Annotated in this window: 79 protein-coding genes, 1 pseudogene and 1 riboswitch (1 of these 81 running past the window's edge); of the genes and pseudogenes, 64 read left to right on the top strand and 16 right to left on the bottom strand. The window is 36.7% G+C overall.

Annotated elements, in window-relative coordinates; translation table 11 throughout:
- Positions 1–1,160 precede the first annotated feature (1,160 nt).
- From ACFPM4_RS10160 to gatB, 24 genes are all read left to right on the top strand, one after another.
- Positions 1,161–1,703 carry a DUF2179 domain-containing protein gene (locus ACFPM4_RS10160; RefSeq protein WP_382350976.1) on the top strand — a complete coding sequence of 181 codons (543 nt, stop codon included), beginning with the start codon at positions 1,161–1,163 and terminating at the stop codon, positions 1,701–1,703.
- Positions 1,700–1,888, top strand: a complete 189-nt coding sequence (locus tag ACFPM4_RS10155; protein WP_144926064.1) for an NETI motif-containing protein — start codon at positions 1,700–1,702, stop codon at positions 1,886–1,888. The genes ACFPM4_RS10160 and ACFPM4_RS10155 overlap by 4 nt, the downstream gene beginning before the upstream one ends.
- Positions 1,889–1,955: 67 nt before the next feature.
- Positions 1,956–2,056: riboswitch (purine riboswitch) on the top strand.
- 118 nt (positions 2,057–2,174) lie between these two features.
- A complete protein-coding gene (gene purE / locus ACFPM4_RS10150) occupies positions 2,175–2,663 on the top strand; it encodes a 5-(carboxyamino)imidazole ribonucleotide mutase (RefSeq protein WP_382350972.1) in 489 nt (162 codons plus the stop codon).
- Between the two features lie 4 nt (positions 2,664–2,667).
- Positions 2,668–3,780, top strand: a complete 1,113-nt coding sequence (gene purK, locus ACFPM4_RS10145; RefSeq protein ID WP_382350969.1) for a 5-(carboxyamino)imidazole ribonucleotide synthase — start codon at positions 2,668–2,670, stop codon at positions 3,778–3,780.
- 18 nt (positions 3,781–3,798) lie between these two features.
- On the top strand, positions 3,799–5,097 hold the full coding sequence (gene purB, locus ACFPM4_RS10140) for an adenylosuccinate lyase (RefSeq protein WP_382350966.1): 1,299 nt from the start codon (positions 3,799–3,801) through the stop codon (positions 5,095–5,097).
- 28 nt (positions 5,098–5,125) lie between these two features.
- Positions 5,126–5,848 (top strand): phosphoribosylaminoimidazolesuccinocarboxamide synthase, encoded by a 723-nt coding sequence (purC, locus tag ACFPM4_RS10135; protein WP_382350963.1) that lies wholly within the window; start codon positions 5,126–5,128, stop codon positions 5,846–5,848.
- Complete coding sequence (gene purS / locus ACFPM4_RS10130) at positions 5,841–6,095, top strand: phosphoribosylformylglycinamidine synthase subunit PurS (protein WP_382350960.1); 255 nt, start codon at positions 5,841–5,843, stop codon at positions 6,093–6,095. The genes purC and purS overlap by 8 nt, the downstream gene beginning before the upstream one ends.
- On the top strand, positions 6,092–6,775 hold the full coding sequence (gene purQ, locus ACFPM4_RS10125) for a phosphoribosylformylglycinamidine synthase subunit PurQ (RefSeq protein WP_382350957.1): 684 nt from the start codon (positions 6,092–6,094) through the stop codon (positions 6,773–6,775). The genes purS and purQ overlap by 4 nt, the downstream gene beginning before the upstream one ends.
- Entirely contained in the window at positions 6,759–8,981 is a 2,223-nt protein-coding gene (gene purL, locus ACFPM4_RS10120; RefSeq protein WP_382350954.1) for a phosphoribosylformylglycinamidine synthase subunit PurL, read from the top strand. Before purQ ends, purL begins: the two co-directional genes overlap by 17 nt.
- Positions 8,966–10,387 (top strand): amidophosphoribosyltransferase, encoded by a 1,422-nt coding sequence (purF, locus tag ACFPM4_RS10115; RefSeq protein WP_382350951.1) that lies wholly within the window; start codon positions 8,966–8,968, stop codon positions 10,385–10,387. The genes purL and purF overlap by 16 nt, the downstream gene beginning before the upstream one ends.
- 129 nt (positions 10,388–10,516) lie before the next feature.
- Positions 10,517–11,560: a phosphoribosylformylglycinamidine cyclo-ligase gene (purM, locus tag ACFPM4_RS10110; RefSeq protein ID WP_382350948.1), complete on the top strand. Its 1,044-nt coding sequence runs from the start codon at positions 10,517–10,519 to the stop codon at positions 11,558–11,560.
- A complete protein-coding gene (purN, locus tag ACFPM4_RS10105; RefSeq protein WP_382350946.1) occupies positions 11,561–12,127 on the top strand; it encodes a phosphoribosylglycinamide formyltransferase in 567 nt (188 codons plus the stop codon).
- A gap of 22 nt (positions 12,128–12,149) precedes the next feature.
- Positions 12,150–13,682, top strand: a complete 1,533-nt coding sequence (gene purH / locus ACFPM4_RS10100; protein ID WP_382350944.1) for a bifunctional phosphoribosylaminoimidazolecarboxamide formyltransferase/IMP cyclohydrolase — start codon at positions 12,150–12,152, stop codon at positions 13,680–13,682.
- Between the two features lie 52 nt (positions 13,683–13,734).
- Positions 13,735–14,994, top strand: a complete 1,260-nt coding sequence (gene purD / locus ACFPM4_RS10095) for a phosphoribosylamine--glycine ligase (RefSeq protein WP_382350942.1) — start codon at positions 13,735–13,737, stop codon at positions 14,992–14,994.
- 172 nt (positions 14,995–15,166) lie between these two features.
- A complete protein-coding gene (locus ACFPM4_RS10090) occupies positions 15,167–16,909 on the top strand; it encodes an adenine deaminase C-terminal domain-containing protein (RefSeq protein WP_382350939.1) in 1,743 nt (580 codons plus the stop codon).
- A 47-nt stretch (positions 16,910–16,956) separates the two neighbouring features.
- Positions 16,957–18,015 (top strand): DUF3048 domain-containing protein, encoded by a 1,059-nt coding sequence (locus ACFPM4_RS10085; RefSeq protein WP_465262176.1) that lies wholly within the window; start codon positions 16,957–16,959, stop codon positions 18,013–18,015.
- Between the two features lie 30 nt (positions 18,016–18,045).
- The gene (locus tag ACFPM4_RS10080; protein WP_144926019.1) at positions 18,046–18,339 is read left to right on the top strand and encodes a YerC/YecD family TrpR-related protein; all 294 of its coding nucleotides are present in this window, start codon (positions 18,046–18,048) and stop codon (positions 18,337–18,339) included.
- Between the two features lie 325 nt (positions 18,340–18,664).
- Positions 18,665–19,348 (top strand): heptaprenylglyceryl phosphate synthase, encoded by a 684-nt coding sequence (pcrB, locus tag ACFPM4_RS10075; RefSeq protein WP_382350932.1) that lies wholly within the window; start codon positions 18,665–18,667, stop codon positions 19,346–19,348.
- A gap of 61 nt (positions 19,349–19,409) precedes the next feature.
- Positions 19,410–21,623 (top strand): DNA helicase PcrA, encoded by a 2,214-nt coding sequence (gene pcrA, locus ACFPM4_RS10070; protein WP_382350929.1) that lies wholly within the window; start codon positions 19,410–19,412, stop codon positions 21,621–21,623.
- A 19-nt stretch (positions 21,624–21,642) separates the two neighbouring features.
- A complete protein-coding gene (gene ligA, locus ACFPM4_RS10065; RefSeq protein ID WP_382350926.1) occupies positions 21,643–23,649 on the top strand; it encodes an NAD-dependent DNA ligase LigA in 2,007 nt (668 codons plus the stop codon).
- A 57-nt stretch (positions 23,650–23,706) separates the two neighbouring features.
- Positions 23,707–24,837 (top strand): CamS family sex pheromone protein, encoded by a 1,131-nt coding sequence (locus ACFPM4_RS10060; RefSeq protein WP_144926007.1) that lies wholly within the window; start codon positions 23,707–23,709, stop codon positions 24,835–24,837.
- A gap of 166 nt (positions 24,838–25,003) precedes the next feature.
- Positions 25,004–25,294 carry an Asp-tRNA(Asn)/Glu-tRNA(Gln) amidotransferase subunit GatC gene (gene gatC / locus ACFPM4_RS10055; RefSeq protein ID WP_144926004.1) on the top strand — a complete coding sequence of 97 codons (291 nt, stop codon included), beginning with the start codon at positions 25,004–25,006 and terminating at the stop codon, positions 25,292–25,294.
- Between the two features lie 14 nt (positions 25,295–25,308).
- Positions 25,309–26,754: an Asp-tRNA(Asn)/Glu-tRNA(Gln) amidotransferase subunit GatA gene (gene gatA, locus ACFPM4_RS10050; protein ID WP_382350922.1), complete on the top strand. Its 1,446-nt coding sequence runs from the start codon at positions 25,309–25,311 to the stop codon at positions 26,752–26,754.
- 13 nt (positions 26,755–26,767) lie between these two features.
- The gene (gene gatB / locus ACFPM4_RS10045) at positions 26,768–28,195 is read left to right on the top strand and encodes an Asp-tRNA(Asn)/Glu-tRNA(Gln) amidotransferase subunit GatB (RefSeq protein ID WP_382350919.1); all 1,428 of its coding nucleotides are present in this window, start codon (positions 26,768–26,770) and stop codon (positions 28,193–28,195) included.
- 45 nt (positions 28,196–28,240) lie between these two features.
- Here the strand turns inward: gatB and ACFPM4_RS10040 are convergent, their stop codons facing one another.
- Together ACFPM4_RS10040 and ACFPM4_RS10035 are read right to left on the bottom strand one after the other, a co-directional pair.
- Entirely contained in the window at positions 28,241–28,891 is a 651-nt protein-coding gene (locus ACFPM4_RS10040; RefSeq protein ID WP_382350916.1) for a hypothetical protein, read from the bottom strand.
- 149 nt (positions 28,892–29,040) lie between these two features.
- Positions 29,041–29,712 (bottom strand): hypothetical protein, encoded by a 672-nt coding sequence (locus ACFPM4_RS10035; RefSeq protein ID WP_382350913.1) that lies wholly within the window; start codon positions 29,710–29,712, stop codon positions 29,041–29,043.
- Between the two features lie 207 nt (positions 29,713–29,919).
- Between ACFPM4_RS10035 and ACFPM4_RS10030 the strand changes: the two genes are divergently transcribed.
- Both ACFPM4_RS10030 and ACFPM4_RS10025 read left to right on the top strand, forming a co-directional pair.
- Positions 29,920–30,471, top strand: a complete 552-nt coding sequence (locus tag ACFPM4_RS10030) for a thioredoxin family protein (RefSeq protein WP_144925989.1) — start codon at positions 29,920–29,922, stop codon at positions 30,469–30,471.
- Between the two features lie 17 nt (positions 30,472–30,488).
- Positions 30,489–31,286 carry an arylamine N-acetyltransferase gene (locus ACFPM4_RS10025; RefSeq protein ID WP_382350909.1) on the top strand — a complete coding sequence of 266 codons (798 nt, stop codon included), beginning with the start codon at positions 30,489–30,491 and terminating at the stop codon, positions 31,284–31,286.
- A 40-nt stretch (positions 31,287–31,326) separates the two neighbouring features.
- On the opposite strand, the gene ACFPM4_RS10020 is transcribed toward ACFPM4_RS10025, so the two are convergent.
- Positions 31,327–32,685: an ABC transporter permease gene (locus ACFPM4_RS10020; RefSeq protein ID WP_382350906.1), complete on the bottom strand. Its 1,359-nt coding sequence runs from the start codon at positions 32,683–32,685 to the stop codon at positions 31,327–31,329.
- The gene (locus tag ACFPM4_RS10015; RefSeq protein ID WP_382350903.1) at positions 32,682–33,368 is read right to left on the bottom strand and encodes an ABC transporter ATP-binding protein; all 687 of its coding nucleotides are present in this window, start codon (positions 33,366–33,368) and stop codon (positions 32,682–32,684) included. Before ACFPM4_RS10015 ends, ACFPM4_RS10020 begins: the two co-directional genes overlap by 4 nt.
- Positions 33,369–33,501: 133 nt before the next feature.
- Between ACFPM4_RS10015 and ACFPM4_RS10010 the strand changes: the two genes are divergently transcribed.
- The 9 genes from ACFPM4_RS10010 (at position 33,502) to ACFPM4_RS09970 (ending at position 42,415) form a co-directional block, all read left to right on the top strand.
- Positions 33,502–34,281: an endonuclease/exonuclease/phosphatase family protein gene (locus ACFPM4_RS10010; protein ID WP_382350900.1), complete on the top strand. Its 780-nt coding sequence runs from the start codon at positions 33,502–33,504 to the stop codon at positions 34,279–34,281.
- Between the two features lie 1,080 nt (positions 34,282–35,361).
- Positions 35,362–36,255: a D-alanyl-D-alanine carboxypeptidase family protein gene (locus tag ACFPM4_RS10005; protein ID WP_382350897.1), complete on the top strand. Its 894-nt coding sequence runs from the start codon at positions 35,362–35,364 to the stop codon at positions 36,253–36,255.
- Positions 36,256–36,331: 76 nt separating this feature from the next.
- Complete coding sequence (locus tag ACFPM4_RS10000; protein ID WP_144925971.1) at positions 36,332–36,874, top strand: RNA polymerase sigma factor; 543 nt, start codon at positions 36,332–36,334, stop codon at positions 36,872–36,874.
- Positions 36,871–37,374, top strand: a complete 504-nt coding sequence (locus tag ACFPM4_RS09995; RefSeq protein WP_144925968.1) for an anti-sigma factor family protein — start codon at positions 36,871–36,873, stop codon at positions 37,372–37,374. The genes ACFPM4_RS10000 and ACFPM4_RS09995 overlap by 4 nt, the downstream gene beginning before the upstream one ends.
- A complete protein-coding gene (locus tag ACFPM4_RS09990) occupies positions 37,371–38,456 on the top strand; it encodes a hypothetical protein (protein WP_144925965.1) in 1,086 nt (361 codons plus the stop codon). The genes ACFPM4_RS09995 and ACFPM4_RS09990 overlap by 4 nt, the downstream gene beginning before the upstream one ends.
- The gene (locus ACFPM4_RS09985; RefSeq protein WP_382350892.1) at positions 38,453–39,346 is read left to right on the top strand and encodes a hypothetical protein; all 894 of its coding nucleotides are present in this window, start codon (positions 38,453–38,455) and stop codon (positions 39,344–39,346) included. The genes ACFPM4_RS09990 and ACFPM4_RS09985 overlap by 4 nt, the downstream gene beginning before the upstream one ends.
- 149 nt (positions 39,347–39,495) lie before the next feature.
- Complete coding sequence (locus ACFPM4_RS09980; protein WP_382350889.1) at positions 39,496–40,410, top strand: diacylglycerol kinase; 915 nt, start codon at positions 39,496–39,498, stop codon at positions 40,408–40,410.
- A gap of 81 nt (positions 40,411–40,491) precedes the next feature.
- Positions 40,492–41,214 (top strand): ThuA domain-containing protein, encoded by a 723-nt coding sequence (locus ACFPM4_RS09975; RefSeq protein ID WP_382350886.1) that lies wholly within the window; start codon positions 40,492–40,494, stop codon positions 41,212–41,214.
- Positions 41,215–41,476: 262 nt separating this feature from the next.
- Entirely contained in the window at positions 41,477–42,415 is a 939-nt protein-coding gene (locus tag ACFPM4_RS09970) for a siderophore ABC transporter substrate-binding protein (protein ID WP_382350883.1), read from the top strand.
- A 53-nt stretch (positions 42,416–42,468) separates the two neighbouring features.
- Here the strand turns inward: ACFPM4_RS09970 and ACFPM4_RS09965 are convergent, their stop codons facing one another.
- The 4 genes from ACFPM4_RS09965 to ACFPM4_RS09950 all read right to left on the bottom strand — a co-directional run bounded on the left by ACFPM4_RS09965 (position 42,469) and on the right by ACFPM4_RS09950 (position 47,217).
- Positions 42,469–44,076, bottom strand: coding sequence for a DUF2339 domain-containing protein (locus ACFPM4_RS09965; RefSeq protein WP_382350880.1), 1,608 nt, complete (start codon positions 44,074–44,076; stop codon positions 42,469–42,471).
- A 139-nt stretch (positions 44,077–44,215) separates the two neighbouring features.
- On the bottom strand, positions 44,216–45,103 hold the full coding sequence (locus ACFPM4_RS09960; protein WP_382350877.1) for a glycine betaine ABC transporter substrate-binding protein: 888 nt from the start codon (positions 45,101–45,103) through the stop codon (positions 44,216–44,218).
- Complete coding sequence (locus tag ACFPM4_RS09955; protein ID WP_144925944.1) at positions 45,103–45,948, bottom strand: ABC transporter permease; 846 nt, start codon at positions 45,946–45,948, stop codon at positions 45,103–45,105. Before ACFPM4_RS09955 ends, ACFPM4_RS09960 begins: the two co-directional genes overlap by 1 nt.
- Positions 45,949–47,217, bottom strand: coding sequence for a quaternary amine ABC transporter ATP-binding protein (locus ACFPM4_RS09950; RefSeq protein WP_382350873.1), 1,269 nt, complete (start codon positions 47,215–47,217; stop codon positions 45,949–45,951).
- Positions 47,218–47,466: 249 nt separating this feature from the next.
- Here ACFPM4_RS09950 and ACFPM4_RS09945 point away from each other — a divergent pair, with 249 nt between their 5' ends.
- Positions 47,467–48,006 (top strand): GbsR/MarR family transcriptional regulator, encoded by a 540-nt coding sequence (locus tag ACFPM4_RS09945; RefSeq protein WP_144925938.1) that lies wholly within the window; start codon positions 47,467–47,469, stop codon positions 48,004–48,006.
- A 160-nt stretch (positions 48,007–48,166) separates the two neighbouring features.
- Positions 48,167–49,174, top strand: a complete 1,008-nt coding sequence (locus ACFPM4_RS09940) for a Gfo/Idh/MocA family protein (RefSeq protein WP_382350870.1) — start codon at positions 48,167–48,169, stop codon at positions 49,172–49,174.
- A 487-nt stretch (positions 49,175–49,661) separates the two neighbouring features.
- Here ACFPM4_RS09940 and ACFPM4_RS09935 read toward each other — a convergent pair whose 3' ends face one another.
- On the bottom strand, positions 49,662–50,471 hold the full coding sequence (locus ACFPM4_RS09935) for a helix-turn-helix domain-containing protein (protein WP_382350867.1): 810 nt from the start codon (positions 50,469–50,471) through the stop codon (positions 49,662–49,664).
- 141 nt (positions 50,472–50,612) lie between these two features.
- Between ACFPM4_RS09935 and ACFPM4_RS09930 the strand changes: the two genes are divergently transcribed.
- The 5 genes from ACFPM4_RS09930 to ACFPM4_RS09910 are packed head-to-tail and all read left to right on the top strand — an operon-like array spanning position 50,613 to position 55,961.
- On the top strand, positions 50,613–51,776 hold the full coding sequence (locus ACFPM4_RS09930; RefSeq protein ID WP_144928928.1) for a Gfo/Idh/MocA family protein: 1,164 nt from the start codon (positions 50,613–50,615) through the stop codon (positions 51,774–51,776).
- Positions 51,777–52,937: a dihydrodipicolinate synthase family protein gene (locus tag ACFPM4_RS09925; protein WP_382350864.1), complete on the top strand. Its 1,161-nt coding sequence runs from the start codon at positions 51,777–51,779 to the stop codon at positions 52,935–52,937. It begins immediately after the preceding gene.
- 10 nt (positions 52,938–52,947) lie between these two features.
- Entirely contained in the window at positions 52,948–53,769 is an 822-nt protein-coding gene (locus ACFPM4_RS09920) for a sugar phosphate isomerase/epimerase family protein (protein ID WP_382350861.1), read from the top strand.
- Between the two features lie 53 nt (positions 53,770–53,822).
- Positions 53,823–54,806 (top strand): hydroxyacid dehydrogenase, encoded by a 984-nt coding sequence (locus ACFPM4_RS09915; protein ID WP_382350858.1) that lies wholly within the window; start codon positions 53,823–53,825, stop codon positions 54,804–54,806.
- Between the two features lie 18 nt (positions 54,807–54,824).
- Positions 54,825–55,961 carry a DUF2264 domain-containing protein gene (locus ACFPM4_RS09910; RefSeq protein ID WP_382350856.1) on the top strand — a complete coding sequence of 379 codons (1,137 nt, stop codon included), beginning with the start codon at positions 54,825–54,827 and terminating at the stop codon, positions 55,959–55,961.
- A gap of 316 nt (positions 55,962–56,277) precedes the next feature.
- On the opposite strand, the gene ACFPM4_RS09905 is transcribed toward ACFPM4_RS09910, so the two are convergent.
- Entirely contained in the window at positions 56,278–56,964 is a 687-nt protein-coding gene (locus tag ACFPM4_RS09905; protein WP_382350853.1) for an N-acetylmannosamine-6-phosphate 2-epimerase, read from the bottom strand.
- A 4-nt stretch (positions 56,965–56,968) separates the two neighbouring features.
- On the bottom strand, positions 56,969–58,501 hold the full coding sequence (ptsG, locus tag ACFPM4_RS09900) for a glucose-specific PTS transporter subunit IIBC (RefSeq protein ID WP_382350850.1): 1,533 nt from the start codon (positions 58,499–58,501) through the stop codon (positions 56,969–56,971).
- A gap of 167 nt (positions 58,502–58,668) precedes the next feature.
- Between ptsG and rlmD the strand changes: the two genes are divergently transcribed.
- The 7 genes and pseudogenes from rlmD to ACFPM4_RS09865 all read left to right on the top strand — a co-directional run bounded on the left by rlmD (position 58,669) and on the right by ACFPM4_RS09865 (position 65,667).
- Positions 58,669–60,045: a 23S rRNA (uracil(1939)-C(5))-methyltransferase RlmD gene (gene rlmD, locus ACFPM4_RS09895; RefSeq protein WP_382350847.1), complete on the top strand. Its 1,377-nt coding sequence runs from the start codon at positions 58,669–58,671 to the stop codon at positions 60,043–60,045.
- A gap of 511 nt (positions 60,046–60,556) precedes the next feature.
- Positions 60,557–61,321 carry an ABC transporter ATP-binding protein gene (locus ACFPM4_RS09890; RefSeq protein WP_382350996.1) on the top strand — a complete coding sequence of 255 codons (765 nt, stop codon included), beginning with the start codon at positions 60,557–60,559 and terminating at the stop codon, positions 61,319–61,321.
- Entirely contained in the window at positions 61,311–63,323 is a 2,013-nt protein-coding gene (locus ACFPM4_RS09885) for an FtsX-like permease family protein (RefSeq protein ID WP_382350844.1), read from the top strand. Before ACFPM4_RS09890 ends, ACFPM4_RS09885 begins: the two co-directional genes overlap by 11 nt.
- Before the next feature lie 262 nt (positions 63,324–63,585).
- Positions 63,586–64,008, top strand: a complete 423-nt coding sequence (locus ACFPM4_RS09880) for a VOC family protein (protein ID WP_382350841.1) — start codon at positions 63,586–63,588, stop codon at positions 64,006–64,008.
- A 38-nt stretch (positions 64,009–64,046) separates the two neighbouring features.
- A pseudogene (locus tag ACFPM4_RS09875) lies at positions 64,047–64,139 on the top strand (helix-turn-helix transcriptional regulator); the annotation flags it as partial.
- Positions 64,132–64,704, top strand: coding sequence for a peptide deformylase (gene def, locus ACFPM4_RS09870; RefSeq protein WP_144927875.1), 573 nt, complete (start codon positions 64,132–64,134; stop codon positions 64,702–64,704). The pseudogene ACFPM4_RS09875 and the gene def, both read left to right, overlap by 8 nt.
- A gap of 129 nt (positions 64,705–64,833) precedes the next feature.
- Positions 64,834–65,667, top strand: a complete 834-nt coding sequence (locus ACFPM4_RS09865) for an AraC family transcriptional regulator (protein ID WP_144927877.1) — start codon at positions 64,834–64,836, stop codon at positions 65,665–65,667.
- Here ACFPM4_RS09865 and ACFPM4_RS09860 read toward each other — a convergent pair.
- Both ACFPM4_RS09860 and ACFPM4_RS09855 read right to left on the bottom strand, forming a co-directional pair.
- Positions 65,664–65,873, bottom strand: a complete 210-nt coding sequence (locus tag ACFPM4_RS09860) for a hypothetical protein (protein WP_382350837.1) — start codon at positions 65,871–65,873, stop codon at positions 65,664–65,666. The two genes, ACFPM4_RS09865 and ACFPM4_RS09860, sit on opposite strands and share 4 nt — an antisense overlap.
- 1 nt (position 65,874) lies before the next feature.
- Positions 65,875–67,041 (bottom strand): glycoside hydrolase family 27 protein, encoded by a 1,167-nt coding sequence (locus ACFPM4_RS09855; RefSeq protein ID WP_382350834.1) that lies wholly within the window; start codon positions 67,039–67,041, stop codon positions 65,875–65,877.
- 227 nt (positions 67,042–67,268) lie between these two features.
- Between ACFPM4_RS09855 and ACFPM4_RS09850 the strand changes: the two genes are divergently transcribed.
- From ACFPM4_RS09850 to ACFPM4_RS09820, 7 genes are all read left to right on the top strand, one after another.
- Positions 67,269–69,188 carry a BglG family transcription antiterminator gene (locus ACFPM4_RS09850; RefSeq protein ID WP_382350831.1) on the top strand — a complete coding sequence of 640 codons (1,920 nt, stop codon included), beginning with the start codon at positions 67,269–67,271 and terminating at the stop codon, positions 69,186–69,188.
- A 189-nt stretch (positions 69,189–69,377) separates the two neighbouring features.
- Positions 69,378–71,333, top strand: a complete 1,956-nt coding sequence (locus ACFPM4_RS09845; protein WP_382350828.1) for a fructose-specific PTS transporter subunit EIIC — start codon at positions 69,378–69,380, stop codon at positions 71,331–71,333.
- A gap of 80 nt (positions 71,334–71,413) precedes the next feature.
- Positions 71,414–72,373 (top strand): mannose-6-phosphate isomerase, class I, encoded by a 960-nt coding sequence (gene manA, locus ACFPM4_RS09840; protein WP_382350825.1) that lies wholly within the window; start codon positions 71,414–71,416, stop codon positions 72,371–72,373.
- Between the two features lie 255 nt (positions 72,374–72,628).
- Entirely contained in the window at positions 72,629–73,612 is a 984-nt protein-coding gene (locus ACFPM4_RS09835) for a tRNA dihydrouridine synthase (RefSeq protein ID WP_144921863.1), read from the top strand.
- A gap of 149 nt (positions 73,613–73,761) precedes the next feature.
- Entirely contained in the window at positions 73,762–74,082 is a 321-nt protein-coding gene (locus tag ACFPM4_RS09830) for an ArsR/SmtB family transcription factor (RefSeq protein ID WP_144921865.1), read from the top strand.
- Positions 74,083–74,086: 4 nt separating this feature from the next.
- A complete protein-coding gene (locus ACFPM4_RS09825) occupies positions 74,087–74,476 on the top strand; it encodes an SRPBCC family protein (RefSeq protein WP_144921867.1) in 390 nt (129 codons plus the stop codon).
- 59 nt (positions 74,477–74,535) lie between these two features.
- Positions 74,536–75,243, top strand: coding sequence for an FAD-dependent oxidoreductase (locus ACFPM4_RS09820; RefSeq protein ID WP_382350820.1), 708 nt, complete (start codon positions 74,536–74,538; stop codon positions 75,241–75,243).
- Positions 75,244–75,286: 43 nt separating this feature from the next.
- Here ACFPM4_RS09820 and ACFPM4_RS09815 read toward each other — a convergent pair whose 3' ends face one another.
- Positions 75,287–75,727: a YtoQ family protein gene (locus ACFPM4_RS09815; RefSeq protein ID WP_382350817.1), complete on the bottom strand. Its 441-nt coding sequence runs from the start codon at positions 75,725–75,727 to the stop codon at positions 75,287–75,289.
- A 336-nt stretch (positions 75,728–76,063) separates the two neighbouring features.
- Between ACFPM4_RS09815 and ACFPM4_RS09810 the strand changes: the two genes are divergently transcribed.
- Positions 76,064–76,423, top strand: coding sequence for a DUF1801 domain-containing protein (locus ACFPM4_RS09810; protein ID WP_382350814.1), 360 nt, complete (start codon positions 76,064–76,066; stop codon positions 76,421–76,423).
- Between the two features lie 21 nt (positions 76,424–76,444).
- A complete protein-coding gene (locus tag ACFPM4_RS09805; RefSeq protein ID WP_382350811.1) occupies positions 76,445–76,981 on the top strand; it encodes a GNAT family N-acetyltransferase in 537 nt (178 codons plus the stop codon).
- Positions 76,982–77,704: 723 nt separating this feature from the next.
- On the opposite strand, the gene ACFPM4_RS09800 is transcribed toward ACFPM4_RS09805, so the two are convergent.
- On the bottom strand, positions 77,705–78,760 hold the full coding sequence (locus ACFPM4_RS09800) for a C40 family peptidase (protein ID WP_144921877.1): 1,056 nt from the start codon (positions 78,758–78,760) through the stop codon (positions 77,705–77,707).
- A 191-nt stretch (positions 78,761–78,951) separates the two neighbouring features.
- On the opposite strand from ACFPM4_RS09800, the gene ACFPM4_RS09795 reads away from it, so the two are divergent.
- The 5 genes from ACFPM4_RS09795 to ACFPM4_RS09775 all read left to right on the top strand — a co-directional run bounded on the left by ACFPM4_RS09795 (position 78,952) and on the right by ACFPM4_RS09775 (position 84,241).
- Positions 78,952–79,707 (top strand): DUF2087 domain-containing protein, encoded by a 756-nt coding sequence (locus ACFPM4_RS09795; protein WP_144921879.1) that lies wholly within the window; start codon positions 78,952–78,954, stop codon positions 79,705–79,707.
- A gap of 6 nt (positions 79,708–79,713) precedes the next feature.
- Entirely contained in the window at positions 79,714–80,058 is a 345-nt protein-coding gene (locus tag ACFPM4_RS09790; protein WP_144921881.1) for a DUF6176 family protein, read from the top strand.
- A 32-nt stretch (positions 80,059–80,090) separates the two neighbouring features.
- The gene (locus tag ACFPM4_RS09785; RefSeq protein WP_144921884.1) at positions 80,091–80,585 is read left to right on the top strand and encodes a YehS family protein; all 495 of its coding nucleotides are present in this window, start codon (positions 80,091–80,093) and stop codon (positions 80,583–80,585) included.
- Between the two features lie 107 nt (positions 80,586–80,692).
- Entirely contained in the window at positions 80,693–81,508 is an 816-nt protein-coding gene (locus ACFPM4_RS09780) for an alpha/beta hydrolase family protein (protein WP_382350993.1), read from the top strand.
- A 252-nt stretch (positions 81,509–81,760) separates the two neighbouring features.
- Positions 81,761–84,241, top strand: a complete 2,481-nt coding sequence (locus ACFPM4_RS09775; protein WP_382350805.1) for a 5'-nucleotidase C-terminal domain-containing protein — start codon at positions 81,761–81,763, stop codon at positions 84,239–84,241.
- A 52-nt stretch (positions 84,242–84,293) separates the two neighbouring features.
- Here the strand turns inward: ACFPM4_RS09775 and ACFPM4_RS09770 are convergent, their stop codons facing one another.
- On the bottom strand, positions 84,294–85,913 hold the full coding sequence (locus tag ACFPM4_RS09770) for a glycoside hydrolase (protein ID WP_382350802.1): 1,620 nt from the start codon (positions 85,911–85,913) through the stop codon (positions 84,294–84,296).
- A gap of 207 nt (positions 85,914–86,120) precedes the next feature.
- Here ACFPM4_RS09770 and ACFPM4_RS09765 point away from each other — a divergent pair, with 207 nt between their 5' ends.
- Positions 86,121–86,326, top strand: the beginning of a protein-coding gene (locus tag ACFPM4_RS09765; protein ID WP_144921888.1) for an AAA family ATPase. 340 nt of this gene lie beyond the right edge of the window; the window shows 206 of its 546 coding nt (coding positions 1–206); it begins with the start codon at positions 86,121–86,123; its stop codon lies beyond the right edge, outside the window.

The following is an 86,326-nucleotide window of genomic DNA, read 5'->3' as shown; positions in this document are numbered from 1 at the left end:
GGGTCATCATCATGTCCTCCGTTTAAATGGTTTCTTGGTCGAAAACATTGTATCACGGGTCATGGTGATGACCTATTCTTTTTACACAATTATATGGACTTAATCAAAAACTGTAGAAGAGGTCACTATTACAGCGGAATAGCGCCCAAAAATAAGAAAATCTATTGAAGAGGTCACTATTATAGCGGAATAGTGCCCAAAAATAAGAAAAACTGTAGAAGAGGTCACTATTACAGCGGAATAGCGCCCAAGAATAAGAAAATCTATTAAAGAGGTCACTATTACGGCGGAATAGCGCCCAAGAATAAGAAAAACTGTAGAAGAGGTCACTATTACGGCGGAATAGTGCCCAAGAATAAGAAAAACTGTAGAAGAGGTCACTATTGCAGCGGAATAGTGCCCAAGAATAAGAAAAGCAGTAAAAGAGGTCACTATTAAGATTGATTAAATCCCAAATGAATGGGATATGAAAATTAGGTAACTATTCACTTCAAATAGATACCATGATTAAGAAAATGTTAAATTACAGTCGCTATTCAGGTAAAAAGAGGAATAATATATGATTCCCAAAAGAGGAAAAAATCTTCAGAAGGGAATCAAAGACACCGTATGATTCCCAAAAGAAGAAAAATCACTCTGGAAGGTAATCACATTCCTCTTCTGATTACCTAAAACCCAAATATCTCTTCAAAGGGTAATCAAATCCATCATCTGATTCCCCAAAATAGAAAAATCTCTCTAGAGGATAATCAAATCCCACATCTGATTCTATAAAACCCAAATATCCCTTCAAAAGGTAATCAGCTCCATCATCTGCTTCCCAAAATAGAAAAACCTCTCCGAAAGGTAATCAGTATCCACATCTCATTCCCCAAAAACCAAAAAACTCACATTAAGGTAATCACATTCATCCACTCTCCAAGAAACTAACTCATCATCCAACAGCAGTTCATCACTCCCCCACTCCCCAAATCAATCTGTCAGATGGTTTTTGATGGAAACAAATGTATCCAATTTTTCATAGATTGCAACCAACACCTACACTCAAATCCCAATGATTACCTCCCCCTCATAAAGGGTAAAGGAATATGGATGCTTTGCTTTATGGCGAGTTATTATGGTTATAATAATAAATAGACAATTTTATTGGAGGCTCATTCATGTTAGAGAACACCTTGGTGATGGTAGCAATTATTTTTATTATTAATGTCGTGTATGTTTCCTTTTTTACGATCCGGATGATTTTGACGTTGAAAGGGTATCGATATTTTGCTGCGTTTATTAGTATGATTGAAATTGTGATTTATGTTGTTGGTCTTGGGCTTGTGTTAGATAATTTGAATGAGATTCAGAACGTAATTGCTTATGCAGTAGGGTATGGCGTAGGTGTATTAGTAGGGACGAAAATCGAGGAGAAGCTTGCTCTTGGGTATATTACCGTTAATGTAATTACGAAAGAATATGATAAAGACCTTCCGAAACAATTGCGTGAAGATGGTTATGGTGTTACAAGTTGGGCTGCAAGTGGGTTGGAAGGTGATCGTATGGCATTGCAAGTTTTAACTCCAAGGAGGATGGAGTTAAAACTATATCAACGAATTAAGGAGCTTGATCCGAAGTCTTTCATTATTGCCTATGAACCAAAAGCGATTTATGGAGGTTTCTGGGTGAAGGCTGTGAAGAAAGGTAAGTTGAATCGATGAAGAAAGAGTTTGAAGTGTTGGAAAATGAATCAATTAGTGATTGTTTGCAAAGAATGGAGAAGGAGGGGTATCGACCAGTCAGAAGAATGGAGAAGCCAATATTTAAAGAAGAAAAAGTAAATGGTGAAATAAAATATACACCAATTACCCAAAAAATCATTTTTCAGGGGATAAAGGATAGCTAAACACGAACATTAAAATTTAACTAAAACAAAATGTTCGATTTTTAGATTGTATTCTCTCGTATCTTTTGTTAAAATGAAGTTGTTACCTCGTATATCATGGGAATATGGCCCATAAGTTTCTACCCAATTGCCGTAAATAATTGGACTATGAGGAAAGTAGATTTTGGGAAGCATTTTTATGCTTATTTAAGTATGTATATTTTATCCCCAGATATCCTGCTTTCTGATAAAGAAAGCTGGCTATCTGGGATTTTTTATTTTATTAGATGATGAGCGGAGGATGAAAATGAAGGCCGAAGTTGGAATCATTATGGGAAGTACTTCAGATTGGGAAACGATGAAAAATGCATGTGGAATATTGGATGAATTAGAGGTTCCATATGAAAAGAAAGTTGTCTCAGCACATCGAACACCAGATTTGATGTTTGAGTATGCAGAAACAGCGAAAGAGCGTGGATTGAAAGTAATTATTGCAGGCGCTGGTGGAGCTGCACACCTTCCTGGTATGGTAGCTGCTAAAACTACTCTTCCGGTTATCGGAGTACCAATAGAATCTAAATCATTAAAAGGGTTAGATTCCTTACTATCCATCGTACAAATGCCTGGCGGAGTTCCTGTAGCAACTGTTGCAATTGGCAGAGCAGGAGCTGTAAATGCAGGATTGCTGGCTGCCCAGATTTTAAGTACTCATCAGGAAGAAATTGCAGAACGCTTAGAAGCTAGAAGAAACGACATTAAGGAAAAAGTGTTAGAAAGCAGTGATCAACTTGTCTAATAACATGATTAAGCCTGGTCAAACAATAGGAATTATTGGCGGTGGTCAATTAGGAAGAATGATGACATTATCCGCAAAAGCTTCCGGGTTTAATGTCATTGTGCTAGAACCAACATCCAACTCTCCTGCTGGTCAAGTAGCTGATGAAGAAATCGTTGCATCCTATAATGACCATGACGCATTAGCATTACTAGCCGAAAAAAGTGATGTCATTACATATGAATTTGAAAATATAGACTATGAAGCACTAAAAGCATTAGAGGAGAAAGCACATATTCCACAAGGAGCCGAGATTATTCGGATTACACAAGATCGGATAACTGAAAAAAATACATTACATGCTTCCGGAGTAAAGCTTGCTCCTTTTGAAATCATTCGCTCCGTAGATGAAATTGAAAAAGGGATAGAAAAACTTGATTACCCTTGTGTATTGAAAACTAGCCGTGGGGGATACGATGGCAAAGGACAACGAGTAATTAGAAGTCAGTCAGACATAGAAGAAGCAGGGAAACTTTTAGAAAATGGTCCTTGTGTTCTTGAATCCTGGTTAGAGTTTGAGAAGGAAATCTCCGTTATTGTTACTAGAAACGAAAATGGAGATATGGAATGTTTCCCTGTTGGTGAAAACATTCATCAGGATAATATTCTTCATCAAACCATTGTACCTGCTAGAATATCCGAGACAATTGAATTAGGGGCATATGAATTAGCGAAAAAGATTGCATTACATGTTCAACTAGTAGGAACATTAGCAGTTGAAATGTTTGTAACTAGAAATGGAGAAATATATGTGAATGAATTAGCTCCAAGACCACATAATTCGGGGCACTATTCCATTGAAGCTTGCGATTTTTCACAGTTTGACCAACATATACGAGCTGTGTGCAATTGGCCATTGAAAAAACCATTATTACTAAAGCCAGTAATAATGGTAAATATATTAGGACAACATGTAAATGAACTTATAGACCATATACCCTACGTTTCTGAATGGTCCATTCATTTATATGGAAAACAAGAAGCTAAATATCAAAGGAAAATGGGACATATTACCGTGTTAACAGATGATATAGAAGCAACTCTATTACAATTAAATGATCACCACATTTGGAACTAGAATCGGAGGAAATCTCACATGATAGAGCGCTATACACGACCAGAAATGGGTGCAATATGGACGGAAGAAAATCGTTTTAAAGCATGGTTAGAAGTTGAAATTTTAGCTTGTGAAGCATGGGCGGAGCTAGGTGACATACCGAAAGATGATGTAGCAAAAATTAGAGAACGAGCAACATTTGATATTAATAGAATTCATGAAATTGAAGAAGAAACACGTCATGATGTTGTTGCTTTTACTAGAGCGGTATCAGAATCACTAGGTGAAGAAAGAAAATGGGTCCATTATGGTCTTACTTCAACAGATGTTGTAGATACAGCATTGTCCTATTTGTTAAAGCAAGCAAATGAGATTCTTCTACAAGATATTGAAAACTTCATCGCGATTCTTGGAGAGAAAGCAAAGCAACATAAATATACAGTCATGATGGGAAGAACACATGGTGTTCATGCAGAACCAACAACTTTCGGTTTGAAGCTCGGATTATGGTATGAAGAAATGAAACGTAATTTAGAACGATTTAAACAAGCAGCCGCTGGAGTAGAGTTTGGGAAGTTATCAGGTGCAGTAGGAACATATGCAAATATTAATCCAGTTGTTGAACAATATGTATGTGAAAAACTAGGGATACAACCGGCACCAATTTCAACCCAAACTTTACAAAGAGATCGTCATGCGCATTATTTGGCGGCAATTTCCTTAATTGCTACCTCCATTGAGAAATTTGCAGTGGAAATTCGTGGTCTGCAAAAAAGTGAAACGCGTGAAGTAGAAGAGTTCTTTTCGAAGGGGCAAAAAGGATCTTCTGCCATGCCACATAAACGAAACCCTATCGGCTCTGAGAATATGACCGGTTTAGCAAGAGTTATCCGTGGATACATGATGACTGCCTATGAAAATGTTCCATTATGGCATGAAAGAGATATTTCTCATTCATCTGCAGAACGCATTATTTTGCCTGACGCAACGATTGCATTGAATTATATGTTAAATCGCTTTGCTAATATCGTGAAAAACTTAACTGTTTTCCCGGAGAATATGAAACGCAATATGGATAGAACACTAGGCCTTATCTATTCTCAGCGATTACTGTTAGCGCTAATTGATAAAGGAATGGTTCGTGAAGAAGCATATGATACTGTTCAACCAAAAGCGATGGAAGCTTGGGAGAAACAGGTGCATTTTAGACAGTTGATTGAAGCAGATCCAACAATTCAAAGTAAGTTAACTGCAGAAGAAATAGCAGATTGTTTTGATTATAACTACCATCTGAAACATGTAGACACAATCTTTGAACGATTAGGGCTTAACGATTAAAGCGGAATACTACAAAAGGGGGAATAGGATGGAGAAGCACGGGTTGTTGTATGAAGGTAAGGCTAAAAGAGTGTATCGGACAAATGAATCAGGTGTTTTATGGATAGAATACAAGGATTCTGCCACTGCTTTTAACGGGAAAAAGAAATCGGAAATAATCGGTAAAGGTATTTTGAACAACGAAATATCCACACGTATTTTTTCACTCTTAAAGAGTAAAGGGATCGAAAGTCATTTTATCGAAAGAATCTCAAGCAATGAGCAATTAGTGAGAGAGGTTTCCATCATTCCGTTAGAAGTAGTGACAAGAAACATTGTTGCAGGTAGTTTTGCGGGAAGACTTGGCTTAGAAGAAGGAGCAGTACTCAATAAGCCAATAATCGAATTCTATTATAAAAATGATGAACTGGGCGACCCGTTATTAACGGAAGATCATATAGAAGCTTTAGAGATTGCTAGTCTCGATGAAGTAGCACTACTTAAAGAGAAAGCTTTAAAAATCAATGAAGTGCTTTCACAGCTATTTTTAGAAATCGGGATTCGGTTAGTAGATTTTAAACTAGAGTTTGGAAAAACTGCCTCTAATGAAATCATATTAGCGGATGAAATCTCTCCTGATACATGTCGTCTGTGGGACATAAATACAAATCAGAAGTTAGATAAAGATGTTTTTCGTAAAGATTTAGGAGATTTAACACTTGTATATAAAGAAATATTAAACCGTCTAGGAGGAGAATTTTCACATGTATAAAGTAAAAGTATATGTAACATTAAGAGAGAGTGTATTAGATCCACAAGGGGCAGCAGTAAAAGGTGCACTTCATAGTATGGACTATTTAGATGTAACGGACGTACGTATCGGAAAATATATGGAACTAACGATTGAAAAAACAGACCGTGATATAGATGAAGTTATTAATGAGGTTTGTACTCGTCTGCTTGCAAATCCAGTGATTGAAGATTATCGATATGAGATTGAGGAGAGTGTTGCACAGTGAAGTTCGCCGTAATTGTTTTTCCAGGTTCCAACTGTGATTTAGACATGTTCCATGCAATCAAAGATGAGCTTGGTGAAGAGGTAGAGTATGTAAGACATGATGCTGATAGCTTAGACGAATATGATGGAATTCTATTACCGGGTGGATTTTCATACGGTGACTACTTACGCACGGGAGCAATTGCTCGTTTTTCTAATGTAATGCAAGAAGTAGTAAAAGCTGCAGAGGCTGGAAAACCTGTATTAGGTGTATGTAACGGATTTCAGATTTTACTAGAGTCTGGTCTACTACCAGGTGCGATGAGAAGGAATGAAAGTCTACAATTCATTTGTCGAACAGTGGAATTAAAGGTTGAAAATAACAAGACAATGTTCACTTCTGAATTTAATGACGATGATGTGATTCGAATTCCAATTGCACATGGAGAAGGAAATTATTACTGTGATGATGAAACAATTCAACGTTTAAAGGCGAACAATCAAATTGTTTTCACATATACAGACAATCCTAATGGAAGTGTTGCGAATATCGCTGGTATTACGAATGAAAAAGGTAATGTGCTTGGCATGATGCCACATCCGGAAAGAGCAGTTGATAGTCTATTAGGAAGTGCAGACGGTCTAAAATTATTTCAATCGATCGTGAAAAACTGGAGGGAATCACATGTCGTTAATGCTTGAACCAAATCCATCCCAAATTAAAGAAGAAAAAGTTTATCGTCAAATGGGAGTTACAGATGAAGAATTTGCAATGATAGAAGATATATTAGGCAGGCTACCAAATTACACAGAGCTTGGTTTATTCTCTGTTATGTGGTCAGAGCACTGTAGTTATAAAAACTCTAAGCCAGTATTGAAGAAATTCCCTACATCTGGTGAAAGAGTACTACAAGGTCCTGGTGAAGGTGCAGGAATAGTAGATATCGGTGATAATCAGGCAGTTGTTTTTAAAATAGAAAGCCATAACCACCCTTCAGCAATTGAGCCATATCAAGGAGCAGCTACTGGTGTTGGTGGAATTATTCGCGATGTGTTTTCCATGGGTGCACGTCCGATTGCAATGCTTAACTCGTTACGTTTCGGAGAATTAGAGACTCCGAGAGTGAAATATTTATTTAAAGAAGTTGTTGCTGGAATCGCAGGTTATGGAAACTGTATAGGAATTCCTACAGTTGGTGGCGAGATACAATTTGATCCATGCTATGATGGTAATCCTTTAGTAAATGCAATGTGTGTTGGATTAATTAACCACGAAGATATTCAAAAAGGTCAGGCAAAAGGTATCGGTAATACAGTTATGTATGTTGGTGCTAAAACAGGTAGAGATGGTATACACGGAGCAACGTTTGCTTCAGAAGAATTAAGTGAGACATCAGATGAAAACCGTCCAGCTGTTCAAGTAGGGGATCCATTTATGGAAAAACTTCTACTAGAAGCATGTTTAGAACTTGTGAAATCAGATGCTTTAGTAGGTATTCAAGATATGGGTGCTGCCGGTCTTGTTAGCTCTTCTTCCGAGATGGCAAGTAAAGCAGGTTCAGGTATTGAAATGATTCTTGATGATATTCCGCAACGTGAAACAGGAATGACACCATACGAAATGATGCTATCTGAATCACAAGAAAGAATGTTGATTGTTGTGAAAAAAGGTAGAGAACAAGAGATTATCGATCTTTTCTCCAAATATGGTCTAGAAGCAGTTGCAGTTGGAAAAGTAACAGATGATAAGAAATTACGCTTAATCCATCGTGGAGAAGTTGTTGCAGAGGTTCCTACAGATGCACTTGCAGAGGATGCTCCTGTTTATTATAAACCTTCTTCTGAACCAGCATATTTCCGTGAGTTTCAAGCGATGGAAACAGAGATTCCTAATGTAGAAGATTACAAGGAAACATTATTGAAGTTATTAGCACAGCCTACGATCGCTAGCAAGGAATGGGTTTATAACCAATATGATTATCAAGTTCGTACAAATACAGTGGTTACACCTGGTTCTGACGCGGCAGTTGTAAGAATTCGTGGAACAAGAAAAGCATTAGCTATGACAACAGATTGTAACTCTCGTTATATATACTTAGATCCAGAAACAGGTGGGAAAATTGCAGTTGCTGAAGCAGCTCGTAATGTCGTTTGTTCTGGAGCAGAGCCGATAGCAATTACAGATGGACTTAATTTTGGTAGCCCAGAAAACCCCGAGATTTTTTGGCAAATCGAAAAGGCTGCGGATGGAATTAGTGCAGCTTGTCTCGCACTAAATAGTCCAGTTATTGGTGGAAATGTCTCCCTTTATAATGAAATAAAAGGAGAAGCAATCTATCCTACACCTATTATTGGTATGGTTGGATTAGTAGAAGATCTTGATCATATTACAACACAAAGCTTCAAAAATGTTGGTGATTTAATATATATCATTGGGGAAACAAAACCAGAATTTGGTGGTAGTGAGCTCCAAAAATTACAAAATGGCGAAATTACTGGTAAGTCTCCTGCAATTGATTTAGAAGTAGAAGCTGTAAGACAAAAACAATTACTATCTGCTATTAAATCGGGCCTTGTTTCATCTGCACATGATATTGCAGAAGGTGGAACAGCTATCGCATTAGCAGAATCACTATTTAATACTGCTGGTTTAGGGGCAGAAGTAACACTAGAAGGTGAACCTACTGTAGCACTATTTAGTGAAACACAATCTCGTTTTATTGTTTCAATCAAAGCAGAAAACAAAGAGCAATTTGAGGAACTTGTGGAAGATGCATCCTTCATTGGAAAAGTAACGAACAGTGAAAAGTTAACAATCAAAGATACTAATAGCAATCTATTAATTGATGCACCAATAAATGAATGTGAGAAAGTTTGGAAGGGAGCCATCCCATGCTTGCTGAAATAAGAGGTTTAAATGAAGAATGTGGCGTGTTTGGGATTTGGGGTCATCCCGAGGCAGCACAAATCACCTATTATGGACTTCATAGTCTACAACATCGTGGCCAAGAAGGGGCAGGAATTGTTGTATCTGACGGTGAAAGACTTCAAGCTCAAAAAGGTGAGGGGTTAGTGACAGAAGTTTTTACAGAGGAAATGATTTCAAAACTTCATGGTCAGTCTGCTATCGGTCATGTTCGCTACGCAACAGCAGGTGGAGGCGGAATCGTTAATGTTCAGCCTCTCCTCTTTAACTCACAAAATGGTAGTTTAGCACTTGCTCACAATGGCAATATCGTTAACGCCAATGCGTTGAAACATCAATTGGAAGCACAAGGTAGTATTTTTCAAACGAGTTCAGATACAGAAGTGTTGGCTCATTTAATAAAAAGAAGTGGCTTCCTTACATTAAAGGAACAATTAAAAAATGCACTTACGATGCTAAAAGGTGCATATGCCTTTTTATTAATGACAGAAAATGAATTACTGATTGCATTAGATCCGAATGGTCTACGTCCTTTATCAATCGGTAAAATTGGAGATTCTTACTGTGTAGCATCTGAAACATGTGCATTTGATATTATTGGTGCAGAGTTTGTTCGCGATGTTTTGCCAGGTGAATTAATCATTATTAATGATGATGGGTTACACTCTGAATTTTTCTCGTATTCCACTTCAAATGCTATTTGTACGATGGAGTATGTGTATTTTTCTCGTCCTGATAGTGACATACAGGGAATTAATGTCCATTCTGCGAGAAAAAATCTCGGCCGTGTACTAGCGCGTGAAGCTAATATAGAAGCAGATGTTGTAACAGGTGTACCAGATTCTAGTATATCCTCAGCTATTGGTTTCGCGGAAGAGGCAGGATTACCATATGAAATGGGTCTTATCAAAAACCGTTATGTAGGGCGTACATTTATAAAACCATCGCAAGAGCTACGAGAACGCGGAGTGAAGATGAAGCTATCACCAGTTCGCAAAGTCGTAGAAGGAAAACGTGTCATTATGGTGGATGATTCTATCGTTCGTGGTACGACTTCCAAGCGGATTGTCACGATGTTAAAAGAAGCTGGTGCGAAAGAAGTTCACGTTTGTATCAGTTCTCCACCAATGAAAAGTCCGTGTTTTTATGGAATAGATACGTCTACACATGAAGAACTTATTGCGTCTCAACATAGTGTAGAGGAAATTTGTAAAATCATTGGTGCTGACTCGTTAACTTTCCTTAGTGTTGAAGGTACGTTAGATGCAATTGGCAGACAAGGTTACGGGAAAAACTGTGGTCAATGTATGGCGTGCTTCACAGGTGAATACCCAACGGAAATATTCTCAGATACATTATTACCCCATGAGAAGGAATTAAGCAGATAAGAGCGGTGAGAATCCATTCAATGATTGTATGACAATCATTTTACGGATTTCCACGCTCTATCCATGGAAATAATTCCCATTATTAAAACGCAAAAATGACAGGTATCTTTCGAAAGGAGATATATGGAAATGGCGAACGCATATGAACGTGCTGGAGTTAATATCGAGGCTGGTTATGAAGCGGTCGAAAAAATAAAAAAGCATACGAATCGGACATTACGTACAGGAGTATTAGGGCAACTTGGTAGCTTTGGTGGAATTTTTGACTTAACAGCTCTCAACTTGAAAGAACCAGTACTTGTTTCGGGCACAGATGGTGTTGGTACTAAGCTGAAGCTCGCCTTTATGACAGATCGCCATGACACAATTGGCGTAGACTGTGTAGCAATGTGTGTCAATGATATAGTTGTTCAAGGAGCAGAACCTTTATATTTTCTTGATTATGTTGCACTTGGGAAAGCAGTACCGACAAAAATTGAACAAATAGTGAGTGGCATTGCAGATGGCTGTGAACAAGCTGGTTGTGCCTTAATTGGTGGCGAAACAGCAGAAATGCCTGGTTTATATGATATAGATGAGTATGATTTAGCAGGATTCTCCGTTGGTGCTTGTGAGAAATCACAATTAATTACTGGTGATACTATTCAAGCTGGTGATGTGTTAATCGGGCTTGCTTCGAGCGGAATTCATAGTAACGGATATTCTTTAGTTCGAAAAATTTTCTTAGAAGAACAAGGTTTTGATTTGGATATAGAGTTACCAGAACTATCAAGAAAACTTGGTGATGAACTTCTAGAGCCGACAAGGATTTATGTGAAATCTATTTTAGCAGCATTAAGGACATTTGAAATTAAGGGGATGTCACATATTACCGGCGGAGGTTTTATTGAAAATATCCCAAGAATGCTTCCAGAAGGTTTAGGTGCAAAAATTAATCAAGGCTCGTGGCCAATTTTACCTATATTCCATGCTTTAGAGAAATATGGAAATCTGAATCGCCAGGAGATGTACAATATCTTTAATATGGGTATCGGTTTTGTCGTTGCTGTAAATGCTAGCGATGCAGATGAAATTGTTCAATTCTTTGAAGCTCAAGGTGAGAAAGCATATAAGATTGGTTCTGTCACTAACCGAGATGGTGTTGAGTTTGAAGAACAGGCGGAGGGAAGGTAAGTGAAAAAGATTGCCATATTTGCCTCCGGAACAGGGAGTAATTTTCAAGCATTAATCGATGCAGTAAAGGCTGGCTCGCTAAATGTAGAGGTAAAACTACTAGTTTGTGATAAGCCAGGTGCAGCTGTTATCGAGAAGGCAGAACGTGCATCTGTACCGACATTTGTATTTCATCCAAAACAATATGCTAGTAAAATAGAGTTTGAAACAATTATTATGAACAAACTTCAAGAACTTGAAGTAGATTATGTTATTCTTGCAGGATATATGAGATTAATAGGAGCAACTTTACTTTCAGCATTTCAAAATCGAATTATTAATATTCATCCATCTTTATTACCAGCTTTTCCAGGGAAAGATGCTATTGGTCAGGCATTTAGAGCGAGAGTAAAAGAAGTTGGGGTAACGATTCATTATGTAGATGCAGGAATGGATACCGGCCCTATTATTGCGCAAAGAGCAATACAGTTATCAGATAATGATAGTATGGAAGACGTGGAAAACAAAATTCATGCCATCGAGCATATTTTTTATCCCGAAACTTTAGAATCTTTGTTTAATAAATAATTCGTCGTAGGAGGGGAACAGCGTGAAAAGAGCGTTAATAAGTGTTTCTGATAAAACTGGTGTAGTAGATTTTGCGAAAGAACTAGTTACCCTTGGATTTGAAATTTTATCAACAGGTGGTACAAAGAAAGCATTAGAAGAAAATAATGTTCCTGTTATTGGTGTAGATGAAATTACAGGTTTTCCTGAAATTTTGGAAGGTCGTGTAAAAACATTACATCCGAACATTCATGGTGGTCTTTTAGCTAAACGTGATGATGAAAGTCATTTAGAGCAATTACAACAACAAGGTATTCAACCAATTGATCTTGTTTGTGTTAATTTGTACCCTTTCCAGCAAACAATTGCGAAACCAGATGTAACGCCAGAAGATGCAATCGAGAATATTGATATAGGTGGCCCATCCATGCTACGTGCTGCTGCAAAAAATCACGATTATCTTACAGTAGTTGTCGATGCTGTGGATTATGCTGGAGTCCTTTCTGAACTTCGCGAAAATGGTGAGGTATCAAAGGAAACGAAACGTAAACTTGCTGCAAAAGTCTTCCGTCATACTGCAGCGTATGATGCACAAATTGCAGAATACATGACAGAATTAGTTGGCGAACAACAGCCAGAACGTGTCACATTTACATATGAGTTAAAACAAAACTTACGCTACGGAGAGAATCCGCATCAGCAAGCAGCTTTCTATAAGCGTCCACTTGGATCTGAGTTTTCAATTGCCTACGCAACACAATTGCATGGTAAGGAACTTTCCTACAACAACATCCATGATGCGGATGCTGCATTACAAATTGTGAAAGATTTTGAAGAACCTGCTGCTGTAGCGGTTAAACATATGAACCCATGTGGGGTTGGAATTGGTGCAAACGCCAATGAAGCATTCCAAAAGGCATATGAGGCAGACTCTACTTCCATTTTCGGGGGAATCGTTGCATTCAATCGTGAAGTTGATGCAGATACAGCTCGTCAACTTCATGAAATTTTCTTAGAAATTGTTATAGCACCTTCATTTACAGAGGAAGCATTATCAATCTTAACTGCCAAGAAGAATTTGAGATTACTAACAATTGATTTTGAAAAAGAAAATAAGCAAGAAAAGGTATTAACATCTGTTGAAGGTGGCTTATTGCTACAAGATCAAGATTCATATACTTTCGAAGATGCGGAGATTACTGTTCCAACAAAACGTCAACCAACTGAAGAAGAACTTGCTGCATTAAAATTAGGTTGGAAAGTTGTAAAACACGTGAAATCAAATGCAATCGTAGTCGCTGGAAATGATATGACACTAGGTGTTGGCGCTGGTCAAATGAATCGAGTTGGCGCTGCAAAAATTGCACTAGAACAAGCAGGAGAGCGTGCAAAAGGTGCTGTACTAGCTTCCGATGCTTTCTTCCCAATGGGAGATACAGTAGAAGCTGCCGCTAAAGCTGGAATAACTGCTATCATCCAACCAGGTGGCTCCATACGTGATGAAGAATCGATCAAAGCATGTGACGAAAACGGAATCGCAATGGTATTTACCGGAATTCGCCACTTTAAACATTAAGGAAGAAAAGCGGAAGGCGCCGTAGTAGCCAACAAAAGCGGAGGTGAATGTATTGAAAGTACTTATCGTAGGTAGTGGCGGCAGGGAGCATGCTCTTTGTAAAAAAGTAAAAGAGAGCAAGCTTGTAACATCTGTTTACTGTGCTCCTGGAAATGCGGGGATTGCGGAAGATGCTGTGATTGTACCAATCGTAGAGACGGACTTTTCGAACTTAATTCAATTTGCCAAGCAAGAAAAGATTGATTTAACGATAGTCGGCCCTGAAGTTCCCCTTGCTGCTGGAATTGTTGACGAGTTTGAAGCTGCAGGTTTAAAGGTGTTTGGTCCTAGAAAAAATGCAGCTATTATAGAAGGAAGTAAATCATTTGCAAAGGAATTAATGAAGAAATACAATATTCCAACTGCTGATTATCAAACATTCCAATCTTATGAAGATGCGAAGGCATATATAGAAGAAAAAGGTGCACCTATTGTAATCAAAGCAGATGGTCTTGCTGCTGGTAAAGGTGTGGTTGTTGCAACGACAATGGAGGAAGCTGATGCAGCTTTAAAAGATATGCTATTAGATGCTAAATTTGGTAAATCTTCTGCTAGTGTCGTTATTGAAGAGTTTTTGGAAGGGGAAGAATTTTCACTAATGGCTTTTGTTCATGGTGAAAATGTATATCCAATGGTCATTGCCCAAGACCATAAACGAGCATTTGATGGCGATACAGGTCCAAATACAGGTGGTATGGGAGCATACACTCCAGTACCACATATACCTGAGGCTGAAGTAGAGCGAGCAGTACAGGAGGTTTTACTGCCTACTGCTAAAGCAATGATTCAAGAGGATCGTCCTTTTACAGGGATTTTGTATGCTGGATTAATTCAAACAGAGCATGGTCCGAAAGTGATTGAATTTAATGCACGTTTTGGTGATCCGGAAACTCAAGTTGTTTTAGCAAGACTTGAAAGTGACCTAGTTCAGCTCGTGTTGGATCTTCAGGAAGGGAATACGCCTAACATTAAATGGTCTAACGATGCTGTTGTCGGTGTTGTACTAGCTGCAAAAGGCTATCCAGGGGACTATGAAAAAGGAGTGGCAATTCCGAACTTCGAATCAAGTGATCCAAACGTCTCCCTATTCCATGCAGGGACAACTCGCCCAAATGCAGAAGGTCCTTACTTATCTAATGGTGGACGCTTATTACTAACAGCAGCGAAGGCAGAAACAATTGCGGCTGCCATGGAAAAAGTTTATTCGGAGATGAAACAACTAGATCATCCAGAGTTCTTCTATAGAAAAGATATTGCAAAAAAAGCACAATAACGACAAGTATCGACGAAAGGGGTCAGGCTTAGATAAGTCTAGCCCCTTTATTTTATTGAGATGGATACGTTTTCACAAATTGTTAATAATTCACTGTAAAACTTTACTGCGTTAAAATTTTTGATATGTTAAAATAATATTATCCAATGTTATATTCCCAGGAGGAATGTATATGTTAGAACAAAAATATAGATGGAAAAATAAAGAGATACGAGAACAGGTTAGTATTATAAATGGGAAAATAGCACCTACGATAATATTAAAAAATGCACGCTTTTTACACACTATGTTGCGTAAATGGATAACAGCTCATATATGGATACATCAAGACCGGATCATTTATGTTGGTGAAGAATTGCCGGAGAAGACTAAAAATAGTGAGATTATTGATTGCTCCGGATTTACACTTGTCCCCGGGTATATCGAACCTCACGTACATCCGTTTCAATTATACAATCCACAATCATTTGCTCGTTATGCTGCTCAAACAGGTACAACAACATTAATAAATGATAACTTAGTATTGTTTTTAAAACTACAAAAAAAGAAAGCGTTTTCTATTATAAATGAACTTAATCAGTCTCCAGTTACGATGTACTGGTGGAGTCGATACGATTCACAGACAGAATTAAAAGGCGAAGAAGTCATTTTTACGAATGAAGATATCAAATCGTGGTTAGAAAATGATCAAGTTGTACAAGGTGGGGAGCTTACTGGTTGGCCGAAGCTACAAGATGGTGATGATTTAATGCTTCATTGGATTCAGGAGACGAAGCGACTTGGCAAAAAGGTAGAAGGTCATTTACCTGGCGCTTCTGAGCGTACATTAGCGAGAATGAAGTTATTTGGTGTAGATAGTGATCACGAAGCGATGACTGGAGAAGAAGTCTATAACAGATTAATGCATGGATATACTGTTTCATTAAGACATTCTTCTATTCGTCCTGATTTACCGAAACTATTACAAGAAATGCAGGAGTTAAATATTGATCAGTATGATTCACTTATGTATACAACGGACGGTTCTACACCAGGCTTTTATCAAGATGGGGTCATGGATAAGTTGATTCGCATTGCAATTGATAACGGAGTTCCCGTAATAGACGCGTATAGAATGGCTACTCACAATATCGCTAGTCATTACAACTTGCTACATCACCATGGGATGATCGCAACAGGTAGGATAGCAAATATTAATATTCTTTCTAATGAACTAGATCCTACTCCGATTTCCGTACTGTCAAAAGGGCAATGGGTGAAAAAAGATGGTATTGAGCTGGAGATACATGATGAAGTAAATTGGAGTGAATTTGGATTACAACCTTTGCAACTAGATTGGGATATTGAACAATCTGATATGCAATTCTCTATGCCGTTTGGAATTGAAATGGTTAATGCTGTTATCACAAAGCCATATTCTATCAAAATTGACTTAGGATTAGAGACTCTTCCTGCAGAAAGTGAAGAAAATTTCTTTATGTTACTAGACGTAAAAGGAAAATGGCGGATCAACACATTATTAAAAGGTTTTGCTAATGGTGTTAGTGGATTTGCATCTTCTTTTTCAAATACAGGCGATATTATTTTAATTGGTAAGAGCAAACCTGACATGATGGCAGCATTTAAACGTATGAAGGAAATCGGTGGGGGGATTGTGTTAGTGGAGAATGGAAAAGTCATTCATGAAATTCCGTTACCTTTAGCAGGGATTATGTCTGATCGGAAAATGGAAGATCTAATGGTAGAGGAACAACGATTAAAAGATTTATTAGTAGAAAGAGGATATTCTTTTGGTGATCCAATCTATTCTCTACTCTTTTTTACAGCCACTCATCTCCCATATATTCGCATTACACAACAAGGAATGTACGATGTTATGAATAAAACAGTACTTTTTCCGACGTTAATGCGTTAAAATGATAGAGTGGTACTCTAAAGAATAGTCTAGGGGATGGTAATTTGTTGAAAAAGAAGATACCGCTCATGTTCATTTTGTTACTATTGTTCGTTTTGACTGCATGTAATGCTTCTGATGAAGGCGAAAAAGACAATGGATCTAACCAGAATCCTGTTCCAGAGGAGAAAGATAACGAGGATGGGAAAGATGAGGAAATAGTAGAAACAGATCCATATCAATTTCCGCTAACAGGTATTGGTATGCAGGATGAATCGACACAAAGAGCAGTCGCTGCAATGATCAGTAATCAGCCACCAGCACGACCACAAACGGGCTTGTCCAAAGCCGACGTTGTATATGAAATTCTTGCAGAAGGTTCAATTACTAGGTTTTTAGCGATTTATCAAAGTGATCTTCCAGAGAATATCGGACCGATTCGTAGTGCTCGTGACTATTTTATTGATATCTCTCAAGGCTATGATAGTGTATATATTGCCCATGGATATAGTCCGGAAGCAAAAAAAATGTTGAATTCAGGTAAGTATGATCATTTAAATGGGATACGCTATGATGGCAGCTTATTCAAACGAGCTTCATTCCGAAATGCCCCACATAATTCTTATATAACGTTCCAAAACATAGAAAAAGGGGCTAATGATGAAGGATTTAGTTTATCTGGTGCTCCAAAACCAATGGCGTTTCTTTCAGAGGATGATGTAGCAAACCTCACAGGGGAAAACGGTGCAGAATTGACAATCAAGTATAGCTCTAATAATAATCAATTAAACGCAGAGTATAAGTTTAATGCTCAAACAGGAAAGTATGAGCGTTACTCTGGTGGTGTAAAAACAGCAGAACTAGATTCCAATATACCTGTATTAATTGATAATATAATCGTAGTAGAAACGACACATCGAATTATTGACTCTAAAGGTAGACGAGATATAGATTTATCTTCTGGTGGTAAAGCGCTGCTATTCCAAAAAGGTAAGGTCAAGGAAGTAGAGTGGAAGAATGAAAGTGGACGTCTCGTTCCTTATGAAGGTGGTCAACCTGCAAAACTAGTACCAGGAAAGACTTGGTTCAATGTCGTTCCAGATATGAATATCGTTTCGTATCAATGATAGCTTTGTTTGAATAAAGGAGATATAGATATGCAAATTGAGAAACTAAGAGGTAGAGAGCTTGATCAGTTATTTGCAGCAATTTTGTCTTTGAAGGATATCGAAGAATGTTACCGTTTCTTTGATGATCTTTGTACGATTAATGAAATCCAGTCGTTATCTCAACGATTAGAAGTTGCAAGGATGTTAAAAGAAGGGAAAACATATCATAAAATCGAGACAGAAACTGGTGCAAGTACAGCAACCATTTCTCGCGTAAAACGTTGCCTCAATTTTGGTAACGATACGTACGAAATGGTGCTAGATAGAATTAAAGAAAAATGATGATGAACCTAGTATGAATTCAACACCTAAATGGTGAAGATTCATACTAGGTTTTACTTTTTTAAATACATAAAAGTATAACCATATGTTTTTTTCAAGGTTGATTGGAGCGGAAGGTGGCGAGACTCCTGCGGAATGTGCGGTAGCCGTTAGTAGCATGAGATAGACAGGAGCCTAACGCTTTTCCATGCCTGCGGAAAGCAATCCACCTGTAGCGTAAATCAATCGTCAACATGAAAATAACTTTTCTTCTATTTCACTCGGAGTGTATGGCCCAAAATGTTATAATATAATTTGGTATAAGGATTGGAGGATTGGGAGATTTATGTACGATATAAAAGAATGGCGTCATGCATTTAAACTTGATCCGGATAAGGACATATCTGACACAGAGCTTGAACAAATTTGTGAATCAGGGACGGACGCTATTATTGTCGGTGGAACAGACAATGTTACACTTGATAAAGTTCTTAACTTAATGTCTAGAATTAGAAGATATACAGTTCCATGCGTATTAGAAGTGAGCAATCTGGAATCTATTACACCTGGATTTGATTTATACTTCATTCCCTCCGTACTAAATAGTCGTGATTTAAAATATCATTCTGGACTTCATCATCAAGCGGTAAAAGCTTATGGAGAGATTATGGATTGGAATGAAATTATCATAGAAGGTTATTGTATATTAAATGAACATTGCAAAGTAGCAGAGCGAACAAATGCTAATACTAATTTGGATGATGATGATGTCATTGCTTATGCACTTATGGCGGAAAAAATGTTTAAGATGCCAATTTTCTATATGGAATATAGTGGCACATACGGAAATCCACAGCTTGTCGGTAAAGTGAAAAACACGCTTTCCAACACAACGTTATTTTACGGTGGCGGTATAAGCAATGTCGATCAAGCAAAAGAGATGAGCGAACATGCAGATGTTATTATTGTAGGAAATGCTCTATACGAAGATTTCCAAGAAGCGTTAAAAACAGTTAACATATTCAAGTGACAGCGAAATAATTATAATGTACAATAGAACAAATGTTCTTACTAGGTGGTGTGAGTAGAAAATGCAATTTTTATCAAATCGTCTGCTTGAGGGATTAAACCCCGAGCAGAAAGAGGCTGTCAAGACAACAGATGGTCCATTATTAATTATGGCTGGTGCGGGAAGTGGAAAGACTCGAGTATTAACGCATCGAGTCGCCTATTTAATGGTGGAGAAGGGAATAAACCCTTACAATATTTTAGCGATTACGTTTACAAATAAAGCTGCTCGCGAAATGAAAGAACGGATTGGGAAAATCATGGGGGGAGCAGCGGAAGAAGTATGGATATCCACATTTCACTCCATGTGTGTACGAATATTAAGACGAGATATTGATCGACTAGGCTATAATCGTAATTTTACGATTCTCGATTCTGCAGATCAGTTGTCTGTTATCAAAAATATTTTAAAAGACCGTAACATTGATCCGAAAAAGTTTGAACCACGCGCTATATTAAATTCGATTAGTAGTGCAAAAAACGAATTAGTTACACCGGAAGAATATGAAAAAACAGCAGCAGGATTTTATGCTCAAACAATTAGCGATGTATATAAAGAGTATCAACGTAGGTTGAGAAGAAATAGTTCGCTCGATTTCGATGATTTAATTATGGTGACAATCCAATTATTTCATCGTGTTCCAGATGTGTTGGAATTTTATCAACGTAAGTTTCAATATATACATGTTGACGAGTATCAAGATACGAACAGAGCGCAATACACTTTAGTAAAATTACTAGCAGCGCGTTTACGAAACCTATGTGTTGTCGGTGATTCCGACCAATCTATTTATCGTTGGCGTGGAGCGGATATTACGAATATCCTTTCTTTTGAAAAAGACTATCCAAATGCAAAAGTGATTTTACTAGAACAAAATTATCGTTCGACGAAGCGGATTTTGGAAGCTGCAAACGAAGTAATTAAAAATAACTTTAATCGTAAGCCGAAAAACCTTTGGACTGATAATCAAGATGGACCAAAAATTATGTATTACCGTGCTGACGGTGAACAGTCTGAAGCGCAATTTGTCGCTGGGAAAATAAAAGAGATCACTGCTAAGGGAGATCATAAACTGTCTGATATTGCCATTCTTTATCGAACAAATGCACAGTCCCGTGTAATGGAGGAAGTATTACTTAAATCGAATATCGAGTACAATATCGTGGGCGGAACAAAGTTCTATGATCGTAAAGAGATTAAAGACTTGCTTGCATATTTACGTCTAATAGCGAATCCGGATGACGATATTAGTTTACAACGGGTTATTAATGTTCCGAAACGAGGAATAGGCGCAACTTCATTCGATAAAATTGCTAATTATGCACAAGCAAATGATTTATCGCTTTATCAAGCGCTAAGTGAGATTGATTTTATTGGCTTATCAGGGAGAATTGCAAATGCAGCAGCAGAATTCTACGGCCTCATCCGTAATTACACACAAATGCAAGAGTATCTGTCTGTAACAGAGCTTGTAGAGGAAGTAATTGAGAAATCTGGTTATCGAGATATGTTAATTGCAGAGAAATCACTAGAAGCTGAGAGTCGACTCGAGAATATTGATGAGTTTTTATCTGTAACAAAGAGCTTTGAAGATGGTAGTGAGGATAAAAGTTTAATTGCTTTTCTAACAGACTTAGCATTAGTTGCAGATATTGATAAATTAGATGAAGATGGTACTCCTGGTGATGCGATTACTCTAATGACTCTGCACTCTGCAAAAGGTCTAGAATTTCCAGTAGTCTTTTTAATTGGAATGGAAGAAGGAGTTTTCCCACATAGCCGTTCCTTAATGGAAGAGGAAGAAATGGAAGAAGAGCGTAGGTTAGCTTACGTAGGAATTACTCGAGCAGAACAACAACTGTATTTGACGAATGCTCAGATGAGGACATTATTTGGTAGAACAAATATGAATCCTGTATCGCGTTTTATTGCAGAAATTCCTGAAGAATTAATCGAAAACATAAATGAAATGCAAAAAGCAAATAGAGCGAACACTGTGAGATCGACTATGACAAGTGGCGGTCTTAGACAGAAACCTGTTTCACGTCCAGCTTCTAATGGTGCAGCAGACATCGGCTGGAAAGTTGGCGATAAAGCGGAACATAAGAAATGGGGTATTGGAACAGTTGTTAGTGTGAAAGGAACGAGTGATAGTATAGAACTCGATATTGCCTTCCCTAGCCCAACAGGCATAAAACGCCTATTAGCACAATTTGCTCCAATTACAAAGGTTTAATAAGGAAAGAGGTGCTCATATGGATGAAAAATCACTAGAAAAACGAGTACAACAGTTACACGAATTATTAAATAAATATAATTATGAGTATTATGTGTTAGATAATCCATCCGTACCAGATGCAGAATATGACAAACTATTAAACGAACTAATTGAAATAGAAAAGCAACATCCTGAATGGGTGACACCTACTTCTCCAACGCAAAGAATAGGAGCTGAACCACTCCCTACATTCCAAAAAGTTCGTCATCAAACACAAATGATGAGTCTCGCAAATGCCTTCTCTGAAGAAGACTTACGTGATTTTGATCGAAGAATTCAACAAGCAATAGGCGATAATTATTCCTATATGTGTGAATTGAAAATCGATGGACTTGCAGTGTCTTTACGCTATGTAGACGGCATATTTAGCCAAGGCTCTACTCGTGGAGACGGAACAGTAGGAGAGGATATTACAGCAAATCTAAGAACAATTAGGTCGATTCCCCTTAAACTAAAAGAACCATATACTCTTGAAGTTCGAGGGGAAGCATTCATGCCTAAAAAGTCATTTGAAGCTTTAAATAAAGAAAGAGCAGAAAGTGGCGAGGTATTATTTGCAAATCCAAGAAATGCTGCTGCTGGATCACTGCGCCAGCTAGATCCAAGGATAGCAGCATCTCGTAATTTGGATGTGTTTTTGTACGGTATCGGTGATGTAGGTACTACTGGTGTTACGACTCATAGTTCAGGGTTAGAGTTGTTAGAAACGCTGGGACTAAAAGTTAATAAAGAGCGTCGTGTTTGTAAGAGCATAGAGGATGTACTCGAATACATTGAAGAGTGGACAGAGAAACGGAGTCAACTTGATTACGACATTGATGGAATTGTGATAAAAGTAGATTCCTATGCACAGCAAGAAGAATTAGGTAGCACGGCAAAATCACCACGCTGGGCAATTGCTTATAAATTTCCAGCTGAAGAAGTAGCAACAAAGCTAATAGATATTGAACTTAGTGTTGGAAGAACGGGTGTAGTTACTCCAACGGCTATATTAGAGCCAGTACAAGTTGCAGGTACCACTGTGCAAAGAGCATCACTCCATAATGAGGATTTAATACGAGAAAAAGATATTATGCTCGGTGACTTTGTCATTGTGAAAAAAGCCGGTGATATCATTCCGGAAGTAGTGAACGTACTCGTAGAACGACGTACTGGCGATGAAGTTGCTTTCCAAATGCCTACTCATTGTCCGGAATGTGAGAGTGAGTTAGTTCGTATCGAGGGCGAAGTAGCATTGCGTTGTATAAATCCAACATGCCCTGCGCAAATTCGGGAAGGTCTCATCCACTTTGTATCCAGAACAGCGATGAATATTGAAGGTATAGGCGAAAAAGTCATCTCACAACTATTTGCAGCTGAGCTTATTAGAGATCCAGCAGATTTATATTTCTTAACGAAAGAACAATTGTTAAACTTAGAAAGAATGGGAGAGAAATCAGTCTCTAATTTACTTGAATCGATTGTAGCTTCCAAACAAAATTCTTTGGAAAAACTCCTTTTTGGTCTAGGAATTCGACATGTCGGGGCAAAAGCAGCGAAAACCCTTGCTGAGCACTTTGAGACAATGGATAAACTGAAAGCTGCAACGAAAGAGGAATTAGTTGCTATCGAAGAAATTGGCGATAAAATGGCGGATGCAATTGTCACGTTTTTTGACAGTGAAGATCTCCAAGCGTTAATTGATAAGTTAAAAACAGCTGGAGTTAATATGGAGTACCTTGGACCAAAGCGTAATCAAATAGAAAATGTTGATTCTTTCTTCAATGGTAAAACAATTGTCTTAACGGGGAAATTAGAACAATTAACTCGGAATGAAGCTAAGGAAAAGATTGAATTACTAGGCGGAAAAGTAAGCGGTAGTGTAAGTAAGAAGACAGATTTGGTAATCGCAGGTGAAGATGCTGGTTCTAAACTTACAAAAGCAGAGCAACTTGGTATAGAAATTTGGGATGAAAACAGACTAGTCGAAGAACTGGCTGATTAATACATTCCAAACCTCATACTGAGAAAATGGAATTCTTCTTAAAAGGTGGAAAACGGTATGAAAAAATGGTTATCGCTCATTTTAGTAGCGACTCTCTTAAGTGGGTGTATGCCTACTTTGGAAAAAAATGATGAAGTTGTCCAGGAAGACGATGAACAACAAGAAACATCTATTATCCCAAATTATCAAATAGATGAATCTTATTATCGCTCCATTATTCCGTTTGAACCTAGTCAAACTAGAGGAATGGTCGTCTCCAACCTGCGTTCCAGTTATGATATTAAAGAATTTGAAACAGGTTTAATGCGTGTAGCGAAGGAGCATTTCTCTACTGATAAATATGTGTTTCAAGAAGGCCAGAAGCTAGATAAAGAGACCGTTAGTAGTTGGTTAAAAAGAAAATCGAGTCCAAATGATAGTGTGGGTTTAAATCCATATAATGATGAGAAAGGCTCAATTGAAGAGCAGAATGAAAAAAATCCTATTTATTTAGCACATATATTGGAACATAATTATTTAGTTAAAAATGATAAAACTGTGAAATTAGGCGGAATTGTCATTGGACTAGCCTTAAACTCTGTTCATTACTATCAGAAGGAACAATGGGGCGCAACATATGAAACAAAAATTAGCCATGAGAAACTCGCTGCAGAAGGTAAAAAAATGGGAGAGGAAATTCTCAAAAGGCTACGAGCTATGGAAGGCGTTGGCGATGTACCGATTACTATTGCCTTGTTTGAGCAACAAGCAAAAAATGCTGTGATTCCTGGGAACTTTTTTGCATATGCCCATTCAAGTAAAGGAAATTCACTTGGTGATTGGAAATCGATAGATGAAAAATATTATTTATTCCCATCTAGTAAAGCGAAACAAGATCATCGTGAAGACGAAGCAAAATTTTTAAGATTTAAAGATGACATAGAAAAGTTCTTCCCTAATTACAATGGTGTCATTGGACAAGCTTTTTATGTAAATGATCAATTTACAAGACTTACAATCGAAATACCGATTCAGCTGTATGGAAAAGCAGAAATTATCGCATTTACGCAATGGGCCACCTCTCTGGTGATGGACCACTTCCCAGAATATATTAGAGTGGAAGTAAACATCTCTTCCGTAAGTGGTCCGGAAGCATTAATTGTCAAAAATGCAGGAAAAGAAGAAGAACCATTCGTTCATATTTATTAGTTTTAAGTTATTAGTGTTTCAAATTTTTATGTTGATTGTAGCGAAGATTCGAGACTTCTGCGGGAACAAGGGATGGAGGGCTACTCCATCTCTTGCTTATATTCCTATTTTTCTGCTATTATCAATAGTATTGTGAGTGTTCGAAAAAATTTGGAGGTGTCATATATTGTCTAGAATATCAAAGGAACAAGTTTTACACGTTGCCCATTTAGCAAGACTCGACATGAGCGATGAAGAAGCAGTAACTTTCACAGATCAACTCGACAAAATTATCACAATGGCTGAAAAGCTTGACGAACTTAACACAGAAAATATTGAACCAACTTCACATGTATTTGCTCAAACAAACGTATTGCGTGAAGACATTGCAGAAGAAGGTTTACCAATTGAAGAAGTAATGAAAAATGTTCCAGAACAACAAGACGGCCAAATTAAAGTGCCATCTATATTGGAATAGGGGGGAGAATACATATGTCATTATTTGATCAATCCATCACAGATTTACATGAACTTTTACATAAAAAAGAAATCAACGTTTCTGACCTAGTGGATGAATCATATAAACGTATTAATGAAGTAGATGGAAAAGTTAATGCATTCCTTACACTTGACGAAGAAAATGCACGTAATAAAGCAAAAGCATTGGATGGGAAAGTAGGAGATAATCCACTTTTTGGTATTCCAGCTGGGATTAAAGATAATATTGTAACGAAGAACTTGATCACAACATGTGCAAGTAAAATGCTAGAAAACTTTGACCCTATCTATGATGCTACCGTAATGGAAAAGTTAAATGCTGAAAACGTCATTACGATTGGTAAGTTAAACATGGATGAGTTTGCGATGGGATCAACAACAGAGAACTCTGCATTCAAAGTGACACGTAATCCATGGAATTTAGATACTGTTCCTGGTGGTTCATCAGGTGGATCTGCAGCAGCTGTTGCTTCTGGACAAATTCCGTTTGCACTAGGTTCTGATACTGGTGGATCTATTCGCCAACCAGCCGCGTTCTGTGGTGTAGTAGGAATGAAACCTACATATGGAAGAGTTTCCCGTTATGGTCTAGTTGCTTTTGCATCTTCCCTTGACCAAATTGGGCCAATTACTCGTAATGTAAGAGATAATGCATTTGTTCTACAATCTATTTCAGGTGTAGACCAACATGATTCAACTACGGTAAATAAAGATGTACCGAATTATACAGATAGCCTTACTGGCGATATTAAAGGGTTAAAGATTGCCGTTCCGAAAGAATACTTAGGACAAGGTGTAAGTGAAGCATCACGTCAATCAGTTCTGGATGCATTAAAAGTACTCGAAGGATTAGGAGCAACATGGGAAGAAGTTTCACTTCCACATTCAGAATATGGTGTAGCAACTTATTATTTGTTAGCTTCATCTGAAGCATCTGCAAACCTTGCGCGCTTTGATGGTGTTCGCTATGGATACCGTACCCCTAATCCAAAGAACTTGATGGAACTTTATAAAAAGACACGTTCTGAAGGTTTCGGTGATGAAGTAAAACGTCGTATCATGCTTGGTACTTATGCTCTTAGCTCCGGATTTTATGATGCTTATTACAAAAAAGCACAACAAGCTAGAACATTGATCAAGCAAGACTTTGATAATATTTTTGAAAAATATGATGTAATTGTTGGACCAACGACACCGACACCAGCTTATAAGATTGGTGAAATGGTAGATGACCAAGTTACAATGTACGCACGTGATTTATTAACAATCCCTGTGAACTTAGCAGGACTTCCAGGAATTTCTGTTCCATGCGGATTTACGAATGGACTTCCATTAGGTTTACAAATTATCGGTAAACATTTTGACGAAGAAACAATCTATCGTGTTGCTCATGCATTTGAACAATCTACAAACTATCATGAGCAAAAACCACAATTGTAAGGGGGGATTTGGCATGAATTTTGAAACAGTAATCGGACTCGAGGTCCACGTAGAGTTAAAAACAGATTCAAAGATATTTTCACCAGCACCAAATAAATTCGGTTCTGAGCCTAACCATAATACGAATGTCATCGACCTAGGATATCCAGGAGTACTACCTGTATTGAATAAACGTGCAGTTGAATTCGGGATGAAAGCTGCGATGGCATTAAACTGTGAGATTGCGACTGAAACGAAATTTGACCGTAAAAACTATTTCTATCCTGATAATCCAAAAGCATACCAAATTTCTCAGTTTGATAAACCAATTGGGGAAAATGGATGGATTGAAATTGAAGTTCAAGGCGAGAAAAAGAGAATCGGTATTACTCGTCTTCATTTAGAAGAAGATGCTGGGAAATTAACACATACAAATGATGGATCACTTGTCGATTTAAACCGTCAAGGTACACCATTAGTTGAAATCGTTTCTGAACCAGATATTAGAACTCCAGAAGAAGCTTATCTATATCTTGAAAAACTTAAATCCATTATACAATTTACAGGCGTTTCTGATTGTAAAATGGAAGAAGGTTCTTTAAGATGTGACGCTAATATTTCCTTGCGTCCTATTGGACAAGAAGAATTCGGTACAAAAGCAGAATTGAAAAACTTAAACTCTTTCAACTTTGTTCGTCGTGGACTTGAATTCGAACAAAAGCGTCAAGAAAAAGTCCTACTAGCAGGCGGAGAAATTTTACAAGAGACTCGTCGTTATGATGAGGCAACTGGCGAAACAATCTTAATGCGTGTGAAAGAAGGTTCAGACGATTATCGTTATTTCCCAGAACCAGACCTCGTGCAACTTTATATTGATGACGAGTGGAAAGAACGTGTTCGCGCAGAAATTCCTGAATTACCGGATGCACGTAAAAAACGTTATGTCGAAGAACTGGGATTACCTGCATATGATGCAATGGTGTTAACACTTACGAAGGAAATGTCTGATTTCTTTGAAGCTGTATTAGAGGAAGGTGCAGATGCAAAGCTAGCTTCCAATTGGTTGATGGGTGGCGTATCTGAATACTTAAATGCAGAACAAAAAGAATTGCATGAAGTGGCATTAACTCCAGCTGGCCTTGCAGGGATGATTAAACTCATTGAGGACGGAACAATTTCATCTAAAATCGCGAAGAAAGTATTCCGTGAATTAATTGAAAACGGCGGAGACGCTGAAACAATCGTTAAGGAAAAAGGACTTGTCCAAATCTCTGACGAAAGCGCACTAATTCCAATCGTGAATGAAGTCCTAGATGCAAACCAGCAATCAATTGAGGACTACAAGAACGGTAAAGGCCGTGCACTAGGATTCCTAGTCGGTCAAATTATGAAAGCTACAAAAGGACAAGCAAATCCTCCAGTAGTAAATAAGTTATTAAAACAAGAAATTGATAAACGATAATTGATAAAAGAAGCTACCAGCATGGGGTATGTGCTGGTAGCTTCTTTATTCAGTAGGAAAGAAAAAATCAATATCAAGGAGTCTACGTTCCACACTAACTGAACCCGTTTCATTAGCGATTTCTTCCGACTTTTTAATGTACATTTTACAAGTTATACGAGAAGAATTTTGAGGATGATCTATAACGTACAGAATTCTAAGCGCATCCCGTTCCTCATCAAAACCAAAATTGAATGTTTTTGGATCAACATTTCGAATCGCTGCATCTTGAATATTTTTAAACGAAATCTTCGTAGTTATTCCATTCACAGTCTTTTCAAAGTAATGATCAAATACCTTTATATTCGGGGATGTTAACTCTTGTAAAGTAGCAGTATCACCATTTACCATAGCATGATAGATTTGTATCCCTATGTCATTACTTATTAAGTATTCTGATGTTTCATCTTTGGATTTATAATACTCTTCTTCTAAGTTAGTGTATTCCTGTTCCATAATATCTAACTCTTCATCTAAAGAGGCTATAATTTCTTCAAGTTTTATATTTTTCTCTTTAGCTTCTTCATATTTTTGCTTGTAATCACTAATCTTATTTACATGTTCAGCTTTTGTTTTAGAGTACGTTTTGTAAGCGATATCAACGATAAGTAATAAAATAACAATACTAATAAAAATGATAATCTGTTTTCTTTTCATAATCCCCTCCAAAGTTAGTATGTGCTTTTTTTACTAGTATATTAGATTCTTATTATTTCTTCACTAATTATTAAATAAATGAGAATGAAATAATTTGTCTAGGTGTAGGATTAGCACTTTTACTAAAGAGGGAATACGAGCATTTGCTATTATGCATCTGAATGAATGAGATCTTTACCTATTTCAATATCAACAAGCTTGAAAGTAGTTTTTGTAACTCCTGGTTGTGTATCCTTTTCATTAATAATTCGAAAGGTCATTCTGCAATCGATGTAAGTAGAGTTTAGTTCATCAACAATGTTATATAAAATGACAAAAGTCTTTGATTCCTCATCATTGTAATAGTGCCATATTGAAACGGTGCCGTTATTATTATTCAATCCCATCGACTGAATGGGCTGAAATGATACTTTTGAAGTGGAACCATTCACTGTTTTTTCTAGATACCCTTTATATGCTTTAACATTTATAGGTAAAAGTTCATTTAATTGGTGTAAATCATTATTAGCAAAGGCTTGAAGTACCTTTCTCCCTATTTGATCACTAAATATATAGTTCGTTTTTTCGTCATATAGATTGTCGATAATATGATGTAATTCTGATATTCTATCATTTAAATGCTCGTTATCACTTTGTGCTATATCAATCTTATCTTGAAGTTTTTTATTTTCTAGCTCTGCATCTAGAAATTTCTGTTTATAAGCATCTATACTTTTTTCAACATCTGTCAGTTTTTTTGAATAAACATTATAGCCAAAATCGCCCAGTACTAATAATACTACTGCAATAATAAAAACAATAAACTGTTTCTTTTTTTTCACTTTCGACGTGCCCCCTCTACTTTTTACCTTATATAATAGCAGAGGAAAAAGAAAATTCCCTATTTATTTACAAATTTCGAAAACAACTATAAATTGAAGGGTATTTCTACATAATGGAAGAGATGTTAAACCGAACAAAAAGGGTGTAGTATTTTCGTTCCTATTATATAATAGAAATTAACAAAAATATGGAAGTGGGGATATGACATGAATCTTGTAGAATGGTTTGAAAAAGGGTTAACACCTGAACAATACATAAATGGCATGAATGTGAATAAAGAAGGGTTGGAAACGATTTTACAGAAATTCGAAGTCCCAACAGAAGATGAAGCATTTTTAGCAAAAGTACAAGCAGAGAATTTACGAGTGATTGTACTAACAGAGGATTGGTGTGGAGATGCCATGCTGAATGTACCAATCTTATTGAAGCTAGCAGAAAAAACGAATATGCAAGTTAGAATGTTATTACGCGATCAAAACTTAGAATTAATGGATCAATATTTAACAAATGGTACGGCAAGAGCAATTCCTATCTTTATTTTTATTGATCAAGAAGGAAATGAACGTGCAGTATGGGGACCAAGAGCACCGAAATTACAACAGTATGTAATGGATCAACGTTCTCAATTACCAGATAAAGAAGATCCAACATTTGCGGACAAACAATCAGAAATGTATAAGCAAATCATGCAACGAAATATAGAAGATGAATCATTTTGGAATGAAGTGTATCAAAGCTTAAAAGAAAAATTGCAATAAAAGAGGAGGGTTAAATGATGGAGGAAGTTGTAAATAAATATGTAAAGTATTTAAAAGTTAAGCGAGAAGAACCAAGTTTAAATTATTTGCAGCGCCTTATCCAACATCATTTAACATACATACCGTACGAAACTTTTAGTAAGTTTTACTACTATACATTAGCACCTGACTATATCCCGCCACTCCCATTGTTTGTCGATAACTTAGTCGAAAAAGGATGGGGTGGAACTTGCTTCACTTTAAATATGAACTTCGCTAGATTATTAACGGAGTTGGGATATGAATGTTCTCTTGTAAAAGTAGAGCCAGGCCATATTGCGATCATGGTAGAGATCAAGGATAGAAAATTTTATGTGGATGTTGGCTATGGTTCTCCCATTATGAAACCTATTGAACTTGATAAAGTAACGCGGCTGGTCATGCATGGGTTTGGCGAAGAAATTATTTTTACGAAACAGAGCTCACATATATTTGAAATTGATCGCCGTTCCAATGGGAAAACATTTGTGAAAAAGCAGATCATATGGGAGCCTCTTTCAGAAGATGATATTCGAGATGATATTCGAGCTTCCTATTTTGATAGTGATGATAATATTACAATGCGTCGGATTACTGCTGTTCGCTTCAATGGGCAAAAGTGCTTCTACTTACGTAATGGAACAATGAAAGTGATGACATTCCGTAATATTAGTGAGATTAAAATGAATGAAACGGACAAATGGGTAAAGCATATCCATGAAATTTATCAAATTGATAAAACTTCTTTATTAGAATCACTTGATTTTCTAGCTGAACGGAATGTGAAGATATTTTAAAAAAGTCACTCGGAATGAATGTCCGAGTGACTTTTTTTGGTTATATTTCTCTTCTCATCGCTTTTAGCACGTCTACTTTAGTAGCACGTTGAGCTGGTCTCCATCCAGAGAAAATAGTAACGATTAAACAAATTCCCACACTAATAGCTGTAAGTGATAAAGGAATATGTGTTAACACGAATCCTTCTGGCGCTTCTTCTTCAAATACACCTGCAAGAATCATCGGTAAGAATAGATTTACTAAAAAGCTAATTCCATAGGCAACGATTGCTCCAAAGAAAGCCCCTAATAACCCAATATACGAACTTTCTAACAGGAAGATATTTTTTATAGTTTTTGGATTTGCGCCAATAGCTTTCATAATCCCAATATCTGGTGCTCTTTCTGTAACTGCCATCGTCATTGTATTAAAAATACCAATGGATGCAATGATGAGTGCAATAGTCCCAATGAATATGACACCAGCTTTTAATATATTAAAAATCATATTAATTTCCTTCATTTCGCTAACGACTGACCATGCATAATAATTCTTATCTTCTAATTGCTTGGAAATTTCTTTTACAGCTTCGACATTGGAAGCGTAAATATATACTTCATCATAATTGCGTTCCCCTAATTTCGCATACTCTTCATCGCCTTCAAACACTTCAGGCATACCGCCACGAGTACCTGTGAATGTTTCTACTTCATGTAAAACAGCTTCAGAAATATATACATTCGAATCCATCATCCATTCTCTGGATGGTTTCTTGGCAATTCCAACTACTGTAAGAGGAATTTTCTTCGTTTCTGGTTCGTTATTTACTAATTTGTAAACTTGCATTTCAACTGTTTTACCAAGAATATCCCCTTTATAGGTGTATTCCTCTTTAATTTTGCCATCTTCATCATAGAGATTCTCTCTATCCATGCTGTCTTCATCCATTTGCTTTATTAATTCTTGGGAAAATGAGTAGCCAACAATAATCTCATTGTCCTTTTCAGGCATTTTTCCCTCGGATAGTTCAAACCCTGCTTTCATTTCTTCTGGAAAATATGCCACCATCGTATTGGCGTTAACAGAATAGTTATCTATGATAAATTCAGGTGATTGTCTTAAATGTTGTCTTCTTGTTATTGCTTTAACATTCTCTATCGTTTCAAAGTATGCGATATCTTCATCTATGATTGGTTTATAACCCGTTTCAGGATCGTTTTTTCCATGAACATTTATTTCCGTCACCATTCGGTCTTGCATTAAGTCTGCAATGATAGATTTGTGAAGACCAAATGCAACAGAGGCAAGTACCATTAAGAATGCAACCGCAATCGCCGTAGCAAGTACTGTCATAAATAATCTTGATTTATTTTTCTTCGTATTTTGTCTTACAAAGCGAAATTGATCTTTAAATTTCATCGTGAACCCTCCAATACTTTGCCATCTGCAATTTCTATTGTCCGGTCTCCAAACTTAGCAACTGTTTCATCATGGGTAATGATAAGGAAGGTAATACCCAATTCTTTGTTCAATTCTTTTATAAATTCCAATAAATTCGTTTCCGTTTCACTATCCAAACTTCCAGTCGGCTCATCTGCCAATATAAGTGGTGGATTAACGATAAGCGCTCTCGCAATACTTACACGTTGTTGCTGTCCACCTGAAAGTTCACTAGGATAATGCTCTCTATATTCATATAAACCTACCTTTTTTAAGGTATTTTCTGTACGCTCTTTTCTTTCTTTTTCATTAATTCCCTTTAAGACAAGAGGGAGTTCTACATTCTGATATGCGGTCATACTTGGAATGAGTTGAAAGCTTTGAAAAATAAAGCCAAGATGTCCGAGACGGAAGTCAGCAAATTTTGCCTCATTAAAATCACTCACCTTTATTCCATCAATCCAAATTTCTCCTTCATTCGCTTTAATAAAACCGCTAATAATATTGAGTAATGTGGATTTTCCGGAACCACTCCGGCCGACGATAGTTACAATTTCTCCTTTGTTTACGGAAAATGTAACATCATCAATAACAGGAATAATTGTTTTATTTCCTTTTTTACCTATTTCAAAGGCATGACTTACATTTTTTACTTCTATCAATTTTCTCCCACCTTTTATAGTATCTACTCTATTAGACGATATCTTTTGAATAATTACTACAGTCAAAATAAACTTTTCATAAATTTCTTTTTTAATTATGGTAGAATATGAATTTGAAAGGGGAGAGGACTCCATGGATAAACTACGAATTATGACTTATAATCTTCGTCTTAATGTCGACCCGTCACCAAATTCTTGGGATGAACGAAAATCATTAATTGCGGATATCATTCATCGTGAATCACCTGATATTATTGGTACGCAAGAGCCTGTTTTTCAACAAGTACAAGATCTAGAGGAGTTATTACCTGACTATCGCTGGATTGGGTTAGGGAGAAGAGGCGGTAGTAAAGAAGAATATATGGCCATTTTCTACAAAAAAGATCGCTTTAAAGTAATAGAGTACGATCATTATTGGTTATCAGATACTCCAGAAACGATGGGTTCTATTACATGGGATAATGCATGTACACGAATGGTGACATGGATTCGTTTCTTAGATCGTGAAACAGGAAAGCAATTTTATCACCTAAATACGCACTTAGACCATATTTCAGAAGCTGCACGTGTCCAAGGTGCAGAACTAATCGTTAAAAAATGTGAAGAATTAGATGAAAGCATCCCACTTATCCTAACTGCAGACTTTAACACAGGTGCAAAAAGTGATACACATCAAGTTTTCTTAAACAAAGGGAACTTTATTGATACATGGGATACTGCAACAGAACATATTAACCCAGAACTCGGAAGTTTCAACGATTTCAAAGATCCAACAGGTGGAGACACAAGAATTGATTGGATTTTATATCGTGGTAACGTACAACCAGGTACGATCAAAATCGTCAACGACATAGTAGATGGCCGTTTCCCAAGTGACCATTTTCCAATTGTTGTGGATGTCGAAATTCGTTAATTAAAATACGCAAGCCCTCCGTCCAATGATGGTGGGTTTTTTTTGTGTTAAGAGTTATGGGATTAACCTTTGGATTTGCTGTTTTCCCTGCTCCGCGTGCCTACCTGAGCTGGAAAAAGGTGTAGGTAGTCACGCAGAAGCGTTCAACGTGCCCACCTAGACATGAAAAAGGTGTAGGTAGTCACGCAGAAGCGTTCAACGTGCCCACCTAAGCAAGAAAAAGGATTAGGCGGTCACGCAAGAGCGTTCATCATGCCCACCTAGACATGAAAAAGGAGAAGGTGGTCACGCAAGAGCGTTCATCATGCCCACCTAGACATGAAAAAGGAGAAGGTGGTCACACAAGAGCGTTCATCGTTCCCACCTTTGCATGAAAAAGGAGAAGGTAGTCACGTTAGAGCCTTCATCGTTCCCACCTAGGCTTGTAAAAGTTGCAAGTGGTCACGCAAGCCATTTCATCATGCCCACTTTTGCTTGAAAAAGGATTAGTTGGTCACGTTAGAGCATTCAACGTGCCCACCGAAGCTGGAAAAAGGAGAAGGTAGTCATGAAGGAGTGTTCAACGTTACCACCTCAGCTCGAACAGAGAGTAGGCGGTCACGTAAGAGTGTTTATCGTTCCCACCTAGACACGAAAAAGGAGAAGGTGGTCACGCAGGATCGTTCATTGTTCTCACCTGAGCTAGAAAAAGGAGAAGGTGGTCACGCAGGATCGTTCATCGTGCCCAGCTAAGCAAGAAAAAGGATTAGGCGGTCACGCAAGATCGTTCAACGTTCCCACCTAAGCCAGAAAAAGGAGAAGGTGGTCACGCAAGCCATTTCAACGTCCCCACCTAGGCTTGAAAAAGTTGCAAGTAGTCACGCAAGCCATTTCATCATGCCCACCTAAGCTAGAAAGAGGTTCAGGCAGTCACGCAAACTCCTCCACATTCCCCATAAAGAACACCACCAACTCTCCCCCTCTATCATGAAATATTTGCTCCTCTGGAAACTTTTTTAAAATAAAAGTGTAGGGTTTGCATGTTACTATACGTCTATCAATATAGAAGATGAGATGTACAAAGCAAGGGAGTGCTTTACAATGAAAGGGAGACGAAAACTCATATTTGTGATAATAGTAATTGTTGCTATTGGCTATTACCTCAACAAAGATACTATTAATCAATTTATTACTAAATCACCTATAATTGTTGCTGGGGAAGCGGCAGTATTAATGGATGAGCAAACTGGTGAGATCATTTATTCTAAAAATAAACAAGATAAATTGTATCCTGCAAGTACAACAAAGCTATTAACCGCACTTGTTGTCCTTGATAAAAGTGAACCAACTGAACAAGTTCGAGTTGGAAAAGAAGTTTTAGTTAAAACAGAAGGGGAAGCTCGTGCAGGTTTATTTGAAGGGCAAGTTCAGACAGTAGAAGAATTGTTAGCGGCGATGTTACTGCAATCTGGAAATGATGCTGCCAGGTCCTTAGCAGTTTATATTGCGAACAAGGAGAAAGAGCAGGAGCTTCCTGTTGAAGAAGCGATCTCCTATTTTGCAGAGTTGATGAATGAAAAAGCGGTGGAAATTGGTGCTACACAATCGAATTTTATTAATCCACATGGACTTCATGATGAAAAGCATTATTCTACGGCATTAGATATTGCGAAGATTGCCAGAGTTGCGAAACAAAATGAATTAATAGATGCAATGGTAGGAGAATTAGTCTTTTCTACAGAAACTCACACATATACAAATCGAAATTTATTATTGAATCCAGATAGTGAATTTTTCTATGAACCAGCTACTGGATTGAAGACTGGATTCACTGACCAAGCTGGGTATTGTCTCGTGTCGTCTGCTGAGCGTGATGAGAAAAAATTAATAGCTGTTATATTAAATTCAGGTCAAGATTCGCGATGGAGAGATTCGATCAAACTGCTGGACTATGGATTCTCCGAAAAAACTGTAACAAAAGCAGCAATAAAATAAATTGAAATTACCTGTAGGGTAGAATGAAAAAAATATCGTCTGTATGGGTGTAAGGCTGAAAGGGGGGAGAGAAGACTTGGATGAGGCGCTCATCGAAAAAATAAAACAAGGTAATGATCATGCATTTCGAATTCTTGTTGAAAAGTATCGGAAACATGTTTTTCATACTGTATACGGTGTACTGCGTAATGAAAAAGATGCAGAAGATGCAGCCCAGGAAGTATTCCTGAAAATCTATACTTCTCTCCCCCAATATGAGAAGCAAGGTTTTAAAACATGGATTACAAGGATTGCTGTAAATCATGCGATTGATATAAAACGAAGAATGGTTAGAAGAGGAGAAGAACAACAAGTTGAGTACGATGAGATTGGACATTCACCGCCTGCTGAAAGTGTGGAACTACTTGTTTTAAAGAAAGAGAAAAAGCGAATGCTCCAACAACGGATGCAAGAGTTACCAGATAATTATCGTGAGGTAGTAGAAGATTTTTATATCCGAGATAAAACATATCAAGAAATTGCTTTAAAACAGCAAGTGAAAGTGAAAACAATTGAAGTAAAACTGTATCGGGCAAGACAATGGATGAAGAAGCACTGGAAGGAGGATGACTTTTCATGAACCATAAAACATATGAAAACTGGTTGCAATATGTAAATGATGAATTAGAGGAAGTCTTACGTGAAGAGTATGAAAACCATCTCTATAGCTGTGATCACTGCTTGGAGCTTTATCTACAGGCAGTTGAAGCAAATGAATTCCAGATGCCAAATGTATCCGAAACGTCTACCTTTACAGATGAAATAATGTTGAAGTTGAATAAACCTGAATCTCATCAGGAGAAAGAAATTGCTTCTTTAGAGATTGAAAATAAACGTGTAACACCTAGCAAAAAACATAAAAACAAACGCAAGGAAATGATGATTCACTATACATTAGCTGCGGCAATGACGTTAATTCTCATGTCGACAGGAGTATTCTCCCAGCTGATGAATTTAGTAGGAGAGTTTGAAGATAGTGATGGGAAACCGAGAGAATCATTCATTTATAGTTTCTTAAATAATGCATCATCGATAACAGAACAGCTGGAAGATAATTTGAAGGAGGGAGATAAAAAATGAATAAAAATCCTATACTCGCATTTTTACTCGCATTTTTCCCTGGTGGTGGATTAATGTACCTAGGGAAAGTAATGCGCGGTTTATTTTATACAGTTACAGTGTTTGGGATCCCGATATTTGCAATCGGCGTCGCAGTTATAACAGCATATGGTGAATTTGCCCTTCTAGCAATTGGTGGAATTCTCATGTATATCGTCAATTTTATAGATACAGTTATTACAGCTTCAAAACTATATAATAGATCAGCAGATACGAGTGACGAAGCAGTTATTGAGAGGAATCCGGAAACAGAACGATTCTTTACAATCGTATTATCCTTTGTTCCTGGTTTAGGACATTTTCAATTAGGGTTAGTTTATCGAGGGATTACATTATTAGCAGTATTTATGGGGCTTGGAATTATGATTCTATTTGTTGCTATGATGACAGGTAGAGAAGAAATCTTAGTATTCCTCGCATCGTTACCAATTGTATGGATATATGGGTTCTTCGATGTTTTACGTCAACTTGATAAAAAGCAAAAGGGAGAAAGCTTAGAAGATAAATCAGTCTTTGAAGACTTTGAAAGCAGAGACTTAGAAGGAAGAAAGAGCAAAGCAATCGCAACATTGTTATCGATTGTGCCAGGAGCGGGGCATTTATATTTAGGGCTACAAAAGCGTGGAATACAGTTAATGGTAGCTTTCCTATTTTCCATTTATATCCTAGATGTTTTACGCTTAGGTCTGTTCCTATTCATCGTACCAATTATATGGTTTTATAGCTTTTTCGATGGTTTGCAAAAAGCTTCCAAATCAGCTGTTGGTGAAGTAGAGGATGAGCCAATTATTACTACATTTTTCAATCATCAAAAGTGGATAGGGATTGGGCTCATCGCATTTGGGTTGTACTATATTTGGGCATATATTGTCATGCCAATTGTAGCTCCGTATATTCGTGAGATGTTCCATATTGACCTTCATTATTGGTTCTACCAGTACTTCCAGACAGCAGTACTATGCTTACTTTTAATAGCTGGAGGAATTAAGTTATTAACTGGAAGTAAAGTGAAACAGAAGGAAGAAGAGGGGGAATTAGATTGAGAACTTGGAGAGTAGGCTCATTTTCAATGGGAGCAGCACTTGTCTTCTTAGGAATATTCCTATTACTATCTCAAGTATTTGATTGGGATCCTGCCATCGCAATGGTATCGTGGTGGCCGATTCTCTTCATCATTCTAGGAGTGGAAATCTTAGTCTTTTTGGCAATAGGGAAGAACGATAAGCAATATGTGAAATATGATTTTATCAGCATCATCTTTATTAGTGTGATAGGTACATTTGGATTAGGAATGGCAATGTTAAATACAGTAGGTTTATTGGATGTTGCTCATGATGTTGTCAGTGCTGAAGAGCTGACAGAAAATTTACCGAAATATGAGGAAACCTTATCAGATGATATTAAAAGGGTAGTAGTAGAGACTGGTCCATATGAATTAAATATAGAAGCTACTCCAGCAAATAAGGCGGTTCTGTTTGGAATATATACTGCTAATGGTTTAAAACAATCGTCTGTTAAGGAAATTTCAGATTATGCTTTAATCGAAAAACAAGCAGATACGTTATATATTAAAATAAAAAGGTTACCAACAAGTAAAATTTTTAGTAACCATGGCTGGATGGAAGCTACATTGCTAATCCCAGATACAAAACAAGTTGAAGTGAAAGCTCGGGGCAATGATTTACAAGTAGAAACACGAAAATTACAAGCGGATTGGTCGATTTCGAAGGCTGGGACTATTACGTTCAATGTAAAAGAAGACGCAAATATATCGATACAAGCAACAGATATACAATATTTAGATGAGGATTCTTGGAACATTAAGAAAAATGATGATGAATATGCGGATTACGTTTCTGGCAGCTACAAAATTGGAAATGGTGAGCAAATTATCCAAGTCCATGACTCCTATAAAGTACAAATCGAAAAGTAAAATATGTGTATTAGAAAGACGGTGCTTAAGTGTAAAAGCACCGTCTAACTTGTGTGTAAATGGATTTTATCAGAAAAAAGAGGTATTATAGTTTAATATGGGAGAAATCCATCTAAATATTTTTCTATAATATTGATAGGATGATGAAGATGAAAAGAGCTCGTATTATATATAATCCAACTTCAGGACGAGAAATTTTTAAACGAAACCTGGCGGATGTTCTACGCAAATTTGAATCTGCAGGATATGAAACTTCTTGCCATGCCACGACTGCAGAAGGTGATGCCATTCAGGCTGCTAAAATTGCTGTTGAGCGCAAGTATGATGTCGTCGTCGCAGCAGGTGGGGATGGAACAATTAATGAAGTTGTAAATGGTTTGGCCGAACAGGAATACCGTCCGAGATTAGGGATTATACCAACAGGAACTACTAATGACTTTGCACGGGCCTTACAAATACCACGGGACATCGATTCAGCAGTAGATGTAATCTTAAAAAATGATACAATACCTGTTGATATCGGTCGAATGAATGATAGTTATTTTATTAATATTGCTGGTGGCGGTCGCCTAACAGAGCTTACATACGAGGTACCAAGCAAGCTTAAAACTGTACTTGGTCAACTAGCTTATTATTTAAAAGGGATTGAAATGTTGCCTTCCATTCACCCAGCAGAAGTAAGTATTGAATATGATGGTAAATTGTTTGAAGGCGAAATTATGTTGTTCTTAATTGGCTTAACAAATTCCATAGGTGGATTTGAAAAATTAGCACCAGACTCCTCGATTAATGATGGACTTTTTACATTAATGATCTTAAAAAAGACAAATCTAGCAGAGTTTATACGAGTTGCTTCGCTTGCACTTAGAGGAGAACATATTAATGATCCAAATCTAATTTATACGAAAGCAAATCATATTAAAGTAAAGTCACCTCAGAAAATGCAATTAAACATCGATGGTGAATATGGTGGACTTTTACCAGCAGAATTTTCAAATCTATATCGCCACTTAAACGTATTCGTTCCAATTGATAAAATTAGACCAGAAGATAAGGTAGATTAATTTTCATTGTTTGAACACTTCCTTATTACTCATGGTACAATAGAAATGAATTCGGTTCACCAATTTTAGGAGGGGAAAAAGATGAAAATTACAGTTTGGAATGAGAACCGCCATGAAAAAACAAATCCAGTTGTTGCAGAAGTATATCCAGAAGGGATTCATGGTGCAATTGCAGAGGCACTTGCTGAAACTGGTCATGACATCAAAACAGCAACATTAGATGAACCTGAACATGGTTTAACAGAAGAAGTATTAAACGAAACAGATGTATTATTTTGGTGGGGACATATGGCCCATCATGAAGTCGATGACGCGATTGTAGAACGAGTACATAAGCGTGTTTTAGAAGGAATGGGTCTTGTAGTTCTTCACTCTGGGCATTTCTCAAAGATTTTCAAAAAGTTAATGGGAACATCTTGTGACTTAAAATGGCGTGAAGCGGATGAAAAAGAACGTCTTTGGGTTGTAGATCCTTCTCATCCAATTGCAAAAGGAATTGGGGAATATATTGAATTACCGAAAGAAGAAATGTATGGGGAGCATTTTGATATTCCAGCTCCAGATCAACTTGTATTCGTAAGTTGGTTTGAAGGTGGAGAGGTATTCCGTTCTGGCTGTACGTATCAACGAGGCAATGGGAAGATTTTCTACTTTAGACCAGGCCATGAAACATACCCAACTTATTATAATAAAGATGTACAAAGGGTTCTCATTAATGCGGCAGAATGGGTGAGTCCATCTAACCGTCCATATCCAACATATGGTAATGCGAAGCCACTAGAGGAAATTTCTAAAAAAGACTAATACCTTAACCCTTTGCCTTATTGGTGAAGGGTTTTACTTTTGAACAATTTGTGTCAATGCAGAAATAAGTGGAAAAAAAGTATTGTAATAATTAGAAAGTATGGTATATTACTAATTGAGAATGAATATCATTATTAAGAATAAAATGATGATTTAAATTGGTTGTGAGGGGAGAGATTATAGGTAAGCTCTTTTTTTATGACACTTATTGATAATGATTATCATTTAAAATATTTTTAAAAATAACCTAGAGGTGAAGGTAATGAAAAAATTTAGTATGTACATAGGGTTAGCCCTACTTATATTAGTATTGGCTGCTTGTGGAACAAGCAATGACGATAATGGGTCTGGAGATGCTGATGTAGAAAAAGTAACAGTTAAGCATCAATTAGATACAACAAAAGTGAATAAGAATCCGAAACGTGTCATAGTATTTGATTTCGGTGCATTAGATACACTAGATCAATTAGGGATCGACATCATTGGCTTACCACAAGCAAATGTTCCAAGTTACTTATCTAAGTATGAAGATAAGAAATATGAAAATGTCGGAAGCTTGAAAGAACCAGATTTTGAAAAAATTCATTCTTTAAAACCTGACTTAATCATTATTTCTGGTAGACAACAAACTTTATATGAAGAATTTAAAGACATTGCACCAACCATCTTTCTAGGTATAGATACAGCAAATTATATGGAATCATTTGAAGAAAATGCAAAAACAATCGGGAAAATATTTGGTAAAGAAGCTGAAGTGGAACAAGAATTAACAACTATTAATGACAATATTAAACAATTACATGAGAAGGCTTCTGCGCTAGATGGAAAATCATTAATTGTACTTGCGAATGAGGGTAAGGTTAGTGCGTATGGACCGAGCTCCAGATTTGGAATTATTCATGATGTGTTTGGTTTTGCTGCAGTTGATGACAAACTTGAAGTTTCTACACACGGTCAAAACATTAACTTTGAATATATTTTAGAAAAGAACCCAGATTACTTATTCGTTATCGATAGAGGAGCGGCTGTTGAAGGCGGATCTTCTGCAAAACAAGTAGTTGAAAATGAAATTGTAGAAAAAACAAATGCGTATAAAAATGACAATATTATTTACTTAGACCCAGATTTTTGGTACCTATCTGGTGGCGGATTAAAATCTGTTTCTGCGATGGTAGAAGAAGTTCAATCAGCTTTAGACTAATTCAATTAAGTTAAACCTAGTGAGTCTCCAACTGACAGAGACTCACTAGGTTTTTATTTTTTATAATAAGCCCTTGAGACGATAAGTCCAACAACTCCAAGTAAAATAAATAGAAATGCTCTTACGACGATGGATACAAAGTGAATGTCGATTAATATTATTTTTGCTAAGGTGAGAAATAAGATGCCGACACCGACATATTTTCCTTGGATAATGGAGAGTGCGCGACTTCCATACATAAACAAGATGGCAATCCCGATCCAAATAATACTTACAATCATGCGCTCCGTATTATCTCCGGCATCACCAGCAATTATGGTTGCAATTCTAGATGAGAAAATTAACGTTACAAGTGCAAAATAGGGAATAGCAACATGGTAAGTCTTTGCCATTATTGGTAGGCTAGATTTAGCAAGGTTGTTAATCGCAACCGCTGTTACAGCTAAAAATACAATCCAATGCAACATTTCCCATGTTATCCACGCTTCCATATATTGATTTACAATAAATGTAAACGAATAAAGATAGGTGAATGCACTTAATAATGAATGAAATAAGCTTTTATATTTTTTAGCAACGAACATATAAAGTAAACTTGATCCAATTATTACTTCAAACATCGCCTCATCATAAAGTATTTGTGTAAAGAAGAGGATACTCATTAAGGCATTGGCAATAAAAATTGGTGCACGTATTTGGTCTTTTCGATAAAGGTAATAACATGTTCCATAAATAATAGAGATTAATCCGAAAGTAAGTGCGGATTGATTATCACTAAGTACTCCAGTAACCCAAGCCGCTGATAAAATCATACTAGAGAATAATGTATATGCTTGCACTTTTCCTAAATAGTTGGTCTTTAAGAAGCCAATTAGTAATGTCATTTGTTGTATAAGAATAGGAGTGATGGCGATCCACTCGTAACCATCTGGTATATCTGTAATGATAAAATAGAAGAAAAGCACAATGTTTAGTAATATTGCTGAGACATGATAAAGAGCGATATAGCGATGCTGAAGTGCTAACCAAGTAAATAGCGTATATAAAATTGTCTCGTATGATACAAACAGGACGATATTTGGTTCGATGCCCTCGATTAGAAAAGGGATTAACAGTCCTCCAACTGCAGAAACAATACCAATCCCTTGTGATTTATATTTCAGTGTCAGATAAAGACCAAGTGCTATCCAAAGTAAATTTAGTATGAAAGTTACTTCTGGTCCCGTCATTTCATACAGTTGGTGCATAGCAAATGTTGTTAACATAAAAACTGGAATTGAACCACCGATAAGGACTTGCCCTAAAACATTTCTTTCTCGGTTCACTTGTACATATCCTAAGTAAAGCAAGAGAGCAGCAACAATAAATCCTAAAATTACTTTTACACTTTCTGTTAAGATTCCATAATCTGAAGCAGCTTTGAATCCCCAAAGTACTCCAATGATTAATACAAAAATAAATAATCGTGGGAGTATCTTTTGAAATATTAGTACATCCCATTCTACCGGTTCTTTCTGAATATGATGAACGTTTGATACTGAATTTGTAACTGGTGGAGTTTTTACAACAACTTGCTTGTTATCAGATAAAAGCTTTTCCTCTAAATAACGGACACGCTGCTCTAAAAACTCTACCCTCTCCTCCAGAGACTGTTTCTCCAAACAAACTCCCTCCCATACTGTTTCTATTCATTATATTAGACGATAAAATTAACAGAATCAGTATGTTTTAGGATTTCATGTAAAACACGTAAAAAAGCCCATCGATTTTTCATGTCGATGGGCCTTATTGCTTATATAATTATTCTTTTAAATCCTCAATGGAGTCAATATCCATATATGTTGGGACAACTAGGCCGATTTTAACGCCTTCCATGCTCATGCCTAGGTCTTCAAATTGACCATCAAATTTCTCTACATATGTTGCGTGTGTTACTGGCAACCATGCTGCAAGTGTTGCATCAGCACTTCCGTCCGCTACCGCTGACCACATAGGTCCTGCCTCGACTTGTGTAAGTGTCACATCATAACCCATATCTTCTAATACAATTTTCATGACATTGTGACTTGCAATTTCACTATCCCAAGCTACATATGCGAGTTTAATTTTGTCTCCGTTAACTTTATCTACACCATTTGTCCATTCAGCAATTTTGTCACCATTATTATCTACCCAATCTTGTGCAGCATCTTCCGGTTTAGCACCATCCTGAATGGCAAGCATAACTTCACCCATATCATCTTCTGTCCAAGAAAAATTGGAAAGAATCTCATATGCTTCTGGTAGATCATCCTTTAACCCATTACGAGCAATCGTATGAATTTCTTCTGCACCACCATATGAACCTTTAGGGTCATCTAAATATTTCAAATCAAATTTTGCAAATTTCCAGTGTGGGTTCCATCCTGTTACAATAATCGGCTCTTCTTTGTCATATGCTTTCTGTAAAGCCGCTGTCATAGCAGAACCAGAGCTTGAAATAACGCTCCAATCGTCTAATTCATAATCTTCAATTGCTCTTTCTGTTGCTTCCATAATCCCTGCACCAGGATCAATTCCTGTAATCTTATAATCTACACTTTCTCCTACAGTTGCATCAGAGTTTGCCTCGTCACTCCCACAAGCCGCAAGTCCAATCGAAAGTAATGCTACTGCACCTAATCCTGTAATTTTTTTTGCTAAATTCATTAAATAGTTCCTCCTTGTTTGTTCTTTCCTAAATTTTGTGTAAATCTATCTAATATCATTGCTACAATAACAATCGCAATCCCGGCTTCAAATCCAACACCAATTTTCAACTGTGTAACTGCGCGATACACATCTTCACCAAGACCTGGGGCTCCAACCATGGAAGCTATAACTACCATTGAAAGAGATAGCATGATACATTGGTTAATTCCGGCCATAATCGTTGGCATAGCAAGTGGAAGTTGAATTTTGATTAACCGTTGCGAAGTTGTCGATCCAAAAGCTTCTGTAGCTTCAATGAGATCTTCTGGTACTTGGCGAATTCCCAAAATCGTTAAGCGAATTGCAGGTGGCATTGAGAAAATAACGGAAGCCACAACTCCAGGAACAACCCCGATGCTAAAGAAGAAAATTGCTGGCAGTAAATATACGAAGGCAGGCATTGTCTGCATAAAGTCTAAAATTGGTGTCACTATTTTTCTCACAAGTGCTTTTTGTGAAGCCCAAATACCGATTGGCACACCAATAATAATGGAGATAAGAACGGATATGACTACGAGTGCTAGCATTTGTAGCATGGAATCCCAATATCCTAAATAGTCTACAATTAAGAATCCAACTAGCGAAAATATCGCAATCTTCTTTGTTGATAAAAACCATGCAAGTAATGCAAAAATTAAACTTAATAGAATAGAAGGTAGAAAACCTAGGCCATTTACAATCCCATCTACCGTTCCTTCTAGAACATCAGTAACACCATCAAAAAATGCTCCAAATGTATCAACTAACCAACCTATAAAATTCTCTGTCCAATCTGCTATTGGTATTCTCGGAAGGTTCTCCATTTAATTCACCTCCCTAAAAGATTCTTCATTTATATCCTCTTTTGTTACATCATCGATATTCTCATTTATAAAATGATCATCACCAGCTAGTGCACCAATAAGAGCTCCTCGGATAATAATCCCTTGTAATCTATTTTTCTCATTTACTACTGCAACAGGAATAGAAGCAGTCGAAACTAGATTAAATAAATTTGTTAATACTGTATCGCCAGGAATCGTTGCAATTTCTTTAATAACGATATCTTCTAATGACTTCCCTGTTTCCATTGCTTCTGCAGCAACTTGTGCTGTTACTGCTCCGAGTAATTGATTTTGTTTATCGACAACATAAATGGAAGATAACCCGAGTTTTTTCATTAAACGAAGAGCAACACGAGGACCTCTATCTACTTGGATTGACTCAGCTGGCTTCATAATATGATTCGCTGTTAGTACCTTGGATAAATCTACATCTTCCACAAATCGCTCTACATATTCATTGGAAGGATTCATTAAGATTTCTTCTGGTGTTCCAATCTGAACAATTTGCCCATCTTTCATGAGCGCTATTCGATCACCTATTCGTAATGCTTCATCCAAATCATGTGTGATGAAAATAATAGTTTTGCCCATATTATGATGTAGTTGCAATAACTCATCTTGCATATCCTTGCGAATTAATGGATCTAATGCGCTAAACGCTTCGTCCATCAACAAAATATCCGGATCATTTGCAAGTGCTCTAGCAAGCCCAACTCGCTGCTGCATCCCACCACTTAGCTGACTTGGATATTGATCTTCATATCCTTCCAATCCAACAAGAGCTAAAGCTTCCTTTGCTTTTTGTTGACGAGCCTTTTTCTCCACACCTTGAATTTCTAATCCATACTCGGTATTTTCGAGAATCGTTCGATGAGGAAAGAGTGCGAATTTCTGGAATACCATACCAATTTTCTTTCTTCGTACTTCACGAAGCTGTTCCTTATTCATTTTGACGATATCTTCATCATCTAATAATACATGTCCTAATGTAGGATCGATTAAGCGATTAAGCATACGTACTAATGTCGATTTTCCACTACCAGATAAACCCATAATCACAAAGATTTCTCCTTCGTACACATCGAAAGAAGCTTCTTTTACACCGACAGTTGCACCAGTAGCTTTTAAAATTTCACTTTTTGATTTGCCCTCTTTTAAAAGCTGAATTGCTTTTTTGCTATTCTTTCCGAAAATTTTTGTTACATTTTGAACTTCTATCTTCTTATTCATTTGAAGTTCTTCTCTCATTCGAGTCACTCCTTTTGCTTACCTAGTTAATTGTAGGGGAATAGGGGCTTGTAACACAAATGTCATATTACACCAAATTCTGTTTGTATTGTTTGTAAAGAATAAACTGTACGAAACAAACAACCGTAATTCTTACATATCCTCCATAATGCTCCTAAATCCTCTGCAACTTGATTCTTTACAATAAATAAGCGATTATTATACTGTTAGTAGTAATTAGGCAGTAATATCGTTTAGGATGTGAGCAAATTGGATGGTATCGAACAACTTGAAAAAGCACGAGAGCGGATAATTGAGACAATTGCCCAAAATATCCACCTATATGGAGTTACTCCGTCTGCGGGTAGATTATATGGAATGATGTTTTTCAACGATGAGCCGATGACACTTGATGATATGAAAGAAAAGCTTGGGATGAGTAAAACAAGTATGAGTACCTCCGTTCGAGCCCTAGCTGACTTGAAAATGGTTGAACAAGTATGGAAAAAAGGTGTTCGTAAAGACCTCTATAAAGTAGAAGAAGATTGGTATCAAAGTTTTATTGATCTATTCTCAACAAAATGGAAAAGTGCCATTTCCATGCATATGATTGAAATTAAGAAGTCATTGAGAGACTTACACAAATTAATCGAGAATGATGATATTGATGATGAAGTGAAGCAAATGGCACAAGTTGATATGGATAAACTAAAGTATATGTTGGAGTATTATGAATGGCTTGATCGCGTAGTAGAGGCATTCGAGGATCACGAAATCTTTAAATTAGTTCCCCGTAATGATCAAAAATAAATTATGGAAGGTCTACCTGTGGTACATGGTAGGCTTTTTATATTTATCAATAATAAGGTTGTTATAAAAATAATAGATATTAACCTATTAATTTGTAAACCTTTCCATTATAATGAAACTTGCAAAGGCTTACAAACATATAATAAAGGGAGTGTAATCTTTGATTAATGTAGCATTATTAAGTAGATGGCACGTACATGCGGATGATTATGCAAGAAATGCAAGTGATAACCCAAATCTTTCTATTAAACTAGTTTGGGATGAAGAACCTGAACGCGGAGAAAAGTGGGCAGCAGAATTGGGAGTTCCTTTTGAAGCAGATTTAGAAGCTGTTTTATCTAATCCTGCAATTGATGCGATTATTATTAGTACACCAACAAATCTACATAAGGATATCATTATTTCCGCTGCAAATCATAAAAAGCATATTTTCACAGAAAAGGTTCTTGCATTTTCTGTAGAAGACTGTCAAGAGGTTTATGATGCAGTAGAAGCCAACAATGTTCACTTAATGCTATCATTGCCAAGACTTACAGAGAACTATTATATATATGCTCAAGAAGCACTTGATTCAGGAAAGTTAGGGAAATTGACGACAATTCGTTGTCGATTAGCACATGATGGAGCCCTTGGAAAAGAAGGGGAAAGAACAGGATGGCTTCCAGAACGATTTTATAATGAAGAACAAACTGGTGGAGGTGCACTAATAGACTTAGGAGCACACCCAATATATTTAACAAATCGGTTAGCTGGAAAGGCAGTATCTGTTCAAGCGCAATTACAAGAAACGAAAGGTCTTGGAGTAGACGATAATGCCACTGTACTCGTTGAGTATGAATCAGGTGCACTTGGTATTATTGAAGCAGGATTTGTTTCATTTGGTAGCCCATTCCAGTTAGAATTATTTGGAACAAAGGGTTCTCTTTTAATAGAAGATGGCAGTGTGCGTATTCAAAGTAAAGAGCTTGAAGGTGGCTGGCATACTCCAGAAAATCTATCATCTTTACCAATGCCGATGCAACAATGGACTGAAGCCATTATAAATGGAACTTCTCCGTCTATTACAAAGGAAGATGCAATCAATTTAACACTCATTAATGTAGCCGCAGCAAGATCCCATCGTGAAGGGAAACGAGTAGAATTAAAGGATCTAGCAAGTGTAAAATAATAATAAAATGAGGCAAACATAAAAAAGGGCACAAAAAGTCCTTCTAATAGAGAGCTCTATTCATACTATTGATTTCCGCTCTAGGCGGACGCTTTCCGCGGGCGAGCGGTGAGCCGCTTCAGTCGCAAAGCTCCTTCCAGGGTCTCACCTGTCTCGCTAGTCCCGCAGGAGTCGCCGCCTGCCGCTCCAATCAACGGTGTCTACTAACTATTAATATTAAGCCTAATTGGTACCGAAATAAAAGGAGGTATAATATCCCAAACTGTAAGGGATTTATACCTTTTTTTGCTGTATTATAATAATATTTTTAAAATAAGATATTAAAATTTAGTTGCAAAGTCAATTCCATCTATAACATAAGCTTTTCACAAAATAGGATGAATTCTATAATTCATCAAAGATGCTTGAATGTAGTTTAAAAGGAAGGGCATATTTAGCGTAAATCAACTGTCACAGTTTAATAAATCTCATATTGCTTTCGCTAACCTTATTGATTTATGTTTCTAAATTGGTTTGGTGACATGTTTAGTGTGTTTTTGAATGCTCGGTAGAAGGTTGATAATGTTTCATAGCCGACTTCAAAACAAATGGTAACAATGTCTTTATCAGATTCTATTAATAGTTTCTTTGCAGTTTCAATTCGTACATCTGTTAAATATTGTATAGGTGTTTTATGATAATGTTCTTTAAATATGGAGTTAACATACCTAGTACTAATCCCTAGTCTTGCAGCGATATCATTAGCCGAGAGTGGCTCATAGTAGAAGGTATCTATGTATTGTTTGATTTTTTCCGCTCGTATACTATTTGTATCTAAAATTTGGCTTTTTTCTCCGGAGCGAGCCAATGTCAATAAAATTTGTAGAAGATTGATTTTACATGCCCATCCTGAGAACTTATTTTCACTAGCTTGTTCATAAAGCATCTTACGTAAAGATAAGCGAAGCTCGCTACTTGCCACAACATCTGGATAAATTAATTTGGAATTGGAGAAAAAGCGATTGTTTAATTCATGCTGACCAAAAGCTCCTAAGCTTTGCATATCGAAAGCTAGTACTAATAACGTTAAGCTTGAATGGGAAACAATAGAATGTTTCGTATAAGGGACGACTAATGCGGCTTGGTCTTGGGAAACAGAATACTTCTTTCCATCTAGAAAAATCTCGCCTTGTCCTTCAATCGCATATAAAATTTGATGAATCTCATGATGATGAACGCTTACAATATCGCCTTCCTTATGTCGACTTTCATATAAAAATGCTGCCCATTCCGGTAATGTAATCTTTTTTAACGTCATGGCTTCCCCTCCAAAAGCTAATCTACTTAAATATTATCATACTAAGTTCCAATATTAAGAATAAGATTCCAAATTTCGTAAGACGGTCCTATTGTCATCGTTTACACTGATGGTAACAATGAAGAGAAAGTAGGGAATGGAATGAGTGTACAAAGAGTCGGTATTATTATGAATGGTGTAACAGGAAGAATGGGAACGAACCAGCATTTAGTACGTTCGATTTTAGCCATCCGTGAACAAGGTGGCATTCATCTTCCTAATGGAAATGTCATCATACCAGAACCGATCTTAGTGGGACGGAATGAGCAAAAACTAAGAGCATTAGCAGAAAAATACAATCTAGAAAAGTGGAGCACAAATTTAGAGGAATGTTTAGCTAATCCTGAATATCCAATTTACTTTGATGCTCAAACGACGGTAAGACGTGCGGAAAGTATTAAGAAGGCAATTGCTGCGGGAAAACATATTTACTGTGAAAAACCAACAGCAACCAATTTAGAAGGATCTTTGGAGCTTGCTACACTTGCGAAAGAAGCTGGTGTGAAAAATGGGGTAGTACAAGATAAGTTATTCCTTCCTGGAATTATGAAATTAAAAAGATTAATAGATTCTGGGTTTTTCGGAAGGATTCTTTCCGTTCGAATGGAGTTTGGATACTGGGTATTTGAAGGAGATTGGCAGGAAGGACAACGCCCGTCATGGAACTATCGAAAAGAAGATGGCGGTGGAATCATTGTCGACATGTTTGCACATTGGCGCTATGTATTAGACCATTTATTCGGAGACGTAAAGGCTGTTTCTTGTATCGCTACAACACATATTCCGACACGAATAGATGAGAATGGCAACGAGTATGAATGTACAGCTGATGATGCAGCTTATGCAACATTTGAGCTAGAAGGTGGCATTATTGCACAAGTAAACTCTTCTTGGGCAGTTAGGGTAAACCGTGATGATTTATTAACAATACAAGTGGATGGTACAGAGGGCAGCGCAGTTGCTGGATTGAGAGATTGTAAAACACAGCATCGTGTTAATACACCAAAACCTGTTTGGAACCCAGATATTGAAAACCCATTCAATTTTACAGAACAATGGACAGAAGTTCCAAACAACCAAGTTTTTGAAAATGCATTTAAGATTCAATGGGAATTATTCCTAAAACATGTAATGTTAGATGACCCGTTCCCGTGGGATTTATTAGAAGGTGCAAAAGGAACGCAACTATCGAACCTTGGAATTCAGTCATGGGAAGAACGACGTTGGCTGGAAGTACCGAGTCTTGAACTACAAGGGGTGAAATAAGTGAGTTCTTTAACACTGTTGAATGAAAATGGTTCTCTCTATACGTATACTGCTGGAAAAGGATCAGAATTTACTATTAAGGAACAACCATTTAAAAGTAGAGTAGCCTTTTCAGCAGCACATGTAGTTAGTAACCCATTTGCAAACACTGATCCATTGAAAGATGCTCAAATTGACTGGGAAAATACATTAGCGTATCGCCGTCATTTATGGTCCCTTGGGTTAGCGGTGGCAGAAGCAATGGATACAGCACAACGAGGAATGGGATTGAATTGGGAGATGGCAAAAGAATTAATCTCTCGTTCTGTTGCAGAAGCGAAAGCTGTAGGTGGCCGAATTGCATGTGGAGCGGGTACGGACCAGCTTATTCCTCATCCTGATGTAACTATCGATGAAGTTATTGCTGCTTATGAAGAACAATGTGAATTTGTGGAAGCTCAGGGTGGTCAAATTATTTTGATGGCTAGTCGTGCACTTGCAGCCGTAGCAAAAAGTCCAGAAGACTATGAACACGTATACCGTCATATTCTCCAAAATGTAAAACGTCCAGTCATATTACATTGGTTAGGCGAAATGTTTGACCCGGCGCTAAAAGGATACTGGGGGCATACGGACTTAGATAAAGCAATGGAAGTATGTTTACGCGTTATCCATGAAAATGCTGATAAAGTCGATGGTATTAAAATATCATTGCTGGATGCTGAAAAAGAAATTAGGATGAGACGACTCCTACCAGATGGTGTTCGAATGTATACTGGTGATGATTTTAATTATGCGCGTCTTATTGAAGGGGACGAGTATGGACACAGTGATGCATTACTAGGAATCTTTGATGCTATTGCTCCTGCAGCATCGGCAGCACTCCATGCTTTAGATGAAGGAAACAACAAAAAGTATCATGAAATACTAGAAAAAACAGTTCCATTATCAAGGCATATTTTTCAAGCTCCAACTTATTCCTATAAGACAGGAATTGTATTCATGGCTTATTTAAATGGTCATCAATCCCATTTTCGCATGATTGGTGGAGCGGAAAGTGCAAGATCAATTACACACCTATGCCAACTATTTGTCCTTGCAGATGAGGCAGGTTTGTTAGTAGACCCAGAGCTTGCTACAAACAGAATGAAGCTTGTGACGGAACTTGCAGGTATTAACTAGGAGGATAAAAATGCACCAGTTACAATCAATTGAGAGATTAAGCTTTAATCAAATTACACTAGATAAATGGAGTTTGAAGGAGGCAGTTAATGGTTGCCTTCGTGCTGAAATTCCTTGGATTTCCGTTTGGAGACATAAAATAGAAGAGATTGGCTTAAAAGAAAGTAAAAAGATTATCCAAGATGCTGGGATAAAAGTTTCTAGTATTTGCAGAGGTGGTATGTTTCCAGCAGCTACTGAACAAGAGCGTCAAGCTAGAATAGATGATAATCGCCGTGCAATTGATGAAGCAGCTGAACTTGGAACGGATGTACTTGTATTAGTTTGTGGTCCTGCTCCAAATAAAGACTTAGTTGGTGCAAGACAAATGGTAGAGGACGGAATTGCTCAAATTGTTCCGTATGCAAAAGAAAGAGGAGTTAAGCTTGGGATTGAACCATTGCATCCAATGTATGCAGCGGAAAGGTCCGTCATTAATACATTGGCACAGGCAAATGATATTGCAGAAAATTACCATGTAGATGAAGTAGGGGTTATCGTAGATGTTTTCCATTTATGGTGGGATCCGGATCTTTATAATCAAATAGCCCGTGCATCTGGTAGAATACTAGGCTACCATGTTTCTGATTGGATTGTTCCAACACCAGATTTATTAATGGCACGTGGCATGATGGGGGATGGTGTCATCGATTTACGCCCTATTCGCTTAGCAGTGGAACAAGCAGGATATAATGGTCCAATTGAAGTGGAAATCTTTAATCAAAAAGTTTGGAACACACCAGGAGACGAAGTCCTAGCAAAAATGAAAGAAAGATTCATAGAATTAGTATAAAAGGGGGATAGACCCCTTTTTCTCCATTCTGAATGTAGAAGGAAGGAAATCTTATGTTAAAAGGTTTGTTTATACTGGATAATGTTGACTTAATATACGGAAGCTCATATGAAAAAATAAAACAATATGTAGATATTTATGCAGAGCCGCAAACGAGGTTCACGATCAAAGAAAACCTCCATTTATTAAAAGAGGCAGATGTTATTTTTTCCGGCTGGGGTTGTCCTTTACTAGATGAAGAGTTCCTAGCAGCAGCACCTAATTTGAAAGCAATATTTTATGGGGCTGGTACGATAAAAGGTTTTGTTACTGATGCATTTTGGGAAAGAAATATCCAGATAACAAGTGCATATGCAGCTAATGCCGAACCAGTTGTCGAATATGCATTATCGCAAATTTTATTTTCACTTAAACGAGGTTGGCATTACGTTTTAAACACAAAGAAAGAAAGAGCTTTTACATCGAAACGGGATGTCCCTGGTGGTTTTCGTTCCACTGTAGGGATAGTGTCTCTAGGGATGGTCGGTAGTAAAGTATGTGAGAAATTGAAGCAATTTGATATGAATGTTATTGCTTACGACCCGTATGTATCTGAAGAAACTGCGGCAAAATTGGGTGTGAAACTTTGCTCACTAGAGGAAGTTTTTCAGAAATCAGATGTTGTATCCCTACATACGCCATGGTTAAAGGAAACAGAAGGATTAATTACAGGTGAGTTAATTAGTAGTATGAAAACAAATGCAACTCTAATTAATACATCCAGAGGTGCTGTAATTAATGAGCCTGAAATGATAGAAGTATTAAAACAACGACAAGATCTATTTGCAGTATTAGATGTAACATATCCAGAACCACCTGTTGTACATTCACCATTATTTACGTTAGAAAATGTCATCCTTACTCCGCACATTGCGGGGTCAATGTCAGAGGAATGCCATCGGATGGGAGAGTATATGGTGGCAGAACTGAAGCGATATGTAAATAATGAACCATTAGTATGGGGAATAACAAAGGAAAAATCACTCATTATGGCGTAAAAGTGAGGCGATATAAAAATGGCGAACGACCGAATTTATTGGCTGCAAACAATGAGTAAAATTGCATTCCCGGTATTGAATGCATTATCTAATCAGCAACTAAAGCGATTAATGCCAGTCGAAGGAAAAGTAGATTATCGTGATAATTTTACTTACCTAGAAGCGTTTGGACGATTATTGTGTGGAATAGCTCCGTGGTTAGAAACAGGTCCGAGAACAGGAGGAGAAGAAGGGCGTTTACGCAAGCAGTATGCCGAACTCGCTAGAAAAGGAATGGATGCAGCGACAAATCCAAGTTCATTAGACTATATGAATTTCTCAAAAGGACATCAACCAATTGTAGATGCGGCTTTTCTTGCGCACGCTATTGTACGTGCTCCAGACGAATTATTTCATAAGCTAGAACCAGAAGTGAAAAAGAATGTGGTGCAAGCACTGAAAGCAACAAGATCAAGAAAACCGTTCTTTAGTAATTGGCTTCTATTCTCTGCGATGATTGAGACAGCACTTTTTTTAGTAGGGGAAGAAGACTGGGACCCAATGCGTATTGATTTTGCGTTGAAGCAACATGAACAATGGTATGTCGGGGACGGTATGTACAGTGACGGAGTAGAATTTCACATGGATTATTATAACAGCTTCGTCATTCAACCAATGCTTGTCGATATCATCGAACACATAGGGGATCAATCATGGGATTGGAAGCAGATGAAAGAATCGATAAATTCCCGTGCAACAAGATATGCAGTCATTCAAGAAAGAAGTATTTCACCAGAAGGAACTTTCCCCGTTGTTGGCAGATCCATCGCTTATCGTTTCGGTGCCTTTCAACATTTGGCCCAAATGGCACTCCAACATAAATTAGGGGGAAATTTAGAGCCAAATCAGGTGAGATGTGCATTAACAGCCGTTATTGGGCGTGTGATAGAGCAACCTGGGACATTCGATGAGGAAGGTTGGTTACAAATTGGGCTCTGTGGCCACCAACCTGAACTTGGAGAAGTGTATATTTCTACAGGTAGTTTATACTTATGTGCAACCGTATTTTTACCACTTGGATTACCTGAAGATGATCCATTCTGGCAAGGTGAAGCAGACTGGACAGCGAAAAAAGTATGGTCTGGTGGGAAAATACCAATCGACAGTGCTTTGTAAATTTCTTAGATAGTTTAATAAAGAAAGAGTGGGACAAAGAAAGGTTGTTTCAAGTAAAAACCGAACTATAACTTGATTAAATAACAAGATAGTTCGGTCAATTTATCAAATATAAAATTTAATAGTTACCAGCGGAGGAAATACACGAAGACTCCTGCGGGAGCAAAGGCCTCGATGAGACCCCGCAGTGCAATAAGCACGAGGAGGCTCATCAGCCGCCCGCGGAAAGCGAAGTGTATTTCCGAAGCGGTATAGCTATACTTACATTGTTCGGATTTACATCCAGGTCAAATCGTTTTGTCCCAGCCTCTTAAATTTACTTTGCTTCTTTAATTGCATCCACAAAACGCTCTGTAATTTGCTTTGGTCGAGAAATCGCACCACCTACTACAACAGCATAAGACCCTAGTGAGATAACGGTTTTTGCCATTTCTGGTGTTATGACATTCCCCTCTGCAATTACAGGAATTTTCACCTTTTCTAGTACATCTTTAATAAATGAGAAATCATTATCGTATAATTTATGTTCTTTTGTTTCTTCCGTATAACCGTATAAAGTTGTTGAAACACAATCAAATCCTAGTTTTTCAGCTCCGATTGCATCCTCTAATGTGGAGATATCAGCCATTAATTGAATGTGAGGATGCTCGCTTCTAACAAATGAAACAAGATCACTTAATGTTTCACCATTAGGACGTTTCCGTAATGTAGCATCCATTGCAATCATTTCACAACCAGATTCTAATAGTTCAATGATTTCTTTTTTGGTAGCAGTAATAAACACTTCACTATCTGGATAATCGCGTTTTACAATCCCGACAACAGGTAAATCTACTTCTTTCTTAATGGCGAGTATATCTTCTTTTGAATTGGCACGAATTCCTACCGCACCACCAAGGCTAGCTGCTAATGCCATTTTCGCCATGATAAAAGAACTGTGTAATGGTTCGTCTTCCAACGCTTGACATGATGCAATAAGTCCAAGCTTCACTTTCTCTAACATATTATTATTCACCTACGATTTCTGATATTTCGTTTTTAATGATGGTTACATGTGGTCCATAAATAACTTGGACGCCATTCCCTTTTTTCACAACACCTTTGGCACCTGTTTGTTTTAATAAATCTTCGTCGACTTTATCTGCATCGTTTACACTTACACGTAAGCGAGTTGCACAACAATCTACATTTGTTAAATTTTCAGCACCACCTAAAGCAGAAATAATCGTTTCCGCTCTCTCGCTTGTATTTACAGTTTCAGTTCGAGCAACTTCATCTTCTCTACCTGGTGTTTTTAAGTTGAACTTTTTGATGAAGAAAGAGAATAAGAAAAAGTAGACAAAGAACCACGGAATCCCAATTAACGGAACAATGATCCAGTTTGTCTTTGCATTCCCCTGTAATATTCCAAATAGAATAAAATCAATAAATCCGCCTGAGAAAGTTTGTCCAATCGTTATTTCGAAAATATGGGCCAACATAAACGCTAATCCATCTAGGAATGCATGCAATACATATAGTAATGGTGCTAGGAATAAGAAGGAAAATTCGATTGGTTCAGTAATTCCGGTTAAGAATGATGTTAGTGCTGCAGAACCCATTAATCCAGCTACAACCTTCTTATTCTCAGGTTTTGCAGTTCTATATATAGCATAAGCAGCACCGATAAGACCAAACATCATGGTAATAAAGCGCCCAGACATGAATCTAGCAGTGCCAATGTAAAATTGTTCAACTGTTGGATCTGCTAGTTGAGCAAAGAAGATTCGTTGTGTACCTTCTATTAATTGTCCATCGACAACTAGTGATCCACCTAAACTTGTTGTCCAAAATGGCATATAGAAAATATGATGAAGTCCAAAAGGTCCTAATAAGCGAAGTACAAATCCATAAATAAGTGTACCAATATAACCTGTCGCTTCAACTAGCCCACCCATTTTAAAGATTCCAGCTTGGATAAACGGCCAAACAAGAAACATGAGAACACCAAGAAAGATGGTGGCAAATGAAGAAACGATTGGGACAAAGCGCGATCCGCTAAAGAATCCTAAAAATGGAGGTAATTGTTTCTTATTATATCGATTGTGAAGTAAAGCAACGAGAATACCTACAACTACTCCACCAAATACTCCTGTTTCCAGAGTATGAATGCCTAGAACTAAACCTTGACCCGCAGATGCTGGATCTTCTGTATTCAAGTCACCAGTTATCGTCAGCAAAGCCGAGATAGTTGCATTCATTACGAGAAAGCCGAGCATACCAGCTAGGCCAGCAGTCCCTTTATCGCTTTTCGCTAATCCAACTGCAACCCCAATAGCAAAAAGTAAAGCTAGATTAGCAAATATAACATTCCCTGCACTGGACATGATGGTGAAAATAGATTGTAACCAGGCAACGTCTAGAAAAGGATAGGCTTTAATTGTATTTGGATTTGATAATGCCCCACCGATTCCGAGGAGTAACCCTGCAGCAGGTAATACAGCAATTGGTAACATGAAGGATTTACCAAACTGTTGGGCTCTTTCGAACAATTTTCCCATAAACATTAACTCCTTCTATTGATTTTAATAGAAATACCTTTCTACTAGTTATACCCATCTATGTTTTACATATGTCATTATTATCATGCATGGCAAAGAGGTTTCGATAATGAATTGGAGTATGATACAATCTATTCATTGAAATCAGAACGAAAAGGACGAACATAATGGCTAAATTTCAAGCACCCGTACAAAAAAACGATTATATAGATGTAACTTTTGAAGACTTAACACATGACGGAAATGGTGTTGCAAAAGTTGAGGGATATCCTCTATTTGTTCCCAATGCCCTCCCTGGAGAAAGAGGAAAAATTAAAGTTGTAAAATTAAATAAAGGCTATGGTTTTGGCCGTTTGATGGAGATTTACGAAGAGAGTGAATACCGCGTTCAGCCAGAATGCCCTATATACAAAGAGTGTGGCGGTTGTCAGCTTCAGCATCTCAGTTATAAAGGACAATTAATTGCGAAAGAGAAACAAGTTCGAGATGTATTAGAACGAATTGGGAAGTTAGATAATGTTGTAGTTCACCCAGTACTTGGGATGGATAACCCTTGGCGTTATCGTAATAAATCACAAGTGCCAATAGGTGAACGAGAAGGTGGACTTATCGGAGGCTTTTATCAACAACGCTCTCATGACATCATAGATATGGATGCGTGTCTCATTCAACATGAACAAAATGATATAGTGTTACGAAAAGTGAAAGAAATTTGTGGGAAATATGGCGTACGTGCTTATAATGAACAAACTCATAAAGGTACTCTTCGTCACGTAATGGCTCGTAATGGACAAGTAACCGGCGAAATTATGATTGTATTCATTACTCGTACACAAGAGATACCAAATGTGAAAAAGATTATACAAGAGATTACGAAAGAAATTCCAGGAATTAAATCCATTGTGCAAAACATTAATTCAAAACGGACGAATGTAATATTTGGGGAAGAGACAAAAGTACTTTGGGGAGAAGACGTCATTTATGACTTTATTGGAGATATTAAATTTGCGATATCTGCACGCTCCTTTTATCAAGTAAATCCAGAGCAAACAAAGGTCTTATATAATAAAGCACTGGAATATGCAGATTTAAGCGGAGAAGAATCAGTCATTGATGCATACTGCGGAATCGGAACAATCTCTCTATTTCTCGCCCAAAAAGCGAAGAAAGTTTTTGGCGTAGAGATTGTACCAGAAGCAATTGCGGATGCAAAAAGAAATGCAGAATTAAACGATATGGAAAATGCTGAATTTGCTGTTGGGGAAGCAGAGACTGTTATTCCAAAATGGTACGCTCAAGGAAATAAAGCAGATGTACTGGTTGTGGATCCACCACGCAAAGGTTGTGATCAAGCCCTACTTGATACGATAATAAAGATGAAACCGAAAAAAGTAGTATACGTCTCTTGCAACCCAGCAACATTAGCTCGTGACTTAAAAATATTGGAAGATGGCGGATATAAAACGATTGAAGTGCAACCAGTGGACATGTTTCCTCAAACGAATCACGTAGAAGCAGTTGCGAGACTGGAATTGAAATTGTAAATCTTTAATAAAATCTCGGGTTTTCCTCATCAGGAGCCCGAGTTTTTTCATGCCTTTTCCTAATCTTTTCAATATATTTGTAATTGTTTATTAATAAGTAATGGCTTACAATTTAATATATAGTTGATCGAAAGAAGCAATTTATGGGGGAGTTTTAAATAAAGGCTTTGTTAAAGTTCATTGTTGTTAACAATTTAGTTGATTGTAGCGGATGTACACGAGACTCCTGCGGGAACAGCACGAGCCGAAGATCCACATGGCAAAGCGGTTTTCTTTGCCAAGCTAGCTGAGGCCGTGCACGCGGAAAGAGAGTGTACAGGAGCGAAAATCAACAACAGAGCTTAACAGAGCTTAAATAGAAAAATCAGTACGACTAGTTAACAATCAAACAGATGTGTAAAAAGGAACATAGTTTCATGTAGAATGCCTTGCAAAATTGTAAGGTATTTTTAGCGTATAAGATGGGTGGATATAGCTATTTTTCACAATATCCTTAAAGGAGGGGTAAACAATTACTATATTACTAGCAAATGATTTAGTGAAGCTATATGGAGATGAAGGAGAAGCAGGTGCTACGAGAGCTTTAGAAGATGTCAGTCTTTCCATGAATAAAGGAGAATTTCTTGCCATTATGGGCCCGTCGGGAAGTGGCAAAACTACCTTATTGAATTTATTAAGTGGAATTGACAAGCCTACTTCAGGTGAAGTGATTATCTCTGGGAAAGAAATAAGTAATATGAGCGGTGATGAACTGGCACTATTTCGCAGAAGACAGCTAGGTTTTGTATTTCAGGAGTTTAATTTGTTAGATAGCTTAACTGTTAAAGAAAATATTATGGTACCTATGATTTTAGAGAAAAAAAGTGCTTTTTATATGGAAGAGAAGGCGCTGGAGATGATGAACTTATTTGGGATTAATGATATAGCTAATAAATATCCTTATCAAATATCTGGAGGTCAGCAACAAAGAGTAGCAGTAAGTAGAGCACTTGTAAATGAACCAGATATTATATTGGCGGATGAACCAACAGGAAATTTAGATTCTAAATCATCTGCTACTATCCTAAAATGCTTTGAGAAAATAGTAACGGAATTTCAAACAACGATTTTAGTTGTTACTCATGATGTGTTTGCTGCAAGTTATTGTAATAAAGTCACCTTTATAAAAGATGGTAGAATTCATTCGCATATTGAAAAGAAGGGAACTAGGAAAGAATTTATTAATCAAATTATGGATAGTCTCGCTGTTTTAGGGGGAGAAGGCTATGACATTTAAGCAACTTGTGTGGAAAATGACAAAGGTAAATAAACGGAAGTACATCTTTTATTTTTTATGCAACAGCTTTACTGTCATGGTTTTCTTTATGTTTTCAACTCTCTTTTTTAACGACAACATTATGAATAATCCGCAAGTACAGCATGGGATGAACGAATTACTAATGATTCCAACGGTAGCGTTACTCATTTTTACAGTATTCTTCATCAGCTATGCTCACTCTATTTTTATTAAAAGAAGAAAAAAAGAATTTGGGCTATTTATGACGTTAGGTATGTCTAATCGTGACCTGATAAAATTAATATGTCTAGAAAATATAGGGATTGCACTTGTCTCCATTGCTACTGGACTTTTAGCAGGAATTGTATTTTCACGCTTATTTTTTCTTACTTTAATGAGCAGTGTGGGGATAACGGATATTTCCTTTTATCTTCATTGGAAGATGTTTTTTTATACAATCGGAATCTTTCTTATTGTTTTTATCTTTGCGATAAGTAAATCCTTGTTCATGATGAAGAGCTCTGAACTTGTGAAAATCATGAAGTGGGATCGCATATCTGAAAGTAAGCCCGTTAAAACTCCATTTTTAGGTGTATTGGGAATCGGAATCATTTTATGTTCGATGGCAATTCTATATATATTTACGTATGAAAAGAAATTTTACCTGGATCAGACCATATTTAAAGATATATATGAGTGGGGAGAAGGCACACTCTTTATATTATGTACAATTAGTCTTTTCATAGGTTTATATTTGGCAGTTTCCCGGTTTGCTAGTTTTTTACTTAAGTATACGAAAAAGTATCCGAGTATCTATTATCGTAGACTCTTAAGTTTAACGAGCATTGATTATAAAATTAAACAACTAAAATCGACATTTATGCTTATTATCATAATGGCAATGGTGACTATTTTTTATAGCACTATGACCTTAAACTTCTACTCTAGTGCTGAAAATATAGTGGAAGAACTTCCATACGATGTAGCATTCGTCCAAACGGAAACAAAAAATATCATCTCATTCGATGAACTCTCTGAAACATTTCATAATAACAATCATGTAATCCTTGAGCATCAACTACTAGAAACATTTGATTACTTCGAATTTCACCCCCAATGGAATTTTATGTACAGGTATACGTTTATGTCAGTAGAAAGTTTTAATCAAGTCTCAGAAACGCAGCTTCATATTAGCGAAGGAAAATATATTTATTGGATTAGTTCTACTACTTCAGAGGAAAATAGCGATTATACTGAGGGATTAAATTTTAATAATGGGGAGGAAAACATATCGTTAGCATTGCAGGATATAGTGATAGAACCGATATTTGATTATCGTTTTCGTTATTATAATCCTGATTTTATTTTAGTAAGCGAAGCAGATTACGAGATGTTAAGAAATAAGCTAGATGTTTACACTGCAGAAGTACATTGGTTAGAAATATCCGGCTGGAAAAAATCAGCTGATGCAGTGAATGAATTAGAGAATAAATTACATGCAAAAAATCAATTAACTCCGAAAATGGACGAGTATCCCTTAGGGCAATTATCTCCATACTCAGAAAGGGAGTTGTTAGAGCCTGTTTCCAAAATAAATGAATACAATGCGAGTAGAATAGATGGCGGGTTACTATTTTTTATATCCACATTTTTAAGTATCTTATTTTTCTTTGCGACGTTTATTCTAGTGTACTTGAATCTATTTACGGATATTGAACAGGAAAGAATAAAATATAGAAAATTATATAAGATAGGAATTACAAAAAAAGAAGTGAAAAAGATCGTTACAAAAGAACTGAGGATTTTGTTCTTTTTGGCACCAATTATAGGAATCATATTAAGCTATCTTTATATCATTACAATAGCTCAAGATAGCGGTGGTATTATGTCTAACCCGATTCTAATGATAAACTTTCTATCAATAGGGGGTTTATATTTAATCCTGCAAACCATTTACTATTTCTTTGCAGCTAGAAAGTTTTTAAATGAGGTTATAAATTAGATGAAATTTCTGTAAGTATTGATTCAGTTACCTCCCTGGTATTCATCATTAGTATCCTTCACCAACAATATGGACCTTGAGGTAAAGAACGAGATAAATTACAAGCATTGAAATGTTATACTTTATATGGAATTACGTGATGAGAATAATTAACCATTTAAGGGTTGGAGTTTATTGAGAATTTATATATTCTTTTATAAAAGGGAAAAAACAACCTCATGATATTACATTATATAGGATAAATTTTGATAGGAGGTTTATGATGAAACCAAGAATTTCAGTAATTACTATAGGTGTAGATGACTTAGAGAGGTCATTGAAATTTTATCGAGATGGACTTGGATTATCGACAGAAGGAATTATAGGACAAGAATTTGAGCACGGTGCTGTTGCATTTTTTGATTTGCAATCGGGATTAAAGCTAGCTATTTGGAAACGTGAAGATATTGCGCATGATACGAGTATCAAACAGACACCAAAAAGTCCAACTGATTTTACAATTGGGCACAATGTAGAGAGCAAAGAAGAGGTTGATCAAGTAATGGAACAAGCACGGGAAGCGGGTGCTGTCATTACAGTCCCAGCACATGATACTTTCTGGGGTGGGTATTCTGGATATTTCCAAGACCCGGATGGACATTTGTGGGAAATCGTCTGGAATCCAGCTTGGGATTTTTCATCATAACTCCTACTACATTAGTCTTGTCTTAAAATAAAAAGTATGAAAATGATAAGTATGATCCAACACTTGAATTAGCATTTATAATTGCAAAAGTATTAAACAAGGAAGTAGACGAGGTGTTTCTGTATGAGTAAGTTTGACTCAAAATACATGATTACAATGAAGGATATTATCAAGGAAGGTTCTGATATATTAAGAAAGAAAACAAATCCAGTTAACCTTCCTGTTTCAACTGAAGATAAAGAAGCATTGAAGTGTATGCTTCAATATTTAAAAAACAGTCGAGATCCGATTATTTCTAAGAAATATAACCTTCGAGCTGGAGTGGGCTTATCTGCAAATCAAATTGGTCTTGATAAAAGGATGTTTGCAGCACTTTTTGAGGAAAATGAAGGCCAGTTCATGCTTATTAATCCAAAAATTATTAGTCACTCCATTAATATGATTTATTTACCGGAAGGAGAAGGTTGTCTTTCGGTTGATAGGCAAGTCGATGGATTAGTACCGAGATATGAACGAATCAAGGTGAAAGCATATGACATAGATGGTAATGAAAAAACTTTTAGATTTAAGGGGTATCAATCTATTGTTATTCAACATGAAATTGATCATTTAAATGGTATTATGTTTTATGACAGAATAAATAAAGAAAATCCTTATAAAGTACCAGAAAATATTGAAATTGGAAGTTTGTATTAATTTACATAAATACTGCTTTCTTTTATTGAGAAATGATTGGACAATGGTTATTAAATAAGGCGGTTGTTATAGTTTAACGAAAAGTTTATGAATTAATAAGTAGAATGATAGAAATGGAGGAACTCGTGAATGGTGCAGCTAAATAATGAGATTGACATACAATCCCTTCGTCATTCTCATTTTAATAATAATTTGAGTTTTATTAGCAGTGGCCATAAGCCTCCTAATACGCATAAGTGGGGACCAGGTGTACGTGATATTTTTGCTTTGCACTATATTATTAGCGGGAAGGGATTTTTAGAGACAAGACAGGGCATTTTTCCACTACAGGCTGGAGAAAGCTTTCTTATATATCCACATATGGAAATATACTATTATCCAGATGGGCAGGATCCGTGGGAGTATGTTTGGGTAGAGTTTTCTGGTGATGAAGCTGGTCATCTACTGGCTCAGACAGAGCTTGAACCCAGCAACCCTGTTTTGCCCGGAGTCGATGTGAATTTTATGCCTTATTTCAATTTTGGAGTAAACGCCACTAATAGGAGATTTGAAAAGATTCGATGTGATGCCAAGTTACGTTTACTAATTTCCTATTATTTAGAGTATTATCAAAAGGAAAATATATTTCAGCAAGCAGATTATGTAGAAGAAGCGAAAGGTTATATCCATAACAATTATTGGAGAGATACGATAAAAGTATCGGACATTGTGGATGTAACTAAGGTAGAACGTAGCTATTTATTCCGCTTGTTTAAAAGGGAAACAGGAATGTCTATTTCTGCTTATTTAACTCAATACAGAATTAAGCGGGCTTGTGAACTATTAAAGTCAGCGGACCTATCTATTAAATCAGTTGCTTATTCTGTAGGTTATCGAGATCAGTTATATTTTTCAAAGGTTTTTAAAAAAATAACGTCACATACTCCTACCGAATATATGACGTTATATACGAATCAAGTTTAACGGAATAAGACACACATACCAGATTCACGATAGTATTTAATTAGTTTTTCAATTGGTTCGCGACCACAGTTTAGTTTTTCTCCTAGACAATCAATACATAAAAAATCTTGTGCCGTTCTGGAGACAAGCTTTAGATAAATGGCCACATCATCTGTCTGAAGTGGAACTCGACATGTCCGGCACGTCCTGTTACTACTCAAACTCATGTTACTTAACCAGTTTTGCCCGTACAACTAAACAATCATGTGCTGGTACGACCGGAGAAAATCGTTCTTTAAATGTTCCGAGTTCCTTATGCTCCCAGCAATCATACAGTTCTAGTGAATAACCTGTTGCAGACGGAAGTCCGAGATCCCAGAATAATAAAGAAATCTCTCTTTGAGTGTCGCTCAGATTAAAGAAGCCTATAGCTAGGTCGCCATCTGTAAGAACTTTTACAAGCATGAAAACATCATCTGAATGGAACCATTGTGGCTCAGGTTTAATTCGATAAGCCCCTCGCCCTTCCGTATCTTGATTGATTGCAATAAGTTCAGGATTTAGCAAAATATCCTTCGTTACTTGATTTGCATTACGTATATCACAACCTATCATAAGCGGAGATCCCATCATACTCCATAATGAGAAATGTGTTTTATATTCATTGTCGCTACAGCCACCAATTTTACTTCCGATAAAGTCATTATTGCTGCCTCCGTACATACCTACAACGAGCATGTCCATATCATTATGACAGAAGGAACCTGTATAACTTCCTTTATCAAGTTGTGAAATAGCGATATTTTTTATCGAATCCCAGTTATCCTGTATATCGCCTGTGGATCTGTACATATGTGCACCAGATTCACGAATCCAATCGTACACATTGTCTGCTCCCCAATTACATGCGGAAAATAAAATATCCCTTCCACAATTTTTTAGGGCTAGACTCATGCGTTTGTACAGCAGTTCCCCTGAAATATTGCGAGGCTTAAAGCAATAATCGTATTTTAAATAATCTACTCCCCATTCTGCAAATAATTGTGCATCTTGGAATTCGTGTTCAAAACTTCCAGGAAAGCCTGCGCAAGTATGGGTACCAACGCAAGAATACATACCGAACTTTAAACCCTTTGAATGTATATAATTTGCCAATGCTTTCATCCCACTTGGGAATTTCTTAGGATCTGGTACTAGATTTCCTTCAGCATCTCTTTCTTTTAAACTCCAACAGTCATCGATAACAATATATTCGTACCCGGCATCCTTATACCCTTCTGAAACAAAGCGGTCTGCTACATCTCTAATTAGTTGCTCATTTATATCCCACGTAAAAGTGTTCCAAGAGTTCCAACCCATTGCTGGTTTGAGTCCAAGTAAACTTGAATTATCCATGTTTCATATCATCCTTTCTAGTATCCTAGTTTCTTTTAAAAACTGGTTTATGTTTATGTAATGATTACATCATTTTTTGTTTTCCTCATCTATAGCTTGATGTTGCTAGTATATGGATATTTGTTGTTTTATTACGAGAGTCACAACCATATGTTCGAACGTTTGTTTAACAGATGAATAAAGGATATACTCAATGTATGATGTTGATTAAATAAGCAGGTGTACGTATGAATAATAGACAAAGAGAGTTACTGAAAATGTTGCTCCTTAAAGAAGATTTGCTAATAAAGCAATTATCAGAGGAACTAGATTGTTCGGAGAAAACAGTACGAAATGATTTAGATCAGCTAGAGGAGTTTCTTCTGGATTATCCGAATGCTGACTTAATACGAAAGCCTGGTGTAGGGATTACATTAGAAATAAGTGAGGAAGATCGCTCTACCATTTTTAACTCACTCCTTTCAAGTGAACCAAAATCAAGTGAAGAGCGGGTATTTGAGATTGCTTATGTCCTTCTTACAAGTCATAAGCCCATCATTTTGCAGGATTTAGCTCATAACTATTATGTGCCTAAGGCTACAATAAAAAAAGATATGGAGATAATTACTGAATGGCTTAAAGATTATTATCTTGAACTTGTGTCAAAACCAAGGTTAGGTACGGTACTTCAGGGATCTGAACTACATAAAAGAAATGCTTTAGCCCATTTGTCACAGCTAATTCCTACTTCAGACAGTGAAAAAAATTATGTGCTGGATTTATTTTTGCCATATGAGATTTCAACCGTACGAAAAGCACTCGAGGATATGCAGGAGAAATTTTCATTTGCTTTTACAGATGAAGCTTTCACAAGTTTGGTAGTTCATGCGCTAGTGATGATAAAACGAACACGTCAAAGGGCAACTGTTTTTGTGCAAGAACTCGAGATTAACAAAGCGAGGGAGTACAAGGAGTATCAATATACAGTGTGGCTTTTTACTCGTTTGGAGTCCGCTTTTGGAATGACCTTTCCAGAAGAGGAGCATGTGTACTTTACTTGGCATTTGATCAGTAGTAAGCGAATGGAAGAAGGCTTACAGACTGTCTATGATAAAAATGTTACTAAAATAGTAAATGGACTCATGGAAAAGATGGAGGTACTCACACAATTTCCATTTAGCGATGATTCTATATTATTAAATGGTTTAGAGGTTCATTTGTACTCTGTCATTAACCGTATTAAGTTTGGTTTCCCAATAACGAATCCTTTGCTAGTAAATATTAAAAAAATGTATCCATATATGTTTAGCATGGTTATTTTAGCTTTGGAAGAAATCAATCAAGCTTTTGATTTGGAGATTCCAGAAGACGAAGCTGCCTATATAGTTCTTCATTTTCAGGCCTCTATTGAGAGATTAGATCGGAAAAAGATGGAGAAGAAGAGTGCTTTAATTGTATGTCATTTGGGCACGGGAATATCCCGTTTATTACAAGCAAAGATTGAACAAAGATATCAAGAAATTACGATTGTAGCTTGCATTGGTAAGAGTGAGGTGCAAGATTTTCTAAGAAAATCCCAAGTTGACTTTATTATTTCTACTATACCTCTAAAGAATCTTAACAACCCACAACTAGTTATATCACCACTATTTGGAAAAGAGGATAAGGAGAAACTTAGTCAATTTGTTGAAAGGTTGAACGAACATAATCAAAAAGGGTTTGATCCGTATGTCCTGTCCACTTATCTAGAAGAGGATTCCGTCTTTTTACAAGTTGAACTGGAACACCGGTATGAAATAGTAGAAATGCTAGCAACTCACCTATATGAAAAAGGATATGTCTCAAAAGAGTACATACATAGTGCAGTGAACAGGGAGAGAAAGTCTTCTACTGCTATTGGTGGAGGAATCGCTATCCCACATGGTGATCCTTCCATGATCAAACAATCTGTTGTTGTTACTGCAGTTCTAAAAAAACCAATCAAATGGGGAGAGGAACTTGTCTCCGTTGTATTCTTGTTAGCGATATCAAAAAAGAATCATCAAGATATTCGCAAAATCATGGGTACAATTGCAGCGTTGAGTGAATCACCTAAGCTAGTATTTCAATTAACAGCATCCAAAGATTATAAGAGCTTTATACAAACCTTGAAAAAAAAGAGCGAGTAACGCTCTTTTTTTGTGCCTTCTTCCGCTTGTTTCTTGCTAAAAATTTACGAGTACACCTATGTTATAAGGGTATAAACATAATAAAAAATAATTACCACATATTATGGTAAAAATAAAAAAGATTTAATAGGGAAAATTATTCTAATATAAATGTAAGCGGTTCTCGATTTATTAAAAGGAGGAATAGTGATGGCAAAAATATTAGCTGTTACAGCTTGTCCAGTTGGTATAGCGCATACGTATATGGCTGCTGAAAACTTACAAAAAGCAGGCGAAACGTTGGGCGTTGATATAAAGGTAGAAACACAAGGTTCAATTGGAGTAGAAAATGCTTTAACAGAACAAGACATTGCAGAAGCAGATGGTATTATCATTGCAGCTGACAAAGAAGTACCGAAAGATCGTTTTGCTGGTAAAAAGGTAATCGTTACGGGGGTTCAAGATGGAATCCGCAAACCAGAAGAATTGATCAAAAAGATTCAAAGTGGAGATGTGCCAATTTACAAACCGGAATTAGCAACATCAAATGCAGGGAAACAAGGTGCAAAAAAAGAAAATCCAATTTATAAGCATTTAATGAGTGGCGTTTCTTATATGGTTCCATTCATTGTTGTTGGAGGATTATTGATAGCCCTTGCATTAACACTTGGCGGAGAACAAACACCAGGTGGAATCGTCATTCCAGAAGATTCTATATGGCATCAAATTGAAGCTCTTGGTGGTACTGCCTTCATGTTCATGGTTCCAATCCTAGCAGGATTTATCGCCGTTAGTATTGCCGATCGTCCTGGATTAGTACCGGGAATGATTGGTGGTTATATTGCGAACAATGGTAGTTTTTATGGAAGTGAAGCTGGTGCCGGTTTTATAGGTGGGATTATTGCCGGATTCTTAGCAGGTTATGTTGCGCTTGCAATTAAGAAAATAAAAGTTCCGAAAGCAGTTCAACCAGTTATGCCGATTATTTTCATTCCAATTTTATCATCAGTAATTGTTGGATTATTATTTATTTATATCATTGGAGGTCCTGTTGCTCAAGTATTTGAAGGATTAACCACATGGTTATCAGGAATGCAAGGAGGAAGCTCGATTCTTTTAGCAGTTATCCTTGGTGCAATGATTGCAGTTGATATGGGAGGTCCATTTAATAAAGTTGCTTTCTTATTTGGATCCGCCATGATTGCAGAAGGAAACTACGAGATTATGGGACCAATTGCGGTTGCAATTTGTATTCCGCCAATTGGATTAGGACTTGCTACTTTTATTAACAAACGTAAATTTAACCAAACAGAAAGAGAAGCAGGAAAAGCTTCGTTTACGATGGGGTTATTTGGAATTACTGAAGGAGCGATTCCTTTTGCAGCACAAGACCCATTACGAGTTATTCCAAGTATTATGACTGGATCGATTGTCGGTGCCGTCATTGCGATGATTTTTAATGTCGGAGATCGTGTTGCGCATGGTGGACCAATTGTTGCCGTATTAGGTGCGGTAGATAACGTACTCATGTTCTTTGTTGCTGCGATTATCGGATCAATTGTTGCAGCGTTTATGGTTATTGCTCTTAAGAAGAATGTGGATAATTTTGCACCTGCAGCAGCAGGTGTAGGTGAGGTTTCACAAGCTCAAGTAGAGGTAGAAGAAGTGAAGCCTGAGGAAAAATTAGAAGAGATTAACAATCTAGAAATTAACAAATTAACGGATATTACGAGTCTTGATCTAATTGAAACAAACTTGGAAGGAAGTACCCAAGAATCCATTATTGATGAAATGATTGAGAAATTGGATGGTGCGGGTGTTCTACAATCAAAAGAAGATTTTAAACAAGCTATCTTAAATCGTGAAGCACAAAGTTCGACAGGATTAGGGATGAATATTGCAATCCCTCATGGTAAATCGCCTGCGGTAAAACGTCCAGCTGTTGTCTTCGGAATCAAACGTGATGGAGTAGACTGGAAAAGCTTAGACGGAACAGATGCCAAATTAATTTTCATGATTGCTGTTCCTGAAAAATCAGCAGGAGACGCACATTTAAAAATCTTACAAATGCTTTCAAGAAAACTTATGGACGACAACTTCAGAGAACAACTGCTAAATGTTACAATGAAACAAGATGCTCTAAAACTTTTAGAAACAATCGAGTGACATGTGTGACGGTGCAACATGGAAAAGAGAGCTAATTGCTCTCTTTTCCGTATTACTTTACATAAAATCAGGAGGTAATCATGTATAAAAGTGAACCTATTTTTTTAGAACCAGTTTTTCAAGAAAGAATATGGGGAGGACAAAAGTTACGAACTGATTTCAAATATGAGATACCTTATGAAAAAACAGGTGAGGCATGGGTAATTTCAGCACTTCCACACGGATCAAGTATGATCGCAAATGGTCCGTTGCAAGGAAAAACGTTAGAACACGCATGGAATGAACATGGAGAGCTCTTTAATAAACAGTCTACCGAGCAGAAAGAATATCCACTTTTGGTTAAGATATTAGACGCAGCAGAAGATTTATCCGTTCAAGTACATCCTAATGATGAGTTTGCTCGAAATGTAGAAGGGGTTCCATACGGTAAAACAGAATGTTGGTATGTGTTAAGTGCGGAAGAGGGAGCTGAGCTAGTTTTAGGCCATCATGCACAATCTCGTGAAGAATTAGAGCAAATGATAGACCAAGGAAAATGGGACGAGCTATTAAGACGTATCAAGGTGAAAGCAGGAGATTTTGTCTACGTTCCAAGCGGTACAATTCATGCGATTGGGAAAGGAATTGTAATTTTAGAAACGCAACAAAGCTCAGACATTACATATCGTGTCTATGATTACGATAGAATGGATTCTGCTGGGAATAAGCGTGAATTACATCTAGACCGTGCGAAAGAGGTAACAACGATTCCCCACAAAGATGCAGAGGTTGAGCAAATCGAAACCGTAATTGGTGATCTAGTAGAGAAAAAACTCGTCGAGGAACAGTATTTTACCGTTTATCATTGGAAGCTAGATGGGAAAGCTACACGTACATTAAACAAAGACTTTTTACAAGTTAGTGTTGTCGAAGGAACAGCTGATGTAAAAATTGGAGAACAGTCTTTTCATATAGAAAAAGGAAGTCATTTCATTTTGCCTTATAATATTGGTGAGTATGAGGTTGTGGGGAACGCGGAGTTTATCGTATCACATGAATGATTCTCCCCTAAGAAAGAATATTACTCGGGTTCCATTATGGAGCCCGAGTTTTTCATATTGTGTTAACTCCTTTTTATGGTAATTTAATAAATTTAGCTATTGTTAATGTACATTTTATATAAGAAATGTTGGTATAGTAGATGAACGAGGGTAAATTGTGATTAAATAAAAAATAGAGTATAATATTGTGTCTGAAAAAAATTTTAATAGACTTCACGAGATATCGTTTTATATAAATTGAGAGGGTTGTTTAACATGAAGAATAATTTTTGGCATGAGTTACCACGGCCATTTTTTGTACTAGCACCAATGGAAGATGTGACAGATGTTGTATTTCGCCACGTAGTGAGTGCAGCGGGTAGACCAGATGTGTTTTTCACGGAGTTTACCAATACGGAGAGTTACTGCCACCCAGATGGACAACAAAGTGTACGCGGGCGCTTAACTTTTACAGAAGATGAACAACCAATCGTTGCTCATATATGGGGAGATAAGCCTGAATACTTTCGTCAAATGAGTATTGGAATGGCAGAAAAAGGTTTTCGTGGTATTGATATAAATATGGGTTGCCCTGTCGCAAATGTAGCAGGGAATGGTAAAGGCTGTGGTTTAATCCGCCGTCCAGATGTTGCAGCAGAATTAATTCAAGCAGCAAAAGCGGGAGGATTACCCGTTAGTGTGAAGACTAGACTTGGATACACATATGTAGACGAATGGCGTGATTGGCTTACACACATTTTGAAACAAGACATTGTAAATCTTTCCATTCATCTCCGCACGAAAAAGGAAATGAGTAATGTCGATGCCCATTGGGAGTTAATCCCCGAGATTAAGAAGCTACGTGACGAGGTTGCACCACAAACACTATTGACCATTAATGGTGATATTCCTGATCGTCAAACTGGATTAGAGCTAGCTCAGAAATATGGTGTCGATGGGGTTATGATTGGAAGAGGTATTTTTAAAAATCCATTTGCATTTGAAAAAGAGCGTCGAGAGCATAGTAGTCAAGAGTTGTTAGATCTTTTAAGGTTACATTTAGATCTTTTTGATAAATATTCTGAAATAGAACCACGCTTGTTCAAGCCACTACGTCGCTTTTTCAAGATATATGTTCGTGGATTTAGAGGAGCAAGTGAGTTAAGAAATGAATTAATGAATACAAAGTCAACAGATGAAGTTCGTTTTATGTTGGATGAGTTTTTAAGTAAGAATGTAGATTTGGTAAGTGAAAAATAGAATAAAGATTCGGGTGGAAAACAGTGAGATAGGACAAACTATACTCACTGTTTTTTTATTTCTAGAAAAATTACCATTGACTGGACACTAAATGGTGTCATATAATTATGACACTGATTGGTGTCCTATTAAGGTGAGGGGGGAGGATTTTGAATAATACAGTACAAAGAACGGATGTCTTTGTAGCAATTGCCGATCCAACTAGACGAAAATTAATTCATTTGTTAGCTCAAGCAGATGAGTTACCACTATATAAACTAACATCTCAATTTGAAATGGGGCGTACAGCTGTGTCCAAGCACTTAACAATCCTAAAAGAAGCTGATTTAGTAACGAATCGGAAAATAGGGAGAGAAACAAGATATCGCTTAAATGCAGCCCCATTGAAAGAAGTAAAAGACTGGTTATCCTTTTATGAGGAATTTTGGAATGAACGAGTTAATATACTTAAAAATATTTTGGAGGAATAAATAAATGGCAGATATTTCATTAGATTTTCAATTTAAGAGTCCAATACATAAAGTATGGGATGCTTTAACAAATTCTGAAACACTAGCACTTTGGGTAATGGAAAATAACTTTAAGCCCGAAGTTGGATACAAATGTCAGTTTCGAAATAAGGAAATTGACTTAGTTGTAGATAGTGAAGTCCTAATCGTGGACAAGCCTAATAAATTATCCTACACGTGGGTTGGTGGTCCGATAGATACGGTAGTTACATGGACGTTAAAACAAGAAGGAGAAACAACATACGTACATCTTAATCATGCTGGATTCAACCAGGAAGATTATGCATATAAAGGTGCGAAAAGTGGTTGGACATATAAGGTGGAAGAGCTTAAGAAAGTTATTGGTGAAGAGTAAGATATTGCAACACCACAAGGAAAGATACGCTGAATTTCAGAGTTAAAGGAGTTAACGACATGGGTTTTTTTCAAGATGCATTAGCTGTATTTAAAAAAAGAGAAATTACATTTATGGAAAGCTATAAAGAAACTGAAAATGTATATAGTTTTCTATTTGAAAAAGAGAATGATTTTACCTGGAAAGCAGGACAATATTGTTTATTTGATATTACACATAAAAAAATAAAAAATCCTACTCGGCCATTTAGTGTCGCTTCAGCACCTTCAGAAGGTGTGATAAGAATAACAACGAAAATTGGTGATAATCCAAGTGAATTTAAGAAAGCTTTGCTTGATTTAGAAAAGGGAATGAAGATACGAGTAAGTGGTTCTGTAGGGCCGTTTTATCTAGAAGGAAATAGTCCTGCACTCCTTGTTGCAGGTGGTATGGGGATTACACCATTTCGAGCAATGCTGAAACAGTTAGAAGCAGATGGAGGTAGATCAGGTCGAAAAATAAATCTACTATATATGGATAGTCAAAAGCCTTATTTATTTAAGAATGAACTGGACGAAATAGCGAATAAAAGTTTAATAACTATTAAATACCTTGAATCAAGAGATGATTTACAAAAAGATATAGACACGTTTATTAATGATAATAAGGAAGACGGTAACTACTATATTGCCGGACCGAAATCGATGGTTACATCTATTTATAGTTATATCGGAAACAAAAATATTCATAAACGAAATATAAAAAAGGATGTATTTGATGGTTATTAATACAAAAAACAGTGAGCAATATGTAAGCTCACTGTTTTTTATTTTATTCAAAAATATAACTGATAACATCAATCGCTTGATCAACTGTTTCCACAGTCACATTTGCTTTATTGGAAAGCTCTTTTAAAGGGTGAATTAAAGATTCCGGACGGATGATAATCGTTGGTTTATTCATCGCAATTGCCATACTTGCATCCATTGCTGTATTCCATTGTCTGTATTTTTCACCAAATAAGGCAATAACCACATCTGCCTTCTGCATTAAAACTTGTGTTCTAAAATTGTTAATATCTGAAGCAGCTGCATCTTTATAAAGGTTAGATGGCTGTTTGCCTAAAATATCTTCACCAATATTGTCTGACCGGTCATGGTCTGTTTGTGGTGCAACGAATTTGAGAGGAAGATTTTTTGCCTTCGCTTTTTGCGCAACCTCATCTCGCCAATCATCATGGATTTGCCCTGCTAAGTAAACAACTAATTCCATATTAACTCCTCCTATGCTCTATCGTTCTAGTTATATAGTATCTAATATTTTTGGGTTTTCAAAGCAAACAGATTGAAGAGGTGTACTCGCGATTCGGGAAGTTATTTCGCGATTGTGGATGTTTACTCGCGAATCGGAGATTTTTCTCGCGATTGTGGATGTTATTCTCGCGATTATGAGATTTTTCTCGCGATTGCGGATGTTATTCTCGCGATTGTGGGTGTTTTACTCGTGATTCCGAGAAGTTTACCCGCGATTTGTGAAGTTAACTCGCCCTATATATAAAATAATACTAGAGTATAATTATTACATATGAAATAAAAAGGAGAATTTTTTATGGATAATAGAAAAATAACAGAAGTGGATGAGTATATTGTGAATTTACCTGAGGATATTCAAGAAATTACAAATTCCTTAAGAGAGATTATCCTTAACGCATCACTAAAATTGGAAGAAGAGTTTAAATGGTCAATGCCCAATTATTCGTATAAAGGGTTAGTTTGTTATCTTCAAGCAAGTAAGAAACATGTCAATCTTGGTTTTCATAAGGGAAATGAACTTGTAGAAAAAGATACACACAACCTATTAGAAGGTACCGGAAAAACAATGCGTCATGTTAAGATTAAAAAAATGGAAGAGATCAATCCAGAGGTGTTTACTTCTCTTATTAATGAAGCAATAAAACTAAATGATTGAGTGATAGAGGAGTAAGGTATGATGAATATTATTATAAAACAAGAAACTGCTGCGGATTATGAAGATGTGGAGCAAGTAATAAAGGCTGCGTTTGCTAATGCAGAACATAGTGATAAAAATGAGCATAAGTTAGTAGCTCGTTTAAGAGACTCTGACGAATATATATCAGAGTTATCTTTAGTGGCAGTAGATAAAGATAGGAATCATATAGTAGGACATATACTTTTATCTAAGATTAAGATAATACATGATAATTATGCAGTAGAGTCACTAGCTCTTGCACCAATAGCTGTCTTGCCTGAATATCAACATAAAGGAATTGGAAAAAGGTTAATTTCGGAAGCGTTGAAGAAAGCAACAGCGATTGGATTTAAATCAGTAGTAGTATTAGGTCATCCGGATTATTACCCGAAATTTGGTTTCGAAAAGGCATCTAAATGGGGAATTAAAGCACCTTTTGAAGTGCCAGACGAGGCGTTCATGGCAGTGGAACTAAAAGAAGGTGCTCTCAAAAATGCCTCGGGTGTTGTGGAATATCCAAGTGTGTTTTTCGAATGAGACAAGTTGATTTAGATAACTGTTTTTTAGAATTCATGATGAGACGTGTCCTCACGGCCATATCGTCAATGAATACGTGTTGAACCCGTCATGAGCCCAGTCCTCACGACCATATCGTTAATGTATTCGTGTTGAACCCGTCATTTAGACGTGTCCTCACGACGAATTCGATAATATATTCGTGATGAAATCGACATGAGCCCTGTCCTCACGACCATATCGTCAATGAATACGTGCTGAACCCGTCATGAGCCCTGTCCTCACGACCATTTCGCTATTGTATTCGAGCTGAACCCGTCATGAGCCCAGTCCTCACGACGAATTCGCTAATGAATCCGTACTGAACCCGTCATGAGCCCTATCCTCACTACCATCGTCAATGAATACGTGTTGAACCCGTCATGAGCCCAGTCCTCACGACCAATTCGCTAATGAATCCGTGCTGAACCCGTCATGAGACGTGTCCTCACGACCAATTCGTCAATGAATACGTGCTGAACCCGTCATGAGACCCAGTCCTCATGACAATCTCGCCTATGTATATGTACTGAACCTATCTTGAGACCCTGTCCTATAAGACGAATTCAACCTCTCTTTGGAGCAAGTTCCTTAACACCACATAATATCCGTGTTCTAAATCGCCTAAAGAAGATTAATCAAAATACAAAAAGAACTCCATTGGTGTACCGTTAACCCAATGGAGTTCTTGTCTTATTTAAGTTGTTATTGAAGAACACGTTTTGAGAATAAGTAATTTTTGGACCAATAAGGATTTTGTAATACATTCGTTGTGATTGTAACACCTTTAGATGTTGAAGCGTGAATCATGTTACCATCACCCATATAAATACCGACATGCGCCACTCTTCCATCAGTATAAGTGTCAGTCATCGTAAAGAACATTAAATCTCCGGCCTCTAAGCTAGATGTAGAGACAGATACACCTTTACTAGCTTGATCTCTTGATACTCTTGGAAGATGGACCCCATTGTTTCCAAAGACAAATTGTGTGTAAGAAGAGCAATCAAATAAATAAGGAGCTTCTGCAAGTGTTGCACCAAATTTATATTTTGCACCGATGTATTTCTTCGCATCTAACAGGATTTGTGTTGCTAAATCTGCTGGAGGTGCATTATTGTCTTTTTTTACAGGCTCGCGTTCTTTGATAGGCTCCATTTCCCCTTTGGAGGAATCAGCAGGAGGTAATTTTAAGACCTGCCCATCGTAAATTAAGTTTGAGGTAAGATTGTTAATACGTTTTAATTCATTCACAGTTATATGATGAATGCGAGAGATATTGTAAAGTGTATCTCCTTTGTGAACGACATATTTAGTTGCCGGATTTTGAATTTGGATAGAGCCATTCGTTTTGTTAAATGTAATATAAGAATTAAACAAAGCTCCACCTGCGTGTAATGAAATATATGCTGTATCATTTATCCATCTTGGCGGCTTTATATTTATATATTCATTTCCTTTTTTAGCTCGTGATCCACCCATCGTTACTCGAATAACGGTAGATCCATCTGTTATTTCATATGTCTTCGTATTTGCTTCAAACTTGATACTGTTATATTTCAAAATTTTCGCAAGGTCCACAAATGGTAAGTAGTATATACCATCCTCAATAATGGGATTAATTCCATTAACTATTTTTCCGTTAATATACACACCCGCGTTCGGAACATATTCCACTTGTGCGTTTGCTGTGTTAAACCCACTCATGCAAATGCTTAGACAAAGCATAAATACTGTAGTAATGCGTGCTAAGTTTTTCATCACTTCTCTCCTTTATCCTGTTTAATCTATAGTGATTATGATGGCATATAATCACACTTTTATTCTTCGAGAACCAATTTAACAGTTGAGGAGTTAAGAGACTTTGATAAAATAATTGTAAAGTTGATTTTATATAAACAATAATATAATATGTTTGTATATAGATAAACGAACTAGAGGTGTGTCTACAAATGAACGTAGAAGAAACTTTCTGGAATGCATCAATTGAAGAACTTTCAAATGGGTATATATTTTCTAAAGAGGAGTATACTTGTCTCCTTTGTGGTGAGAGCTTTGTGGATGGCATTATATATCCAATGAACGAAGCATTATACGAAGCGAAGAGAGCAGTAACACTACATATACAAGAAAATCATGGATCCGTATTTGATTATTTGCTTAAGTTAGATAAAAAGTACACAGGATTATCTGATCATCAGAAGGAATTATTGCAACATTTTAAAAATGGATTGAGTGACAAAGAAATTGTAAAAGAGCTAAATGGAGGTAGTACTTCAACAATTAGGAATCACCGCTTCAAACTAAAAGAAAAAGAGAAGCAAGCTAAGATTTTTTTAACGATAATGCAGTTGCTGAATACAGAAGAAAAAAATGAAGATAAGTTTATTAGCTTTCACAAGGGGGCTACAATGGTGGATGATCGTTATGCAATAACAGAAACCGAAAAACAAAAAGTGTTATCAACCTATTTTAAAGATGGGAAGGATGGAAAACTAGATACTTTCCCAAGTAAGGAAAAGCGAAAATTGATTGTTTTGCAAAATATAATACAGCATTTTAAAGTAACTAAAATTTACACAGAAAAAGAAGTGAATGAAATTTTAAAGCAAATTTATGATGATTTTGTCACAATAAGAAGATACCTAATTGAGTATGGCTTTATGGAGAGAAATAAAGACGGCAGCGAATATTGGGTGAAAGGATAGAAAGAGATGAACGTTGAACTAACAAGATTTAAAGTAAAACAGGGGAAATCTGAAAAAGTTGATGAATGGTTGAAGTTTTTACATGATAATATGAAAGATGTGCTTGTGACATTAGCTGGCGAAAAAATGTATATTGAGACTATCTTTAGAGAAGAATTCGAAGGAAATGAATATCTCTATTGGTACTCTGTTCAAGGAGAAGGAGGGCAGGATGTAGAGGATTCTGAACATTGGATTGACAAGAAACATTTGGAGTATTGGAATGAATGTATCGATTCCTCTTATCCAGGTATAGATTTAACTACTGAAGTCGTGATGATTCCAGATAATATTAGGGTTGCAATGAAATAAATCATATACATATAAAATAGGAGATAAAACAAATGGATAATAACGATATATTAATACGATTAAGATATGCATTAAACATAAAAAATAAAGAAATGGCGGAAATATTTCAGTTAGGTGGAGTGGAAGTATCTGTTCCAGATGTGGTGAAAATCCTTATGAAAGAATCAGATGATGCAGAAACAGAAGAACGAATTAACTGTACGAATAGTATGTTAGATTCATTTCTAAATGGTCTCATTGTTTTTAAAAGGGGAAGACAAGAACCTAAGCCTGGGCAACAAACAAAAACGGAACCAACTGAAAAAATAAATGAAAGTGTAAATAATCTTCTTTTAAAGAAAGTAAAAATAGCATTGTCATTAACGACAGAAGATATGATTGATATCTTTAAAAAGGCTGGATTAAGAGTATCTAAAGGAGAAATTGGAGCGTTTTTAAGAAAAGCTGGTCATAAAAATTACAAAGAATGCCTCGATAATTTTGCAAGGAATTTCTTAAAAGGACTTGCAATTAAATATAGAGGATAAAGCGTGAAATAGACTGACAGAATTCTGTTGGTCTATTTTTTGTTATGTAAAAAATCTAAACATTTTGATTAATAATAGAATTAAATCCTTAGTCACTGTAAAATGTAATTATAATTATTTGTGATGGAGCTAGTATCTTTTTATTTCATTTTGAGGAGGATTTTAAAATGAATAACTATACTAAAAATGTCGTCAAGATAAAACATCATGATAGAGAGATTTACGGTGTTTCCTATATGCCAGAAAATAGAGGGAAATTCCCAATTGTTATCTTTAGCCACGGATATAACGGAACACATGCAGACTTTGCAATGAATAGTGAATATTTAGCGGAAAAGGGAATTGGAGCTTTTTGTTTTGATTTTTGTGGTGGATCGATACATTCCAATAGTGACTTAAAAACGACCGAAATGTCTATCTTCACCGAAAAGGAAGATTTGAGTGCTGTGATTGATAATCTGAAAGAATGGCAGAATGTTGATGAAGACAATATTTTTCTCTTTGGTGGAAGTCAGGGTGGATTAGTAACAGCATTAACTGCGGAGGATTATAAAGAGGATATAAAAGGGATATTATTATTATTTCCTGCATTAGGAATACCTGATAATTGGACTAATAGATTTCCTGCAAAAGAAAGTATCCCTGATACGGTTGAGTTTTGGGGAGTCTCTTTAGGTAGAGTATTCTTTGAATCAATCCATGGCTATCATGTATTTGAACACATTGGGAAATTTGATAAAGAGGTCTTAATTTTTCATGGCGACCAAGATGACATTGTTGCACTTGAATATGGAGAGAAAGCATTAAACTGTTATGCGAATGCAAAATTAGAAGTATTTGCAGGAGAAGGACATGGTTTCTCAGCTGCAGGAAATAAGAGAGTAGCAGAGATGACTTATGAATTTGTAATGCAAAATATCTAAGATAAGAAGAGTGTTTAAAAAGGAGATGAATTAAATAATTAATTCGTCTTTTTTTTATGTAAATAAAGAAAAAATCTCCACTAAATTACCTCTTTAAAATTGTTTACCTACTAAAACACACAATTTACACAAAGTTAATAATAGATTAATAGTAAATCGCTACAATTATCCTAGAACGAATGTTAATTGATTAATAGTAAGACGAGCTTTTTCGCTACATATGCAATTAATTTAAAAATGAGGAGGAGAAACATGAATTTGCGATTAGAAAGAATGGGGTTGTCATTTTTACTTGCTTTTAGTTTAGTCGTATCAAGTTTTTTAGTAAGTTTTTTACCTGCTGCAAGTGCGGAAGAACAGAATGATTATGTACTAACGATCATGCATACAAATGATACACATGCAGCTTTGGATAAAATGCCGAAAACTGTCACAGCTGTAAAAGAGGTAAGAGCTGAAAAAGCAAACTCCCTTCTTTTAAATGCAGGAGATGTTTTCACTGGTACGTTATATTTTAATGAATTTCAAGGAAAAGCAGATTTGGCATTTATGAATCTAATGGGATATGATGCAATGACATTTGGTAATCATGAATTTGATTTAGGCTCTTCAGCGGAGGGGCATCAAGCTCTAGTTGATTTTATTAAAGGAGCTAATTTTCCATTTGTTAGTGCCAACGTAGATTTCTCACAAGATGAAAAATTTACTGGAATATTCAATAGTGTGATAACAGAGGAAGCAGAAAATGGTCAGATTTACAACGGAATAATCAAAGAAATTAATGGAGAAAAAGTTGGTATCTTTGGCTTAACGACCGAAGAAACAAAAGAGCTATCTAGTCCAGGTGCAATTACATTTGAAGCTTATTTACAAGCTGCGGAAAAAGTAGTAGCTGCTTTTGAAGCAGAAGGAGTAAATAAAATTATTGCAGTAACACATATTGGCTATGATGATAATGGTGCTATTGATAATGACTTAATACTTGCCGAAAAAGTAGAAGGTATTGATGTAATTGTTGGTGGACATAGTCATACAGCATTATCAGAGCCTGTCGTAATTGCGAAGGATGAAACTCCAACCATTATTGTACAGTCAGGTAATGCTAATAGTAATCTTGGTGTTCTAGATGTTACATTTGATGAAAATGGTGTAGTAATTGGACAAGCTGGAGAATTAATTGCAATTGGTGAACAAGAAGATGATCCAAAAGCAGCAGAAATTTTAGCACCATTCAAATCAAAGGTAGATGCGGTGGCACAAGAAGAAATTGGAGTAACAACAAAAATTGAATTGGAAAATCCCCGTACAAATGGTGACAATAGCGCACCAAGTGTACGTAAAAACGAAACAATTTTAGGTAATCTTATTACAGATGGAATGCTTACAAAAGCAAAAGAATTCACCGGTAAAAATGTGATAATGGCATTGCAAAATGGTGGAGGAATTCGCGAAACAATAAATGCTGGTCCTATCACGGTAGGAGAGGTTATTACTGTATTACCATTCGGAAACACATTAGCAACGATGGATGTCACCGGTACAGAGTTAAAAGAAGCATTCGAGATTAGTTTCAGTAAATATCCATTAGAAAATGGCGGGTTCTTACATGTAGCAGGGGGTAAAGTGGAATTCGATTCTACGAAGCCGGTTGGAGAACGTGTTGTCTCTATATCATATAAAGATGATGAGGGGAAATATATTCTAGTAGAAGATGCAACAACTTACACCGTAGCAACGAATGCATTCACAGCAAAAGGTGGAGATGGATATACAGTCTTTGAAAAAGCTTATAATGAAGGGCGCGTAACAGACTTAGGCTTATCAGATTGGGAAAACTTTAGAGATCATCTAGTAAGCTTAGAAACTATCCCAACTAGTGTCGAAGGTAGAATTGTCGATGTAAGTAGCAATCAAGAAGCTCCAGGTGAAGATTCAACTGAAGATCAAGACAAAGATCCAAGTGAAAATCAAGACAAAGATCCAAGTGAAAATCCAGGCGAGGACCCAAGTGAAGATACAGATGAAAAACCAGATGAAAACATAGACGAAGAATCCGGTGAAGGAAAAGAAATAAAAGTTTCTGTTACGAAAACAGGTAATAATTATGTAATTAATGATGATGCATTTGATAACCTAGAAGAAAAAGTAACAGTAATTGTAGAAGTGAATAATACGTATGCCAAACTTAAACTTGCAAAAGAACAAATACAAGCATTAAAAGATGCTCATGCAACGATTGATGTTAGAAATGGGAATGTAGATGTGCAAATTCCTGCTTCTATCTTACCTATAGCAGAAAATCTTGAAATTAAGGTAAAGAAAATGGAAGCAAAGGGCTCCTTAGTTGTTTACGATTTTACAATTGAAGCAGATGGTAAATTGCATCATCAGTTTAATGAAAAAGTTCAACTTTCATTTAAAATTGATCCAAAACAAGTGGAAATACCTGAAAATGTAAAAGTTTATTATTGGAATGATGAGGAAGATAAGTGGCAATTAGTTGGTGGAGAATATCAGAATGGAGAAATAATAGCTGATACCACTCACTTCAGTACATTTGGAGTGTTTGAAGGTGAACCAGAAACTAATCTAATTCCAACTGATTCTGGAGAAGTTCTTCCGAATACAGCAACTAACAACTTTAATATTTTAATTATTGGTTTCGTATTAGTTTTAGCAGGTGGAGTTTTATATTTCGTACTAAGAAGAAAAAACATCACTTCAACAAATTAATAATTACAAGAAAGGCGTGCTAGTGTTTCATGCACGCCTTTTTTATATGATATTAACTTTTTGCAACTAATGTAACGACAGATCTAGGTGGTACTTGGAATGTTTCTTGTGTAGAAAAATCGCTAATTTTTTCTAAATTATGCGTTTCCGAAGTGATATAAGCTTGAAAATTAATATGTTCGACTTCCTTTGCTATACCATCTACATGAATGTTCACTGGCTGTGTTTCATCACTATAATTCACAAACACTATCGATAACTGGTTATTTTCCTCACTATAATATGCAGATCCCATTAATGAGTCCTTATCGTTTGCTCCTTGTAAGTCCACTCTATATGCACCTGGACGAACAAATCGACTATAATTTCCAAATGCCCATAATAATTTAGATTCAAAGATGAGTTCCTGATCCCCTTCTTTTTGGTAGGTCGTATAGAGCAACCCATCTTTATAATTATATGGAGACATTGCTAGCCACCATTGCCAGGAAGAGACTTGAGTTTCTACTAAGTCAAAGTGCATTAGACGAGCTACATCAAGTGCAGATTGTATCGATAAATCACGACCATGACCATGATCACCTAAGATACAGTATTCTGACATCCATATTTTGACGTCTTCATCATATCGATCAAGATTTTCCCGTACTTTTTGTCTTAATGGGACGAGGCGTTCGTCTCCAGAATAATGATCAGACCAATAGGCATGCGCACTAATTTTATTGCCAATCATCTCTTTTATCGTTTCATCACCTAAAAACTCCTTGATATATTCTCTATACTTACCTGGATATGCTCCACTCGCATTTCCACTACTATAATGACCTCCAAAAAGCTCGGAGTATAGGTCATCATCTAGTAAAGAGGCATATTCAACAGCTTCGCTTACATCTATTTCTGTATCTAATCCCCGTTTTTGTAGTTCACTATTTAAAGCTTTTACAACATTTTTCATATCTTCAATATTATAACGATTGCCTTCTTGCCCAGCGTTATTCCAATCCCAAGTAGGTTCATTGATTGGACTAATGTAGTTAAAAGGCAGTTGCTCTTGTTCAAAGTGCTCCAATACGTCCGCCAAAAATATTGCAAAATCATCAAAGTGTTCTTCTTTTAAATTAGTGCCATCAATGGATGGATCTGGTTGCCCGTGGCCATTTTTTGTCATCCATACGGGAGGGCTATTTACAAAAGCGATAAATTCCTCCACTCCGCGATCTTTAGCTGCTTGGAGGAACCACTGCTGACCTGCTTGTTTGTTCCAATCATAAGCTTCATCTTTTCCAGATTTAAAACTTTCCGCTCTTCTAAATCGATCTTTAATTATTTCCTGGTCGGTTTCTTCACTTCCTGCCCCAATATTAAAGCGCCACATAGATAATCCAATGCCTTTATCCTGTGAAAATAATAAATCTGCTATCTTTTCCTTATTTTCATCTGACCATTCACTCCCTATAGGATCCATCGCCCAAGCACCTGAAGCACCAAAACCGTCTATTTCCTGGTGTTTTCTATCTATGTTGATACTAATCTCTTTAGGGGTGGTGTCTATATGTTGATCATCTTTATGCTCATTTTCTGAAGTAGTAGTATTGTTTGGTTCTACCTTTTTACTTTGATTATCACAGCCTCCCATTGCCCCAATGAATGATAAACTTAATAATAATACCAATGGAACCTTCCTCCTTAATAATTGCATATTTTTTTCCACCCCTTATAGATTGGAATGATTTTCTATTTTTATATATTTATATTCTTATAACGAATAGTAACACTCTATGAAACCGATTTCAATATACTTTAAGTTTGAAAAATGCTTTATCATAAATAAGTGCGATGTAAGAGATTTTGTGACAACGCAAATTAAAGGAGGAGTTCTATGCGAAAAGCAATTTATATAATAACAGGTGTAATGGCAGCTGGGAAATCTACTGTTGCGGAATTATTAGCAAAAAGATTAGAAAAATCTGTTCATCTTCGAGGAGATATTTTTCGCAAGATGATCGTAAGTGGTAGAGAGGAAATGTCTGATAAACCGAGTATAGAAGCATTGAATCAACTTGATTTGAGGTACCAAATTACTGC

Origin of the sequence: Lederbergia graminis, from assembly GCF_042655485.1 — a bacterium.
GTDB classification, from domain to species: domain Bacteria; phylum Bacillota; class Bacilli; order Bacillales; family Bacillaceae_C; genus Lederbergia; species Lederbergia graminis.
This window is presented reverse-complemented; position numbering and strand designations above follow the sequence as displayed.

Excerpts from the sequence above, each read along its gene's own strand:
- ACFPM4_RS10005 (WP_382350897.1), top strand. The coding sequence starts at position 35,362 with ATGAAAGGGAGACGAAAACTCATATTTGTGATAATAGTAATTGTTGCT.
- purS (WP_382350960.1), top strand. The coding sequence starts at position 5,841 with ATGTATAAAGTAAAAGTATATGTAACATTAAGAGAGAGTGTATTAGAT.
- ACFPM4_RS09995 (WP_144925968.1), top strand. The coding sequence starts at position 36,871 with ATGAACCATAAAACATATGAAAACTGGTTGCAATATGTAAATGATGAA.
- ptsG (WP_382350850.1), bottom strand. The coding sequence starts at position 58,501 with ATGGGAAAATTGTTCGAAAGAGCCCAACAGTTTGGTAAATCCTTCATG.
- ACFPM4_RS09885 (WP_382350844.1), top strand. The coding sequence starts at position 61,311 with ATGACATTTAAGCAACTTGTGTGGAAAATGACAAAGGTAAATAAACGG.
- ACFPM4_RS10160 (WP_382350976.1), top strand. The coding sequence starts at position 1,161 with ATGTTAGAGAACACCTTGGTGATGGTAGCAATTATTTTTATTATTAAT.
- purF (WP_382350951.1), top strand. The coding sequence starts at position 8,966 with ATGCTTGCTGAAATAAGAGGTTTAAATGAAGAATGTGGCGTGTTTGGG.
- purK (WP_382350969.1), top strand. The coding sequence starts at position 2,668 with ATGATTAAGCCTGGTCAAACAATAGGAATTATTGGCGGTGGTCAATTA.
- purC (WP_382350963.1), top strand. The coding sequence starts at position 5,126 with ATGGAGAAGCACGGGTTGTTGTATGAAGGTAAGGCTAAAAGAGTGTAT.
- def (WP_144927875.1), top strand. The coding sequence starts at position 64,132 with ATGAGTAAGTTTGACTCAAAATACATGATTACAATGAAGGATATTATC.
- ACFPM4_RS09950 (WP_382350873.1), bottom strand. The coding sequence starts at position 47,217 with ATGAGAGAAGAACTTCAAATGAATAAGAAGATAGAAGTTCAAAATGTA.
- ACFPM4_RS09850 (WP_382350831.1), top strand. The coding sequence starts at position 67,269 with ATGAATAATAGACAAAGAGAGTTACTGAAAATGTTGCTCCTTAAAGAA.
- ACFPM4_RS09865 (WP_144927877.1), top strand. The coding sequence starts at position 64,834 with ATGGTGCAGCTAAATAATGAGATTGACATACAATCCCTTCGTCATTCT.
- ACFPM4_RS09835 (WP_144921863.1), top strand. The coding sequence starts at position 72,629 with ATGAAGAATAATTTTTGGCATGAGTTACCACGGCCATTTTTTGTACTA.
- ACFPM4_RS09785 (WP_144921884.1), top strand. The coding sequence starts at position 80,091 with ATGGATAATAACGATATATTAATACGATTAAGATATGCATTAAACATA.
- ACFPM4_RS09930 (WP_144928928.1), top strand. The coding sequence starts at position 50,613 with ATGAGTGTACAAAGAGTCGGTATTATTATGAATGGTGTAACAGGAAGA.
- ACFPM4_RS09825 (WP_144921867.1), top strand. The coding sequence starts at position 74,087 with ATGGCAGATATTTCATTAGATTTTCAATTTAAGAGTCCAATACATAAA.
- ACFPM4_RS09820 (WP_382350820.1), top strand. The coding sequence starts at position 74,536 with ATGGGTTTTTTTCAAGATGCATTAGCTGTATTTAAAAAAAGAGAAATT.
- ACFPM4_RS09915 (WP_382350858.1), top strand. The coding sequence starts at position 53,823 with ATGTTAAAAGGTTTGTTTATACTGGATAATGTTGACTTAATATACGGA.
- gatA (WP_382350922.1), top strand. The coding sequence starts at position 25,309 with ATGTCATTATTTGATCAATCCATCACAGATTTACATGAACTTTTACAT.
- ACFPM4_RS09815 (WP_382350817.1), bottom strand. The coding sequence starts at position 75,727 with ATGGAATTAGTTGTTTACTTAGCAGGGCAAATCCATGATGATTGGCGA.
- ACFPM4_RS10040 (WP_382350916.1), bottom strand. The coding sequence starts at position 28,891 with ATGAAAAGAAAACAGATTATCATTTTTATTAGTATTGTTATTTTATTA.
- ACFPM4_RS09955 (WP_144925944.1), bottom strand. The coding sequence starts at position 45,948 with ATGGAGAACCTTCCGAGAATACCAATAGCAGATTGGACAGAGAATTTT.
- ACFPM4_RS09795 (WP_144921879.1), top strand. The coding sequence starts at position 78,952 with ATGAACGTAGAAGAAACTTTCTGGAATGCATCAATTGAAGAACTTTCA.
- ACFPM4_RS09960 (WP_382350877.1), bottom strand. The coding sequence starts at position 45,103 with ATGAATTTAGCAAAAAAAATTACAGGATTAGGTGCAGTAGCATTACTT.
- ACFPM4_RS09975 (WP_382350886.1), top strand. The coding sequence starts at position 40,492 with ATGAAAATTACAGTTTGGAATGAGAACCGCCATGAAAAAACAAATCCA.
- ligA (WP_382350926.1), top strand. The coding sequence starts at position 21,643 with ATGGATGAAAAATCACTAGAAAAACGAGTACAACAGTTACACGAATTA.
- ACFPM4_RS10090 (WP_382350939.1), top strand. The coding sequence starts at position 15,167 with ATGTTAGAACAAAAATATAGATGGAAAAATAAAGAGATACGAGAACAG.
- ACFPM4_RS10025 (WP_382350909.1), top strand. The coding sequence starts at position 30,489 with ATGGAGGAAGTTGTAAATAAATATGTAAAGTATTTAAAAGTTAAGCGA.
- ACFPM4_RS09910 (WP_382350856.1), top strand. The coding sequence starts at position 54,825 with ATGGCGAACGACCGAATTTATTGGCTGCAAACAATGAGTAAAATTGCA.
- ACFPM4_RS09970 (WP_382350883.1), top strand. The coding sequence starts at position 41,477 with ATGAAAAAATTTAGTATGTACATAGGGTTAGCCCTACTTATATTAGTA.
- ACFPM4_RS10020 (WP_382350906.1), bottom strand. The coding sequence starts at position 32,685 with ATGAAATTTAAAGATCAATTTCGCTTTGTAAGACAAAATACGAAGAAA.
- ACFPM4_RS09935 (WP_382350867.1), bottom strand. The coding sequence starts at position 50,471 with ATGACGTTAAAAAAGATTACATTACCGGAATGGGCAGCATTTTTATAT.
- ACFPM4_RS09920 (WP_382350861.1), top strand. The coding sequence starts at position 52,948 with ATGCACCAGTTACAATCAATTGAGAGATTAAGCTTTAATCAAATTACA.
- pcrA (WP_382350929.1), top strand. The coding sequence starts at position 19,410 with ATGCAATTTTTATCAAATCGTCTGCTTGAGGGATTAAACCCCGAGCAG.
- ACFPM4_RS09800 (WP_144921877.1), bottom strand. The coding sequence starts at position 78,760 with ATGAAAAACTTAGCACGCATTACTACAGTATTTATGCTTTGTCTAAGC.
- ACFPM4_RS09880 (WP_382350841.1), top strand. The coding sequence starts at position 63,586 with ATGAAACCAAGAATTTCAGTAATTACTATAGGTGTAGATGACTTAGAG.
- ACFPM4_RS09990 (WP_144925965.1), top strand. The coding sequence starts at position 37,371 with ATGAATAAAAATCCTATACTCGCATTTTTACTCGCATTTTTCCCTGGT.
- ACFPM4_RS09860 (WP_382350837.1), bottom strand. The coding sequence starts at position 65,873 with ATGAGTTTGAGTAGTAACAGGACGTGCCGGACATGTCGAGTTCCACTT.
- ACFPM4_RS09810 (WP_382350814.1), top strand. The coding sequence starts at position 76,064 with ATGGATAATAGAAAAATAACAGAAGTGGATGAGTATATTGTGAATTTA.
- purM (WP_382350948.1), top strand. The coding sequence starts at position 10,517 with ATGGCGAACGCATATGAACGTGCTGGAGTTAATATCGAGGCTGGTTAT.
- gatB (WP_382350919.1), top strand. The coding sequence starts at position 26,768 with ATGAATTTTGAAACAGTAATCGGACTCGAGGTCCACGTAGAGTTAAAA.
- purB (WP_382350966.1), top strand. The coding sequence starts at position 3,799 with ATGATAGAGCGCTATACACGACCAGAAATGGGTGCAATATGGACGGAA.
- ACFPM4_RS09790 (WP_144921881.1), top strand. The coding sequence starts at position 79,714 with ATGAACGTTGAACTAACAAGATTTAAAGTAAAACAGGGGAAATCTGAA.
- ACFPM4_RS09980 (WP_382350889.1), top strand. The coding sequence starts at position 39,496 with ATGAAAAGAGCTCGTATTATATATAATCCAACTTCAGGACGAGAAATT.
- pcrB (WP_382350932.1), top strand. The coding sequence starts at position 18,665 with ATGTACGATATAAAAGAATGGCGTCATGCATTTAAACTTGATCCGGAT.
- ACFPM4_RS09805 (WP_382350811.1), top strand. The coding sequence starts at position 76,445 with ATGAATATTATTATAAAACAAGAAACTGCTGCGGATTATGAAGATGTG.
- purL (WP_382350954.1), top strand. The coding sequence starts at position 6,759 with ATGTCGTTAATGCTTGAACCAAATCCATCCCAAATTAAAGAAGAAAAA.
- manA (WP_382350825.1), top strand. The coding sequence starts at position 71,414 with ATGTATAAAAGTGAACCTATTTTTTTAGAACCAGTTTTTCAAGAAAGA.
- ACFPM4_RS10080 (WP_144926019.1), top strand. The coding sequence starts at position 18,046 with ATGCAAATTGAGAAACTAAGAGGTAGAGAGCTTGATCAGTTATTTGCA.
- ACFPM4_RS09775 (WP_382350805.1), top strand. The coding sequence starts at position 81,761 with ATGAATTTGCGATTAGAAAGAATGGGGTTGTCATTTTTACTTGCTTTT.
- ACFPM4_RS10155 (WP_144926064.1), top strand. The coding sequence starts at position 1,700 with ATGAAGAAAGAGTTTGAAGTGTTGGAAAATGAATCAATTAGTGATTGT.
- ACFPM4_RS09845 (WP_382350828.1), top strand. The coding sequence starts at position 69,378 with ATGGCAAAAATATTAGCTGTTACAGCTTGTCCAGTTGGTATAGCGCAT.
- ACFPM4_RS10060 (WP_144926007.1), top strand. The coding sequence starts at position 23,707 with ATGAAAAAATGGTTATCGCTCATTTTAGTAGCGACTCTCTTAAGTGGG.
- ACFPM4_RS09905 (WP_382350853.1), bottom strand. The coding sequence starts at position 56,964 with ATGTTAGAGAAAGTGAAGCTTGGACTTATTGCATCATGTCAAGCGTTG.
- ACFPM4_RS10010 (WP_382350900.1), top strand. The coding sequence starts at position 33,502 with ATGGATAAACTACGAATTATGACTTATAATCTTCGTCTTAATGTCGAC.
- purE (WP_382350972.1), top strand. The coding sequence starts at position 2,175 with ATGAAGGCCGAAGTTGGAATCATTATGGGAAGTACTTCAGATTGGGAA.
- rlmD (WP_382350847.1), top strand. The coding sequence starts at position 58,669 with ATGGCTAAATTTCAAGCACCCGTACAAAAAAACGATTATATAGATGTA.
- ACFPM4_RS09855 (WP_382350834.1), bottom strand. The coding sequence starts at position 67,041 with ATGGATAATTCAAGTTTACTTGGACTCAAACCAGCAATGGGTTGGAAC.
- ACFPM4_RS10030 (WP_144925989.1), top strand. The coding sequence starts at position 29,920 with ATGAATCTTGTAGAATGGTTTGAAAAAGGGTTAACACCTGAACAATAC.